The 113,874-nt window shown below is 60.8% G+C and carries 106 protein-coding genes and 3 pseudogenes (2 of these 109 running past the window's edge); 53 read left to right on the top strand and 56 right to left on the bottom strand.

Annotated features, from left to right (window positions below):
• The 15 genes from KW838_RS01100 to KW838_RS01030 form a co-directional block, all read left to right on the top strand.
• On the top strand, positions 1-265 hold the final stretch of the coding sequence (locus tag KW838_RS01100; protein ID WP_218500061.1) for a phage baseplate assembly protein V. 296 nt of this gene lie to the left of the window's left edge; the window shows 265 of its 561 coding nt (coding positions 297-561); its start codon lies off the left edge, out of view; its stop codon occupies positions 263-265.
• 57 nt (positions 266-322) lie between these two features.
• Positions 323-544, top strand: coding sequence for a hypothetical protein (locus tag KW838_RS01095; protein WP_218479001.1), 222 nt, complete (start codon positions 323-325; stop codon positions 542-544).
• A gap of 13 nt (positions 545-557) precedes the next feature.
• Positions 558-884, top strand: coding sequence for a GPW/gp25 family protein (locus tag KW838_RS01090; protein ID WP_043302559.1), 327 nt, complete (start codon positions 558-560; stop codon positions 882-884).
• Positions 881-1,759, top strand: coding sequence for a baseplate J/gp47 family protein (locus KW838_RS01085; RefSeq protein ID WP_218478712.1), 879 nt, complete (start codon positions 881-883; stop codon positions 1,757-1,759). Before KW838_RS01090 ends, KW838_RS01085 begins: the two co-directional genes overlap by 4 nt.
• 1 nt (position 1,760) lies before the next feature.
• Positions 1,761-2,372 (top strand): phage tail protein I, encoded by a 612-nt coding sequence (locus KW838_RS01080; protein ID WP_218500060.1) that lies wholly within the window; start codon positions 1,761-1,763, stop codon positions 2,370-2,372.
• Positions 2,365-4,674, top strand: coding sequence for a phage tail protein (locus tag KW838_RS01075; RefSeq protein WP_218500059.1), 2,310 nt, complete (start codon positions 2,365-2,367; stop codon positions 4,672-4,674). Before KW838_RS01080 ends, KW838_RS01075 begins: the two co-directional genes overlap by 8 nt.
• Positions 4,674-5,261: a hypothetical protein gene (locus KW838_RS01070; RefSeq protein ID WP_218478706.1), complete on the top strand. Its 588-nt coding sequence runs from the start codon at positions 4,674-4,676 to the stop codon at positions 5,259-5,261. The genes KW838_RS01075 and KW838_RS01070 overlap by 1 nt, the downstream gene beginning before the upstream one ends.
• 96 nt (positions 5,262-5,357) lie before the next feature.
• Entirely contained in the window at positions 5,358-6,521 is a 1,164-nt protein-coding gene (locus KW838_RS01065; protein ID WP_218478704.1) for a phage tail sheath family protein, read from the top strand.
• Positions 6,522-6,533: 12 nt separating this feature from the next.
• Positions 6,534-7,037 (top strand): phage major tail tube protein, encoded by a 504-nt coding sequence (locus KW838_RS01060; protein ID WP_218478702.1) that lies wholly within the window; start codon positions 6,534-6,536, stop codon positions 7,035-7,037.
• Between the two features lie 11 nt (positions 7,038-7,048).
• On the top strand, positions 7,049-7,357 hold the full coding sequence (locus KW838_RS01055) for a phage tail assembly protein (protein WP_218500058.1): 309 nt from the start codon (positions 7,049-7,051) through the stop codon (positions 7,355-7,357).
• Positions 7,358-7,499: 142 nt separating this feature from the next.
• The gene (locus KW838_RS01050; protein ID WP_218500057.1) at positions 7,500-9,851 is read left to right on the top strand and encodes a phage tail tape measure protein; all 2,352 of its coding nucleotides are present in this window, start codon (positions 7,500-7,502) and stop codon (positions 9,849-9,851) included.
• Between the two features lie 11 nt (positions 9,852-9,862).
• Positions 9,863-10,720: a phage tail protein gene (locus KW838_RS01045; RefSeq protein ID WP_218478695.1), complete on the top strand. Its 858-nt coding sequence runs from the start codon at positions 9,863-9,865 to the stop codon at positions 10,718-10,720.
• The gene (locus tag KW838_RS01040; protein WP_057716592.1) at positions 10,695-10,901 is read left to right on the top strand and encodes a tail protein X; all 207 of its coding nucleotides are present in this window, start codon (positions 10,695-10,697) and stop codon (positions 10,899-10,901) included. The genes KW838_RS01045 and KW838_RS01040 overlap by 26 nt, the downstream gene beginning before the upstream one ends.
• A gap of 52 nt (positions 10,902-10,953) precedes the next feature.
• Positions 10,954-11,988: a phage late control D family protein gene (locus tag KW838_RS01035; RefSeq protein WP_218478694.1), complete on the top strand. Its 1,035-nt coding sequence runs from the start codon at positions 10,954-10,956 to the stop codon at positions 11,986-11,988.
• Between the two features lie 201 nt (positions 11,989-12,189).
• Positions 12,190-12,984 (top strand): DNA adenine methylase, encoded by a 795-nt coding sequence (locus KW838_RS01030; protein WP_218478692.1) that lies wholly within the window; start codon positions 12,190-12,192, stop codon positions 12,982-12,984.
• Between the two features lie 167 nt (positions 12,985-13,151).
• Here KW838_RS01030 and KW838_RS01025 read toward each other — a convergent pair whose 3' ends face one another.
• Entirely contained in the window at positions 13,152-14,192 is a 1,041-nt protein-coding gene (locus KW838_RS01025; RefSeq protein WP_060539968.1) for an AraC family transcriptional regulator, read from the bottom strand.
• 255 nt (positions 14,193-14,447) lie between these two features.
• Between KW838_RS01025 and KW838_RS01020 the strand changes: the two genes are divergently transcribed.
• From KW838_RS01020 to KW838_RS01005, 4 genes and pseudogenes are all read left to right on the top strand, one after another.
• Positions 14,448-15,779: an MFS transporter gene (locus tag KW838_RS01020; protein WP_150756533.1), complete on the top strand. Its 1,332-nt coding sequence runs from the start codon at positions 14,448-14,450 to the stop codon at positions 15,777-15,779.
• Positions 15,776-15,874, top strand: a pseudogene (locus KW838_RS01015) (DsbA family protein); the annotation flags it as partial. The gene KW838_RS01020 and the pseudogene KW838_RS01015, both read left to right, overlap by 4 nt.
• Positions 15,875-16,002: 128 nt before the next feature.
• Complete coding sequence (locus KW838_RS01010; RefSeq protein ID WP_218478690.1) at positions 16,003-16,158, top strand: hypothetical protein; 156 nt, start codon at positions 16,003-16,005, stop codon at positions 16,156-16,158.
• Entirely contained in the window at positions 16,155-17,165 is a 1,011-nt protein-coding gene (locus KW838_RS01005; protein WP_218500056.1) for a YeiH family protein, read from the top strand. The genes KW838_RS01010 and KW838_RS01005 overlap by 4 nt, the downstream gene beginning before the upstream one ends.
• Positions 17,166-17,473: 308 nt before the next feature.
• On the opposite strand, the gene KW838_RS01000 is transcribed toward KW838_RS01005, so the two are convergent.
• A complete protein-coding gene (locus tag KW838_RS01000) occupies positions 17,474-18,517 on the bottom strand; it encodes an AraC family transcriptional regulator (RefSeq protein ID WP_060539964.1) in 1,044 nt (347 codons plus the stop codon).
• Positions 18,518-18,877: 360 nt separating this feature from the next.
• On the opposite strand from KW838_RS01000, the gene KW838_RS00995 reads away from it, so the two are divergent.
• A complete protein-coding gene (locus tag KW838_RS00995) occupies positions 18,878-19,951 on the top strand; it encodes an alpha/beta fold hydrolase (protein WP_218478687.1) in 1,074 nt (357 codons plus the stop codon).
• Between the two features lie 106 nt (positions 19,952-20,057).
• Here KW838_RS00995 and KW838_RS00990 read toward each other — a convergent pair whose 3' ends face one another.
• The 4 genes from KW838_RS00990 to KW838_RS00975 form a co-directional block, all read right to left on the bottom strand.
• Entirely contained in the window at positions 20,058-21,701 is a 1,644-nt protein-coding gene (locus KW838_RS00990; protein ID WP_218478685.1) for a 3-(methylthio)propionyl-CoA ligase, read from the bottom strand.
• A 174-nt stretch (positions 21,702-21,875) separates the two neighbouring features.
• Positions 21,876-22,355, bottom strand: coding sequence for a 2,4'-dihydroxyacetophenone dioxygenase family protein (locus KW838_RS00985; protein ID WP_064678531.1), 480 nt, complete (start codon positions 22,353-22,355; stop codon positions 21,876-21,878).
• A gap of 106 nt (positions 22,356-22,461) precedes the next feature.
• Positions 22,462-23,334 carry a TauD/TfdA family dioxygenase gene (locus KW838_RS00980; protein WP_208601474.1) on the bottom strand — a complete coding sequence of 291 codons (873 nt, stop codon included), beginning with the start codon at positions 23,332-23,334 and terminating at the stop codon, positions 22,462-22,464.
• 781 nt (positions 23,335-24,115) lie between these two features.
• Complete coding sequence (locus tag KW838_RS00975; RefSeq protein WP_060539960.1) at positions 24,116-24,325, bottom strand: hypothetical protein; 210 nt, start codon at positions 24,323-24,325, stop codon at positions 24,116-24,118.
• A 1,003-nt stretch (positions 24,326-25,328) separates the two neighbouring features.
• Here KW838_RS00975 and KW838_RS29350 point away from each other — a divergent pair.
• Complete coding sequence (locus KW838_RS29350; RefSeq protein WP_256358687.1) at positions 25,329-33,059, top strand: calcium-binding protein; 7,731 nt, start codon at positions 25,329-25,331, stop codon at positions 33,057-33,059.
• Positions 33,060-33,250: 191 nt separating this feature from the next.
• On the opposite strand, the gene KW838_RS00900 is transcribed toward KW838_RS29350, so the two are convergent.
• Positions 33,251-34,153: a universal stress protein gene (locus KW838_RS00900; RefSeq protein ID WP_218500055.1), complete on the bottom strand. Its 903-nt coding sequence runs from the start codon at positions 34,151-34,153 to the stop codon at positions 33,251-33,253.
• Positions 34,154-34,426: 273 nt separating this feature from the next.
• On the opposite strand from KW838_RS00900, the gene KW838_RS00895 reads away from it, so the two are divergent.
• Positions 34,427-35,974, top strand: coding sequence for a phospholipase D family protein (locus tag KW838_RS00895; RefSeq protein ID WP_218500054.1), 1,548 nt, complete (start codon positions 34,427-34,429; stop codon positions 35,972-35,974).
• Between the two features lie 490 nt (positions 35,975-36,464).
• Entirely contained in the window at positions 36,465-37,070 is a 606-nt protein-coding gene (locus KW838_RS00890; protein WP_102702165.1) for a hypothetical protein, read from the top strand.
• 123 nt (positions 37,071-37,193) lie between these two features.
• On the opposite strand, the gene KW838_RS00885 is transcribed toward KW838_RS00890, so the two are convergent.
• Both KW838_RS00885 and KW838_RS00880 read right to left on the bottom strand, forming a co-directional pair.
• Positions 37,194-37,388, bottom strand: a complete 195-nt coding sequence (locus KW838_RS00885; RefSeq protein ID WP_218500053.1) for a hypothetical protein — start codon at positions 37,386-37,388, stop codon at positions 37,194-37,196.
• A 93-nt stretch (positions 37,389-37,481) separates the two neighbouring features.
• Positions 37,482-38,324, bottom strand: a complete 843-nt coding sequence (locus tag KW838_RS00880) for an NAD(P)H-binding protein (protein WP_102702163.1) — start codon at positions 38,322-38,324, stop codon at positions 37,482-37,484.
• Positions 38,325-38,503: 179 nt separating this feature from the next.
• On the opposite strand from KW838_RS00880, the gene KW838_RS00875 reads away from it, so the two are divergent.
• Positions 38,504-39,160 carry a TetR/AcrR family transcriptional regulator gene (locus KW838_RS00875; protein WP_218500052.1) on the top strand — a complete coding sequence of 219 codons (657 nt, stop codon included), beginning with the start codon at positions 38,504-38,506 and terminating at the stop codon, positions 39,158-39,160.
• Between the two features lie 16 nt (positions 39,161-39,176).
• Here the strand turns inward: KW838_RS00875 and KW838_RS00870 are convergent, their stop codons facing one another.
• From KW838_RS00870 to KW838_RS00835, 8 genes are all read right to left on the bottom strand, one after another.
• Positions 39,177-39,461: a hypothetical protein gene (locus KW838_RS00870; RefSeq protein ID WP_218500051.1), complete on the bottom strand. Its 285-nt coding sequence runs from the start codon at positions 39,459-39,461 to the stop codon at positions 39,177-39,179.
• 206 nt (positions 39,462-39,667) lie between these two features.
• Positions 39,668-39,898: a hypothetical protein gene (locus KW838_RS00865; RefSeq protein ID WP_007975977.1), complete on the bottom strand. Its 231-nt coding sequence runs from the start codon at positions 39,896-39,898 to the stop codon at positions 39,668-39,670.
• A 129-nt stretch (positions 39,899-40,027) separates the two neighbouring features.
• Positions 40,028-40,249, bottom strand: a complete 222-nt coding sequence (locus KW838_RS00860) for a hypothetical protein (RefSeq protein ID WP_218500050.1) — start codon at positions 40,247-40,249, stop codon at positions 40,028-40,030.
• Positions 40,250-40,321: 72 nt separating this feature from the next.
• On the bottom strand, positions 40,322-41,347 hold the full coding sequence (locus KW838_RS00855) for a DNA topoisomerase IB (RefSeq protein WP_218500049.1): 1,026 nt from the start codon (positions 41,345-41,347) through the stop codon (positions 40,322-40,324).
• 75 nt (positions 41,348-41,422) lie between these two features.
• Entirely contained in the window at positions 41,423-42,502 is a 1,080-nt protein-coding gene (gene modC / locus KW838_RS00850) for a molybdenum ABC transporter ATP-binding protein (RefSeq protein ID WP_218500048.1), read from the bottom strand.
• A gap of 3 nt (positions 42,503-42,505) precedes the next feature.
• On the bottom strand, positions 42,506-43,186 hold the full coding sequence (modB, locus tag KW838_RS00845) for a molybdate ABC transporter permease subunit (protein WP_218500047.1): 681 nt from the start codon (positions 43,184-43,186) through the stop codon (positions 42,506-42,508).
• A 1-nt stretch (position 43,187) separates the two neighbouring features.
• Entirely contained in the window at positions 43,188-43,955 is a 768-nt protein-coding gene (modA, locus tag KW838_RS00840; protein ID WP_102702157.1) for a molybdate ABC transporter substrate-binding protein, read from the bottom strand.
• 125 nt (positions 43,956-44,080) lie between these two features.
• The gene (locus KW838_RS00835; RefSeq protein WP_218500046.1) at positions 44,081-45,148 is read right to left on the bottom strand and encodes a nitronate monooxygenase family protein; all 1,068 of its coding nucleotides are present in this window, start codon (positions 45,146-45,148) and stop codon (positions 44,081-44,083) included.
• 213 nt (positions 45,149-45,361) lie between these two features.
• Here KW838_RS00835 and KW838_RS00830 point away from each other — a divergent pair, with 213 nt between their 5' ends.
• The gene (locus KW838_RS00830) at positions 45,362-46,345 is read left to right on the top strand and encodes an MDR family oxidoreductase (protein WP_218500045.1); all 984 of its coding nucleotides are present in this window, start codon (positions 45,362-45,364) and stop codon (positions 46,343-46,345) included.
• On the opposite strand, the gene ada is transcribed toward KW838_RS00830, so the two are convergent.
• The 5 genes from ada to KW838_RS00805 all read right to left on the bottom strand — a co-directional run bounded on the left by ada (position 46,346) and on the right by KW838_RS00805 (position 49,497).
• Positions 46,346-47,410, bottom strand: coding sequence for a bifunctional DNA-binding transcriptional regulator/O6-methylguanine-DNA methyltransferase Ada (gene ada, locus KW838_RS00825; RefSeq protein ID WP_218500044.1), 1,065 nt, complete (start codon positions 47,408-47,410; stop codon positions 46,346-46,348).
• Positions 47,411-47,497: 87 nt separating this feature from the next.
• Complete coding sequence (alkB, locus tag KW838_RS00820; protein ID WP_218500043.1) at positions 47,498-48,178, bottom strand: DNA oxidative demethylase AlkB; 681 nt, start codon at positions 48,176-48,178, stop codon at positions 47,498-47,500.
• Positions 48,168-48,872: a 2OG-Fe(II) oxygenase gene (locus tag KW838_RS00815; protein ID WP_218500042.1), complete on the bottom strand. Its 705-nt coding sequence runs from the start codon at positions 48,870-48,872 to the stop codon at positions 48,168-48,170. The genes alkB and KW838_RS00815 overlap by 11 nt, the downstream gene beginning before the upstream one ends.
• 117 nt (positions 48,873-48,989) lie before the next feature.
• On the bottom strand, positions 48,990-49,157 hold the full coding sequence (locus KW838_RS00810; protein ID WP_007985513.1) for a hypothetical protein: 168 nt from the start codon (positions 49,155-49,157) through the stop codon (positions 48,990-48,992).
• A gap of 37 nt (positions 49,158-49,194) precedes the next feature.
• Entirely contained in the window at positions 49,195-49,497 is a 303-nt protein-coding gene (locus KW838_RS00805) for a DUF1883 domain-containing protein (RefSeq protein ID WP_007912251.1), read from the bottom strand.
• Positions 49,498-49,698: 201 nt separating this feature from the next.
• On the opposite strand from KW838_RS00805, the gene KW838_RS00800 reads away from it, so the two are divergent.
• Positions 49,699-50,055 carry a hypothetical protein gene (locus tag KW838_RS00800; RefSeq protein ID WP_102702151.1) on the top strand — a complete coding sequence of 119 codons (357 nt, stop codon included), beginning with the start codon at positions 49,699-49,701 and terminating at the stop codon, positions 50,053-50,055.
• Between the two features lie 72 nt (positions 50,056-50,127).
• Positions 50,128-50,358, top strand: coding sequence for a hypothetical protein (locus KW838_RS00795; RefSeq protein WP_102702150.1), 231 nt, complete (start codon positions 50,128-50,130; stop codon positions 50,356-50,358).
• Between the two features lie 11 nt (positions 50,359-50,369).
• On the opposite strand, the gene KW838_RS00790 is transcribed toward KW838_RS00795, so the two are convergent.
• Positions 50,370-50,651 (bottom strand): hypothetical protein, encoded by a 282-nt coding sequence (locus tag KW838_RS00790; protein WP_015094930.1) that lies wholly within the window; start codon positions 50,649-50,651, stop codon positions 50,370-50,372.
• Between the two features lie 205 nt (positions 50,652-50,856).
• Positions 50,857-51,045, bottom strand: coding sequence for a hypothetical protein (locus tag KW838_RS00785; protein ID WP_102702149.1), 189 nt, complete (start codon positions 51,043-51,045; stop codon positions 50,857-50,859).
• Positions 51,046-51,335: 290 nt separating this feature from the next.
• Here KW838_RS00785 and galU point away from each other — a divergent pair, with 290 nt between their 5' ends.
• Together galU and gorA are read left to right on the top strand one after the other, a co-directional pair.
• Positions 51,336-52,175, top strand: a complete 840-nt coding sequence (galU, locus tag KW838_RS00780) for a UTP--glucose-1-phosphate uridylyltransferase GalU (RefSeq protein ID WP_102702148.1) — start codon at positions 51,336-51,338, stop codon at positions 52,173-52,175.
• 130 nt (positions 52,176-52,305) lie between these two features.
• Positions 52,306-53,664, top strand: a complete 1,359-nt coding sequence (gene gorA / locus KW838_RS00775) for a glutathione-disulfide reductase (RefSeq protein ID WP_102702147.1) — start codon at positions 52,306-52,308, stop codon at positions 53,662-53,664.
• Here gorA and KW838_RS00770 read toward each other — a convergent pair.
• Positions 53,661-54,671 (bottom strand): DNA-binding protein, encoded by a 1,011-nt coding sequence (locus tag KW838_RS00770; RefSeq protein WP_218500041.1) that lies wholly within the window; start codon positions 54,669-54,671, stop codon positions 53,661-53,663. The genes gorA and KW838_RS00770 overlap by 4 nt on opposite strands.
• Positions 54,672-54,967: 296 nt before the next feature.
• Here KW838_RS00770 and KW838_RS00765 point away from each other — a divergent pair, with 296 nt between their 5' ends.
• The 3 genes from KW838_RS00765 (at position 54,968) to ahpF (ending at position 58,303) form a co-directional block, all read left to right on the top strand.
• Positions 54,968-55,906 carry a site-specific integrase gene (locus tag KW838_RS00765; protein WP_218500040.1) on the top strand — a complete coding sequence of 313 codons (939 nt, stop codon included), beginning with the start codon at positions 54,968-54,970 and terminating at the stop codon, positions 55,904-55,906.
• Positions 55,907-56,044: 138 nt separating this feature from the next.
• Entirely contained in the window at positions 56,045-56,608 is a 564-nt protein-coding gene (gene ahpC / locus KW838_RS00760) for an alkyl hydroperoxide reductase subunit C (protein ID WP_007975937.1), read from the top strand.
• Between the two features lie 132 nt (positions 56,609-56,740).
• The gene (gene ahpF / locus KW838_RS00755; RefSeq protein WP_218500039.1) at positions 56,741-58,303 is read left to right on the top strand and encodes an alkyl hydroperoxide reductase subunit F; all 1,563 of its coding nucleotides are present in this window, start codon (positions 56,741-56,743) and stop codon (positions 58,301-58,303) included.
• 35 nt (positions 58,304-58,338) lie between these two features.
• Here ahpF and gloA read toward each other — a convergent pair whose 3' ends face one another.
• Entirely contained in the window at positions 58,339-58,890 is a 552-nt protein-coding gene (gene gloA / locus KW838_RS00750; RefSeq protein ID WP_218500038.1) for a lactoylglutathione lyase, read from the bottom strand.
• Positions 58,891-59,034: 144 nt separating this feature from the next.
• Between gloA and KW838_RS00745 the strand changes: the two genes are divergently transcribed.
• Complete coding sequence (locus KW838_RS00745; protein ID WP_102702141.1) at positions 59,035-59,553, top strand: DUF4946 domain-containing protein; 519 nt, start codon at positions 59,035-59,037, stop codon at positions 59,551-59,553.
• A gap of 163 nt (positions 59,554-59,716) precedes the next feature.
• Here KW838_RS00745 and KW838_RS00740 read toward each other — a convergent pair whose 3' ends face one another.
• The 3 genes from KW838_RS00740 to KW838_RS00730 all read right to left on the bottom strand — a co-directional run bounded on the left by KW838_RS00740 (position 59,717) and on the right by KW838_RS00730 (position 62,830).
• Positions 59,717-60,079 carry a histone-like nucleoid-structuring protein, MvaT/MvaU family gene (locus tag KW838_RS00740; RefSeq protein WP_007975932.1) on the bottom strand — a complete coding sequence of 121 codons (363 nt, stop codon included), beginning with the start codon at positions 60,077-60,079 and terminating at the stop codon, positions 59,717-59,719.
• A gap of 233 nt (positions 60,080-60,312) precedes the next feature.
• Complete coding sequence (locus tag KW838_RS00735; RefSeq protein WP_218500037.1) at positions 60,313-61,845, bottom strand: cyclic diguanylate phosphodiesterase; 1,533 nt, start codon at positions 61,843-61,845, stop codon at positions 60,313-60,315.
• 112 nt (positions 61,846-61,957) lie between these two features.
• Positions 61,958-62,830, bottom strand: a complete 873-nt coding sequence (locus KW838_RS00730) for a LysR family transcriptional regulator (RefSeq protein WP_218500036.1) — start codon at positions 62,828-62,830, stop codon at positions 61,958-61,960.
• Between the two features lie 78 nt (positions 62,831-62,908).
• Between KW838_RS00730 and KW838_RS00725 the strand changes: the two genes are divergently transcribed.
• Positions 62,909-63,853, top strand: a complete 945-nt coding sequence (locus tag KW838_RS00725; protein WP_218500035.1) for a DMT family transporter — start codon at positions 62,909-62,911, stop codon at positions 63,851-63,853.
• Positions 63,854-64,103: 250 nt separating this feature from the next.
• A complete protein-coding gene (hppD, locus tag KW838_RS00720) occupies positions 64,104-65,180 on the top strand; it encodes a 4-hydroxyphenylpyruvate dioxygenase (RefSeq protein WP_008065380.1) in 1,077 nt (358 codons plus the stop codon).
• Between the two features lie 126 nt (positions 65,181-65,306).
• Here hppD and rarD read toward each other — a convergent pair whose 3' ends face one another.
• From rarD to KW838_RS00705, 3 genes are all read right to left on the bottom strand, one after another.
• A complete protein-coding gene (gene rarD, locus KW838_RS00715; protein ID WP_218500034.1) occupies positions 65,307-66,188 on the bottom strand; it encodes an EamA family transporter RarD in 882 nt (293 codons plus the stop codon).
• 197 nt (positions 66,189-66,385) lie between these two features.
• The gene (locus KW838_RS00710) at positions 66,386-67,399 is read right to left on the bottom strand and encodes an aldo/keto reductase (protein WP_218500033.1); all 1,014 of its coding nucleotides are present in this window, start codon (positions 67,397-67,399) and stop codon (positions 66,386-66,388) included.
• Positions 67,400-67,583: 184 nt separating this feature from the next.
• The gene (locus KW838_RS00705) at positions 67,584-68,894 is read right to left on the bottom strand and encodes an MFS transporter (RefSeq protein ID WP_218500032.1); all 1,311 of its coding nucleotides are present in this window, start codon (positions 68,892-68,894) and stop codon (positions 67,584-67,586) included.
• 170 nt (positions 68,895-69,064) lie between these two features.
• On the opposite strand from KW838_RS00705, the gene KW838_RS00700 reads away from it, so the two are divergent.
• From KW838_RS00700 to KW838_RS00690, 3 genes are all read left to right on the top strand, one after another.
• On the top strand, positions 69,065-70,189 hold the full coding sequence (locus tag KW838_RS00700) for a sugar diacid recognition domain-containing protein (RefSeq protein WP_218500031.1): 1,125 nt from the start codon (positions 69,065-69,067) through the stop codon (positions 70,187-70,189).
• Between the two features lie 196 nt (positions 70,190-70,385).
• Positions 70,386-71,528 (top strand): glycerate kinase, encoded by a 1,143-nt coding sequence (locus KW838_RS00695; RefSeq protein ID WP_218500030.1) that lies wholly within the window; start codon positions 70,386-70,388, stop codon positions 71,526-71,528.
• A 209-nt stretch (positions 71,529-71,737) separates the two neighbouring features.
• A complete protein-coding gene (locus tag KW838_RS00690) occupies positions 71,738-72,925 on the top strand; it encodes a pyridoxal phosphate-dependent aminotransferase (RefSeq protein WP_218500029.1) in 1,188 nt (395 codons plus the stop codon).
• A gap of 119 nt (positions 72,926-73,044) precedes the next feature.
• Here the strand turns inward: KW838_RS00690 and KW838_RS00685 are convergent, their stop codons facing one another.
• From KW838_RS00685 to KW838_RS00640, 10 genes are all read right to left on the bottom strand, one after another.
• The gene (locus KW838_RS00685; protein ID WP_218500028.1) at positions 73,045-74,022 is read right to left on the bottom strand and encodes a D-glycerate dehydrogenase; all 978 of its coding nucleotides are present in this window, start codon (positions 74,020-74,022) and stop codon (positions 73,045-73,047) included.
• 21 nt (positions 74,023-74,043) lie between these two features.
• Positions 74,044-75,342, bottom strand: a complete 1,299-nt coding sequence (locus tag KW838_RS00680; protein WP_218500027.1) for an MFS transporter — start codon at positions 75,340-75,342, stop codon at positions 74,044-74,046.
• Between the two features lie 48 nt (positions 75,343-75,390).
• On the bottom strand, positions 75,391-76,419 hold the full coding sequence (locus tag KW838_RS00675; RefSeq protein WP_218500026.1) for a sugar kinase: 1,029 nt from the start codon (positions 76,417-76,419) through the stop codon (positions 75,391-75,393).
• Positions 76,412-77,194 (bottom strand): sugar phosphate isomerase/epimerase, encoded by a 783-nt coding sequence (locus KW838_RS00670; protein ID WP_218500025.1) that lies wholly within the window; start codon positions 77,192-77,194, stop codon positions 76,412-76,414. The genes KW838_RS00675 and KW838_RS00670 overlap by 8 nt, the downstream gene beginning before the upstream one ends.
• 145 nt (positions 77,195-77,339) lie before the next feature.
• Positions 77,340-78,365 (bottom strand): LacI family DNA-binding transcriptional regulator, encoded by a 1,026-nt coding sequence (locus tag KW838_RS00665; protein ID WP_371317806.1) that lies wholly within the window; start codon positions 78,363-78,365, stop codon positions 77,340-77,342.
• A 140-nt stretch (positions 78,366-78,505) separates the two neighbouring features.
• A complete protein-coding gene (locus KW838_RS00660; protein ID WP_218500024.1) occupies positions 78,506-79,114 on the bottom strand; it encodes a LysE family translocator in 609 nt (202 codons plus the stop codon).
• A 53-nt stretch (positions 79,115-79,167) separates the two neighbouring features.
• Positions 79,168-80,007, bottom strand: a complete 840-nt coding sequence (locus KW838_RS00655; RefSeq protein ID WP_218500023.1) for an AraC family transcriptional regulator — start codon at positions 80,005-80,007, stop codon at positions 79,168-79,170.
• Between the two features lie 76 nt (positions 80,008-80,083).
• Positions 80,084-80,725 (bottom strand): DUF1345 domain-containing protein, encoded by a 642-nt coding sequence (locus KW838_RS00650; protein ID WP_218500022.1) that lies wholly within the window; start codon positions 80,723-80,725, stop codon positions 80,084-80,086.
• Positions 80,726-80,907: 182 nt separating this feature from the next.
• A complete protein-coding gene (locus tag KW838_RS00645; RefSeq protein WP_218500021.1) occupies positions 80,908-84,006 on the bottom strand; it encodes an efflux RND transporter permease subunit in 3,099 nt (1,032 codons plus the stop codon).
• Positions 84,007-84,021: 15 nt separating this feature from the next.
• Entirely contained in the window at positions 84,022-85,179 is a 1,158-nt protein-coding gene (locus KW838_RS00640) for an efflux RND transporter periplasmic adaptor subunit (RefSeq protein ID WP_102700790.1), read from the bottom strand.
• Between the two features lie 294 nt (positions 85,180-85,473).
• On the opposite strand from KW838_RS00640, the gene KW838_RS00635 reads away from it, so the two are divergent.
• From KW838_RS00635 to KW838_RS00625, 3 genes are all read left to right on the top strand, one after another.
• Complete coding sequence (locus KW838_RS00635; protein WP_218500020.1) at positions 85,474-86,175, top strand: response regulator transcription factor; 702 nt, start codon at positions 85,474-85,476, stop codon at positions 86,173-86,175.
• Positions 86,176-86,179: 4 nt separating this feature from the next.
• Positions 86,180-87,481, top strand: a complete 1,302-nt coding sequence (locus KW838_RS00630) for an ATP-binding protein (RefSeq protein WP_218500019.1) — start codon at positions 86,180-86,182, stop codon at positions 87,479-87,481.
• A gap of 109 nt (positions 87,482-87,590) precedes the next feature.
• Positions 87,591-87,866 (top strand): hypothetical protein, encoded by a 276-nt coding sequence (locus KW838_RS00625; RefSeq protein ID WP_218500018.1) that lies wholly within the window; start codon positions 87,591-87,593, stop codon positions 87,864-87,866.
• 46 nt (positions 87,867-87,912) lie between these two features.
• On the opposite strand, the gene KW838_RS00620 is transcribed toward KW838_RS00625, so the two are convergent.
• The 7 genes from KW838_RS00620 to KW838_RS00590 form a co-directional block, all read right to left on the bottom strand.
• Entirely contained in the window at positions 87,913-88,674 is a 762-nt protein-coding gene (locus tag KW838_RS00620) for an anti-sigma factor (protein ID WP_218500017.1), read from the bottom strand.
• Complete coding sequence (locus KW838_RS00615; protein WP_371317815.1) at positions 88,674-89,156, bottom strand: RNA polymerase sigma factor; 483 nt, start codon at positions 89,154-89,156, stop codon at positions 88,674-88,676. Before KW838_RS00615 ends, KW838_RS00620 begins: the two co-directional genes overlap by 1 nt.
• A gap of 66 nt (positions 89,157-89,222) precedes the next feature.
• Positions 89,223-89,765, bottom strand: coding sequence for a tetratricopeptide repeat protein (locus KW838_RS00610; protein WP_218500016.1), 543 nt, complete (start codon positions 89,763-89,765; stop codon positions 89,223-89,225).
• A 261-nt stretch (positions 89,766-90,026) separates the two neighbouring features.
• The gene (locus tag KW838_RS00605; RefSeq protein WP_218500015.1) at positions 90,027-90,980 is read right to left on the bottom strand and encodes a D-2-hydroxyacid dehydrogenase family protein; all 954 of its coding nucleotides are present in this window, start codon (positions 90,978-90,980) and stop codon (positions 90,027-90,029) included.
• Positions 90,981-90,993: 13 nt separating this feature from the next.
• Positions 90,994-92,019 carry an alpha/beta fold hydrolase gene (locus KW838_RS00600; protein ID WP_218500014.1) on the bottom strand — a complete coding sequence of 342 codons (1,026 nt, stop codon included), beginning with the start codon at positions 92,017-92,019 and terminating at the stop codon, positions 90,994-90,996.
• Between the two features lie 85 nt (positions 92,020-92,104).
• A complete protein-coding gene (locus KW838_RS00595) occupies positions 92,105-92,539 on the bottom strand; it encodes a YqaA family protein (RefSeq protein ID WP_218500013.1) in 435 nt (144 codons plus the stop codon).
• Positions 92,539-92,985, bottom strand: a complete 447-nt coding sequence (locus tag KW838_RS00590; RefSeq protein ID WP_085727060.1) for a DUF411 domain-containing protein — start codon at positions 92,983-92,985, stop codon at positions 92,539-92,541. Before KW838_RS00590 ends, KW838_RS00595 begins: the two co-directional genes overlap by 1 nt.
• A gap of 383 nt (positions 92,986-93,368) precedes the next feature.
• Between KW838_RS00590 and KW838_RS00585 the strand changes: the two genes are divergently transcribed.
• Complete coding sequence (locus tag KW838_RS00585; protein WP_218500012.1) at positions 93,369-93,899, top strand: hypothetical protein; 531 nt, start codon at positions 93,369-93,371, stop codon at positions 93,897-93,899.
• Between the two features lie 39 nt (positions 93,900-93,938).
• Here KW838_RS00585 and KW838_RS00580 read toward each other — a convergent pair.
• Positions 93,939-94,076, bottom strand: a pseudogene (locus KW838_RS00580) (aldo/keto reductase); the annotation flags it as partial.
• A gap of 2 nt (positions 94,077-94,078) precedes the next feature.
• Here KW838_RS00580 and KW838_RS00575 point away from each other — a divergent pair.
• Positions 94,079-94,312, top strand: a pseudogene (locus KW838_RS00575) (LysR substrate-binding domain-containing protein); the annotation flags it as partial.
• 7 nt (positions 94,313-94,319) lie between these two features.
• Here KW838_RS00575 and KW838_RS00570 read toward each other — a convergent pair.
• Positions 94,320-94,457, bottom strand: coding sequence for a hypothetical protein (locus tag KW838_RS00570; RefSeq protein ID WP_007970990.1), 138 nt, complete (start codon positions 94,455-94,457; stop codon positions 94,320-94,322).
• 156 nt (positions 94,458-94,613) lie between these two features.
• Between KW838_RS00570 and KW838_RS00565 the strand changes: the two genes are divergently transcribed.
• Positions 94,614-94,802 (top strand): hypothetical protein, encoded by a 189-nt coding sequence (locus KW838_RS00565; RefSeq protein WP_007970993.1) that lies wholly within the window; start codon positions 94,614-94,616, stop codon positions 94,800-94,802.
• 8 nt (positions 94,803-94,810) lie between these two features.
• Here the strand turns inward: KW838_RS00565 and KW838_RS00560 are convergent, their stop codons facing one another.
• Positions 94,811-95,182 (bottom strand): fe2+ zn2+ uptake regulation protein, encoded by a 372-nt coding sequence (locus KW838_RS00560; RefSeq protein WP_102700779.1) that lies wholly within the window; start codon positions 95,180-95,182, stop codon positions 94,811-94,813.
• 250 nt (positions 95,183-95,432) lie between these two features.
• Between KW838_RS00560 and KW838_RS00555 the strand changes: the two genes are divergently transcribed.
• Positions 95,433-97,781 (top strand): acylase, encoded by a 2,349-nt coding sequence (locus tag KW838_RS00555; RefSeq protein WP_218500011.1) that lies wholly within the window; start codon positions 95,433-95,435, stop codon positions 97,779-97,781.
• Between the two features lie 57 nt (positions 97,782-97,838).
• Here KW838_RS00555 and KW838_RS00550 read toward each other — a convergent pair whose 3' ends face one another.
• Positions 97,839-98,840 carry a FecR family protein gene (locus KW838_RS00550; protein WP_102700777.1) on the bottom strand — a complete coding sequence of 334 codons (1,002 nt, stop codon included), beginning with the start codon at positions 98,838-98,840 and terminating at the stop codon, positions 97,839-97,841.
• A 235-nt stretch (positions 98,841-99,075) separates the two neighbouring features.
• Positions 99,076-103,908, bottom strand: coding sequence for a DUF6543 domain-containing protein (locus tag KW838_RS00545; RefSeq protein WP_218500010.1), 4,833 nt, complete (start codon positions 103,906-103,908; stop codon positions 99,076-99,078).
• A 235-nt stretch (positions 103,909-104,143) separates the two neighbouring features.
• On the opposite strand from KW838_RS00545, the gene KW838_RS00540 reads away from it, so the two are divergent.
• On the top strand, positions 104,144-105,184 hold the full coding sequence (locus KW838_RS00540) for an Ldh family oxidoreductase (RefSeq protein ID WP_218500009.1): 1,041 nt from the start codon (positions 104,144-104,146) through the stop codon (positions 105,182-105,184).
• 137 nt (positions 105,185-105,321) lie between these two features.
• Here the strand turns inward: KW838_RS00540 and KW838_RS00535 are convergent, their stop codons facing one another.
• Complete coding sequence (locus KW838_RS00535; protein WP_015094973.1) at positions 105,322-105,639, bottom strand: YqjD family protein; 318 nt, start codon at positions 105,637-105,639, stop codon at positions 105,322-105,324.
• A 164-nt stretch (positions 105,640-105,803) separates the two neighbouring features.
• On the opposite strand from KW838_RS00535, the gene KW838_RS00530 reads away from it, so the two are divergent.
• On the top strand, positions 105,804-106,058 hold the full coding sequence (locus KW838_RS00530; RefSeq protein WP_007970091.1) for a hypothetical protein: 255 nt from the start codon (positions 105,804-105,806) through the stop codon (positions 106,056-106,058).
• 9 nt (positions 106,059-106,067) lie between these two features.
• Here the strand turns inward: KW838_RS00530 and KW838_RS00525 are convergent, their stop codons facing one another.
• Entirely contained in the window at positions 106,068-106,976 is a 909-nt protein-coding gene (locus KW838_RS00525; RefSeq protein ID WP_102700774.1) for a LysR family transcriptional regulator, read from the bottom strand.
• Positions 106,977-107,060: 84 nt separating this feature from the next.
• Here KW838_RS00525 and KW838_RS00520 point away from each other — a divergent pair, with 84 nt between their 5' ends.
• The 6 genes from KW838_RS00520 to KW838_RS00495 all read left to right on the top strand — a co-directional run.
• Positions 107,061-107,984: a carbon-nitrogen hydrolase family protein gene (locus KW838_RS00520; RefSeq protein ID WP_218500008.1), complete on the top strand. Its 924-nt coding sequence runs from the start codon at positions 107,061-107,063 to the stop codon at positions 107,982-107,984.
• A gap of 134 nt (positions 107,985-108,118) precedes the next feature.
• On the top strand, positions 108,119-109,783 hold the full coding sequence (locus tag KW838_RS00515; protein WP_218500007.1) for an AMP-binding protein: 1,665 nt from the start codon (positions 108,119-108,121) through the stop codon (positions 109,781-109,783).
• Positions 109,784-109,796: 13 nt separating this feature from the next.
• Complete coding sequence (locus KW838_RS00510; RefSeq protein WP_218500006.1) at positions 109,797-110,558, top strand: SDR family NAD(P)-dependent oxidoreductase; 762 nt, start codon at positions 109,797-109,799, stop codon at positions 110,556-110,558.
• Positions 110,559-110,570: 12 nt separating this feature from the next.
• The gene (locus KW838_RS00505; RefSeq protein ID WP_218500005.1) at positions 110,571-111,764 is read left to right on the top strand and encodes an acetyl-CoA C-acyltransferase; all 1,194 of its coding nucleotides are present in this window, start codon (positions 110,571-110,573) and stop codon (positions 111,762-111,764) included.
• Positions 111,765-111,905: 141 nt separating this feature from the next.
• A complete protein-coding gene (locus KW838_RS00500) occupies positions 111,906-113,033 on the top strand; it encodes an acyl-CoA dehydrogenase (protein ID WP_102700769.1) in 1,128 nt (375 codons plus the stop codon).
• 127 nt (positions 113,034-113,160) lie between these two features.
• A protein-coding gene (locus KW838_RS00495) for an enoyl-CoA hydratase (RefSeq protein ID WP_218500004.1) crosses the window boundary here: on the top strand, positions 113,161-113,874 show its 5' portion. It continues 60 nt past the right edge of the window; only the first 714 of its 774 coding nucleotides appear in the window; the start codon lies at positions 113,161-113,163; its stop codon lies beyond the right edge, outside the window.

Genomic DNA, 113,874 nt, shown 5'->3' with positions numbered 1-113,874 from the left:
CTGGTACTTCGACGATGGCGGCTCGCTGGTCTACGACTGGCAAGCCGGCAGCTACAGCATCGATCTGCCCAATGGCAGCCGCGCGACGATCACGGTCGGGGGTTCGCAGTTTGAAGTGACGCCGGAGCAAGTCCGGGTGACGGCCAGCCAGATCACGCTGTCGGGTGAGGTAAGCATCGACGGCGCGCTGAGTGTATCCGGCGACATCACCGGCGCCGGCACGATCATGGACGCCGAAGGCAACAGCAGCAACCACTCGCATTGAGTGAACATTCACCTTCAGCCCACCGCGCGTGGGCTTTTTCATGCCTGGAGAAAAACCATGACGAGTAAAACCAAGGAAGTCTCGGCCGCCACCGAAGCGCCCGCGCCGGCCACGCTGAGCTTCTTTCGCGACACGCTGTACACCTCGCGGGTGCTGATTCTGCTGGACGCCGAGCGCACCTTGAAAGTCGAAAAGGGCCAGGTCGCGGTGGCCTCGGATGATACGGTCGCGCTTGAGTATTTGCGCGGCCGTAAGGACTTTGTCGCGGTCGAGGACTGATCCCATGATCGGGATGATCGGACTGGACCGCCGCACCGGCCAGCTCATTTCCGGCCTCGATCACCTGCGCCAGTCCATCGAGGACATTTTGTCCACGCCGCTGGGCAGCCGACGCATGCGCCCGGAGTACGGCAGCAAGCTGCGGCGCTTTGTCGACCTGCCGGTCAATGACGGCTGGAAAAGTGCCGTGCAGGCGGAGGTGGCCAGCACGCTGGGGCGTTGGGAGCCGCGCCTGAAGCTGGGCCGGGTGCGCGCGGTGGCCATCCTCGACGGACGTATCACATTTGAGCTGACTGGGCAGTACCTGGGCAGCGACGTGACCTTGGAGGTGTCCGCATGACCATGGAATTGGCGGCACTGCCGCCGCCGCAAGTGCTGGAGGACCTCGACTTTGAAGCGGTCTACCAGGAGAAGCTGGAAGCCTTCCGTCTGAGCATGGGCGACAACTGGAGCGCGGAGCTGGAAAGCGACCCGGTGCTCAAGCTGATCGAACAGGCCGCTTATGGCGCCTTGCAGAACCGGGCGCGGGTCAACGACGCGGGCAAGGCCTTGCTGTTGGCCCATGCCGAGCGGGCCGACCTCGATCACCTGGCCGCCAACGTCAACCTGCAGCGCCTGGTGATTCAGGCCGGAGATCCAAGCACGGTGCCGCCGACGCCGCAGGTGCTCGAAGAGGACGATGCCCTGCGCGAGCGGGTGCAGCTGTCGTATGAGGGACTGACCACGGCGGGGCCGCGCAACAGCTACATCCTGCATGCACGCAACGCCTCGGGCCTGGTGGCCGATGCCACGGCGGAAAGCCCGTCGCCCGCCGTGGTGGTGGTCACCGTGCTCAGCCTCGACGGCAGCGGCGCCGCCTCGCCTGAACTGCTGGAGGAGGTCCGACTGCAACTCAATGACGAGGACGTGCGACCGGTGACCGACCGGCTCACGGTGCAGAGCGCCATGGTCATCGACTACCGTATTGAAGCGGTGCTGTATCCGCAGGCACCCGGCCCGGAGAACGAAGCCTATCTGGCCGAAAGCCAGAAACGTCTGAGCGAGTGGATCAACCCGCGCCGTCGCCTGGGTTTGGAGGTGGCGCGCTCGGGCGTCGATGCGCAGTTGCACGTTCCCGGCATCGCCCGGGTTGAGCTGCTGGGCTGGACCGACCTCAAACCGAGCAAGGCCGAGGCGGCGTATTGCACGGGTTATAGCGTGACGCTGGGGGCCTGACATGAGCAGCCAGTTACCGCTCAACAGCACGCCGCTGGAACTGGCCGTGGAGGCGGCCAATTACGAAAAAACGCTGATTCCGCTGCGCAGTTTGTACAACGCCGACACCTGTCCCGAGCATTTGATGCCGTACCTCGCCTGGGCTTGGTCGGTGGACCGCTGGAACAACAACTGGACCCAAGAGGCCAAGCGCACGGCGATCCGTTCGGCGTACGACGTGCACGCGCGCAAAGGCACCATCGGTGCATTGCGTCGGGTGGTCGAGCCCTTGGGCTACCTGATCGACGTCGTGGAATGGTTCGACACCGTGCCGGAAGGCGAGCCCGGCACCTTCGCCCTGGAGGTCGGCCTGAATGACGCCGGCATCACCGAGGAACTGTACGAGGAACTGGCGTGGTTGATCGACGACGCGCGTCCGGTCAGCCGGCACATGACCAATCTGGCGCTTAGCCTGCAGACCGAGGGGGTGTTGGGCATTGCCGTGTGCGTGCAAGAGGGCGAAGAGATCGACGTGTACCCCCCAGCTCCGAAAGACATCGACGTGACCGGCACCTTTGGCCCGGCGCTGTGCGTCGATGAAACCGATACTTTGGACGTTTATCCCTATGATTGATAAAACCAGTCAGTTTTTTGCCATTCTCACGGCGGTCGGTGAAGCCAAACACGCCAATGCCATCGCCATGGGCCTGGACTGGATGTTTAGCGAGATGGGCCTGGGTGATGCCAACGGCACCGACCCGATTCCCGACCGCCTGCAAACCCAGTTGATCAACGAATGGCGCCGGGCGCCGATCAACCAGATCCGCGTCGATCCGGCCAACCCCAACACCGTCATCACCGAGCAGATCATTCCTCCCGAAGTCGGCGGTGAATGGATTCGCGAGATCGGCCTGTACGATGTCGACGGCGACCTGGTGGCGGTGGCCAACTGCGCGCCGAGCTATAAACCGTTGTTGGACCAGGGCAGTGGCAAGACCCAAGTGGTGCGGATGAATTTCATCGTCAGCAGCTCGGCGAACATCGTGCTGAAGATCGATCCGGCCGTGGTGCTGGCCACGCGTGAATACGTGGACCTCAAGATCCAGGAGGAGCTGGCCAAACTGGACCACAAACAGTCAGCGCGGGTGGCGGCCACCGTCGCCATTGCCCTGAGCAATGTGCAGACCATCGATGACGTGGCCGTGGTCGTCGGTGACCGGGTGCTGGTGACCGCTCAGACAGAAGCCCAGGACAATGGCCTGTATGTCGTCAGCGCCGAAAGCTGGACACGGGCCGCCGATGCCGACAACAGCCTGGAAGTGACACCGGGGTTGTTTATCCACGTCGAGCAGGGCACGACCAACGGCGACAGCCTCTGGCAGTTGGTCACGGATGCGCCGATTGAGCTGGGCACCACCAGTTTGCAGTTTGAAATGATCGCCGGCGGCAGTGGGGTAGGCGTAGGCACCTTTCGTAGTGTCACCGTCGATGCCCTTGGGCGTGTAGTCGCCGGTACCAACCCGACCACCCTGGCCGGCTACGGCATCACCGATGCCCTTGCGGTGAGTGAAAACTTGGGCGATGTTGCGGATGTGGTCGAGGCTCGGAATAACCTCGGGCTGGGCACCGCCGCGACCGCTGTTGTGCAGGTCCATCTTCACGATGAAACGCCTGATGCGCTGATGAAGGTCGGAGCGTTCGGCTGGGGTGGGGCTGCCTATGCGGTCAGTGATGTTGATATCGGTAGCCTGAATGCGGTGACGGCCCTCTATTTCGTCAGCAATGGCGCGGGAGGGCCAGGTGGCGCGCCCTTTGAGGGTTGGGTTCGCGTTTCGGCGATTACACCAGGTCAATACGCCTTTCAGGAGATTTATGGGAATGCCGACCACACCCTACACCGCCGGGCCTTGACTGCCGGTGTTTGGAGCGAATGGGAAAGCACCTGGGACTCAACCGATCTGGTTAAACAAACCTCTCCCCAAGATGACACACCAGGCCGTGTATTGCTCACGGGTGCTTATGGCTGGGGCCAGGGGGGGATTGTCCTTCCCGAAGGCACCGATTTAGACACAGTCACCACCGCGGGCATTTACCGGGTGAACCCCGGCCCGAACGTTCCAGAGGGCGGTCAATTCTCCCCCATGCTGGTTGCGGTCAGTCAAGACACCCTCTGGCAACAAATCATCGGCTATAACACCGGTACAACGCTTACTCGTGGCGGTGTTCGGAGCCCAGAGGGATTCGTATTCAGTGCGTGGGTAACGGGTTGGGACACTAGTAACTTTGACCCTGCTGCGTACCAGGCGGCACTGGGTTTCACTCCCGTGCAGCAAGGCGGTGGTGCGGGTCAGGCGTCGAACAAGGTCTACATTGGTTATCGACCCGCCTCGAGCGATGTGGGTTTACAGGTTGATGCATCCGACTTCGGGAAGATCTGGACCGAAAGCAATTTTGATCCTGCTTCCATATTTGCCGTCCCTGTCGGCGTGCCGTTTCCATGGCCAACCGCTATGCCGCCAGAAAACTGCGTCGTGATGACGGGGCAGCCGTTCAATGTCGAGTGGTACCCAGCATTGCTGGCCGTGTATCCCAGCGGCATCCTGCCAGATCTGCGCGGTGAGTCGATTCGTGGTCTGGATGGCGGACGTGGCGTTGACCCCGATTCGGGACGCCCCGTGTTGAGCGCTCAGCTCGACACGCTGCAAAACATGACGGGCGAGCTCGTCCTGCAAGACGACGACTCGGCGTTACTGGTGAACACCGCGACTGGCGTATTTACGGGTGGTAACCACAGCACGGCCATTACGCCGGCTGCACCGCAAGTCACTACAACGGGTTACCGCTCAGTCGTTTTCAATCCTTCAGCCGTCGTCCGTGTGAGTACGGAAACCCGTATGCGTAACGTGGCGTACAACTACATTTGCAGGATGTACTGATGCCGAATTTAGTGAATGGTTTTTTTGAAGAGGGCGGTTGGATCGAGGTGTACACGTTCAGTGAAACCACCACGGAATACCTCGGCCAACACGAAACCTATGTCAGCTGTGGCTGCGGTCTGCCAGCGGGCGCCACGTTGGAAGAACCGCCCGAAGCCGGGGACGGGGAGGTGGTGGTCTGGAGGGATGGCAGGTGGTTGGTGGTGCCCGACTACCGAGGCGTGGCTTACCGCACCACCGATGGTGCCGAGGTGACGCATTCGATGCCTGGCGAACTGCCGGCCGAGCTGACGAATTTGCCGCGACCAAGTGCGGCCTATCTCTGGGATGGTTTCGTTTGGGTGCTCGATGCCGCGCGCGATCTGGCGATTCAAAGCCAGCGAGAACGGTCATGGATCGAAAATGAACTGCATTGGGCGGGCAGAGAGATCGACAAGCATCTGGATGCTGACCCAGCCGCGCTCAACACGGAGCAGGCTTGGCGCACCTATCGCAACGAGCTGCGGGCCTGGCCAGGATCGTCGGACTTTCCGGTCAGTGATAAACGGCCGCTAAAGCCGGACGGATCGAGCAACACCGCGTCCTGACGCCCCGCATTGCCGGGGCGTTTTCTTTTCCGTTACGCGTCACGTCACTCACAGCCTCGCTCGCGCGGGGCTCTTTCGTTTCTGGAGCATCACTCTATGAGTTTTTTTCACGGCGTCACCGTGACCCTGGTGGACACCGGCGCCCGGCATATCGCCACCCCGTCCGCGTCGATCATCGGCCTGTGCAACACCTTCACCGTGGCGCCGCCGGCGACCGCGGCGGCCAACGAATTGCTGCTGATCACCCGCGAAAGCGAAGCGGTGGCGGCCTGGGGCCCGGACGCCGCGATCACCCAGGACTGCAAGGCCATTTTCAAGCGGTCCAAGGCGGTGATTGTCGCCGTCGGGGTGCCGCTGCTGGACGACCCGGCCGAGCAGCTGTCCGCGATCATCGGCGGGGTTTGGGCTGACGGCAGCCGTACCGGCATGCAGGCGTTGCTCAACGGTAAAAGCAAGTTCAACGCCCAGCCACGGTTGTTGGTGACTCCGGGGTACTCGGCGACGCTGGCGGTCGCCACCGAGCTGGTGGCGCTGGGCGACAAGATGCGGGCGATGGCCATCCTCGACGGGCCGAACACCACCGACGAAGCCGCGATCACCTATGCCGAAAATTTCGGCAGCAAACACGCCTACATGGTCGACCCTGGCGTGCAATTCTGGGACACCGGGACCAGTGCCACGGTCAATGCACCGGCCTCGGCTTGGACCGCTGGCCTGTTTGCCTGGACCGATGCCACCTACGGTTTCTGGGCCTCGCCGTCGAACAAGGAGTTTGTCGGCGTCACCGGCACCACGCGGCCGATCGAGTTTCTCGACGGCGATGCGTCCTGCCGGGCCAACCTGCTGAACAACGCGAACATCACCACGATCATTCGGGACGATGGGTATCGCTTGTGGGGTAACCGCACGCTGTCCAGCGACTCGAAATGGAAGTTCGTCACCCGGGTGCGCACGCTGGACATCGTCATGGACGCGATCCTCTACGCGCACAAGTGGGCCGTGGACCGCTCGATCACCGCGACCTACGTCAAGGACGTGACCGAAGGCCTGCAGGCGTTCATGCGCGACCTGAAGAATCAGGGCGCGATCATCAACTTCGAGGTCTATGCCGACGAAGAGCTGAACACCTCCAGCGAACTCAGCGACGGCAAGGTGTACTGGAACATTCGTTTCACCGATGTGCCGCCGGCCGAAAACCCGAACTTTCGCGTGGAGGTGACCGATCAGTGGATCACTGAAGTGCTGGACACCGCTGCCTAAGGAGGCCGCTTTATGATTCCGGAAGTGCTCTACAACACCAACCTGTTCGTGGACGGCATCAGCCTGCAAGGCGACGTGCCGAGCTTGACCCTGCCCAAGTTGACCCTCAAGACCGACGAGTACCGCGCCGGCGGCATGGACGCGCCGGTCGAGATCGACATGGGCACCGAAAAGCTCGAAGCCAGCTTCATCACCAACGGCGTGCGCCGCGAGGTGCTGAAGTTCTTCGGCCAGGCCGACCTGACCGGGTTCAACGCCTCGTTCCGGGGCGCCTTCAAGGGCCAGAAAGGTTCGGTCAAGTCGGTGGTCGCCACCCTGCGTGGCAGCCTCAAGGAAGTCGATCCGGGGGACTGGAAACCGGGTGAAAAAGGCGAGTTCAAGTACGCCGTCGCGGTGACCTATTACAAGCTGGAAATCGACGGCAGCGTGATGTTTGAAATCGACCCGCTCAACTCAATTCGCGTCATTGACGGCGTCGACCAATTGGCCGCTGTGCGGTCTGCCCTGGGCATGTAAGGAGCCACACCATGAGCAACGTGAAAGACAAAGTCCTGCCCAAGTGGCTGCAACTGGGCGATGGCATTGCCACCGTGGCCCTGTCCCGGCCGAGCCAGGCCAACGGCATTCAGGTCGACAAACTGACCTTGCGCGAACCGACGGTGCGCGAAATGCGCGCTGCCACCTTGCAGGGCGGTACCAACGAAGAAGAGCAGGAGATGGTCTTGTTCTGCAGCCTGGCGAGCATTGGCCGCGGCGATCTGGAGGGGCTGCTGATGCGTGATTACCGTCGTTTGCAGACCGCCTATTTTCGTCTGGGAGCAGACGACGGGGTTTAACCCCCGGCTGCAAAAGGCCCTGGCCAAACGCTTGGCCGTCGAGCTGAATTTTTCGGCGGCCGAGATTCAGAGCCTGTCGTTTTCCGAGATGGTCTGGTGGCTCACGGACTGAGCCCACCCCCGTTGCATATAGGTACCCTGCATGGCGAACAAACTCTCGCTCGGGCTGGTGATTGGCGGCGCCGTCGATTCCTCCCTGGGCGCTGCCTTCAAGAATGTCAGCGGCGAAATGAAAAAGCTTGAGGCGCAAACCACCCGCGCCAAAGGTTTGCAGAAAGTCATCGGCGAAACCATGCGTCTGCGCGATGAATGGAAAAAAGCCCACGACAGTGGCGCGGCCAATGCTGACGCCTTGCTCAGAAAGCTGGAAACCAACACCAACAGCTTGCGCAAGCAGGGTGTCGAAGTCGGACGCCTGCGTCAGGAGTACCTGGCGCTGGGCAAGGTGGTGCGCAGTGCCGAGTTCAAAGCCAAAGGCATGGGGCAAATCGAAGAGGGGCGGGAGAGCCTGCGCAGCGGATTTGGTACGGCGGTGGCCGGTACCACGCTGGCCGCGGTACCGACCAAGGTCAGCGCGGATTTTCAGGCGATCATTCGCGACATCGCAATCAAGTCCGGCACCGCCAACACCCAGCAGGAAATGGACACCGCCCGCGACATCGTGCAGACCTCAAAAGATACTGGCATGGCCAACACCCAGGTGGCCGACCTGGTGAATCAATTGGTCGGTGGCGGCATGGTGTTGACCGAAGCGCTGAAGTACGCCCCGGTGGCCGCCAAGTTTGCGGTCGGGCAGGGCGCGTCGGGCACCGACACGGCGAAAATGATTCTGGCGATGCAGAACAACGCCAAGATCACCGACCCCAAAAAAATGGAACAGGCCCTGGCGTCAGTTGCCCTGCTGGGCCAGCAAGGCAGCTTCGAGGCGGCCGACATGGCCAAGTGGTTTCCGGAGTTGTTGGCGCAGATGGCCAGCAGCGGCATCACCGGTCAGGAGGCGGTGACCCAGTTGGGCGCCATGTTGCAGGTGCAGATCAAGAGCGCCGGCAGCGCTGATGAGGCGGCGAACAACCTGAAAAACTGGATTGCGAAAATCGGTTCAGGGGAAACCGTCAAAGGTTACGCCGATGCCGGGATTGACTATCAGGGCTCGATGAACGCCGCCATTGCCAAGGGCTTGTCGACCTTCGAGGCCAGCTTCGAACTGGCGCGCCGGTATGTGGAAAAGACCGATCCGAAAAAGGCCAAACAGCTGGATCAGGGCCTGACCCAGATCAGCCAGGAGACGGACCCGGCCAAGGCGCAAGCGATGGCCGATGCCCTGGCCGCCACTTTGCGTACCGGCGATCTGTTTGCCGACATGCAGGTCAAGACGGCCCTGATGGCGTACACCCAGAACAAAAAATTCTACGCGGAGCTGAAAAAAGGCGCTTCGGACCCCGACGGCCCGCGCAAGGACATTCTCGACAAAAACCTGAACGAACGTCGCGAGAGCTCGTCGCAACGTTGGGCCGAAACCGGTCAGGCGTTCAACGATTCGCTGCGCGCGATCGGGGATGCCCTGCGGCCGGCGACGGATGCGTTGGCCACCGGCATTGGCGCGGCAGCGCGTGGCTTGACCGCCTTGTCCGAGGAAACGCCCAAGGTGGTGCTGGGCCTGGCGGCGCTGAGTGCCGGAGCCTTGTTGGCGGGCAAGGCCTGGGCCGCGCTGAAGATCGGGCGGGGGCTGGTGAACATTGCCCGTGGTTCGGCCGGTGACCGGTCCAACATTGTCCAGCGGGTATTCGTGACCAACGCGGATGACGGCGATCACGACGGGCTGGATCACGGCAAAGAAGGGACGGGCGGAAAGGGCAAAGGCCCTGCAAGTCGGCCGTCCCGTGGCATGAAAGTGGGTGGGGCGCTGGCGGCGCTCGGTGCCGGCGTTCAGGTGTTGGAGACTTACCAGAACGCGACCACTCGCGATGAAAAGGCCGAAGGCTACGGCGAGGCGGTGGGTGGGCTTGCCGGTGGTTTGGCCGGTGCAGCGGCCGGAGCGGCCATCGGTTCGGTCATCCCGCTGCTGGGCACCGCAGTGGGCGGGATGATCGGTGCCTGGCTCGGGGCGTGGGGCGGCGGCGACGTGGGCGCGACCATGGGCAAGGCGTTGTTTGGTGGGCCGGACACGCCAATCGTACCCAAAGCACCGCTCGGCCTCTTTCCCATGGCCGCCGGCCAAGGGGTGGGCGCGGTCGTGCGCTCGATGGACAACGCCCCCGTCGCTCCGGTCACGGCGGCGGCATTGATGTCGAGCACCGCGGCTAAGGCACCCGAATGGCCGAAGGTCGATCAGCAATTCACCTTCGCCCCGGCCCCGGTGTTTCAGGTGCACGGCGATGTGAAAGACCCGGCACAGTTGGTCCAGGAATTGATGCCGTACCTGCGCCGTCAATTTGATGACTTCGCCCGGGAAGCGCGCGACCGCCAGTTGTTTGATGCACCCCACGTGGGCTGAGGAATAGTGTTATGGCGGATGAAAAGACCTACCTGCAGCACCTGCAGGGCGGGCTGAAATACATGGTCGACGCAGGGGAGGCCGGGCGTACTGACCTGGAGTCCATGACCGGGCCCATGAATGGCGCGCTCAATGAAATCAGCGGGGCAGCCGATGCGCTGGAGGGTTTGCCCTTTATCAGCGAGGACCTGAGCGATAAGACCCGGCGTTTGCAAAGTGCAATAAACTCGGCCCAGGCCAAGATCGGTAAGGTCGCCAGTATCTACAATCAGACCCAGCGTGCGCTGGCCCAGTTTGATGAGCATTTTTCCGCGTTGACTGAGCAGATCGGCCGCTTTGGCGCGGCGTTCAACAAGGTGGCCGGCAAGGCCAACGCCGCGTTGGGCAATATTTTCCCGACGGAGTGGTTTGCCGGCGACATGACGCCGATTCCCGACGCGGTGAAGCCATTCCCGCACCTGCTGATTCTCTACCCGCTGAAGGCCAATGAGCGGCCGTATTACTTCAACCTGGACACCGCCGCCTTCGACGAACTGCGCCGGCAGACGGCGTTTCGCTGGGCCGCGCAGGAGCGCCTGACCCGGCGCCCGGCGCAACAGGCCGTAGGTCTAGGCGAGGAGAAAATCACCATCAAAGGCGCAATCTACCCGAGCTTCAAAGGTGGGCTGAAGCAGCTGGATACGCTGCGCAGCATCGGTGCCAAGTTGCTACCGCTGAACCTGACCACGGGTTATGGCGAGGTGCTGGGCAACTGGTGCCTGACCAACATCGACGAGGAACAAAGCGCCTTGCTGCCCGGGGCGATCCCGCGCAAGCAGGGCTTTTCATTGGAGTTTGTCCGTTATGGCGATGACCTGCAGAACGGCTGACGGGGATTTGCTCGATACCCTGTGCCACCACTACTACGGCCACCTGAACCGCAGCGTCGAGGCGGTGCTGGCGGCCAATCAGGGCCTGGCCGATGAGCCGCAGCCGTTCCGGGCCGGTGTGCTGATCACGCTGCCGGACCTGGTGGTGGAGACTGACAGCGTAATTTCACTGTGGGATTAATCCCATTACCCAGCCCGCCGAGTGCGGGCTTTTTTTTGTTCGGAGCGCCGACATGCAACCGCTTTTCCGTATCGTTGCCGATGGCGCGGACATCACCACCTTGATCAATGATCGGCTGGTCTCGCTGCAGCTCTCCGATCGGCCTGGCATGGCCTCGGATTCGTTCGAGCTGCGCATTGATGACCGTGATGGTGCAGTGTTGCTGCCTGTCCGTGGTGCGAGCATCGAGGTCTACCTGGGTTATGCCGGCGCCGACCTGACGCGCATGGGCCGCTACACCGTGGACGATGTCGCTGTCTCTGGCCCACCGGACACGCTGGTGATCAGCGGCAAGGCGAGCGACATGCGTGGCAGCGGCAAAACCACGCGCAGCGGCAGTTGGGAAGATGTCAGCCTGGCGCAGATCGTCGGTGACGTGGCGGCCCGCAATGGCTGGCAGCCATCGTGCCCGGTCGACACCCGGGTGCCGCGCATGGACCAGCTCAATGAATCCGACTTCAACTTCATTACCCGGGTGGCCAAGAAGCACGACTGCACGGCCAAGGTGGCTGACGGCAAGCTGCTGGTCTTGCCGCGACAGGGCGGGCAGAGCGCCAGTGGCAAGGCCTTGGCGGTGATCACCCTGCAGCGCAGCGATATCACCCGCTGGCGGTTTCGCTTGAGCGACCGCAGCACGCATCAGGGCGTCAACACCCAGTACCAGGACCCGGCCAGCGGCGAGCTGCTGATTTCGCACCTGGACAACCCCAACGTGCCCGAAGGGCTGCCGCCGGTGCATACCGATCGCCATCTCTACCCGGATCGCACAGCGGCCGACGAAGCGGCCAAGGCCCGTCTGGCGGCGTTCAATCGTTCCACCGCCTCGGTACGTCTCGACCTGCCGGGTCGGACCGACCTGTTTGCCGAAGTCATGATCCAGGCCCAAGGCTTCAAGCGTGGCCTCGATGGTGAGTATTTGGTGGAGTCGGTGGATCACACTTTTACCCCGTCCGGCTGGACAGTGTCGGCGGAGTGCAATGGCGGCAAAGAAGGCAAAGCCAAGACGTCAGGCAAGCCGCAGAAAATCGTACTCGAGGTGCCGGTTTAATTGCGCGGGCGCATAAATCGGCCCGAGTCAGAAGTTTCAAAAATCAAAGAAAAAGGAGCGGCCAGTCTGGATGCGTCAACATCCAGCCTGGCCACCGTCCCCGCAGATTGTCCCTGCAAGTCCCGCCAAGGCTCCTGCTCTGTGCACAAAGCAGAGCGAGCCTAGCACCTGTTTATTTATACAGTAAAGGTCTTGCTATCTATGTCTTCACCTATCATCCCTTGGATGGGCGGCAAACGCCGTCTGGCCGATCGCCTTATTCCGCTGTTTCCTCCCCACGAATGCTACGTCGAAGTCTTTGCCGGCGGCGCCGCGCTGTACTTTATGCGACCCCAGGCCGCGCCGGTTGAAGTCCTCAACGACATCAACGGTGACCTGGTGACGTTGTATCGTGTGGTGCAAAATCACCTCGAAGAGTTCGTGCGTCAGTTCAAATGGGCGCTCAGTTCGCGTCAGGTATTCGAGTGGCAGAAGATGACCCGCCCGGAAACCCTTACCGACATCCAGCGCGCCGCGCGATTCTTCTACCTGCAGCACCATGCCTTCGCCGGCAAGGTCTCTGGGCAGACGTTCGGCACCGCGACCACCGGCCCGGCCATCAATCTGCTCCGTATCGAGGAAAACCTCTCAGCCGCGTGGCAACGCCTGTCCGGTACCTACGTGGAGAACCTGCCTTGGCTGGAATGCGCCGAACGCTACGATCGGGCACACACCTTCCACTACATGGACCCGCCGTACTGGCAGACCGCAGGGTATGGGGTGGATTTTCCGTTTGAAAATTACGAACGCATGGCCGATTTTATGCGCCGCTGTAAGGGCAGGGTGATGGTCAGCATTAACGACCACCCGGACATCCGCCGGGTGTTCGAGGGCTTTCATTTTGAGACGCTGGACATCCGCTACACCACGACTAACCAGCGGCAGGGCAAGGCCGAGGTCAGTGGAGAACTGGTGATCATGAACTGGGAGCCAGCAGCATTGGGAGGACTGTTTTGACGTGACAGCTATCGACCGACTCTGTTGAAAAAGTCGGTCCGCCCAAACTGCCTGCTCATTGGCTGGTGAAAACGCCTTGTCGCCGATAATGGCCGCGTCGAAGAAATGACAGTTTCAGGCAGGTTGGTCGGCCAACAGGCTTGTCAGTCGCCCTTGAATCTCTCCTTCTATTTTTTCAGGCGGCGGGGCTCGGGGGGCGCCTTGCTCTCTCGATAGGAAGCAACCCAATTCGAAGGTGTCTTGCCAAACTGGCTGCGGAACCAGCGTGAAAAATCACCGGCCGTGGAAAAGCCGAGCAGTTCGGCCACCTCATAAAATCGGCGTCTGCTGTTGGCCAAATACTCTTCGGCGAGTTCAGCCCGTACAGCGTTGATGATCGTTGTGACACTCTCACCCTCAGTTGCCAGGTGGCGGTTAAGGGTGCGTCGATGCATGCCAAGATGCTGGGCAACCGCATCGACAGAACACAGTCCGCTTGGCAGCAGCATCTTGACGATCTGACGTACCCGCTGCGTCGGCTCGTCGCGCAGGTTAGCCAACTGCATGTCCAGCGATCGCTTCACTTCGCGATGCAGCGCGGGGTCCGCCTCAGGTATGGCCATATCCAAATCGCCCCCGCGGCAAACGATGGCGTTGAATTCCTGAGAGAACTCGATCGCGGTTCCCAACACACGATGGTGTACTTCAAGGCTGGAGGGGGGGGCGTGAGTAAAACTGACCCTTACCGGCCGGAAGGTATAACCGCTCAGAATGCACAACGTGCGGAGGATAATTCCGGTTGCTTGTTCAATCGCTTGGCGCCAGACGCCATGATGGCCCTGCATGTTCACCCCCACATGCAGCAGGGTCAGATCGCCCACATCCTCAAGCCACAATTGCACACCGGCGTTATGCAGTCGCGTATAGCGAAAGCAAGATTGCAAGGCGGCGCGCAGTGTTGGCTCTTCGCGGATAAGCAGTGCCAGCATGCCAAAGTTGGAAAGGTGTCTCTTTTCGGCGAGCAGCAGACCGAAAGCCTCCTGACCGGACAATCGGGCTGACTCCTCCAGCAGCCACCCGACCGAATCGCTACTGATCATGATATTTGGATCGTCGAGGGCACTGGCCGGCAGCTTGGCCATCCGCAGCATACGAAAAGGATCGAGCCCCTCTGAACGGGCAACCTGTTCATAGTTGGTAAGGCTGGCACTCCGCGTCAGGGTATACATGATTTCCCTCGTGTCCCAATTTCGCAAGATTGAGTCCTGCGAAGCTTAGTGCAGGATGCCCCGTCAAAGCTACCTTCAGGCTTCCGAAAATAGAGAGCGGAAGGTAATGGATACGCGCTAGAACCTACTGCGGTTCAACAGCACGGCCCTTGGTCATGGGGATGCTCACGCGTGTGGGCATTGAAGTCACTTTCATAAGCCGTAGCGGCTACACGCTTGATAACAACAATAAAACAACCACATTGAGGAGGCTGCATGGCCTTTCACCCAATCGCCGCCGACGATGACGACTCCGGTGGAGTCGGCGTTGCGCGTAAATATGCCTGGATTGTCTTCGCGCTGACGTTCGGCCTGTTGATTTCCGATTACATGTCACGCCAAGTGCTCAACGCGGTGTTCCCGCTGCTCAAGAGCGAGTGGGCGTTGAGCGACGGCCAGCTCGGTCTGCTCAGCGGCGTCGTTGCCCTGATGGTTGGCCTGCTGACGTTCCCTCTGTCGTTGATGGCCGACCGCTTCGGCCGGGTCAAGAGCCTGGCGTTGATGGCGCTGCTCTGGAGCCTGGCGACCCTGGGCTGCGCGGTGGCGCAGGACTACCAGCAGATGTTCATCGCGCGATTTATGGTCGGTGTCGGTGAGGCGGCTTACGGCAGCGTCGGCATCGCCGTGGTGATCTCGGTGTTCCCCAAACATATGCGCGCCACCCTGGCCAGTGCTTTCATGGCCGGTGGCTTGTTTGGTGCCGTGCTGGGCATGGCGTTGGGCGGTGCTATCGCGGCCAAGCTGGGCTGGCGCTGGTCGTTCGCCGGCATGGCTCTGTTTGGCCTGGTGCTGGCGGTGCTCTATCCGCTGATCGTCAAGGAAGCACGCATTGCGCCACAACGTGCCGCGCAGATTGCGAACAAGACGGCTGCCGCGGTCAAGCGTCCGCTGCGCACTTTGTGGTCCAGCCATTCGGTGATCGCCACGTACGTGGGTAGCGGTTTGCAGCTATTCGTCGGCGGAACGGTGATGGTGTGGATTCCCAGCTACCTCAACCGCTACTACGACATGCCCACCGACAAGGCCGGCGGCATGGCGGCGCTCATCGTGTTGTGCAGCGGTGTGGGGATGATTCTGTGCGGCATGCTCAGCGATCGCCTGTGTCGCCACTCACCGGAGCGCAAGGTCAGCCTGGCCATCGCCTTTTGTCTGGGCAGTTGTCTGTTGCTGTCGGCAGCCTTTGCCTTGCAGGCGGGGCCGGTGCAACTGCTGCTGATCTGCCTGGGCATGCTGATTGCCACCGGTACCACCGGCCCTAGCGGCGCGATGGTTGCCAACCTGACCCATTACTCGGTGCACGGCACGGCCTTCGCCACGCTGACCCTGGCCAACAACCTGCTGGGGTTGGCACCGGGGCCGTTCATCACCGGTCGGGTGTCCGACCTCATCGGTTTGCATGCCGCGTTTCAACTGGTGCCGCTGGTCAGCCTCGCGGCAGCGGCGGTGTTCTTTTATGCCAAGTGTCATTACCACAGAGATATCGCCCGGCTTCAGGGGCAGAGCGTGCCTGACCCTGTCAGTGAAGCCGGGTTAGAGGTGAGGTTGTGACTCGTCGTTTGCGTATTGATGTGTTTTTCGATTTCTTTTGCCCCTGGTGCCTGATCGGCGAGCGCCAACTGGAACACTCGCAGGTACAGTTTCGACGTGCCTAGTGTGCAGTTCAGCCGGCAGAGGACGGGGGTGGGTTCACGACCCCCCGATGCGCTGCTGGCCTCCATGAGTGAAGCGCTGCGCGAAAGTGATCGCGAGCGGTAACTGGCATGCCCGGCTCATGTCTGTACCTACTGACAAAAGCCCGCCGGCCGGGGGCCATACAAAGAGCGGCTATCTGTTCATTTCCACCCAACTCAAAGTCAATAACCACCCGGCCAGGATCATCGACGGCCAGGCGTTCATTACCACCTTTTTCGAGGAGTCCGCGCCATGAGCGCTATTGCTCTAACCCGCATCCAAACCCGCACACGCGAATTGGTACCGGGCTTTATAGTCAGCCTGATCGTGGCCGCCGCCGCCTCGTTTTTGTCCGAGCACTACGGCGCACCGGTCATGTTGTTCGCCTTGTTGCTGGGCATGGCCTTGAATTTTCTTGCCGACGACGGTCCCTGCAAAGTCGGCGTCGAGTTCACCGCCCGCACGGTACTGCGCATCGGCGTCGCTCTGCTGGGCATGCGCATCACCCTGGAACAAATGGCGGCACTGGGCTGGAAGCCGATGGTACTGGTGGTGATCCTGGTGGTGTTGACCATTGCTGCCTCGGTGATCGCCGCGAAGTTTCTGGGTTTCTCGCGGCTGTTTGGCATGCTCACCGGTGGCGCCACGGCCATCTGCGGCGCATCGGCAGCCTTGGCACTGGCGGCGGCGTTGCCGAACCATCCGCAGAAAGAGCGCGCGACCCTGTTCACGGTGATCGGCGTGTCGGCGTTGTCCACCCTGGCGATGATCGTCTATCCAATGATTGCCAACTGGTTCTCGTTGTCGCCACAGATCGCCGGGGTGTTCCTCGGCGCCACCATCCACGACGTCGCCCAAGTGGTCGGTGCTGGGTACGGCATGTCAACCGAGACCGGTGACACGGCCACGGTGGTCAAGCTGATGCGCGTTGCCATGCTCCTGCCGGTGATCGTCACCGCGGCCATGATCACCCGCATGCAAGGCGCTGACCCGACCGGCAAGCGCCCACCGCTGCTGCCATGGTTCGCCGTGGGCTTTCTGATTCTGGCCTGCATCAACAGCACCGGCTGGATCGCTCCGGCGGTGCAAGGTGGGGTCAATGAGTTGTCGCGCTGGTGCCTGGTGATTTCCATCAGTGCCCTGGGCATGAAGACTCAGCTCAAGGAGCTGGCGGCGGTCGGCATCAAACCGATCCTGCTGATGGTCGGTGAGACGGTGTTCTTGGTCGTGCTGGTACTGCTGTTGCTGCACTGGGGCCTCTGAAAACAGGCTTCACTCAGGTTTATGGCAGGGCTTCACTGGGCTGGCTCCTCGTTACAGTGAAGCTCACCACCGGTGCCACAAACATCGGTTTTTTGCGGCGACTGTACCAGCAGTCGCCGTTTTTTTTGGTTCATCACGAATGGTCGGGAAAGACGCGATCTACTTGAAAAAGAATTCGCAATACTCATATCACGCACAAGAACGCCGATTTGTCAGATGTGTTTGCTCGCACGAACATCATCAGTCAAATCGGCGCTGTTGTTTCTGAGTTTCCCGCAATTGCGTGAAAAACCTTTTTTGCCTTGTACTCAGAAAGATTTAGGGACTGCGGCACTCTCTGCGCAGAGACCGGACTGTTTCTGCGCGCTGCGCCACGCCGCCGGTGGCATGCCGAACTGGTTGATGAACCAGCGGGTAAAGGAGCTGGCCATGGAGAAGCCGAACATGTCGGCGATGCGGCTCATCGAGTTGTTCGGGTTCTCCAGATAACGCAGCGCTAGGTCACGGCGCACGTCATTGATCAGGTCGTTGAAGGCACAGCCGTCGTCCTGCAGACGGCGTTGAAAGGTACGCACGTTCATGCCCTGTGACAGGGCGATCTGCTCTAGGGTGGCGCGCCCCATGGGCAACAACAGGTAGATGGCCTTGCGCACCTCGAACAGCATCGAGGTGCTTTCATCACCCTGCAACGAATCGATGTAGTCTTGGGCATAACGGGCCATGGACGGGTCGGCATTGGGATTGATCATATCGAGACTGGCTTCGGAGCAAACGATGCCGTTGAACTCGCTGCCGAATTCCAGATTGCAGCCGAACAGGCGCTGATGCAGGTGCAGGCTGTCTGGCGGCTGGTGCATGAAGTTGACGCTGTAGGGGCGCCACTTCGAGCCGAGCAGTGTCGAGCACAAGCGGAACAGCACGCCAATGACCAGCTCCGTGGCTTGGCGATTGGGCAGCAGTGTCTCGGTGACCATCACTGCACGAATGATCACCATCCTGCCGGCCTCTTCAACGAAGATTCCCAGGGAATCGTTCATCAGATGACGGTAGCGCTCCATCACCTGCAAGGCGTCGCGCAGGGTGCGCTGTTGGCTGAGCAGCAAGCTGACTACACCGAGGTCCGAAAGCTGGCGTGACTCGGCCATACGCAGGCCGAAGGTCTGGCAATCGCTGGCGGCGGCCGAATCTTCCAGCAGACGTACGGCGGCATCGATGGGAATGCGGTATTCAGGGGCTTGCAGCTGAGCCTTGTTCAGGCCGGCAACTGCCAGCACGTCACGCGGGTTGAATCCCAGGTCCTGGGTGACTTCCAGGTATTTGGTCAAGACGGCGGCGCGAACAAGCTTGGGCATGTATAGGATCTCCCTCGGCCGATGGCGGCGTTTCTTTTTTCATCGAAGATGTATTGAACGAGAAGACGGCGCTTGTGGAAGTACTGATAGCGCTAGCGATCTTCAACCTTGGTCTGGCGTAGTGCAGAGCAGGAAGCGCGGTCCCATTGTAGGGAACACGAGCGCGGCGCTATGGGCATGGCGGGATAATTTCTTTGCATATTGGGACACTATCGGCGAGCTAAGAATGGCGGCGGCAGAAGCAGCTCTATAGTCTTTCGCTCTGTCCCAATTTCACAATATTGTGTCCTGCTAAGCTCAGTGCGGGGCACCCTCTCAGAGCTACCTTCAAGCCCACAACTAATAAGATGGAGGTAGATAATGGATACGCGCACTTCAATGCGTATCGGTCAGCCGCTCGCTGCAATGGCGCAGGTGGATGCCGACGATCCTGATGCATTCAACCACTGCTTTGCCGACGTCAACGGCATCCGCATGCACTACATCGACGAGGGCCAGGGCCCGCTCGTCATCCTGCTGCACGGCTTCCCCTACCTCTGGTACATGTGGCGGCGCCAGATCGTGGCATTGGCCGAGGCCGGCTATCGGGTTGTGGTGCCCGATCAACGCGGGTTCGGGCAATCGGACCGCCCCGACGCCATCGAAGCCTATGACATGAGCCAGTCCGTCGGCGACATGGTGGGTTTGATGGCGGCCCTGGGGGAAACCTCTGCGGTGATCATCGGCCACGACCTGGGCGCCTGGGTGGCCCAGGCGGCCGCCATGTTGCGCCCGGATCTGTTCAGTGGCCTGGTGATGCTCAATACCCCGGTACCGCCGCGGGGCAAGGTCAAGCCAACCGTGGGCTTGCAGGCCATGGCGAAAGGCCGGGTCTACCACCACCTGTATTTCCAGCAGCTCACCAAGCCGGATCGCGAGCTGGCCGCTGATCCGCGCAAGACCTTGAGCAGCGTCTTTTACTCGATCTCCGGCAGCGCCGTCGGAGCCGAACGCTGGCGTCTGTTTGTCGAGGCCGGTGAGCCGATTCTCAACGCCTTTACCGAGCCGAAGGGAGCGTTCCCGTCCTGGCTGAGCCCGCGGTCGCTCGACTACTACGTCGCCGAGTACACGCGCACGGGGTTTACCGGTGCCCTGAACTACTACCGCTGTCGCGACCGCAACTGGGAAATCACCGCGTTTCTCGACGGCGCGAAGGTCAGCCAGCCAAGCCTGTTCATCGGTGGTGCTGCCGACCCTTCCCTGGAGCCGGTGGAAATCCGCAGCCTCTACGACCAGATGGACGCCTACCTGCCCGCTCTGCGCAAAAAGGTGCTGCTACCCGGTGTAGGCCATAGCGCCGCAGAGGAAAGCCCGGCTCAGGTCAACGAATTGCTGCTGGAGTTTCTCGAGCAGTTGATGTCCGGCGACCCGACCTCTGAGCCAGCGGCTGGCTAAACCCCTTGATAGCGGAAATGCAAAGGCAGGGCGAACGCTACCGGCATCTGCCGTAACGTCCGCCCTGCCTTTGCACATGGACAGGGCTGGATTTGTTCCTTGTTACTCAGCTGGCAGCCTTGACCAGCAGATGATCGCCGAACTGCTCGCGCAGGCGGTTCTTCAACACCTTGCCCGTAGCGCCCAGTGGAATCGTGTCGACGAAGACCACATCATCCGGCGTCCACCACTTGGCAATCTTGCCGTCATAAAAGGCCAGCAGATCTTCCCGGGTCAGGGCTGCCTGCGCTTTCCTGACGATGATCAGCAAGGGCCGTTCATCCCACTTCGCATGTTTCGCGGCGATGCAGGCCGCCTGGGCGACTGAGGGATGGCTCAGGGCAATGTTCTCCAGATCGATCGAGCCGATCCACTCGCCACCCGACTTGATCACATCCTTGCTGCGATCGGTGATCTGCATGAAGCCATCGCCATCGATGGTCGCCACATCGCCGGTGGGGAACCAGGTCTGGCCGGCGTGTTCGAGCAGCGGCGAACAGTCGCTTTCATTTCTGAAATAGTCGCGTACCACCCAGGGGCCGCGCACCATCAGGTCACCCGAGGTCGCGCCGTCCCAAGGCAGTTCCAGGCCGTCCGCGCCGACGATCTTCATATCGACACCAAACACTGCGCGGCCTTGTTTGGACTGCACAGCATTACGCTCTTCCGGGGACATGCCAAGGTGCCTGGCCTTGAGGGTGCCAATGGTGCCGATCGGGCTCAATTCCGTCATCCCCCAGACGTGCAACACCGCGACGCCGTAGGTCTCCTGAAACTTGTTCAGCATTGCCGTGGGACAGGCTGCACCGCCAATGATGGTGCGTTTCATGCTGGAGAAAGGCTCGCCGGTTTGCTCCAGATGCCCGAGCAGCCCTTGCCAGACCGTGGGTACGCCAGCAGAGAGGGTCACCTGCTCCGCTTCGAGCAGTTCGAACAGCGATTTGCCGTCCAGCGCAGGGCCGGGAAATACCAGCTTGGCCCCGACCATGCACGCGATGTACGGGAGCCCCCAGGCGTTGACATGGAACATGGGCACAACCGGCAGGATGACGTCGCGCGCCGAACAGTTCAGGGCATCCGGCAGCGCGGCGGCATAGGTGTGCAGCAGCGAAGAGCGATGACTGTACAGCACGCCTTTCGGGTTGCCCGTGGTGCCGGAGGTGTAGCAGAGCGTGCAGGCGGCATCCTCGTCGAGATCCGGCCAGGCGTAATCGCAGGCGCCCTGTTGCAGCAGATCTTCATAGCACAGCAGGTTGTCGATACCGGTGTCTGTCGGCAGGTGATCGGTCATGGCGATGAACGCCTTGACCGTTGGGCAGCGGCCAGCGATGAGCTTGATCAGCGGCAGGAAGGTCATGTCGAAGAAGATGTACTGGTCTTCGGCATGATTAGCGATGTAGGCCACCTGATCTTCATGCAGGCGCGGGTTGATGGTGTGCACGATGGCACCCATCCCGCCAATGCCGTAGTACAACTCCAGGTGACGATAGCCGTTCCAGGCCAGCGTACCGATCCGGTCGGCGGGCTGGACACCCAGGCTGGTCAGCGCGCTGGCCATCTGGCGCGCGCGACGGTGGCAGTCCCGGAAGGTGTAGCGATGGATATCGCCCTCCACCCTGCGGGACACGATCTGCGTATCGCCGTGATGGCGGTCGGCGTGCTCTATGAGCGAGGAAATCAACAGCTGCTTGTGCATCATCAAGCCATGCATGGCATCGCTCCGTTCGAAAGTCTGTGATCGGGGAGCGGGCAGGGCCCTCTGTCAGATTCCACGTCAAGACCGCGAACCGGGACAGCCTGTTTTCCTCCCCTGGATTTTTGCGATCAGGCTACTTTCCCGGCCCCCCTTGAATCGAGGGATACCGGGAGTTCTCCTGGAACCGGATCAGTTGAATGCCGTGAGGTCTTTCGGCGCGATGTCATGCTGTTCGCAATAGTCAAGATAACGCTTGAGCCCGGACTTCCAGTTTTCGAGCGCGACGATGTTGTCGTTCTCATCCAGAAACGCAAGATCGCCATTGACCTGAACCAGCGTGAGCACATAGCCGTCGCCATTTCCGGTGCTGACGACTTCTGGGGTGTGAGTCGATCCGGCGGTCTCGTACACGATGCTGCCCGGGCCGGCGACCCAGTCATGCTCCTTGTATTTCCACTGGCCTTCGAAGGTGTAGACCATCACCGTACCCGTGTGGTGGTGCTTGGGCAGTTGCATGTCGATCGGCGCCTTCATCATGACGATCCATTCGCCACGGATCGGGTCGAGCTTGAAGTACTTGAGCAGGACGTTATCGGCATAAGGGGTAAACGGAATCCAGGGCAGGGATTCGCCATCGATGACGGCGGTGTCGACGTGTTCGTAGAGCATAGGTATCTCCGTTGATTGTTGTTTTGATCGGGAATTTTTCGGCGGCCGGGATCGTCCGACCATCACGGATGGTCGGGTGCCCGGGCTGTCTGTCTGGCAGTCAGGGTCAGGTCAGCGGGGTTCCCGCCAAGGTTGCGCGCAGCATCTTCCGTGGCGCGTTGCCGTAGTCAGCCACGGCGTAGTGCTGGATTTGCAGGTTGTCCCACATGGCAACGGTGTTGGTGCGCCACTTCAGGCGAACCTGGTATTCCGGGATGGCGGCCTGGGAGATCAGGTAGTTCATCAGGTGATGAGCCTCGGGCATGAAGTCCTGGCCGTAGCGGATGTCCTCGAAGTTGAAGAAGTTCGAGAAATGGGTGGTGAATGCGGAATTGACGAACAGCACCTTCTCGCCGGTCTCGGGATGCACAAGCACTACCGGATGCTCGGCGCCGGGCGTCTTCAGGGCCATCGCGTGACGTTCTTCGCGTGGCAACTGGGCGCCAAAGGTCTGCTCGGCACCGTGCTTGGCATACAAGCCATCGATCCGTTGCTTGATGCTTTCGGGCAGCTTTTCGTAGGCCATCACCATGTTGGAAAACAGCGTATCGCCGCCGGTCTCCGGACCCAGTTCGCAGCGCAATACCGCACCGCGGGGCGGCGCCTGCTTGTAGGTGACATCGGCATGCCAGAGGTTTTCGCGACTAGCCTTTTCCACATAGCTCTTGGGCTTGCTCGGATCGAGATTGCGGTACAGCATCAGCAGCTTGTCCGCCTCCGGATGGCTCGGCGCCAAGGGATGGGCTTCCAGTTCGCTGAATTGCGCGGCGAAGTGCTGTTGCTCCATTGGGGTGATGTTCTGGTCGCGAAAGAACAACACTTTGTGCTTGAGCCACAGCTCCCGGATTTGCGCGATCAGTTCTGGATCTTGGGCAGCGTCGACAAGGCTGACGTTGCTGAGCTCGGCGCCGATGGCGGGTGTGCAAAGCTCTACCTTGATCGAATGCTGTCGCACCGACGACCGGATGATGGCCGGTGCCGAGGGCGATGCTGGTGAAGGGGTGTTTTGGATGTCGGCGATTTTTGTCATTGTTGTCTCCAATCCGTGCTTGTACGGCGATGCGCAAGATGTGCATCCGGTATAGGTAACAGGCCCCCGCTGATGGCAGAGGTACTGGTCCTATAGTAGATATCTCGGGCACGAGACTATGGGCGCGGCGGGACAGTTTATTAGCATATTGGGACGGTGCGTCGGGACCACGGACATTAGCTGATTAATGTCCACGCACCGGCGCAGTTTTGCCTGCTGGGACGGAATTTCTAGAGATGGACGGAGGAGTGCATATCGTGAGGAGCATCGAGGGCGTCGAAAATCCACGCAATATGGCTGATCAGGAGCACTAAAAAGCACGTGAGCGGTCGCCGGGCTTCGCTTTTATGCGAGAGGCCTTGGGGGCTGCCTAGTTCTCCAGTTGTAAAAGGCTCAATCCGAAAGTGATTGGTCAAACTGGCCGCGGAACCACTGCGACATCTAGTGTTTTCATCAAAGGACTTTGAGGTTCCCAAAAAAAATCGAACGTCAGCTTCTGGCCGATTCTGTTGAAAAAGTATGGCTTGGTTCTCACGACAGAAAAGTACGCGTCTGAGATTGAATTTCTTGCTTTCAGCAGAGGTGTCCAGACTCGGATTTTACGTAGCAGCGGGCAAAAAATGTGTTTTTACCCGTCAATATTCGAGCGGTTGAGAAAACCGACTTTTTCAACAGAATCGGCCGGTAGCGGTCACTCCGGCGCCATCATCACCGCGAGCGTCATCTTGATAAATTCCTCATTCTTGTCGATAGCTTCAAGGGCGCCGCGCACATTGTCGGCGACATCGGCCGATCCGCGCTGCTCGACCCAGCTCGAAAGCTCCAGGATAGCGGCTTCAAGGGCAAGCTGGTTTTCGTTGATCTTGAACAGCAGGGAAGGGAGCAGGTCAGAGTTTGGCATCGCGAATCCTCCGTGGAGATTTCAGCGTAGCATCGGGAGATAGTGCATGAAGGGGGGCGGTCGGCAGGACGCCGGGGAGGGTGGCGAAAAGGCGTGCGTGACTTTCTCACGCACTTTTAAGCTCTTGTAGGCAGTCGGTTGCAGCTAGCGCCAGTAAAAATGGCCATTACAAAGGGGGGATGCATGATCCCTGCGGACATGGATGCTTGGGGCGAGACGACACCAGTAGAGCGCGTGAAGTATGCGTGATCGGCATACGACTGATGGTTATCACGCTGCTTGAGTGCACATTTTCGATGCTTGAATCATGGATTTTTTTGGACCGCAATCTTCTAAGGTTATGCGGAAACATTGGGCTGTAGGGCAAGCCAATAGGCTTGATTGCGGTCCGGAAAATCTATTGGAAGCCCCAGTCTGATTGATTTTCCCTCGGGACTTAAAATCCCCCGCTCGTAAGGGCGTGCCGGTTCGATTCCGGCTTCGGGCACCATATATATCAAGGGTTTGCGAGCGAAAGCTGAGCAAGCCCTTGTTCGTTTCTGGTCCGCAAATATTGATCTGGTCCGCAATTCACTTTGTTGGAGAGATCTTTTTCCCTTTCGATTGCGGATGTGCTGCTCGGTCATTACGACGGTCGTATGCCCAAGTCGATCTCTGGCCTGCAGAATATCGCCGCTTGACTCAGCCTTGTCCGTGCCGGCTTTAGCGCGCAAATTGCGCATCTGGAACTCGAATTCTGAAACCCCGGCTGCGTCTCTGGCCAAGCCAAACCTTCCCCGCAACATCGCCACCGACAAGCCATTCTGGAAGAACGCCGACTGATGATTCAGTGGTGGGGCCACTATCTGGCCGTCTATCGGAAAATCCCCATCATCCCCGTGTTACTCCAGATTGAGTGTCTATGCGCTCTGTGGCGATTTGCTACCATCCATAAAAAATATAATCAGGCGTTCTTTCATAACGTTAGTCGTCCTCTAACAGCCACTTCGGAGCCGCCCTGCTCATGACCGTTTACATTTTTTCAACTGTCGCGAATACCACGCTCTCGTCGTTTAACCTCAACAACGACTCTCTCTCCTTTACAGGAGGAGCGCGAGGCTTGGTATTGGCGGCATCCGGGGCGGATACACTGGTCACTTTTGGTGGGCAGACCGTTCGCTTGGCAGGTTTGTCGGCAGGCGCACTCAATGGCACGCACTTCGTGTTCTCTGATAACTCGGTTTTTAGACAGGGTACCTCTGGAGCGGATTCCCTGACCGGGACGTTGCAATCGGATCAACTGGATTTGCGCGCAGGAGGGAATGACTCGGTCTCAGCGGGTGCCGGGGACGACCTCATCCTTGTTGGAAACAGCCTGACCGCAGCCGATTCAATCGATGGCGGCACAGGCGTGGCCGATGAACTGCATCTTTGGGGCAACTACGCATCGATAGTCAGCTTGGGAGGCACCACGGTCACCGGCGTTGAAAAATTCGTTATTGGCCAGGGCGGGACCGTTCGCCTGCAACTCAACAACGCCGTTTTTTCGACCGCAAATGGCCTGGTGACATTCGATGCTACGGCCCAGGGACAAACGGATGCGCTGTATCTGGGCGCAAGTACGATTACCTACAGCCTGAACGCCCAAGGGGGGGCGGGCGCGGACAGCCTGATGGGCGGGACCGCCGGGGACAGCTTATTCGGGGGAGCCGGGAGCGATAGCCTTGTGGGCGGTGGGGGGGCGGATACACTGACGGGAGGGCTGGATGCCGACACCCTGGTTGGCGGAGCAGGCAATGACCGGTTCGTTTTCGGCCTGGGTTCGCCTCGAACCGATTCATCTCCCACCACGGTGGATACGATTGCCGACTTCGCGACTGGGGATCTCATCGATCTGCCGGGCATCAACAACATCAACGGCAAGGCCCTGGTGTTCAACAGCAGTTCACTCAGTTTCAATTACACGGGAGGAAACTCCGGCACGCAGGACGCAATCAACGCGGGCGACGGATTTGTCGATGTCTATTGGCGAAACAACGCCGCCGCCGGCCGCCTGGAAGTCTGGGTGGATGGCAACGATGACGGGCAGTTCAGCGAGACCGATCTGCTGATTTATCTCTCCAATGCCGCAACCGGGAAAACCTCTCTCGTCTTTAGCGATTTCGCCGACAATTTTGTGGCTTGGCGCGGCACGGCCGCAGCAGATTCTTACACCGGCAACGGCGCCGACAACCAGGCCTATGCCTTGGCCGGCAATGACACCTTGAGTGGAGGTTTGGGTAACGACCAGCTTTACGGTGGCACGGGAAACGACCTGCTTAACGGGGACGCGGGGAACGACACGCTGAACGGGGGCTCCGGGTCCGATACCTTGAATGGCGGCGATGGCGCGGACTTTCTGAATGCCGAAGGTCAGGACACCCCTACTAGCTCTGCCGCGGACGCGGCGGGTACGCTGAACGTCCTCAATGGTGGGGCGGGCGGCGACGTCCTTTACGGCGGGGCGGGCAACGACCGGCTCAACGGGGATGCGGACAACGATCAACTTTATGGGAACGATGGCAGCGATACCCTCGACGGCGGGGAGGGTGCCGACAGGCTGGACGGTGGCGCGGGCAGCGACTCGCTGTCGGGCGGAGCGGGCAATGACATCCTGTTTGCCGGTTTTTCCGGGGGCGTCGTGGGAGCCTTTACCGACACCCTGCTGGGCGGAGAGGGCGATGACTTTCTGGTGGCGAGCTATGGGAGTCGCGACAAGGCGATCATGACCGGCGGGCTGGGGGCCGACCATTTCATGTTCAATGATGGCGGCCTGGTCTACCGGCCATACAGCCCAGCGGCGACCCCGGATCTGATCACCGATTTCAATGCCGCCCAAGGGGACGTCATCGACACCGGCATTACCAACGGCCTGTCCGGGAACGTGCCGGTGGTGTGGCGTGGCGCGGCCGCGGCGGGCTTCACGGCGGCGGTGGGGCAAAGCACGGCCCTGGCCGGAGCGGACCCGACGGACACGCGATTCCTGGAGTTCTGGACTGTCTACGATGCTGGGGCGAACCAGACGGTGTTGTTCATGGACCGCAACCGGGATGCGGTAGTCAATTCGGACGACCTGAAGCTCCTCTTCACGGGTAACGTCGCCCTCAACCCCGCCAGCTTCAGCGCCGGGACCTTCACGGTGAAGGTGGGTACCGCCGGCGCGGATACCAACACGATGCCGGCGCTTTCCTCCGGGAACGACCTGGCCTTTGGGCTCGGCGGTAACGACACCCTCGATGGGCTTGATGGTGACGATACGGTCAGCGGGGACGAGGGCAATGACAGCCTGGTCGGCGGGTTGGGCACGGATAATCTGTATGGCGGTAGCGGCGCCGACGTCCTGTATGGCGGTGCGGGGCAGGATTGGTTATATGGCGGTAGCGGCGCCGACACCCTGAACGGAGGCGACGATGCCGATTATCTCCTCGCCGATGGCGCAATGGACTCGACCCTGGTCTATGCCACGGACGCGGCGGGTACGCTGAACGTCCTCAATGGTGGGGCGGGCAACGACACCCTTTACGGTGGGGCGGGCAATGACCGGCTCAACGGGGATGCGCACAACGATTACCTTCTTGGGAACGATGGCAGCGACACCCTGGACGGCGGGGAGGGCGCCGACACGCTGGACGGTGGCGCGGGCAGCGACTCGCTGATGGGCGGGGCGGGCAATGACATCCTGCGTGCCGGCTATTCGGTGGGGGGCGCGGGAGCCTTTACCGATACCCTGCTGGGCGGAGAGGGTGATGACTCGCTGATGGCGACGGGCAATGGGAGTCGCGACAAGGCGGTCATGACCGGCGGGCTGGGGGCTGACCATTTTATGTTCAACCAGGACTATGGCCTGATGAGCATCAGTCCAGCGGCGACCCCGGACCTGATCACCGATTTCAATGCCGCCCAAGGGGACATCATCGACACCGGCATTACCAACGGCCTGTCAGGGAACGTGCCGGTGGTGTGGCGTGGAGCGGCCGCGGCGGGCTTCACGGCGGCAGTGGGGCAGAGCACGGCCCTGGCCGGAGCGGACCCGACGGACACGCGATTCCTGGAGTTCTGGACTGCCTACAATGCCGGGACGAACCAGACGGTGTTGTACATGGACCGCAACCGGGATGCGCTAGTCGATGCGCAAGACCTGAAGATCCTCTTCACCGGTAACGTCGCCCTCAACCCCGCCAGCTTCAGCGCCGGGACCTTCACGGTGAAGGTGGGTACCGCCGGCGCGGACACCAACACGATGCCGGCGCTTTCCTCCGGGAACGACCTGGCCTTTGGGCTCGGCGGTAACGACACCCTCGATGGGCTTGATGGTGACGATACCGTCAGCGGCGACGCGGGCAATGACAGCCTGGTCGGTGGGTTGGGCACGGATAATCTGTATGGCGGTAGCGGCGCCGACGTCCTGTATGGCGGTGCGGGGCAGGATTGGTTATATGGCGGTAGCGGCGCCGACACCCTGAACGGAGGCGACGATGCCGATTATCTCCTCGCCGATGGCGCAATGGACTCGACCCTGATCTATGCCACGGACGCGGCGGGTACGCTGAACGTCCTCAATGGCGGGGCGGGCAACGACGCCCTTTACGGTGGGGCGGGCAACGACCGGCTCAACGGGGATGCGGACAACGATAACCTTCTTGGGAACGATGGCAGCGATACCCTTGACGGCGGGGAGGGTGCCGACACGCTGGACGGTGGCGCGGGCAGCGACTCGCTGATGGGCGGGGCGGGCAATGACATCCTGCGTGCCGGCTATTCGGTGGGGGGCGCGGGAGCCTTTACCGACACCCTGCTGGGCGGAGAGGGTGATGACTCGCTGATGGCGACGGGTTATGTGAGTCGCGACAAGGCGGTCATGACCGGCGGGCTGGGGGCTGACCATTTTATGTTCAACCAGGACTATGGCCTGATGAGCGCCAGTCCAGCGGCGACCCCGGACCTGATCACCGATTTCAATGCCGCCCAAGGGGACGTCATCGACACCGGCATTACCAACGGCCTGTCAGGGAACGTGCCGGTGGTGTGGCGGGGAGCGGCCGCGGCGGGCTTCACGGCAGCGGTGGGGCAGAGCACGGCCCTGGCCGGAGCGGACCCGACGGACACGCGATTCCTGGAGTTCTGGACTGCCTACAATGCCGGGACGAACCAGACGGTGTTGTACATGGACCGCAACCGGGATGCGCTAGTCGATGCGCAAGACCTGAAGATCCTCTTCACCGGCAACGTCGCCCTCAACCCCGCCAGCTTCAGCGCCGGGACCTTCACGGTGAAGGTGGGTACCGCCGGCGCGGACACCAACACGCTGCCGGCGCTTTCCTCCGGGAACGACCTGGCCTTTGGGCTCGGCGGTAACGACACCCTCGTTGGGCTTGATGGTGACGATACCGTCAGCGGCGACGCGGGCAATGACAGCCTCGTCGGCGGGTTGGGCAGTGATTGGCTGTATGGCGGTAGCGGAGCTGACGTCCTGTCTGGCGGCGCAGGGCGAGACATGCTACACGGCGGTACCGGGGCCGATACCCTGAACGGGGGCGACGATGCAGATAATCTTGTGGCCGAGGGCCCACTGGACTCGACCGGAATCTATGCCACGGACGCGGCGGGTACGCTGAACGTCCTCAATGGTGGGGCGGGTGACGACTACCTTTCCGGTGGGGCGGGCAACGACCGGCTCAACGGGGATGCGGACAACGATCAACTTTATGGGAGCGATGGCAGCGACACCCTGGACGGTGGGGACGGTGCCGACAGGCTGGACGGCGGCGCGGGCAGCGACTCGCTGACGGGCGGGGCGGGCAATGACATCCTGTTTGCCGGCCTTTCGGGCGGTGTCGGGGGAGCCTTTACCGACACCCTGCTGGGCGGAGAGGGTGATGACTCGCTGATGGCGGCGGGCTATGGGAGCCGTGACAAGGCGGTCATGACCGGCGGGCTGGGGGCCGACCATTTTACGTTCAACCAGGATTACAACCTGTTCAGCGGCAACCGGTTGTACAGTCCGGTGGCGACCCCGGACCTGATCACCGATTTCAATGCCGCCCAAGGGGACGTCATCGACACCGGCGTTACCAACGGCTTGGGAGGGTATTTGCCGGTGGTATGGCGGGGAGCGGCCGCGGCGGGCTTCACGGCGGCGGTGGGGCAGAGCACGGCCCTGGCCGGAGCGGACCCGACGGACACGCGATTCCTGGAGTTCTGGACTGCCTACAACGCCGGGACGAACCAGACGGTGTTGTACATGGACCGCAACCGGGATGCGCTAGTCGATGCGCAAGACCTGAAGATCCTCTTCACCGGCAATATCGCCCTCAACCCCGCCAGCTTCAGCGCCGGGACGATCCTGGCCAGGCTCGGCACGGGCGCCGCCGATACTGACGCGACCCTGGCATCCTCGTCATTGGCGGACATGCTGCTCGGCGCCCGGGGTGACGACCAACTCAATAGCGGCGCTGGCAACGATTATCTGAGCGGCAATCAAGGCAACGACACCCTGAACGGGCAGGCCGGCAACGATACCGTCCTGGGGGGAAGCGGCAACGACCGTCTAACCGGTGGCGAGGGCGATGACGAACTCTGGGGAGGCAGCGGGTCGGATACGCTGGACGGCGGAAATGGTTCCGACACCCTGCATGCAGGCTACAGCGAAAACTGGGTCGGGGACGGCATTGCCGATGCGGCAGATGCGATCAATACCCTGCGCGGCGACATCGGCAATGATTCGTTGTATGGCGACAAGGGCAAGGACTTGCTGTACGGCGGCGGGGACAATGACTCTTTGTCTGGCGATGACGGCAATGACCAGCTCTATGGCGAGGGCAACAACGACACGCTATATGGTGGCCAGGGCAACGATCTGCTGAATGGCGGCACTGGGGCCGATACGATGTCTGGCGATGCCGGCGACGACGTTTACATCGTGGACAACGACGGCGACCGTGTATTGGAGTATTCCAACAACGGCACCGATACCGTCAATAGCTATCTGGCCAACTACACGCTTGAGGAGAATGTCGAAAACGGTCAAATCATGAGTGCAGTGGCTGCGAACCTGACCGGCAATGCGCTCAACAACGTCCTGTATGCCGGCATTGGCAACAATGTCCTGGCAGGTGGCGCGGGAACGGACACCGTTTCCTATCGGCTCGGGACTTCGGGCACCAGCGGCGTGACGGTCAACCTGGACCTCGCGGGGGTTCAGGGCACGGGCACTTCCGGCAGCGATACCTTGAGCGGCATCGAGAATCTTGTCGGATCAAATTACGCCGACAGCCTCGCCGGCAACGCCGCTGCCAACATCCTGGACGGCGGACTCGGGGCTGACACGCTGGCCGGCGGACTGGGCAACGACACCTATTACGTGGACAACGTGTCAGATGTGATCAATGAGTCTTCCGACTCGGTCAATGGCGGCTTCGACACGGTGAACTCTTTGGTTTCCCGCACGCTTGGCAACTACCAGGAAAGGCTCAACTTAACCGGTACTGCGGCAATCAACGCGACGGGTAACGACCTCAATAACACCCTGGTGGGCAACAGCGCCGCCAACGTCCTGGATGGCGGACTCGGGGCCGACACGCTGACTGGCGGGCTGGGCAACGACACCTATTACGTGGATAACGTGCTGGATGTGATCAGTGAATCCGCCGACGCGGTCAGTGGCGGTGTCGACACGATCATCTCTTCGGTTTCCCGCACGCTTGGCAACTACCAGGAAAAGCTCACCTTATCCGGTACTGCGGCAATCAACGCGACGGGTAATGGGCTCAATAACACCCTGGTGGGCAACAGCGCCGCCAACGTCCTGAATGGCGGACTCGGGGCGGACACGCTGACCGGCGGACTGGGCAACGACACCTATTACGTGGACAACGCGCTGGATGTGATCAATGAATCCGCCGACGCGGTCAATGGCGGTGTCGACACTGTGAACTCTTTGGTTTCCCGCACGCTTGGCAATTACCAGGAAAGGCTCAATTTAACCGGTACTGCCGCAATCAACGCGACGGGTAACGACCTCAATAACACCCTGGTGGGCAACAGCGCCGCCAACGTCCTGGATGGCGGACTCGGGGCTGACACGCTGGCCGGCGGACTGGGCAATGACACCTATTATGTGGACAACGTGCTGGATGTGATCAGTGAATCCGCCGACGCGGTCAGTGGCGGTGTCGACACGATCATCTCTTCGGTTTCCCGCACGCTTGGCAACTACCAGGAAACGCTCACCTTATCCGGTACTGCGGCAATCAACGGGACGGGTAACGGCCTCAATAACACCCTGGTGGGCAACAGCGCCGCTAACGTGCTGGATGGCGGATCGGGTAACGACAGTCTCTCGGGGGGAGAGGGCAACGACCGCCTGATCGGTGGAGCCGGCAAGGACACCCTGGTCGGTGGCAACGGTAACGACATCTTTGACTTCAACGCCCTGTCCGAGATGGGAGTGACGAGTGCCACCTGGGATGTTCTCTCAGGCTTCGTCCGGGGGCAGGACAAGATCGATCTGTCCACCCTGGATGCCAATTTGGCCACGGCGGCCAACGATGCCTTCAGCGGCACCCTGCTTGCTTCGACCGCCAACTTCACGGCCGCCGGCCAGCTCAAACTGGTTTCCGGCGTCCTGTACGGCAATACCGACGTGGATGTCACGGCGGAGTTCGCCATCCAGCTGACTGGCATCACCAGTCTGGCGGCCGGTGACTTCTTCCTCTGATCTTCGTTCATTCCCCGTGGGCCAGTCGAGGCTGGCCCTTTTTTTCACGAAGCAGGCTGATTTCTGCCTGTCGTGACGGGCAGAAATCCAAAAGCTGACGGCCAGCCGTGTCCGCCCAGTCAACACTCTGCGTAAGACAAGGCCGTGATTGTCAGCTGCTGCCGCATCAAGTGCGGGCCTGAGGAGTATTCCTACTGATCTACTTGCCCCTTTATTGCCAAGACATTGCAGGGCACCTGATACAGGACGTGCTCTGTAGTGCTGCCAATCAGCTTGTTCAGCCCTTTTCGATGTGTGCTTCCCATTACGATCACATCGGTTCGACTATTGGCGGCGAAGTCGGACATCACTTTGGTAGGCGACCCTTCAATGAAGTGTTGTCGTTCAGAGGGTATGTGGTAGCTGTCAGCCAACGCAATGAAGGACTTATGCAGCGACCGACGTACGTCGTTGATGAAGCCTGGCATCGTCACGGCGCCGGCCCCGGCGTCAGAGATATGTGTTTGCGATGGATCGAAGGCGTGCAGCAGGTGCAACTCTGCATTGCACTGCATTGCCATCCGCTGTGCAGCCAGGACGATGCGATCGTTGATCTCAGTGATCTGGTGCTCTGGATGCGACAAATCCACTGCTGCCACTATCACCCGCGGAAGTGGACACCTGACTTCGCTGACCAGATGAACAGCAACCGGGCAATCACGCACCAGATGCCAGTCCAGAGGCGTGACGAATACGCGTTTGATCGCTGATTCGTGGTGTACGTCCTTGATAACCAGGTCTGGATGCAGGTCCTTCACATGCTGAAGGATTTCCTGCAGTACGTCCCGAGCCAATGCAACTTCGGTGGTCACCGTAATACCATTGCCGCGCATCAGTTGGGCTTCATCTTGCAGCCACTTCTGGTTCTCTTGCTGACAGATCTCGCGAAATTGCTCATTCCCGCTCATCAACCCCAGGATGTCGACGTCTTCGATAAACACCGCGATATGCAGTACCGCGCCAGTGGCTTTGGCAAGTGCGACTGCCCGCTCTAGCGCCGGCGTGTGACGCATGGCTGGACCGACAATCAGAAAGAGGCGTTGATATTGGCTCATGTCGCACCTCCAGCATTCTGGGTTATCCGTTAGTTTCCGCCGGCACAATCGTGCGCCACACTATTGGCGAGTTCCTGCCGTCTCAACTTCCCGGATCGACACTACCAATATACGCCCGCATTCAGTGACCGCGCACGGGAGGAGTCGCCCTGCGCATATCTCTGCTTTACTGGAACAAGTCGTGCGGATTATCGAGGGCTGCGTGTTCTCGGCAGCCGGTACTGGCTGGATGCCGGGTCCACATCTACACCCGTCGAGGTTGAGGACCAGCCCATGTCCCGGCTCCTCTGCGCCATGTTTTTCGCGTTGCTGCTAGTCGGCTGCGCCACCACGCGCATGCCCCACGACTTCAGCGAGGCGATCCCCGCCAGCGAATCGGCTTTCGGGCGTTCGATCCAGGCTCAGGCTGCCGCGCATGAGGGGCGTTCGGGTTTTCGCTTGCTGCCCAACAGCAGTGAAGCCTTCCGGGCGCGCGCCGAGTTGATCCGCAATGCGCAGAAATCCGTCGATCTGCAGTACTACATCGTGCATAACGGTCTCAGCACCCGGGCACTGGTTAATGAAATGTTGCTGGCAGCCGATCGCGGCGTGCGGATACGCATCCTGCTCGATGACACGGCCACCGATGGTCAGGAAGAAGTCATCGCTACCCTGGCGGTGCACCCGAACATCCATATCCGCGTCTTCAACCCTTTGCATCTGGGGCGCAGCACCGTGGTGACTCGAACCATGGGCCGTTTGCTTGATCTTTCCCAACAACACCGACGCATGCACAACAAATTGTGGCTGGCTGACAACAGCGCAGCCATCGTCGGCGGACGCAACCTGGGGGATGAATATTTCGACGCCAAGCCGGATCTCAACTTCACCGACATGGACCTGCTTTGCATCGGACCGGTCGCCGAACAGTTGGGACACAGCTTCGATCAGTACTGGAACAGCGCCTTGAGCCAGTCGATCAGTGACTTCCAGATCAACAAGCCGACAGCACAAGACTTGCTCGAGAGCCGTCAACGTCTGGAGCAATCGCTCCAGTCCTCACGTACCGAGCACAGGGCTTTGTACAACCATCTCATGACCTACCAGACTCATCCGCAATTCGAGACTTGGCGCAAGCAGCTGATCTGGGCCCATAACACGGCGATGTGGGACGCTCCGAGCAAGGTCCTGGCTGACGGCGAACCGGCACGCGCGTTATTGATGGCCACACAACTGCGGCCTGAACTCGATGGCGTCAGCAACGAGCTGATCATGATCTCGGCCTACTTCGTCCCGCAACAGTCGGGCATGGACTATCTACTGGGCCGTGCCGATGCCGGCGTTGATGTGCGCCTGCTGACCAACTCACTGGAAGCCACCGATGTGCCGGCGGTGCATGGCGGCTATGCACCGTATCGCAAGACGCTGCTCGAACATGGCGTGAAACTCTATGAGTTGCGGCGTCAGCCGGACGATCCCGGCCGCAGCTCTTCGTTTGGATTCAGTGGTGGCTCGGACTCCAGCCTGCACACCAAGGCCATGATCCTGGACAAGCAGAAAGTGTTCATCGGCTCGTTCAATTTCGACCCGCGTTCAGTGTTCTGGAACACTGAAGTCGGAGTGCTGGTCGACAGTCCTGAACTGGCCGGCTACGTGCGTCAGGCGGCGCTTGAGGGCATGGCGCCGGCCATGAGTTACCAGGCCCGACTGGAAAACGGCGAAGTCGTCTGGCTCACCGAGGACGACGGTCGACAACATACCTTGCGCAAGGAACCCGGCGGCAAATGGCGCAGCTTCAAAGCCTGGCTCAGCGACAAGGTCGGCCTGGAGAAGATGCTCTAGATCGAAACCCGGAGTCCCCCCCTCAGGTCTCGTTGTGCAACAGGGATTTACAAAGAACCCTTTTGATAAGGGTGACGCGATCAAGCTGAAAGTCTTCTGACGTTTTTGCCTGCAATTGCCTGACTCAGGCGCCTTGGAGCTACCGAAGGCTGCGATCTTTTGATTTTGCTTTTCAAGATCAAGATCAAAAGATCGCAGCCTTCGGCAGCTCCTACAGGGATCTCGGTGCGGTTTACCCGGTGGTCAAAAATACCAGGCCGCTGCCGTGCGGAAAGGGCCCCATGTCGAGCCGAACTCGATCATCTTGATCCGGGCGTTCAGCCGGTTGAAGTCGGGGGTGTCAGGTCTACCCGACCCTTGTAGGAGCTGCCGAAGGCTGCGATCTTTTGATTTTGCTTTTCAAGATCAAGATCAAAAGATCGCAGCCTTCGGCAGCTCCTACAGTAGTTACCCGGGATTGTGCGAAGAACCTTATTTTTGAGCGTGATGGATGACACAACGAAATTTTTTGCTGTTGGCTTTATTGTTCATGTTTTTGACAGGTTGCACGACTACGCCACCCAAGGATCAAAACAATCTCTGCAGCATTTACCGTGAATATCCCGACTGGTACGAGGACTCGCTGGAAATGCAGAGTGAGTATGGGACGCCCCTGCATGTGGCCATGGCGATCATGAAGCAGGAAAGCAGCTACGTGGCGGACGCATTGCCGCCGCGTGACTACCTGCTCTGGGTGATCCCCTGGGGGCGAGTCAGTTCGGCCTACGGTTATGCGCAGGCTCAGGACCCGGTGTGGGGTGAGTACAAGGACAGTACCGGCAACGGCGGCTCACGTGACAGTTTCGACGACGCGATCATGTTTATCGGCTGGTACACCACGGGCACGCAACGTCAGCTCGGAATCTCCAAATGGGACACCTACAATCAGTACCTGGCTTATCACGAGGGACGCGGGGGCTTTAGCCGCAATTCCTATCGCAGTAAACCGTGGCTGATGCAGGTTGCCCAGAAAGTGCAAAAGCAATCGGAGATTTACAACGCCCAACTCAAGCAGTGTCGCCAGGCGCTGGAGGATGATCGCAGTGGGTGGTTCTAGCGCGGCAAAGACTCCGCTAGCAGGCGTTATCCGGGATCAAGGGCTTGCCAGCGAAAGCCGATGCAAGCCCTTGTCGGTTTCTGCGCCATCATTTCTGTCTTGATGGTGGCTGCCGGATGTTTTTCAGGAAGCCGGGCCTGTCTTGCGACGATCGATGCCGGTCGGGTTGCCGGTGTTGATCAGCCTTCTTTCCAGCAACACGTTTTCCAACGCCTGGCGGTCTGACGGGGTCAATTGATGCTCTCGCTCCTTGAGTTCCAGCAGGATCGGGGTGGACCACTGGCGATAGGTTTGTTCGGCGCTACGATTGAGTGACATGCGTTTTCTCCTTGATCAGGCTCCTGCCAATAAAGGCGCCGCAGTTCGATACGCAAGAGACCCTAGCCGACGAACCCTGTTCTCGCCAATGCGTTACATCGGACGATCATTTCCCCAGATGCCCGCAGCCGCGGTGCGCTGCACGTAGTCGCTGAAGTCGCGCGCCGGCCGTCCCAGTGCCCGCTGAACGCCATCGGTCACAGGTGTGTTGCGGCCGTCGAGCACGGTGGTGAAGAGGTACAGCACCAGATCGATCAACGCCGGGGGAAGTTGTTCCTGTTCCATTGCCTGTCGATAGGCGGGCGCCGGTACGGCCACGAATTCGATGTTGCGATGGGTGGCACGGGCAATCTCGGCCACGGCGTCGGCAAAGGTCAACGCCCGAGGGCCGGTCAATTCATAGAGCTGGTGTGTGTGCCCGGGTTGGGTCAATGCGGCGACGGCGCACTCGGCGATGTCGTCTGCATCGACAAAGGGTTCGGCGACCTGGCCGACGGGGAGTGCGAGTTCACCTTGCACAATGGGTTCAAGAAAGTGCGCCTCGCTGAAGTTCTGGCAAAACCAGCTGGCCCGCAGAATCGTCCAGTCAATCCCGCTGTCCTGTACGACACGTTCGGCCTGTTGCGCTTCGACTTCGCCGCGCCCGGATAACAAAACCAGTTTGCGGACTCCGCTTTTCACCGCCAGGTCGGTGAAAGCCTGGATGGTTTCAACGGCGCCTGGAACGGCGAGATCGGGCTGGAAGGATATGTAGACCGCATGAACACCATCGATTACGGCGTCCCAGGTCGATCGATCTTCCCAGTCGAAAGGAGGATTCGCATCGCGGGAACCCTGGCGAACGGGCAGGCCGGCCGCTTCGAGTCGTTGGGTGATTCGCCGTCCGGTTTTGCCGGTGGCGCCGAGGACCAACAGGGTTTGCTGGGCGGTGTTCATCGCGTTCATCTCCATCGGTTAATGTGAGTAATGCTCACGTTTAAAAGATGATAGATCCTCATGTTTGTACGTCAACCCATCGGATCGAATCGCCCGACGGGTGGACATCAGTTGTTTGGCATGGGGATGGGCGATGCTAAGGTGAGTACATGTCACGTTATTGATCGGGAAATTCACTCGTGCGCAAAAAGACCCCTGAAGCCCTCGAACATCCAGCTGCAGAAGCTGTTCGGCGTAATCCCATGCAACAGCGCAGTCGCGAGCGTCAGGAGCGGATTCTGTCAGCAGCGACTCAATTGATTGCGGACAAGGGCAGCGATCAGCTCAAGATGAGTGAAATCGCCGAGCGCGCCGAGATCTCGATCGGTTCCCTTTATCAGTATTTCCCCGACAAGAGCGCCGTCATTCGAACGCTCGCCGAACGCTACAACGCTGAGAGCCGTCGTTGCATTGCACAGGCATTGGAGGCTGTCGAGGATGCCCAAGGGTTGCAGGCCGCCTATTCGCAGTTGCTCGACCTGTATTACGAGATCGTGATGGCGACGCCGGTGATGCGTGACATCTGGTCCGGCATGCAGGCCGACAAGCAGTTGTTGCAGCTGGAGCTGGAGGAGAGCCGGGTGGCCGGAACGCTGCTGGCCCAGGCCATGCTTCGTGTCTATCCGCAAAGCGATGAGCTGAAGGTCCGGCAATCCGCGTTTTTGATCTGGCACCTGGGCGAGGCGACCATGCGCTTGGCGGTCACTTGTACGCCAGCGGAAGGGCGCGCGCTGGTCGAGGCGTTCAAGCGCATGTCCCTGCGCGAGGTCATGGAGCCAGCGTGCAGGGACATCTGATCGCAGTAAAAGCTGCCTAGACGAAAGGTTGGCCGGGAAATCCCCGTGGCAGTCGTTGCAGGCCGGCCATCGCGGTCAGTCGTTCGGTCCAGGCTGAACGCCAGTTGTCGGCGGTGTGCACGGCTTTGGCTTTGCGTGCTGCGCGGCGGGCCGCGTTGCGTTCAGCCTTGCGGGCTTCTTTGTAGGCGTCGGTGTTTCGGCAGCTTCTGCATTTGACCCGATTGAGTTCACGGGTCGATACCAGGTTGTTGCCGTGATGACCGCAGGCCAGGTGCCCGCTGACTTTGAAGTGAGTGACCATTGGAACGTCTCCTTGGTGACGTGTGATCGGTTGACCCCACGTGAGCGGTGACGTTCGATTGGTTTTGCGCCACAAAAAATCCCGGCACGAGGTCGGGTTGCAAGAGCGGGTGAAAACTCGGCAGGCAGCCAGCTATCCGGAGGCGTCAGTGCCACCGGTCATGCTGCCCGAATCGGGCCTGTCCTCGTACCGCGAATCCGTGGCGGTCATCTGAACCGAGGTAGAGGCCGGTCGACAGGCTGGAGAGAAGACAGGGTGTGCCGGATCAGCGGCGTGTCCTTCTCGATGTCGTTGAGGCGATCACGAATTCTGAGGGCGGTGGGGTGTCCGCCTTGATGATCGACCCAGTCGGCGATTTCCTTGCAGGCCGCAGCCAGGCGCGCCTGACGGGAGTCCAGCAAGGTGAGCAGGGTGGTGATGGACTCTTTTTCGGACATGGGAGACACCTCCGTTCAAGAAACCTGGTGTGGCAGCAAAAAGCCCGCCTGGAGCGAGCTTTCTGCCGTTGGGGTCGCTGTTCCTTCAGCCATTTCAGTATAGACCCGTTAAAAAATGGTGACAGGCCCTCAACGTTGTCGGGCTGTCACTTGTGATTTGGCGTTCAACTGCCGGCAAACACGCTGAGCGTCTTCTTCAGTGTCGTAGCCATCTCCGATAAAGCCTTGGGTGCGGGTATCGGCGATGCGATACCAGACCGCGGCATCCGGCGGCAGGTGGTCATTTTCACCCGCACGGCGGCCATGAATGATGATCCTGTTGCAACGCTTCACGACGAAAATGTCTTCCATGGCGTCTCCGCAGCGGATTCGTGTTCAGTTCAACTATAGAAGTCATTGGTGATCGTGCAAAAAATAGGCAGGTCAATTCGTCGGTTCAGGCGCGGTGGGCATTCTCTCAAGGAAGATCGCCAGCCCGACCTCCTCGGCCGATAGCCCCTTGCGCGCCCTGTTCCTTGGCAGTTGCGCCAGATCACCGAGAACAAAGCCATCCAGCACCGCCGGGTGGATATAGCATTTGCGGCACACCGCCGGGGTATTGCCGAGCTGCCTGGCAACGATCTTGACCATTTCCACCAGGTGCCGCCTGGCGTCCGTTTCAGGCTCCCAGTGCAGTTTGCGCAACATCGCCAGAGCCAGGACGCTGCCGGCCCAGGTGCGGTAATCCTTGGCGGTGAAATCGGCGCCGGTGAGCGTTTGCAAATAGCTGTTGATGTCGGATGAACTGACGGTGTGCCGGTCTCCGTTTTCATCCAGATACTGAAACAGGTTCTGCCCGGGAATGTCCTGGCAACGTTTGATGATCCGCGCCAGTCTCCGGTCTTTCACGGTGATCTGGTGTTCGACGCCACTTTTGCCGCGGAACTGGAACAGGATGGCGCTGCCGTTGATCTCTACATGGCGGCTGCGCAAGGTCGTCAGGCCGTAGGAGCGGTTGTCCCGGGCATATTGGCTGTTGCCGATACGGATCAGCGTCGTGTCCAGCAGAGTGATGACCGTGGCCATGACTTTGTCGCGACTGAATCCCGGTGCCGCCAATTCGGCTTCAAGTCGCTGACGCAGTTTCGGCAAGGCCAGCCCGAACTCACGCAGGCGCAAGTATTTGTCGGCGTCGCGCACCTCCCGCCAGCGCGGGTGATAACGGTATTGTTTGCGACCCCGGGCATCCCGGCCGGTGGCCTGCAGGTGCCCGCATGGGTCGGCGCAGATCCACACCTCGGTATAGGCGGGGGGCACCGCGAGTGCGTTGAGGCGCTTGATCGCCTCCGGGTCGGTGATGCGCCGGCCCGTCGGCTCGAAATAGGCGAATTTTCCGCGCAGTTTCCTGCGGGTGATGCCCGGCTGGGTGTCATCGACATAATGCAGGTCAGGTGGCAGTGCGTCGGGCATGACAAGCGTCCTGAGCGAGGAATCACGGGGCGTTACAGCCATGGACCGCGCCCCGCTGCAGTCGTGCCGACGGATTTACGCCAGCACCGCGACCGCTTTGATTTGTGCCCAGAGTTGCTGGCCAGGGTGGACGTTCAGGTGATCGCGGGAATAACGCGTGATCCGCGCCAGCAGCGGCGTACCGGCGGCGTCCAGGCGAATCAGCACATGGGCGGCGTTGTCGGCGTTCATTTCACTGACCACGGTGACCGGCAGGCGATTGAGAATGCTGCTTTGCCCGGCACTGTGCAGGTTCAGGCTGACATCCCGCGCCTGGACCTTGCAGCGCAGTGCCTGGCCTGTATCCATGGGCGTATGCGGTACCCGAATGTTGAGGCTGGTGCCGGGCAATTGCAGGCTCAGCAATTGGTAGTCGGCGTCATAGGCGCTGACACGACCTTCGATCACCACGCCGGCGTCGTCCCCCATGGCCAGAGGCAAGTCGAGGCGCGCCAGGGTCTGGCCGATCGGACCGCTGGCCAGTGCCTTGCCGTGGCTGAGCAACACGATATGGTCGGCCAGCCGCGCGACCTCATCCTGGGAGTGGCTGACGTATAGCACCGGAATGTCGAGTTCGTCGTGCAGCCGCTGCAAGTAAGGCAGGATTTCACTTTTGCGTTGGGCATCCAGCGCGGCGAGGGGCTCGTCCATCAACAACAGTTTCGGGCTGGTGAGCAAGGCGCGGGCGATGCCGACGCGCTGTCGCTCGCCGCCCGAAAGGTGTTGCGGGTGCCGGCCCAGCAAATGGCTGATGCCCAGTAATTCGCTGGCGTGGGCCATGTCGACCCGCCGCTGCGGCTTCGGGATGCGCTTGAGACCGAATTCCAGGTTGGCCAGCACCGACAGATGAGGAAACAGGCTGGCTTCCTGGAACACGTAGCCCAGCGTGCGTTTGTGCGGCGCGACGAAAACCTTGTTGTCGCTGTCTTGCCAGACTTCATCGTTGACCTGGATAAAACCCTGATCGGCCCGTTCCAGGCCGGCGATGCAGCGCAGGCAAGTGGTCTTGCCCGAACCGGAATGACCGTACAGTGCCGTGACGCCACGGCCCGGCAGTTGCAGGTCGACGTCCAGACCGAAGCCCGGGTAATCCAGTTTCAGGCGCATGTAAATCATTGCTCAGCTCCAGCCGGCTTTGGTTTTCCGGCTGGAATACAGCGCCAGCAAGACGACAAACGAGAACACCAGCATTGCCCCGGCCAGCCAATGGGCCTGGGCGTATTCCATGGCTTCGACGTGATCGTAGATCTGCACCGAGACCACGCGGGTCTTCTCGGGAATGTTGCCACCGATCATCAGCACGACGCCGAACTCGCCGACGGTGTGGGCGAAACCGAGAATGGCGGCGGTAATGAAACCGGGGCGGGCCAGGGGCAGGGTCACGCTGAAAAAGGTATCCCAGGGATTGGCCCGCAGCGTCGCGGCCACTTCGAGCGGACGCGTGCCAATGGTGGAAAAAGCGTTTTGCAGCGGCTGGACGACAAAGGGCATCGAATACAACACCGAACCGATGACCAGCCCTGCAAAACTGAAAGTGAGGGTGCCAAGACCGAGTGATTGGGTGAACTGGCCAATGAACCCGTGAGGGCCCAGCGCCAGCAACAGATAAAAACCGATCACGGTCGGTGGCAGCACCAGGGGCAGGGCGACAATCGCCCCGACCGGGCCGCGCCACCAGGAGCGGGTGCGCGAAAGCCATAACGCAATCGGAGTGCCGACAATCAGCAGGATGACGGTCGTCAGGGACGCCAGTTTCAGGGTCAGCCAGATGGCGGAAAAATCGGCACTCGATAGCGACATTTTAGATTTCGTAGCCGTAGGACTTGATGACAGCTGCCGCTTTCGGCCCCTTGAGGTAGTCAACCAATGCCTTGGCGGCCGGGTTGTCCTTGCCCTTGTTGAGGATCACGGCGTCCTGCTTGATCGGGTCGTGCAGGCTGGCCGGAACGATCCAGGCCGAACCGCTGGTGATCTTGCCATCCTTGTAGATCTGCGACAGCGCGACAAAACCCAGCTCGGCGTTGCCGGTGGAGACGAACTGATAGGCCTGGGTGATGTTCTGGCCTTCAACGATCTTGTCCTTGACCTTGTCGGTCAGACCTTCCTTGGCCAGCACCTGGGTCGCCGCCAGGCCGTAAGGCGCAGCCTTCGGGTTGGCGATGGACAGGTGCTGGTACTCGTTCTTTTTCAGCACATCGCCCTTGGCATCGACGTAGCCTTCCTTGGCCGACCACAGCGCCAGGGTGCCGACCGCGTAGGTGAAACGCGAACCCTTGACGGTGTCGCCTTCGGCCTCGAGTTTTTTCGGGGTGCTGTCGTCTGCCGAGAGGAACACTTCGAACGGCGCGCCGTTTTTGATCTGGGTGTAGAACTGGCCGGTGGCGCCAAAGGCGGTCACCAGTTTATGCCCGGTGTCCTTTTCGAAATCCGCGGCGATGGCCTGGATGGGCGCGGTGAAGTTGGCAGCGACAGCCACCTGGACTTCGTCCGCCTGGGCCGAGCCGAAAGCAAATACGGCGAGCAGGCTCGTGAGGCACGCAGGGGCAAAACGTGAGACGCGAATGGTCATGAAACGGCTCCGTTAAAGGCAATTGCAGCTAGGGTAAATCGTTATGTAGAGAAATATATAGCGAATTGCCTTTAAACGGAATGTGCTGTCACCAAAACTGTATACAATTTTAACGCAAATGATCCTCAGGGGCGACGCAGCAGTCTCGCCAGTCCTTCTTCAGCCAGTTTTCGAGTCAGTGCCTCGGTGGTCAGTTCAACGCCGAGAGTAAATGCCTGGCCGGCCCAGAGGTTGCTGAAGTCCGCTTCACCTTTGGCCCGCAACGGCATCAACGCGCCACCAGCCAGGGGGAAGGCCGGAGCCTTGGTGCTCATGGGCCCCAGTTCACGCATCACCCGGTTAAGGATGCCCCGGGCCGGGCGACCGGTGAACACGTTGGTCACCGCCGTCTCGCTTTCCTTGGCGGTGCGCAACGCTTTGTGATGGGACGGGCTGACCTTGGCCTCCGGGGTGAACAGGTACGCCGTGCCCACCTGCACCGCCGAAGCCCCCAGCATGAAGGCAGCGGCGACGCCTCGTGCATCAGCGATGCCGCCAGCGGCAATCACCGGCACTTTCACTGCATCGACGACTTGTGGCACCAGGGCGAAAGTCCCCACCTGGCTGCTCAGGTCATCGCTGAGAAACATCCCGCGATGGCCTCCCGCTTCATAGCCCATGGCAATGATTGCATCGCAGCCATTCTGCTCCAGCCACACGGCTTCTTCTACGGTGGTGGCCGAGGACAATACTTTTGCACCGGTGGCTTTGACCCGGTCGAGCAGGGATTTTTCCGGCAGGCCAAAGTGAAAACTCACCACCTCGGGGCGAAACTCTTCGATCACTCGGCAGGCCGCGTCATCGAACGGCGCCCGATTGGACACCGGGGTTGGCGCATCGAAATCGGCACCGAGTTCTTGGTAGTAGGGTTGCAGCAGGTTTTTCCAGTCCTGCGCGCGTTGCTCATCAGGGGCTGGAGTTTGATGACAGAAAAAATTGACGTTGATCGGGCGCTGGGTGTGTTGGCGGATCGTTTTCAGCTCTTCGCGCAGTTGATCGATGCTGAGCATCGCCGCTGGCATCGAACCGAGGCCGCCGGCATTGCAGGCTGCAATCACCATGGCCGAGTTGTTGGCTCCGGCCATCGGCGCCTGAATGATCGGCAGCTCGATCCCGAGCAGGTCAAGAATGCGGGTATCTGGCCATGGGGGCATGTGCTGTGTTCTCCGACGTTGAAGCAGGGCTGGGACGGTAGAACAGGATTTGTAACGCAACGATTGGCGCAAGGCCAGTCGTCTTTTCAGTTCGCCAGGCTTTCTTCGGCGCCCGACGGCTTGGCTGATTGGCTTAAAGTCGAGTACGACAATCTGCTGCCATGTGTTATTTCAAATGCACCACAACCCGACTGATTCCATTGAGAGGCCGTAATGTTCAAAGGTATTTTGATCGACAAAGACGACAGCGGTTACCGGGCGACACTGCAAGAGATCCAGGACGATCAGTTACCCGAGGGCGATGTCACGGTGCGTGTTGCCTACAGCACGCTGAACTTCAAGGATGGCCTGGCGATCACCGGCAGCAGTCCGGTGGTGCGCAAATTCCCGATGGTGCCGGGCATCGACCTGGCCGGTGTGGTCGAGGTCAGCGGGCATCCGGACTACAAGGTCGGTGACGCAGTCCTGCTCAATGGCTGGGGCGTAGGGGAAGGGCATTGGGGCGGCCTGGCGCAGAAGGCTCGCCTGAACGGTGACTGGCTGATCCCGTTGCCCAAGGCATTCACCGCCGCCCAGGCGATGGCCATCGGTACGGCGGGCTACACGGCCATGCTGAGCATCCTGGCTTTGGAACATAATGGTGTGACCCCCGGGCAGGGCGAAATCCTGGTGACCGGCGCCAACGGTGGCGTCGGCAGTTTCGCCATCGCGTTGTTGAGCAGGCTCGGCTACCGGGTGGTCGCGTCCACCGGACGTACCTCGGAGCACGACTACCTGAAGCAACTGGGCGCCAGCGAAATCATCGATCGTGCCACCTTGTCCGAACCGGGCAAACCCTTGGCCAAGGAGCGCTGGGCGGCCGTGATCGATTCGGTGGGCAGCCACACCCTGGCCAATGCGTGCGCCAGCACCAAGGCCAATGGCACCGTCGCGGCTTGTGGTTTGGCGCAGGGCATGGACTTTCCGGCGTCCGTTGCGCCGTTCATCCTGCGCGGTGTAACCCTGGCCGGCATCAACAGCGTGACCCAGCCCAAAGCCAAACGCGTGGAGGCCTGGAGTCGCCTGGCCAAGGACCTGGACTTCAACCTGTTGCCGTTGATCAGTCACGAAATCGGCTTGAGCGAAGCCATCGAGGCCGCGCCGCGCTTGCTTGCCGGGCAGTTGCGCGGGCGCGTGGTGGTGGACGTGAATCGCTGATTACTGCGATTCACGCTCCAGCAACTGGCGTTTGCGTTCGACACCCCAGCGATAGCCCGAGAGATTGCCATCGCTGCGCACCACGCGATGGCACGGGATCGCCACGGCCAGGTTGTTCGCGCCGCAGGCTTGAGCCACGGCGCGAACGGCTTTTGGCGAACCGATGTGTAACGCGACATCGGCGTAGCTCGCCGTGCTGCCAACGGGTATCTCCCGCAGCGCTTGCCAGACCCGTTCCTGGAACGCGGTGCCGCGCACGTCCAATGGCAGGTCCAGGCCAATCGCCGGGGCTTCAATAAAGCCGACGACCTTGGCAATCAACGCTTCGAACGCCTGATCGGCGCCAATCAAATTGGCTCGCCGAAACTTGTCTTGCAGATCACAGACCAGTTGGTGCGGATCATCACCGAGCAAAATTGCGCAAACCCCGCGTTCACTTTGCGCCACCAGAATCGCCCCCAGCGAACACTGGCCCACGGCAAAACGAATGTCGTTGTTTTGCCCGGCAGCGCGGTAGTCCCCGGGCTTCATTCCGAGCAGTTGGTCTGCCGCTTCATAAAACCGGCTATTGGAGTTGAAGCCGGCGTCATACAGGGCATCGGTCACCGAACCGCCGTCTGCCAGGCGCTCGCGCACCTTGCGTGAACGATGGGCATCGGCGTAGCCCTTGGGCGTCAGGCCGGTGACGGCTTTGAACACGCGATGGAAGTGGAAGCTGCTCAATCCCGCAGCCTCGGCCAGTTCGCCCAGGGTGGGCAGCGTTTCGGCGCTTTCAATCTGGCGGCAGGCAGCGGCCACGGTGGCGGCATGCTGCGCGGCGAGTTCGCTCTGATCCTTTGCCGCGCGCTTGCTCGGACGATATCCCGCGGCCCGGGCCTGTTCGGCGTTATCGAAGAATTCGACATTGTGTGGCTTGGGCAGACGCGCGAGGCTGCTGGGGTTGCAGTAGATGCCTGTGGTCTTCACGGCATAGACAAACTGCCCGTCAGCCTTGGGGTCGCGCGCGACCACGGCGGCCCAGCGCGGATCGTTTTCGATGGTGATCTTGGTCGATTGGGTTGTCATGGCGTCACGTCCTTTGAGGAGTTGCCTGCACATTAACCAGGGGGCAATTCCCACACACTCCGGCGCTTGCGGTCAAATTCGAAGTCTTCATCCGGCGGTGCGGAAGGTGAAGTTGATGCGTTGCTCGCCCAGTCTCGGGTGAAGGCCGTCCTTGATCGGCAACACGCCGTGATAACGCAGGCGATCCACGCCACCCCAGACCACGATGTCACCATGCAGCAGGGGGATGCGCTGGCTTTTGTCACTGCGTGCAAAGCCGCCGAACAGGAACATCGCCGGCAAGCCCAGCGATACCGAAACGATGGGGGCTGCGTAGGCCTGTTCGTCCTTGTCTTGATGCAATGACATTTTTGCCCCGGGGATGTAGCGGTTGATCAGGCAGGAATCAGGCACAAAGTCGCTGAAACCCGCAGCCTGCGCCGCCGCTTGTGCCAGTTGGAAAAACACCGCGGGCATCGTCGGCCAGGGCTGACCGGTCTGGGGATCGTGACGGGTGTAGCGGTATCCGTTGCGGTCCGTGGTCCAGCCGAATGTGCCGCAACTGCTCAGGGCGACCGACATGGTGAAGCCGCCGGGCGTGACCATCTGCCGAAACGGCGCAGCCAGCAGCACCGCCTCCAGGGCGGGCAGCAAACGCTCGAGCCAGGGCAGGGCGAAGCCTCTGAGCACCCAAGATTCTTCGCCGATCTGCTCGCGCCTGGGTTCTTGCTCGGGCTCTGCATCGGCAAACAGATCGAAAGTCAGCGGATTCATGGGCTCATGTCGCATCGTGAAAGATGATTCCAAGGGTATGCCGTTTGCCGCTGTGCAGGCGACTCACGCCGTGGCGCAGGGTCACGCGGTAGTAACCGCGAGTGCCTTTGACCGGCCGCTGGTTGACGGCAAAGATCAGCCCGTCACCTTTCTTCAGGTTGATGACCATCGGCCGTGACTGCATGCGCGGGCGTTGTTCGGTCATGACAAATTCGCCACCGCTGAAGTCTTGATCGGGGTCCGACAGCAGAATCGCCACTTGCAGCGGGAAAACATGCTCACCGTACAGATCCTGATGCAGGCAGTTGTAGTCCTGCGGACCATATTGCAGCAACAAGGGTGTCGGACGGTTCTGACCAGCGGCATGACAGCGCTCGAGGAAGGCAGAATGAGTGTCAGGAAAACGCTGAGGCAAACCCATTTGTTCATGCCAGCGATTGGCGATGGGCGCCAGGCGCGGGTAGAGCGCGCTGCGCAAGCGCGCCACAAGGTCCGGCAACGGGTAGCTGAAATACTTGTACTCGCCGCGGCCGAAGCCGTGACGAGCCATCACCACGTGCGAGCGAAAGGACTCGGTCCGGGGGTACAGGGCGCTGACCTGATCACAAGCCTTGTGGCTCAGCAGTGAAGGGATGACGGCGTAACCGTCCAGGTCAAGTTGCTGTTCCAGCCGGGGCCAGTCCAGCCGGTCCAGATAGTGCTCGCTCATTACCGGGCCTCTAGTGGTTGAGGTGGCCAGTCTGCAAGACTTGAATGCAGCAGGCACTCCGGCGCTTGCGGTCGAACTGCGAACGGGAGCCGACGTCCACTGTCGCTCCGGGTTGCGTTACAGCGCTTTGCTGACGCTGATTTCGCTGATGACGTCGTCCTGTCCATGAATGGCATCCAGCGCCGCTTTGGCTTCTTCTGCGGTGCCGTTTTCAAGCTGGGCAAACTCGAAGCGGCGCTCACCGTTGAGTTTGTATTTGATGACGTACTTGGTCGTTTGGGCCACGGTCGTATCTGCCTGTCTCGTGTTTCGGGTGTGCCGATCAGCTCAGTTTCGTGCTGGAACGGCGAATGATTTTGATCGAGTGCGTCAGGGTGGGCTTGCGCGTCACGCTGATAGCGCGGCGGTTGACGGTGTCGATCGTGATGTTCCAGAAACCGGTGCTGGGGGCGGTGATGCGCGCCGGAAACGTGTCGAATGCACCACCGTGATAGGTATGACGACCGCCATTCTTGAAGCTGCGGAAGTTGGCGTCGTTCATCAAACGGATGTTGCACATTTGGGAGCATTGAATGACGACGATGTCGTCTTCATTGAGGTGCTCGCGCTGATGGATAAATTTCATGGGGCGCCTCCAGAAGGGCTTTTTCTACAAAATCAAAACGATAGCATGGGCGATGGGCGCAGTTTATCAGCCCGAAGGCCTTATTATCCGGTCGCTTTGACAATTAAAAACGCTAATTTCACCTTTGATGAGCGATAAAGCAGTTTGCCTCGGAGAAAAAACGCATCTGCGTTGTCCGAGCCTCTTTATCGGAGGTTTTGTATGAAGTGGGGTTTGTGGGTTGTTTCGCTGGCGGCATTGGTGAGCGGTTGTGCGAATGTCTCTGACATCAACGAGTCACTGCCGACCATGAGCGTGATTTCTGGCAAGAACCCCCATGAATATGCGCAATGCCTCAGCGAAAAACTGGCCGACAGTCGTGGCGCCTTGCAAATCGAGCCGCACAAGGATGGCCTGCGTGTGATCGTGCCGCTCAAGTTTTCAACGGGGCCGTCAGCCATATTCGACATTGAAGAGCGCTCGGGTGGCAGCAGCATCAAGCTGCACGAGAGCATGTCCAATGTCCCGGTGCGTCCAAAGGATGTGCAGAAGGCTGCCACCGAGTGCATTTCCGGCTGATAAACTATCGACCCACAGCACCGATGCCGCCAAGGCCTGTTTTTGGCGGCATTGTCATTTCTGGAGTCGACTATGAAACGAGAGCAGGTCCGGGAGCGCCATGCAGAGGGACTTATCACGGCCACCCATGTGATCCAGAATCCGGCGGAGCTGGGGGAGTGGATCGTGTTTTTCAAGAAAAGCGCCGGGCGCAGCTATTTCCTGGTGGATGACAATGACGAAGTCGAGTCCTTTGGCAAACTCGACGAGTTGATCGAAACAGTACGCGGACTCGGGATCAAGTTCGCCGAAATTCATCTGTAGGGCCGAGCCCCTTATTTGCAGACCACCACGACGCTGCGGTTCTTGTAATTGCCGATATCGGCGCCGAGGGTTTTTTCACTGACCTTGAGCGCTGGCGTGCCGTCGGTGCCGACAATCCGGTAGCCGGTTCCTGCACAGGAGGCATCGGCCTTTTCGTAGCAGGCGGCCCAGGAATTGGCCTCTCCCGAGCAATCGATCGTCAGGCCCTGCTCTCCATTGCCCAGGTAGGTTTCTTCCGACGTTGCGCAGCCGCTCAGGGCCAATACCGCTAGCAAAGGCAAAATTTTATTCATAGTTTGATCATCGTCAGGGGGTGGGCTAAGGCTGAGACAGCGCCGGATTCAAAAGGTTATAGCCAAAGGCCACTTCTTTTTCGGTGTTTCGATCAAGATCAAAGGATCGCAGCCTTCGGCAGCTCCTACAGTGTTCCCCGGGATTCCGTGAAGCGCCATAAAAAAGCCCTGTGCTAAGACAGGGCTATTCGAGAGGGGGCGTCGATCAGCTCTTGTCCTTGCCGCGTCGCTTGGGTTCCGGGTGCTCAAGTTCCAGCACCGAGGCCACTTCGATTGCCAGGGCTTCGGAAGGGAAAGGCCCGGCGATATTTTCACCGGCGACACTGGCCACCCACCATTGACCGTCTTTCGCCTTGTTGATCAGGAATCCGTTGACGCTTTTTGCTTCCGACATCTATTTGCCTCGTTGTCTGGTTCAATCGCGTCATGATACCGGCAAACGCGCGCAACGGGTGCCGATGAGCGTATGGTGATCGGTTCCGGGCGTTAGAAAGCCGTGCATTTGCGCCAGTCTCTGCTATGCATAAGAGGCTGTGCAATCGCCTGTGCAACCTCACAGGGAACTATCCGCCAGAATAATTCTCTATGTTGGCATCAGTTAGCCAGCGCGGGGGCATTGTAAGGTGCACGCCGCCTGATTAGACTGCGCCGAAACTCGTACACACAGCCCTTTCAAGGACTTATATGATCAAGAAATGCTTGTTCCCAGCAGCCGGTTACGGTACTCGCTTCCTGCCAGCGACTAAAGCCATGCCCAAAGAAATGCTGCCGGTGGTGAACAAGCCACTGATCCAGTACGGCGTCGAAGAAGCACTGGATGCCGGCTTGACCGAAATCTCCATCGTCACCGGCCGCGGCAAGCGCGCCCTGGAAGACCACTTCGACATCAGCTACGAGCTGGAAAACCAGATCAAGGGCACCGACAAGGAAAAATACCTGGTCGGCATCCGCAAGCTGCTCGACGAATGCTCTTTCTCCTACACCCGTCAGACCGAAATGAAAGGCCTGGGCCACGCGATCCTCACCGGCCGCCCGCTGATCGGCGACGAGCCGTTCGCCGTGGTACTGGCGGATGACCTGTGCGTCAACCTCGAAGGCGACGGCGTGCTGACCCAGATGGTCAAGCTGTACAAGCAGTTCCGCTGCTCGATCGTGGCCATCCAGGAAGTCGATCCGCAAGAAACCAACAAGTACGGCGTGATCGCCGGCGAGATGATCCGTGACGACATCTACCGCGTACACAGCATGGTTGAAAAGCCAAAGCCGGAAGACGCACCGTCGAACCTGGCCATCATCGGCCGCTACATCCTGACCCCGGACATCTTCGACCTGATCGAACAAACCGAGCCAGGCAAGGGCGGTGAAATCCAGATCACCGACGCCCTGATGAAGCAGGCCCAGAACGGCTGCGTCATGGCCTACAAGTTCAAGGGCAAGCGTTTCGACTGCGGTGGCGCCGAAGGCTACATCGAAGCGACCAACTTCTGCTTCGAGAACTTCTACAAGACGGGCAAGGCTTACTGATAGCTGGCGTCCTGTTTGTATCGAAAAGCCACCTTCGGGTGGCTTTTTCATTTTCCGGCCTCATATCGTGTTCAGCACTTGCTCCACAAATGTCCGCAGGTATGCTGTTGGCCTGCCGAGGAGATTGAAAATGGCCTACGATTTTGACCTTTATGTGATTGGTGCCGGTTCCGGCGGTGTACGGGCTGCGCGGTTTGCCGCCGGGTTTGGCGCGAAAGTGGCGGTGGCCGAGAGTCGCTACCTGGGCGGTACCTGTGTGAACGTCGGCTGCGTGCCGAAAAAATTGCTGGTCTACGGTGCGCACTTCGCCGAGGACTTCGAGCAGGCATCCGGCTTTGGCTGGAGCCTGGATGAAGCGCAGTTCGATTGGGCGACGCTGATCGCCAACAAGGACCGCGAGATCAATCGCCTCAATGGCATTTATCGCAACCTGCTGGTCAACAGCGGCGTGACCTTGCATGAGGGGCACGCGAAGATCGTCGATCCGCATCAGGTCGAGATCAATGGCGAGCGCTTTACCGCCAGGAACATCCTGATCGCGACCGGCGGCTGGCCGCAGATTCCGGAAATTCCGGGGCACGAGCATGCCATCAGTTCCAACCAGGCATTCTTCCTCAAAGAACTACCCAAGCGGGTGCTGGTGGTCGGCGGTGGCTACATTGCGGTCGAATTCGCCGGGATCTTCCACGGTCTGGGCGCCGAGACCACGCTGCTGTACCGTGGCGAACTGTTCCTGCGCGGCTTTGACGTTTCCGTGCGCAAGCATTTGCAGGAAGAGTTGACCAAGCGTGGCATGGACCTGCAATTCAACGCGGACATCGAGCGCATCGACAAGCAGGCCGATGGCAGCCTGAAAGTCACGCTCAAGGACGGCCGCCAGCTGGAAGCCGATTGCGTGTTCTACGCCACCGGGCGTCGTCCGATGCTGGACAATCTCGGCCTGGAAAACACCGGGGTCAAACTCGACAAGAAAGGCTTTGTCGAGGTTGATGAGTTGTATCAGACCGCCGAGCCGTCGATCCTGGCGCTGGGCGATGTGATCGGCCGTGTTCAACTGACGCCGGTCGCGCTGGCTGAAGGCATGGCGGTTGCACGACGCCTGTTCAAGCCTGAGCAGTATCGTCCGGTGGATTACAAGATGATCCCGACGGCGGTGTTCAGTCTGCCGAACATCGGCACCGTCGGCTTGACCGAAGAAGAGGCTCGCGAAGCCGGCCACGACGTGCAGATCTTCGAAAGCCGCTTCCGGCCAATGAAGCTGACCTTGACAGAATGCCAGGAGCGCACGCTGATGAAGCTGGTGGTGGATGCCAAGACCGACAAGGTATTGGGTTGCCACATGGTCGGCCCGGAAGCCGGTGAAATCGTCCAGGGCCTGGCGATTGCCTTGAAAGCCGGCGCCACCAAGCGCGACTTCGACGAAACCATCGGCGTGCACCCGACGGCCGCCGAAGAGTTCGTCACCATGCGCACGCCGGTCGCCGGTTAATCGTCCTTCGCTGCGTCTGCCGCTGCCGCAAGGGTCGCGGCCAGACGTACGCGTTCTTCCAGTTCCGTCCGGGTCCTGGTCAGTTCAATTTCCAGTGACTTGTTGAGCTGTGACTGCTCATCGACGTTCTGTTTGAGTGCCTGGCTTTCCAGCAGGGCGACGCGCAGGCGTTCCTGGAGGAGGGTGCGCTCGCCGTCGACACGGGTAGCCTGATCCAGCAACTGATCCTGACGGGTATTGCTTTGCTTGAGCTGTTCCTGCAGCAGGCTCAGCTCGCGCAGTGTGCCGCGGTTTTCAGTCAGCAAGCGTTCGTTGTCGCGGTGCAACTGGGTGATTTCATCCTGGCGTACCAGGGCGCTTTGTTGTGCCTGGCGCAGTTCCATCTGTAGCTGTTGCACCTGGCCTTCGTGGCGACTCATTTCCTGTTCGCGCTGTTCCTTGACCGCATTGCGGTAGTGCTCCAGCGCGTCGCGGGTGTGCAGGTGCTTTTCCTCAAGGGAGCGGATCTGCTCGTCCTTGTCTTTCAAGCGCAATTCGAAATCGGCCAGCGCCTGGTTCATCCCGGCGTTACGGGTTTGCTCCGTTTGCAGCGTGGCGCGGGTTTCTTGCAGGGCCTCGGATTCCTGAGTCAGTGCCAGGCTCTGGAACTCGTATTGCTGATGCAGTTCGCTGTTGGCCTCTTGCGCTTCACCGAGCTGGTTTTCCAGCGCCTTGCGTTGTTCCTCGTACTGCGTGCGCGCCTGGTCGATGGGTTCCTGCGCCTGCTCCTTGAGTCTTTGGGCGAGCCGCGCCACCAGCGCCATCAGTTCGTCGTCAATCGGTTCCGCTGGCGCTTCGACCGTCTCGTTCCTGTCATCGAGCTCTTTGAGGTAGCGATGAATCGTGGTTTTCGAGCCAGTATTGCCCATTTCGATCCGTACGGCATCGATGCTGGGGTTTTCGCCACGGGCGAGGATCGCCAACCGAGCGGCTTGCACCACCGCTTTATTTACACCGCCGCGTGCCATGAGATCTCCCGGGTTTTGTTGATGTGGTACGTACCACGAAAATACGCATTGTACCATTCAATTGATAAAGTTAAATGCTGAATGTATTTAGCACGGGATATACTGGTATTACCCCGTGTGATGGCAATTTTGAGGTATTCCTCGCGCTATTTCCGTACACAAACCCTTGTAGGAGTGAGCTTGCTCGCGATAAACACGAGACCGCCGCGGGGCACCTGCCTACCAGCGTCATCGTTAACGATCATCGCGAGCGAGCTCGCTCCTACAGTCAGTCGGTTAAAACAGGTTCATGCCCTATGAGCGATCTGGATCGCTATCTGCAAGCCGCGACTCGCGACAACACCCGTCGCAGCTATCGGGCGGCCATCGAACACTTCGAAGTCACCTGGGGCGGTTTTCTGCCGGCAACCGGCGACAGCGTGGCGCGCTACCTGGTGGCGCATGCCGGGGTGCTGTCGATCAATACGCTGAAGCTGCGCTTGTCGGCCTTGGCGCAGTGGCACAACAGCCAGGGTTTTGCCGACCCCACCAAGGCGCCGGTGGTGCGCAAGGTGTTCAAGGGCATCCGCGCGCTGCACCCCGCCCAGGAAAAACAGGCCGAACCTTTGCAGCTTCAGCATCTGGAGCAGGTGGTCAGTCGTCTGGAGCTGGAAGTGCAAATCGCAAAGGCCGAAGGCGACCGACCGGGGTTGTTGCGGGCCCGGCGCGACATGGCGTTGATCCTGCTGGGCTTCTGGCGCGGCTTTCGCAGCGACGAGTTGTGCAGGCTGCAGGTGGAACACGTGCAGGCCAGCGCCGGTTCCGGCATCAGCCTCTATCTGCCGCGCAGCAAGAGTGATCGCGACAACCTCGGCAAGACTTATCAGACGCCGGCCTTGCAGCGTTTGTGTCCGGTGCAGGCTTACATCGACTGGATCACCGAAGCGGCACTGGTGCGTGGGCCGGTGTTTCGTGGCATCGATCGCTGGGGGCATCTGGGTGAGGAGGGGTTGCACGCCAACAGCGTGATTCCCTTGTTGCGCCAGGCGCTGGAACGCGCAGGCATTGCCGGCGAACTCTACACCAGCCATTCCTTGCGCCGCGGCTTTGCGACCTGGGCGCATCAAAGTGGCTGGGATCTGAAGTCGCTGATGAGTTATGTGGGCTGGAAGGACATGAAGTCGGCCATGCGCTACATCGAAGCCAGCCCGTTCCTCGGGATGGCGCGCCTTACGGAAAAGCAGATCGAGTCCTAGAGATCGTTTTCTTCTATAAATAGAGCCGGCTAATAGCGAAAGCCAATCAGCAGCATCAGGTTTGCCAATGAGCCTTCCGTTCGTCGAGTGGGTAAAGTTCTCTCCATCAACTTCTTAACCCCTGACGGAGAGTCAACGATGCCTATCATCAACAGCCAAGTTAAACCGTTCAAAGCTGACGCATTCAAAAATGGCGACTTCGTAAAAGTCTCGGACGCTGACCTGAAAGGCAAGTGGTCTGTCGTGTTCTTCTACCCGGCCGACTTCACCTTCGTCTGCCCGACCGAGCTGGAAGACCTGGCTGACAACTACGACGCCTTCCAGAAGCTGGGCGTCGAGATCTACAGCGTTTCCACCGACACCCACTTTGCCCACGCTGCCTGGCACAACACTTCGCCAGCCATCGGCAAGATCCAGTACACCATGATCGGCGACCCGACCCACGCCATCTCCCGCAACTTCGACGTGCTGATCGAAGAAGCAGGCCTGGCTGACCGTGGCACCTTCGTGATCAACCCGGAAGGCCAGATCAAGATCGTTGAACTGAACGACGGCGGTGTAGGCCGTGACGCTTCCGAGCTGCTGCGCAAGATCAAGGCAGCCCAGTACGTCGCCGCTCACCCGGGCCAGGTTTGCCCTGCCAAGTGGAAAGAAGGCGAGGCCACTCTGGCGCCGTCCCTGGACCTGGTCGGCAAGATCTAAGTCTGTGACGCGCTTCATCAGGGCGGACTTCCGCACCTTCTAAGCAAGCTGCACCGCCCAATAAAAACGCTCGGGCGAGATTCGCTCGGGCGTTTTTTATGTCTTCGCAAAAGCAAAAAGGAAATCGCCCGTATGTTGGACACCAATCTTAAAGCCCAGTTGAAATCGTACCTGGAACGGGTCACCCAGCCGATCGAGATCGTTGCTTCCCTCGACGACGGTGCGAAATCCCAGGAAATGCTCGAACTGTTGAAAGACGTTGCCAGTCTTTCCACCCAGATTACGTTGCTCGACAACGGTGATGATGCACGCAAGCCATCGTTCTCGATCAATCGCCCGGGAGCCGACATCAGCCTGCGTTTTGCCGGCATCCCGATGGGCCATGAATTCACTTCGCTGGTGCTGGCCTTGCTGCAAGTTGGCGGTCATCCGTCCAAAGCCAGTGTCGAAGTCATTGAACAGATTCGCTCGCTCAAAGGCGAGTTCAACTTCGAGACTTACTTCTCGCTGTCGTGCCAGAACTGCCCGGACGTGGTCCAGGCGCTGAACCTGATGGCGGTACTGAACCCGAACATTCGCCACGTCGCCATCGACGGCGCGCTGTTCCAGGCTGAAGTCGATGAGCGCCAGATCATGGCCGTGCCCAGCATCTACCTGAACGGCGTGAACTTCGGTCAGGGCCGCATGGGCCTGGAAGAAATCCTCGCGAAGATCGACACCAGTGGCATTGAACGCCAGGCCGAGAAAATCAGCGCCAAGGAAGCCTTTGACGTGTTGGTGGTCGGCGGTGGCCCGGCCGGTGCTTCGGCTGCCATCTATGCGGCGCGTAAAGGCATTCGCACTGGCGTCGCGGCCGAGCGTTTTGGTGGTCAGGTGCTGGACACCATGGCCATCGAGAACTTCATCTCGGTGCAGGAAACCGAAGGGCCGAAACTGGCCGTGGCCCTGGAAGAACACGTCAAGCAGTACGACGTCGACATCATGAATCTGCAGCGTGCCGACAAACTGGTGCCCGGCAAAAATGGCGAGTTGCACCAGATTCACTTCGCCAGCGGCGCATCGCTCAAAGCCAAGACCGTGATTCTGGCAACTGGAGCGCGGTGGCGTGAAATGAACGTCCCGGGCGAGCAGCAATACCGCAACAAAGGCGTGGCGTACTGCCCGCACTGCGACGGCCCGCTGTTCAAGGGCAAGCGCGTGGCAGTGATTGGCGGCGGTAACTCCGGCGTCGAGGCGGCCATCGACCTGGCGGGTATCGTGTCCCACGTCACGCTGCTGGAGTTCGATGTTCAGTTGCGCGCCGATGCGGTGTTGCAGCGCAAGTTGCACAGCCTGCCGAACGTCACCGTGATCACCAGTGCGCAAACCACTGAAGTCACCGGCGACGGTCAGAAGGTCAACGGCCTGCGCTACAAGGATCGCCAGAGCGACGAAGTGCGCAGCGTGGAGCTGGAAGGGATCTTTGTGCAGATCGGTTTGCTGCCCAACACCGATTGGCTCAAGGGCACCATCGAGCTGTCACCCCGTGGCGAGATCATTGTCGATGCTCGCGGTGAAACGTCGGTGCCGGGTGTGTTCGCCGCCGGCGACGTGACCACTGTGCCGTACAAGCAGATCGTGATCGCGGTGGGCGAGGGCGCCAAGGCTTCGCTAAGCGCCTTCGATCACCTGATCCGCACGTCCGCCCCGGCATAAAACCCGGCGCTGAAAACACAAAACCCCATGAGCGATCATGGGGTTTTTTGTGTCTTGCACATTACCGATGTGGGAGCGGGCTGAATGATCTCGACCCAGTAGGCGTCCGGGTCCTTGATGAATGCCAGGCTCTTCATGCGGCCATCGCTCAGGCGTTTCTGGAAATCGCAGCCCAGCGCTTCAAAGCGCTCGCAGGCGGCGACGATGTCCGGCACCGAAATGCAGATATGGCCGAAACCGCGCGGATCGGTGTTGCCATTGTGGTAGGCGAAATCCGCATCGTTCTCGGTGCCATGGTTGTGGGTCAACTCCAGAATGCCGGGGATCGATTTCATCCACTCGGTGCGCGCGGCGGCATCGGCGGGGATCTGGTTTTTGTCGACCAGCGCCAGGAAATACAGGCTGAACTCGGCTTCCGGGAAGTCGCGTTTTTCCACCAGGGTAAAACCCAGGATGCGTGTGTAGAAGTCCAGGGACCTGGTGATGTCCTTGACCCGCAGCATGGTGTGGTTGAAGACAAATTTCTGCGTAGCGGTGTCCGGCTGGGCGGTGACGCCGGGGAAGGTGTTCAATTCGTGCAGGCTCATGGGCCCTCCGGGAAATATGTGGGCTAACGAATGGTGACAATGATACGCAAGGGTTCGGACATCACCAAACCCAAACAGTCGGCTATTGCCTGACAGCCGGCCTGGGCCCAGACTTTACGGCTTGATCCGTGAGTGCCGATTGCAATGATTCGATTCCGTAACCTGCTGTTTATCCTGCTGGGCGTGTTTTCGCTGGCGGGCGCTGCGCGTGCCGATGCGCCAGTCGTGACCTGGCCGCAAGGCTGGCAGATCGAAGACGTCCCAGACTCAGCGTCGGGCGTCAGTCGCCAGCGGGCGGTGAAAAATGATCAGGATGGATCGCCGCTCCTGGTGATGGAGCTGACCATGAGCCCGGTGCAAAGCGATCATCAGGTAAACCTCGAAGGCGTATTGCTGGAGATGCGAAAGTCAGTTCAAAAAGACTTCTTTCAGGGTGGTTATCAAAGTGTTTGCACGCGAATTCATTCGACTACCTTGAGTCGATTGGCCGCGCTGGAAACAACCTGCACCGTCACGCAAAACGGCCGCCATGTGCTTTCGCAAACATTGGTGGCTGCGGTGGATGCGGATAAGGCCTATGTTTTTTCCTACGCAGGGCAGGCCGAGGCTTATAAGGCGAGCCAGGATGAAATAGACGCTGCCCGTAACAGCTTGAAACTTTAGTTGGCGACAGTGCTTTTTCGATGCATGAAAAAAATTTTAGATATCCAAATGGATTAAGCACAAAGTAGTTGGCGGTCAGGTAGTTGTCTTGTGCTCGCCGCGGGCATTTAGATAGCCCATGAAAAAGCCCTGCATAAGCAGGGCTTTTTTGTCGCCGCGAGAGTTAGCCGCGCAGCCAGGAATCGACGGTGGCTGCACCGTACTGTTCTTTCCAGGCTTTCAGGCCGCGGTGATTGCCGCCCTTTGTTTCAATCAGCTCGCCGGTGTGCGGGTTCTGATAAACCTTGACCACACGAGCGCGGCGGGTTTTCGGTGCTGCTGCCTGCAGGCCGGATTTTGCCGGATTCGGGTCGAGAATGGCGATGATGTCGCGCAGGCTCTTGCCATAGGTTTTCATCAAGCCCTGGAGCTTCTCTTCGAATTCGATTTCTTTCTTGAGCCCGGCATCGTTCTTCAGGGATTCCAACTGCTTGAGCTGTTCTTGAAGGGCCTTTTCGGCTGCACGAAATTCAGCGAGTCTGGACAATATCTTTACTCCAATAGTGTATTTGGCTGATACCAACCGCAAACAAAGCTATAAGCCAAGAGCCTTGAAGCGACTCGGTGATAGTGGCTCACCTGCCAAATTAGCGCAGGCAGGAAAAATTGTAGTAGTTAATTGGCCAAGAGTAAATCCTGTCTTTTTCTTCATGTAACGCCAGTAGTGTCTTGATTCAAATTTATGCCTGTAGTCGTTGTTTTATCGATTAAATTTTCGAGTTAATGGTCGCTTAATGCACTAATGAATTCCGCCCCGGGCATGGGTTTGCCGAACAGATAACCCTGCAGGAAGTTGACCTGACGAGCGCTGAGGTAATCACTCTGCTCACGGGTTTCGACACCTTCGGCCACCAGGGCAAGGTCGAGTTTGACGGCCAGGTCGATGATGCTGTCGAGGATGTGGCTGGAGAGGGTGTCGATGCCGATCATGGCGACAAAACTCTGGTCTATTTTCAGGAAGTCGACATTGAACTGCCGCAGGTAACCAAGGCTTGAATGACCCGTGCCGAAATCGTCGATGGCGATCTTCACGCCCAGTTCGCGAAGTTGCTCGAACAGTTGCAGGGTGATCGCCGTTGGCTCGATCAGTTCGCGTTCGGTCAGTTCCAGTATCAGGTAGATCGAGCCTGGCTCGAACGCATCAAGGAACTCGCGGCAATCCTTGACCAGGTCCAGGTCCTGGCAATGGCTGGCGGTAATGTTGATACCAATGTGAAAGGGTTTGTTGAATCCGGCGGATTGCGGCGCGAGCAGGGCGGCGGTTTGTCGCATGAGCGAACGGGTCATCGGTACGATCAGTCCGCAGTGCTCGGCAAAAGGGATGAACAGGTCGGGACGCACCAGGCCTTCCTTTGGATGTTTCCAGCGCATCAGCACTTCAGCACCGGACCAGCGTTTGCTGTCGCCATGCACCACGGGCTGGAAATACGGAATGAACTCTGCGGCTTCCAGTGCCCGTTGCATTTCCTGGGTGGGGGCCGAGGAGCGCTTTTGCAGGAAGTGACCAATTGACCCGGCAATCACACCGAAGAAAATCAGCAGACTGAACAGGGGAGGATACTCGCTGCTCATGTATCGCCAGGTTTCGCCTTTGGGGAAACCGGCTTCCACGGCAAAGGCATAGTGCCCGGAGGTCAAGCGGCTCTGGGCAACGGGTAGTTCAGGCGCGGCACCGGTGTGAACCTTGCCATCGGCTGACATCCAGTCCGGGCCAACCTGCAGTACCAGCAAGGTCTGGCGGCCGATCAAGCGCAGAACGTTGCCCAAGTGATAACCATAGAGGGTCGTCAGGGCACCTTTTTTTCCTTCGCTCAGGCGGTACACCAGCAAGGAGGCGTTGGGCGTCACCGGATTGCCGCTCATGAGCCACAAAGCGCCCTGGGTGTAGTCGCCGGGGCTGACCGTCTCCTGATAGTCGCCAAACAGCGAACTGCAATAGAGGTTGTTATCCCACACCAGACTGGTCGAGCGCACGAATGGGCGGCGGGTGACCTGTTCGCGCAGCGCCAGATTGACCTCGCCGCAACGTTGGCCGGCCATCGGCAGCAGTTCGCGAGCGGCCTGGGCGGCGTTGTCGAGCATCAAGTCGAACTGACGAACCGCTTCTTCGGCGGTTTGTTCGGTGTCTTGCTTGAGCGCACGCCCTGCCTGTATGTAAAGAATGGTGGCCCCCAGCAGCACCGGGAGCAATCCACAGAGCAATGTGACAGCAATTTTCGTGCTGCGACTGCGGGTTTTGGCTTTCAGCGGCATTCGCGAATCCCGTCACGAAGAAGTAAGGCTCTCAACAACTGGCAGGGCAATACGCCTCCCATAAAGAGTTTGGGTAATGGCCATGATAGTTGGCCCCAGGCGGTTATGCCGCTCAACGCAGGTCGAGGCGTGCGGCCAGTTCGATAAAGGCCAGCGTCGCGGGTGATGCCTGGCGTCGATCGAGTACCGCCAGGCCGACCTGGCGCACCACCGTCGGTGATAGCGGTTTTTTCACATAGCGACTGTCTGATTGATTGGGCAACGAACCTTCGGCGACTACCGTCACCCCGTCGCCACGAGCGACGACATCCAGGGTACTCATCAACTGTGAGCAGCGATAACGGATGTTGGGCGTCAGTCGGGCCGCGGTGAACAGGCGTGAAACCAGCTCCGAAGACCCGGCTTCGGTCAGCACAAACGGGAAGTCGCACAGGTCCTTGAGGTTCAGGCTGTCGTGAACCGCCAGCGGGTGGTCGGCGGGCAGCAGCGCGACCATCTGGTCTTCGATCAGCGCGACCGTGTCGAAACGCTCCTCGGGCAACACCACGAAGCCGATGTCGATCCGTCGCTCCTCCAGCCACTGCAGCACCTGGCGGTCAGGGCCTTCGTCGATATGCACTTCTATGCCGGGATGGGCGGCGCGGTACTGCTGCAGAATCAACGGCAACAATTTGATCGATGAAGTCGGCCCGAACGAGCCGATACGCAGCGTGCCGCGTTTCATGCCCCGGGCATCGGCCGCTTCCTGGCGCAGGGTGTTGGCCAGGCCCAGCATCGCTCGGGCGCGCAGCAGCAACTGCTGGCCAATGTCACTTGGCTCGACCCGGGTTTGATGCCGGCGCAACAACTCGACCCCCAGCTCCTGCTCCAAAGACTTCAAGGCATGGGACACCGCCGATTGAGAAATGCCCAGGCGATTGGCCGCCAGCGTGAAGCCGTGGAGTTCGGCCACGAGGGAGAAAATCTCCAGTTGAGTGAGGGTCATGAGTTTTTGCTCATTTTACGATGACTGAGTATTAGTTGAATGATAGGTCATCTCTCCGACATCCGGTCCTGGAATCTTATGACGATCTGTGAGCAAACCCTGTCAAAACCCTCGGATCTGCCGGTGTACCTGAAACTGGCGGGGGTCAGCATGGTGTGGGGCGGCACCTTCGTTGCCGGACGCTTTCTGGCCGACGGCCTCAGCCCGCTGCTGGCTGCCAGCCTGCGGTTTTTACTGGCCAGCGTGGCATTGCTGCTGTTTGTACGAATGGCGCGGATACCACTGCTCCGGCCCAGCGCCCGGCAATGGCGGCAATTGGTCTTGCTTGGCTTTTTCGGGATCTTCTTCTACAACCTGTGCTTCTTTTATGGGCTGCATTACATCAACGCTTCACGGGCATCCTTGATCGTGGCGCTGAACCCGGCGGTGATCGGGCTGGCTTCCTGGTTGCTGTTCGGGGAGCGTTTGAACCGGGCGAAAGTCGCTGGTATCGCGATCTGCATGGTGGGCGCGAGCATGGTGATCGTCAGTCGCAACCCGCAATTATTGGCCGCAGGTACCGATGCCTGGATCGGCGATCTGCTGATTTTTGGCTGCGTGCTCGGCTGGGGTGTCTACTCGCTGTGCTCCAGAGAGCTGAACCTGACCCTCGGACCGGTGCAAACGGTGACGTATTCGATTCTGCTGGGCACCGTCATGCTCTGGATGACCTGCATCGTCCGTGGCGAGGTGAGTGTCACCGCGATCGCCCATCTGGGTGCGCAGCAATGGTTGAGCCTTTTGTACCTCGGCGTGCTGGGTTCGGCGCTGGCGTACATTGGCTACTACGACGGCATCCGCACAATCGGTGCGACGCGTTCCGGGGTGTTCATTGCCTTGAACCCGTTGACAGCGGTGATCCTGGGGGCGCTGTTGCTCGATGAGCCGCTGACGCTGGCCATGTGCCTGGGTGGCGGGCTGATACTGGCGGGGATTTTCCTCTGCAACAAACCCCTTGCGCGGGTAAGGAAAAAGGGGATTTGATACAGAAGGCGGACAAATTGATTTACGCTGTGTAGAATCGGGTTACGCATACAATAATAATCGTCTTCTGGCAGCAGAAGCCTCGCCCGCAAGAGCCTTGGGTCGACAATGAAGATATTCGGGTTTCAACTGATCTACGGTGATTTTCTCGCCCGCAGTGTGCGAGGCATCTCCTGTGCGCCACCCAGCGGTCTCAGCATTGCTTACAACTAACCTTAGTTAATTGATAAAAAATGATGAGGCGCCAACCATGGCAGATTTATACGAAAACCCAATGGGCCTGATGGGCTTTGAATTCATCGAGCTCGCATCGCCGACCCCGAACACCCTGGAGCCGATCTTCGAGATCATGGGCTTCACCAAGGTCGCGACCCACCGCTCCAAGGACGTGCACCTGTATCGTCAGGGCGCGATCAACCTGATCCTCAACAACGAACCCCACAGCGTCGCCTCGTACTTTGCGGCCGAGCACGGCCCGTCGGTGTGCGGCATGGCGTTCCGCGTCAAGGATTCGCAAAAAGCCTACAAGCGTGCCCTGGAGCTCGGCGCCCAGCCGATCCACATCGAAACCGGCCCGATGGAACTGAACCTGCCGGCGATCAAAGGCATCGGCGGCGCGCCGCTGTACCTGATCGACCGTTTCGGTGAAGGCAGCTCGATCTATGACATCGACTTCGTGTTCCTCGACGGCGTTGACCGCCACCCGGTCGGTGCCGGCCTGAAGATCATCGATCACCTGACCCATAACGTGTATCGCGGTCGCATGGCCTACTGGGCCAACTTCTACGAGAAGCTGTTCAACTTCCGCGAAATCCGCTACTTCGACATCAAGGGCGAGTACACCGGCCTGACCTCCAAGGCCATGACCGCACCGGATGGCATGATCCGCATCCCGTTGAACGAAGAGTCGTCCAAGGGCGCCGGGCAGATCGAAGAGTTCCTGATGCAGTTCAACGGCGAGGGCATCCAGCACGTTGCCTTCCTGTCCGATGACCTGCTCAAGACCTGGGATCACCTGAAAAGCATCGGCATGCGCTTCATGACCGCACCGCCGGACACCTACTACGAAATGCTCGAAGGCCGTTTGCCGAACCACGGCGAGCCGGTGGGCGAACTGCAGGCGCGGGGCATCCTGCTGGACGGTTCGTCCGAGTCGGGCGACAAGCGTCTGCTGTTGCAGATCTTCTCGGAAACCCTGATGGGCCCGGTGTTCTTCGAGTTCATCCAGCGCAAGGGTGACGACGGTTTCGGCGAAGGCAACTTCAAGGCGCTGTTCGAATCCATCGAGCGTGACCAGGTTCGTCGTGGCGTGTTGTCCACGGACTAAACCATTACGCCGATAAACCTGTGGGAGCGAGCTTGCTCGCGATGACGGTGTCTCAGTCAACATTGATGTTGAATGTACAACCGCTATCGCGAGCAAGCTCGCTCCCACATTGTTTTGTGTCGGTGGTTAAGGCCTGCGCTGTCGCACCAGATGCTTGAACCCTTCAAACACCAGCACCAGCACCGCCATCCAGATCGGGATGTAGGTCAGCCATTCGCCGGCCTTGATGCTCTCTCCCAACAGCAGCGCCACACCCAGCAGCAACACCGGTTCGACGTAGCTCAACAAGCCGAACAGGCTGAACGGCAGCAGACGGCTGGCAATGATGTAGACCACCAGCGCTGAAGCGCTGATCACGCCGAGCAGCGGGATCAACAGCGACAACCATGGATGCTGGTCAAACACGCCAAAACCCTGTGCACCGCTCTGAACGAACCAGAAGGCCACGGGCAGCGTCAACGCCATGTCCAGCCACAAGCCGCCAAGGTTGTCCGCTGCCAGCCGTTTGCGCAGAACGAAGTAAGTCGGATAACCAATGCAGACCAACAAGGTCGCCCAGGAAAAACCACCGACCTGATACACCTCGTTGACCACGCCCAGGCAGGCGAACACCACGGCGACTTTTTGCAGGTACGACAGGCGTTCGCCATAGGCGATCCGCCCGGTCAACACCATGGTCAGCGGCAGCAGGAAGTAACCGAGGGACACATCCAGGCTGTAGCCGTTGAGCGGCGCCCACATGAACAGCCACAATTGCACGCCGAGCAGGGCAGAGGAGGCGATCAGCGCGCCAATCAGCTTCGGATCGGCCACGGCGCGCCGTACGATCTCCAGCACGCGCTTCCACTCGCCGGACACCACCATGAACACGGTCATGCACGGCACGGTCAGCAGCATGCGCCAACCGAAGATTTCCACGCCGCTCAAGGGGGTGAGCAGCGACGTGTAGTAATACATGACGGCAAACAGCACCGAGGCTGAAACCGATAGAGCGATACCTTTAGACAAGCTGTCCTCGCGTGATTTTGAGTGAGAGTGAAACGGGCGCAGAGGATACGTGTTTTTTCAGACGAATATTGACCGATCAATCAACACGGAACCTGTGGGAGCGAGCTTGCTCGCGATAGCGGTACACCAGCCAACATTGATGTTGAATGTGAATCTGCTATCGCGAGCAAGCTCGCTCCCACATGGGAAAGGGTAGATCAGCTATTGCGCGGTTTACGCCCCGACACAAAATGGCTCACATCATTGAACCCCGGTGTCGACGCATGCCCCGGTGTCACCAGCGAATCGATGAACGCCTCGTCCTCGGCCGTGATCTTCACCGCCTGCGCCTTAGTGTAGGCGTCCCATTGCGCTTCGGTACGCGGCCCGACAATGGCCGAGGTCACGGCGCTGTTGTTCAGCACCCAGGCAATCGCGAACTCGACGATGCCGACGCCGCGCTCCTGGGTGTACTGCTGGATCTGTTGGGCGATGCGCAGGGATTCGACGCGCCATTCAGTTTCCAGGATGCGTTTGTCCTGGCGGCCGGCACGGCTGTTGGCGTCCGGTTTCACATCCGGCGCGTATTTGCCGCTGAGCACCCCGCGCGCCAGCGGGCTGTAGGGCACCACGCCCAGACCGTAGTTTTGTGCCGCCGTGATCTGCTCGGTTTCAGCCTGGCGGTTGACGATGTTGTACAGCGGCTGGCTGATCACCGGCCGGTCAACGCCGAGCTTGTCAGCCACACGAATCACTTCGGCGATGCGCCAGCCACGATAGTTGGACAGGCCCCAATAGCGGATCTTGCCCTGGCGAATCAAGTCGCCGATGGCCGAGACCGTGACGTCCAGCGGCGTGTTGTGGTCTTCACGGTGCAGGTAGTAGATGTCCAGATAGTCGGTGCCCAGGCGCGTCAGGCTGGCGTCGATACCGTTGAACAGATGCTTGCGGCTCAGACCGCTGCGGTTGGGCACACCGTCCACGGGGCCGAAGCCGACCTTGGTGGCCAGCACCCATTCATGACGGCGGCTGGCGATGGCCTCGCCGACGATTTCCTCGGAACGGCCGTTGGTGTAGACGTCGGCGGTGTCGATGAAATTGATGCCTTGGTCCCAGGCCTTGTCGATGATTCGCAGGGAGTCTTCGGTACTGGTCTGTTCGCCGAACATCATGGTACCCAAGGTCAGGGTGGACACCTGCAGACCCGAATGACCCAGTGTGCGATAGCTCATGAGCAAATCCTTTTACCGGTGGGAAAGGTTCAATCAGATACCAGAACAGCACCCTGGAGCAAACGCAAATCGAATCAAATGTGGGAGCGGGCTTGCTCGCGAAGGCAGTGGATCAGTCGACAATATTGTTGTCTGACCCACCGCCTTCGCGAGCAAGCCCGCTCCCACACCGGATTTGTGGGGATCAGGCGCGCAACGTACGAGTCATGCGCAACGCCAGCAGACTGCCGCAGACAATCACACCCGCCAGCAGGTACAGCGCCGCATCGGTCGAACCGGTGCTGTCCTTGACCCAACCCACCAGGTACGGGCTGAGGAAACCAGCCATCTGGCCCATCGAGTTGATCAGCGCCAGGCCACCGGCGGCAGCGCCGGCACTGAGCAGGGCGGTCGGCACCGGCCAGAACATCGGCAGGCCGGTGAGGGCGCCCATGGTGGCGATGGTCAGGCCGAGAATCGCAATGGCCGGGTTGGCGGCGAAGTTCACCGCGATCAGCAGCCCCAGCGCGCCCATCAGCATCGGCACCACCAGATGCCAGCGACGCTCCTTGCGCAGGTCCGCCGAGCGGCCCACGACCAGCATGAACACCGCCGCCAGCAGGTACGGAATCGCACTGAGCCAGCCGATCACCAGGTTATCGCTGAAGCCCAGGTTCTTGATGATCGATGGCAGCCAGAAGTTGATCGCGTACACGCCGCTCTGGATGCAGAAGTAGATCAGACCGAAGGCCCAGATCGCCGGGTTCTTGAACACCGCCAGCAGCGAGTCGGTGGTGGTTTTCGGTTTGTTGGCCAGGTCTTCGGCGTGGTCGGCTTCGAGCACCGAACGCTCGAAGGGGGTCAGCCATTTCGCATTGGCGTAACTGTCACTGAGCAGGAAATAAGCCAGTGCACCGAGGATCACGGTCGGAATGCCTTGCAGCAGGAACATCCACTGCCAGCCGGCGAGGCCGCCCTGGCCGGCGGCGAAGTGGTTGAGAATCCAGCCGGAGAAGGGGCTGCCGAGCAGGCCGGAGACCGGGATCGCCGACATGAACAGCGCCATGATGCGGCCACGGCGGAAGGTCGGGAACCACTGCGAGAGATACAGCACCACGCCTGGGAAGAACCCGGCTTCGGCGGCGCCGGTGAACAGGCGCAGGGTATAGAACTCGGTGGGCGTGGTGACGAACAGCAGGCAGGTTGACAGCGTGCCCCAGGTCATCATCATCAGCGCGATCCAGCGCCGCGGGCCGAATTTGGTCAAGGCCAGGTTGCTGGGCACGCCGCACAGCACGTAACCGATAAAGAAGATGCCGGCGCCCAGGCCGTACACGGTTTCGCTGAACTTCAGCGCGTCGAGCATCTGCAGCTTGGCAAATCCAACGTTGACCCGGTCGAGGTAGTTGAACAGGTAGCAGATGAAAATGAAGGGGATCAAACGCAGGGTGATGCGCTTGTAGACGGCGTTTTTGTCGTCAGCGATGGCCTCGGACGCTACGGCGCTCTGTGTCATGGCGGCTCTCTCTTTATTATGATTTTTTGCGATGCAAAGGGTAACGTTGATCGCCCAGAGAGTCTCGACCACCCTCAGGGTGGCTGTCTTTGTGCCTGAGCACAGGGTTTGCAACCAAGGCCTGTGCGGGTGAACAACCCGTTCCATCACCGTCTTCAAGGATCACTTGCATGTTCGAACTCGATCACGACCTGGCCCAGGACATCGTCGACCGGGCGATGGCCATCCTGCCGTACAACGTCAACGTCATGGACAGCCAGGGCCTGATCCTGGGCAGCGGCGAACCGGAGCGGGTCAACACCCGGCATGAAGGCGCGCAACTGGTCCTGGCCAACGGCCGCGTGGTGGAGATCGATGCGCAGACGGCGATTCATCTCAAGGGCGTGCAGCCGGGCATCAACCTGCCGCTGTTGCTCGATCAGCGCCTGATCGGCGTATTGGGTATCACCGGCGAACCCGAGCAACTGCGCACCTATGCCGAACTGGTGCGCATGACCGCCGAGATGCTGGTAGCCCAGCGCAACCAGCAGGCCGAACAGCAATGGCGGCGCCAGCGTTGCGATGATCTGCTGGCGCTGCTGCTCAGCGAAGCCGGGGACTCTCCGCGACTGATCGATGAAGCGCAGCAGTTGGGCCTCAAGCCACAAATGACCCGGGTGCCGTACCTGTTCGAACTGGGCCTGGAGCACGCGGCGGGGCAAACCGTCGAGGCACTGAGTGCCTGGTTGACCACCCGCCACCCGGACAGTTGGTGCGTCAGCTCGGCCAAAACTTCGTTGCTCTGGTGTCGGCCGGCGAGTCAGTCGGTGGAGAACGAGCGCTTGCTGGACAAGCTTGACGGCCTCGGCTGGAACATCCTGCGCATTGCCGTCGGTGGGCAAGCCGATGGGCTGGCGGGGTTGCGTCGCTGCTATCGCCGGGTCGGTGACTTGCTGGCCTACGGGCGCGAAGTGTTGCCGCGCTCCCGGCTGTTGACGCTCAACCGCTATCGGCTGCCGGTGATGCTCTGGCGCCACCGCAACGACGACGCCCTCGACGAATTGCTCAACCCGCTGCGCAAGGTCATTGCCAAGGACAGCAATGGTCAGTTGCTGGCGACCCTGCGCAGTTGGTGTGAACACGACGGCCAGAGCCAGGCCTGCGCCGATGCGCTGGGCATCCATCGCAACAGCCTGCGTTATCGCATGGAGCGGATTGCCGAGCTCAGCGGCGTCGACCCGCTGCGACTCGATGGGATGCTCGCGTTGTACCTCGGCGTCCAACTCCTCCCGCAAACCGAAGCAGGCCCCCTGTAGGAGCTGCCGCAGGCTGCGATCTTTTGATTTTAAAAAGCAAGATCAAAAGATCGCAGCCTGCGGCAGCTCCTACGGGGTCGGTGTGATTACCGGTTTGTGGGAATGAACAATAATCCTCTTTGCCGCTTGTGCAGCGGACCGGCGTTATTGTTCATGGCGGCTGGCAGCATGTGGACATTGGAACTGGAGAATTCCCATGAAAATCGTGATCGCCCCCGACTCGTTCAAGGACAGCCTCAGCGCTCAAGGCGTAGCCGACGCCATTGCCTTGGGATTGGCGCAGGTCTGGCCTGATGCCCAACTGATCAAATGCCCGATGGCCGACGGCGGGGAAGGGACTGTCGAGTCGATTCTTGCCGCGTGCGAAGGCGAACTGCGTCGCACCCTGGTTCGCGGGCCGCTGGGAGTCATGGTGGAGGCCGCCTGGGGCTGGTTGCCGCAAAGCCTTACCGCAATCATCGAAATGGCCGAGGCCAGCGGTTTGCAGTTGGTCCCGGTGGCGCAGCGCGACGCGTGCATCAGCAGCACCTTCGGCACCGGGCAATTGATCCGTGCCGCACTGGATGCCGGTGCACAACGGGTGATCCTGGCGATTGGCGGCAGCGCGACCAACGACGGCGGCGCCGGTGCCATGCAGGCCTTGGGCGTTAAGTTGCTGGACGCTCAGGGACAGACCCTGTCACCGGGCGGTCTCGCCCTTGCGCAATTGTCCCGCGTGGACCTGAGCGATATCGATCCACGTCTGGCGCAGGTGCGCTTCGACATCGCCGCCGACGTCAATAACCCGCTGTGCGGCCCCCACGGCGCCTCGGCGATTTTCGGCCCGCAAAAAGGCGCCTCGCCCGTGCAGGTCGAACAACTGGACCAGGCGCTGGGGCACTTTGCCGACCATTGCGCGGCCGCATTGAGCAACGACGTTCGTGACGAACCGGGGAGTGGCGCGGCCGGTGGCCTGGGGTTTGCCGCCAAGGCGTTCCTGGGCGCGCAGTTCAAGGCCGGGGTCGAGGTGGTCGGCGAACTGGTGGGCCTGGCCGAGGCGGTTGCAGGCGCCGATCTGGTGATCACCGGCGAAGGGCGTTTCGATGCGCAAACCCTGCGCGGCAAGACGCCATTCGGTGTGGCGCGCGTGGCCCGGCAGCACGCCGTGCCGGTCATCGTCATCGCCGGCACGCTGGGTGAGGGGTATCAGGCGCTTTATGAGCACGGCATCGACGCTGCGTTTGCCCTGGCAAGCGGGCCGATGACCCTGGAACAGGCCTGCGCCGAGGCGCCGCGCTTGCTGCGTGAGCGGGCAACCGACATCGCGCGTGTCTGGCGGATGGCCGTCCGCTGCGACTGAGGGTTTTTCTGTGGCGAGGGAGCTTGCTCCCGCTGGGCTGCGCAGCGGCCCCATTCGATGGCGGTTGCTGCGCAACCGAACGGGAGCAAGCTCCCTCGCCACAAAAGCGCCGATGGCAATTTTGAGGGTGGATTTGAACGCCATGCTGGCGCGTTGCGTGATTTGAGATAGGGTTGTGGCTTGGAGCACCCGCGCGACTGGAGAACGACATGCGCTACTCAGCCTTGACCCAACGAATCGCCGGTGACGGAGCGGCGGCCTGGCAGATTCACGATCGAGCGCTGCAATTGCGCGAACAGGGCGTCGACGTCCTGCTGTTGTCCATCGGCGACCCCGACTTCGATACGCCGCAACCCATAGTCCAGGCCGCCATCGCCAGCCTGTTGGCCGGTGATACGCACTATCCTGAAGTGCGCGGCAGTCGTGGGCTGCGCGACAGCATTGCCCGCCGGCATCGGCAACGCAGTGGCCAGGTGGTGGATGGCGAACACGTGATCGTCTTTCCGGGGGCGCAGTGCGCGGTGTATTCGGTGGCGCAGTGCCTGCTCGACCCGGGCGATGAAGTGATTGTCGCCGAGCCGATGTACGTGACCTATGAAGGCGTGATCGGCGCGTGTGCGGCCACCGTGGTCCCGGTGCCCGTGCGCCCGCAGAACGGGTTTCGCGTCGACCCGCTGGATGTCGCGGCGCGGATCACGCCCAGGACACGCGCCATACTGCTCAACAGTCCGAACAATCCATCCGGCGCCAGTTTGCCACTGGCCATCTGGCAAGAGCTGGCGGCGCTGTGCATTCGTCACGATTTGTGGCTGATCAGCGATGAGGTCTACAGCGACTTGCTGTTCGAAGGCCAGCACATCAGTCCGGCGAGTCTGCCTGGCATGGCCGAGCGCACCGCGACGATCAACAGCCTGTCCAAGTCCCACGCCATGAGCGGTTGGCGGGTGGGGTGGGTGATCGGGCCCAAACCCATGGCGGGTCACCTGGTCAATTTGTCGCTGAGCATGCTGTTCGGCATTCCGGATTTCGTGCAGAACGCTGCGCAGTTGGCGCTGGACCGGGACCTGCCCGAAGTGGCCTCGATGCGTGAAGAGTATCGCCAGCGCCGCGACCTGGTGTGTGCAAGCCTGGGGCAATGCCCGGGACTCAAGCCGATACGCCCGGACGGCGGAATGTTCGTGATGGTCGATGTGCGCCAGACCGGGTTGTCGGCCCAGCGCTTCGCCGAGCGACTGCTGGAAGGTTATGGCGTGTCGGTGCTGGCCGGTGAAGCTTTCGGGCCGAGTGCGGCGGGGCATATCCGCATCGGTCTGGTGGTGGATCGGGTCAAACTCGCGGATGCCTGCCGGCGGATTGCTTTGTGTGCGACGGATTTGCTGGAGGTGCGGCGGGCCTGAAGGATTTGTGTTGCCTGTGCCGGCCTCTTCGCGAGCAAGCCCGCTCCCACCCTAATGTGGGAGCGGCGGTGCGACGATTCGACTTGCTCGCGAAGGCTGCCTGACAGGCGCCGAATACCTCAGCCCTGCCACGCCCCAACATTCACCAGATTGGCCGGCCGCTCACCGGCCAGCGCCGCCAACAGGTTGTCCACCGCGCACCTGGCCATGGCCTCCCGTGTTTCATGGGTGGCCGAGCCGATGTGGGGTGTCGCCACCACGTTGTTCAACTGCAGCAATGGCGAGTCCTGATTCAAGGGTTCGCGGTCGAATACGTCCAGCCCCGCCGCGCGAATCCGCCCCGTGCGCAAGGCGTCGATCAGCGCCGTTTCGTCCACCACTTTGCCCCGTGAAATATTGATGAAGATGGTCTCGGGACGCATCTGGGCGAACTGCTCTGCGCCGATCAGTCCTTGGGTTTCAGCGGTCAGCGGTAACGTCAGGCAAACGAAATCGGCCTGTTGCAACAGTTCCGGCAGGCTTCGATAGCGCGCATTGAAGCGCTGTTCCACTGCCGGTTTCGGTGACTGGCTGTGGTAGATCACCGGCATGCCAAACCCGCAATGCCCGCGCTGTGCGAGGGCCTCGCCAATGCGGCCCATGCCGATGATGCCCAGGGTTTTGCCGTGCACGTCGCTGCCGAAATGCGCAGGGCCGATGTTGCGGTTCCATTGGCCGGCGCGAACCAGATTCGCCAGTTCCACCACCCGCCGGGCAGTCGCCAGGATCAGCGCAAAACCCGTGTCGGCGGTGGTTTCGGTGAGCACATCCGGCGTGTTGCTCAGCAGGATTCGCCGTTCGGTGAGGTAGTCGATGTCGTAGTTGTCGACGCCCACCGAGACGCTGGCAATGGCTTGAAGGTCGGGCGCCAGGTCGAGCAGTTCGGCATCCAGCTTCAGGCTGGCACCGAGCAAGCCGTGAGCGCGGGGGAGGGCATCGCGCAGTTTGGCCAGGCCCTCGGCATCAAGGTTTTCGATCAGCGTCACTTCAGCCTGCTCGTGCAGGCGAGCCATCAATAATGGCGAGAGTTTCTTGTACAGGACGACCTGCTTTTTCATCTTCGAGACCTCGATTTCAATTCAGGAATGTGCCGCGGCGGCGCGCGTTACCGTGGCCGAGGGCCGCTCCCGGTCGCTGGCGCCGGGCTTGAGGAAAATCGTCAGTACCACCGAAAACATCAACGCGCCGCTCATCAACAGGTACGACGCACCCGGCGAGCCGGTGGAGCTGTTCAGGTAACCGACCAGATAAGAACCGCCAAACGAACCGAGGGCACCCATGCTGTTGATCAGCGCCATGGCGCCGCCCGCGACATTGGCCGGGAGGATCTCCGGAATGATCGCGAAGAAGGGGCCGTAAGGCGCGTACATGCAAGCGCCGGCAATCACCAGCAGGGTGTAGGACCACCAGAAGTGTTCAGCGCCCAAGGCGTAGGAGCCATAGAAGGCGATCGAGGCAATCAGCAGTGGCGGCCAGACGAAACGTTTACGTTTTTGCAGCTTGTCCGAACCCCAGGACACCAGCAGCATGCCGATCACCGCCGCCAGGTACGGCAGCGCCGAGAGCCAGCCGGCCTGGACCATGTCCATCTGCGCGCCGGCCTTGAGGATCGACGGCAGCCACAGGACGAAACCGTACACGCCAATGCTCCAGCAGAAAAACTGCAGGGCCAGGATGATCACTTTGGGTGACCGGAACGCTTCGGCGTAGTTCTTCACGGCCTTGATGCCGACCTGTTCGGCGGCCAGTGCGCTTTCCAGATCCTGCTTTTCCTGATCGTTGAGCCACTTGGCCTGAGACGGACGATCATCGGCCAGGCGCCACCAGATGAATGCCCACAACACTGCGGGCAAACCTTCGATGATGAACATCCAGCGCCAGCTGTAGTGCTGCACCAGATAGCCCGAGACCACCGACATCCAAAGCATGGTCACCGGGTTGCCGAGGATCAGGAAGGTGTTGGCTCGCGAGCGTTCGGCGCGGGTGAACCAATGGCACAGGTAGATCAGCATCGCCGGCATCACGGCCGCTTCGACCACGCCGAGCATGAAGCGAATGACGATCAGCCAGTAGGCATTGGAGACAATCCCGGTCAAGGTCGCCAGGCTGCCCCAGAGGATCAGGCTGACGAAAATCAGCTTCTTCACGCTGTGTTTCTGTGCGTAGATCGCGCCGGGTACCTGGAAGAAAAAGTAGCCGAGGAAGAACAGCGCGCCGAGCATCGACGACAAGCCTGGCGTGATCATCAGGTCCGCCGCCATGCCGGACGCGGCGGCGAAACCATAGTTGGCGCGATCCAGATACGCCAGGCTATAGGTGATGAACACGATGGGCATGATGTACCACCAGCGGCGGGTGGCGAGCGTTGCGGTTTTCATGAGTGGTGCTCCTGAGCTTGTTGTTTTTGTCGCAGCAGGTAACGGTGTTTAGATCTTCAGTGACTGTGCTGGCCCCTTCGCGAGCAAGCCCGCTCCCACAGACGCAAAACCTGTGGGAGCGGGCTTGCTCGCGAAGACGGCCTCGAATTCAACGGACATTTCGGATCTGCTGGGCAACCCCTCCATATCCCCCCGGCTCTGCACCGCACGGCTGCCAATCCAGTTGGCGCGTTTCACGGCCTCGGCAAAGCTCTGGTTTTCCAGCAGCGCGCTGATCATGCCGACGGCAAAACCATCGCCGGCGCCCACCGTATCGACCACCTTGGCCACCGGCACGCCAGCGACGAAACCTTGATCAATATGGGTGCGGTAGTAAGCACCGTGGGGTCCAAGCTTGATCGCCACGGCTTCGGCGCCCTGGTCGAGGTAGAACGCGGCAATGTCGGCCGGGTCTTCGAATCCGCTCAGCAAGCGACCTTCGCTCAACCCCGGCAGCACCCAATGGGCGAGGGCGGCGAGGCGGTTGATCTCGGTGATCATCTGTCGTTCGCTGGCCCACAGGCTCGGGCGCAGGTTCGGGTCGAAGGACACGCTGCGCCCGGCCTCGCGCATACGGGTCATCAACTCGAACGACATCTGCCGCGCCGACTCCGACAGCGCCGGGGGAATGCCGGTGGCGTGCAGGTGCCGGGTCTTGAGCAACTCGGGCACGATCGAGTGCGGCGACAGGTGACTGGCCGCCGAACCACGGCGGAAGTACTCGACCAGCGGATCGCTGCCATCGTCGGTGCGGGACTTGAGTTGAAAACCGGTCGGGTGGGCGGTGTCGATGTCGACGTGGCGGCAGTCCAGGCCTTCTTTTTCCAGGGTGTCGACCACGAACCGGCCCAACGAGTCGGCACCGACCCGGCTCAGCCATGCCACGTTGAAGCCGAGTCGGGAAAGGCCAATGGCGACGTTGCTGTCAGCCCCGGCGATGCGTTTGTGGAAAGCACTGACCTCGGCCAGGTCGCCAGCCTGCTCGGCAACGAACATCGCCATGGTTTCACCGAACGAGAGGATATCGATCTCAGACATGAGCACTCTCCCGTTGCGACTGGCCGAGGCGGGCGAGGGCCGCCACGTGTTCGCGGGTCAGTTGCACCAAGTCATCGCCTTGCAGCGGATATTCCGCGGCCCGCATCACACCTTGGGCCATGTGCTGCAGCAGCTGTTCCCACTGTTGCAAGTCGCTGGCGGTCGGCGGAATGGCGACCAGCTTGTCGTCGGCGCGACGTGTAACCGCTTTGCAGTGCACATAGCCGACGTGGCGTCCGAGAAGGCGCGCGGCGCTGGCGGCGGACTGGTCCTGCCAGTGCCAGTTGCCGATGTCGAAGGTCATTTTGATCGGCAAGTGGTGTTGCTCGACTTCAGTGAAAAAACGCTGAAAGGGCTCGATGCGACCGCCGTGCAGGGTCTGGTCGTTTTCCACCAGCAACTGCACGGGGCTGGCATCCAGCAGTCGGGCGAGGGCGTGCAGGTCGCAATTGTCGGTGAAATAGCCCAGCGACACTTTCAACCATTTGGCACCGAACGCCTCGGCGCGTTGCAGGGCGGTGATCAATTCTGGATTGGGCCTGGATTGCCCGGCCAGCCAGAGTTCCATTGGCGACGAATACACGCTCTCCAGGCCTTTCGCCTGAGTGGCATTGGCCAGTTGAACGGGGTCCTCAATGGTCAGTAATTCTTCGCGCCACTCGATGCGCGTGGCGCCGGCGGCGGCCAGCACTTCGATAAAACTGCCTTGGCCACGCTGGCGAACCAGGTCGGCGCCGTAGCTGGAGAGGCTGATGGAAACGGCGGGTTTGTTCATTGTTGTTTTACCTCTGAAACCGGTTTCATTTTTGTTCAAAAAAATAGTGGGTGTTCTTGATGGCCTCTTCGCGAGCAAGCCCGCTCCCACAGGGGAATGCATTCCAAATGTGGGAGCGGGCTTGCCCGCGAAGAGGCCGGAACATTCACCGAGAATTTCCAAGGGTTGACCCCCTGACAATCAACCGCGCGGAAAAATCCAGCGTCCGCACCGCTCCGTCATCCCCCCGCAGCCGCTTGAGCAAACACTCAAACGCACTGGCGCCCATCTCGGTGGTCGGTTGGGCCAGCGCGGTTATCCCGCTACCCACCAACGGATACCAATCCAGATCATCCAGAGCAATCAGGCCCACCTCCTCGAACAGGTTGCACTTGAGTTCACGCAACGCATGGGTGCAGGCCAGCGCCGCAATCCCGTTCGCGCAAAACAGCGCTTTCGGGCCCGGGCCAGGCGTGTCGAGAAAGGATTTCAACTGTACGGTCAGTTCGCTGCCGGTTTCGATGAGGCTGCCATGGAGGGCCGGGCGCAGGGCAATTTGCGCCTTGAAACTGGCGACCCGTTCGATCCGCGAACTGGTGCCATCGAAGGGTTCGGTCACCATCAACACATCGCGGTAACCGCGTTCTTCAAGGTGGACGATGGCCATCTCGACGGCGGCCGGGTTGTTTAGCCCGACCATGTCGCTTTCCAGGTCCTCGACCTTGCGGTCCACCAGCACCAGGGGCATTTCCCGGTGCAGTTCGTGCAATTCGTCACGGTGATGACCCAGGGTGTTCACGATCAGGCCTTCGATGTTGTACGAGCGCAGCAGGGCCAGGTGCTGGCGTTCTTGCTCGTCGTCGCGGTCGGTGTTGCACACCACCAGGCTATAGCCGTGCTGACGGCAAGCGGTTTCCACCCCGTGCATCACGGCAATTGAATAAGGGTTGCGGATATCGGCCACCAGCATGCCGATCAGGCGGGTGCGCCCGCGTTTCAGGCCGCGGGCCATCTGGTTCGGGCGATAGCCCAGTTCGGCAATCGCCTGCTCGATGCGTTGGGCGGTGGCATCGGAGAGCAGGGCGCGGTCTTCGCCGATGAACCGCGAAACGCTGGCCTTGGAGACCTTGGCGTGTTCGGCCACGTCGAGCATGGTCACGCGGCTGCGCTGGGCGGCGGAAAAATCGTTCACGGTCTGAAACCTTCTTATTGGATTTATAAGGCCGAGCGCTTCGTGAGATAGCGCTGAAACCGGTTTCAGAAGACACCAAAAGCCAATTCGCCGTCAAGCCCCGGATTGTCGATTGTCGAACAAACACCGACGGGTGGCGTTCAGGCCAGCACGCTCAGCCACGCTGAACCCAGCAGCAACAGGCCCATGCAGCGATTGAAACGTTGCATGGCCCGGGGCGAGCGCAACCAGCGACTCGACCCGGCACCGAGCAGCGCCCAGACACCCAGGCAGGGCAAGGAAACCAGGAAAAACACCCCTGAAAGATTGATCACATGGACGAGCCGATCTTCGCCCGCTCCAGCGAAGACACTGACCACCGCCAGCGCCATCATCCAGGTTTTCGGGTTGATCCATTGCAGGCTGGCGGCGCCCACCCAACCCAGCCGAGCAGCGGTTTTCTGCGTGCTGATGGCTTCGGCCGGCGAACGGATAATCTGCCAGGCCAGATAACTCAGCCACGCTACCCCGACCCATTGCATGACGCTTTGCACCGCAGGCCAGGCCGTCAGTGAAGAGCCAACGCCCGCGCCCACCAGCAACACCAGCGTCGCGCCACTGGCGCAGGCGCCGAAGATAATCGGCAGGGCGGCGCCCAAGCCGTATCGGGCACTGTTGCTGAGCACCAGAATGTTGGTCGGTCCGGGTGTGATGGACGCCACAAAGGCAAAGAGCAGGAAGGGCAGTAACGTCGGGAAAGAAGAGAGCATCGCGGGCAAACTCCGGTAAAGATCAGTGAAACCGATCTTCACGATCCCCGGCGTTACTTGTCTGGAAGATTTGAGCAGCGCTTGCGGTACAGCGCCGGTGTCAGGCCGTAGGCGCGCACGAACCAGCGGCCCAGATGGCTCTGGTCGGCAAAGCCCAACGCCATCGCCACCGTCGCCGGTTGCTCACCTCGGGCCAGCATTCGCCGAGCGGTTGCCAGGCGCAATTGCACCAGATACGCGTGGGGCGCCATGCCGTAAGCGGCCTTGAACGCACGGGTCAGGCGGAAGCGGTCGACACCTGTGACGGCTGCCAGTTGATCGAGGCCGATGTCGTATTGCGCGTTGGCATGCAGGTAGTCCCGGGCCTTCTGCGCCACGCGCGGCAGACGCGGGTCCTGGCCATCGCGGGCGCGCCAATGCAAGTGGCTGGTCAGGCGCTCGAGCAACGCGTCGAGGGTGGTCTGGCGGACGATCTTCAGCTCACCGCGATGCAGGGTTTCAAACGCCAGGCTGGTGGCCTGGGCCAGGCGCGCATCGCAGGCCAAGGTGGCGGCGAAACTCAGTTGGCTGTTGTCGGGGGCATGATCGAACACAGCGCCGAGTTCGCGCTGTAACCACTGCGGATCGAGGTACAGCATGCGGTAGGTAAAACCGTCGGCGGTCGGTGCGTCACCGTCATGGATGTCACCGGGTTCGAGCAAAAACACCTTGCCCGGCGTGCTCTGGTGCCTGGCCCGTCGGCAATTGAATTGCTGCACCCCTTGCTCGGTGACGCCCACCAGATAACTGTCATGCCAGTGCGGGTCGTAGGCGTGACCTTCGAAATGCGCGCGCAGGGTCTCGATGCCGGTGTCGGCGTCCTGGGACAGGTCGATCCAGTTGTGAGCGTTCATGTTGCACCTGCGGGACGGATTACCGAGCTATTTAACGCCTGCTGTAAGTGCGATGACTAGAACGTTTGTGCAGGCATCAGTTGAACAGGCCCGCCGCAATATTGATCGAGAACCCGAGGATGGCGGTGTTGAACAGAAAACCGATCAACGACTGCGCCAGCACGATCTTGCGCAAATCACGGGTCGCCACGCCGACATCCGAGGTCTGCACCGCCACGCCGACGGTGAACGAGAAGTACAGGAAGTCCCAGTAATTGGGCGTCGTTAGGCCATCAGCAAAGCGCAGCGCCGGCTCTTTGCCTTCCCAGGTGTAAAACAGGCGCGCGTAGTGCACGCTGAAAATCACCCCGATCAGCAGCCACGAGCCGATCACCGTCAGCGCGGTGAAGCCGTAGTGCAGGAGTCTGCGCGTGGTTTCCAGGTCCTTGCTGCCGGCCAGTTCGAAGGTAATGGTCGCCAGACTGGCCAATGCCGCGATGCATACCACCAACAGCACCAGCCCGGCGTTTTCGTCTTCGATTTCGGCGATGCGTTTCACATCGGTCGCTTTTGAACGCACGGTGAGCCAGGACATCAGGATCAGGTAAGTCCAGACACCGGCATTCCAGCCGATGAGGATTTTGCTGATCACCGAATCGGCCGGAACCAGGATGCCCGCCGCGATACCGAGCGTTGTGGCGGCGGACAGGCGAGGGTGGGTGTGGGTGAGGTAGGGCATGGAGGCTCGATGGGTTGAGGCGATGCAATCACCTTAGCCCAGGTGAGCACAATCTTGGAATCACCGGGATCCCCTGTGGGAGCGGGCTTGCTCGCGAAGGCGGACTGTCAATCAACACGGGTATTGAATGTGACGGCCTCTTCGCGAGCAAGCCCGCTCCCACATTGAGACAGTGGTGTTGATCAGTGTGGTTTATGGCGTTTGCGCACCAGCTTCATCACCACCACAAAAAACACCGGCACGAACACCACGGCCAGCGTCGCCGTGATCATCCCGCCGATCACCCCGGTGCCGATGGCCTGCTGGCTCGCCGAACTGGCGCCGGTCGCGATCGCCAGGGGCACCACGCCAAGGATGAACGCCAGCGAAGTCATGACGATCGGCCGCAACCGCAGGCGTGCCGCTTGCAGGGTGGCGTCGACCAGGTCGTGGCCTTCGTCGTACAGGCTCTTGGCGAACTCGATGATCAGGATCGCGTTCTTCGCCGACAGGCCGATGATGGTGATCAACCCGACCTTGAAGAACACATCGTTGGGCATCCCGCGCAAGGTCACGGCCAGCACCGCGCCGAGCACACCCAGCGGCACCACCAGCAGCACCGAGGTCGGGATCGACCAGCTTTCGTACAACGCCGCCAGGCACAGGAACACGATCAACAGCGACAGCCCCAGCAGGATCGGTGCCTGGCTGCCGGACAAGCGTTCCTGCAATGACAACCCGGTCCATTCCTGGCCCAGGCCCGCGGGGCCTTGCGCCACCAACCGCTCGATCTCGGCCATGGCTTCGCCTGTGCTGTGGCCCGGTGTCGGTTCACCGGAAATGCTGATCGCCGGGTAGCCGTTGTAGCGGGTCAACTGCGCCGGGCCCTGGGTCCATTTGGCCTGCACGAAGGCCGACAAGGGCACCATTTTCCCGTGGGTGTTGCGCACGTGGATCTTCAGCAGGTCTTGCACCTGGCTGCGCTGGTCGCCCTCGGCCTGCACCACGACGCGCTGCATCCGCCCCTGGTTGGGGAAGTCGTTGATGTACGCCGAGCCCACGGCCGTGGACAGCACGTTGCCGACGTCGGCAAAGGACACCCCCAGCGCGTTGGCCTGCTTGCGGTCGACCACCAGTTGCACTTGCGGCGCCTCGGCCAGGGCGCTTTCGCGCACGTTCATCAGGATCGGGCTTTTTTCGGCGGCCGCGAGCAAGTCGGTGCGCGCTTGCATCAGCTTCTCATGGCCGAGGCCACCGCGGTCCTGCAGGCGGAACTCGAAGCCGCTGGACGTACCCAGGCCATCCACGGGCGGCGGCAGCACGGCAAAGGTCACCGCATCCTTGATCTGGCTGAGGGCGACGTTGGCCCGGTCGGCAATCGAAGCCGCCGAATCTTCGCTGTCGCGCTCCGACCAGTCTTTGAGCGTGCTGAACGCCAGCGCCGCATTCTGCCCGCTGCCGGAGAAGCTGAATCCGAGAATCACCACGCTGTCGCGAATGCCCGGCTCGCCGGCGTTGTGCGCTTCCACCTGCTCGGCCACCTGCACCGTGCGGTTCTTGCTCGCGCCCGGTGGCAACTGGATGTCGGTGATGGTGTAACCCTGGTCTTCCACCGGCAGGAACGAGGAGGGCAAGCGACTGAAGGCCAGGCCCAGGCCGATCAGCAGCACGCCGTAGATCAACAGGTAGCGCCCGGTGCGTTTCAACGCGTAGGCGACCCAGCCTTGATAGCGCTCGGTCAGTTGCTCGAAGCGGCGGTTGAACCAGCCAAAGAATCCGCTCTTTTCGTGGTGCTCGCCTTTGGCAATCGGCTTGAGCAGCGTCGCGCACAGGGCCGGGGTCAAGGTCAGGGCGAGGAAGGCCGAGAACAGGATCGAGGTGGCCATCGACAGCGAGAACTGCTGGTAAATCACCCCGACCGAACCCTGCATGAACGCCATTGGAATGAACACCGCGACCAGCACCAGGGTGATGCCGATGATGGCCCCGGTAATCTGCTGCATGGCCTTGCGCGTGGCATCCTTGGGCGACAGGCCCTCGGTGGCCATGATGCGCTCGACGTTCTCCACCACCACGATCGCGTCGTCCACCAGGATGCCGATCGCCAGCACCATGCCGAACATGGTCAGCACGTTGATCGAAAACCCCAGCGCCAGCATCGTCGCAAAGGTGCCCATCAACGCCACCGGCACCACCAGCGTCGGAATCAGCGTGTAGCGGATGTTCTGCAGGAACAGGAACATCACCGCGAACACCAGCAGCATGGCTTCGCCCAGGGTGTAGACCACCTTGGTGATCGAGACCTTGACGAAGGGGGAGGTGTCGTACGGGATCGAGTACTCGACGTTTGCCGGGAAGTAGCGCTTGAGTTCGTCCATCTTCGCCCGCACCAGGGTCGCGGTGTTCAGGGCGTTGGCGCCCGGCGACAACTGCACGGCGACGGCGGTGGACGGCTTGCCGTTCAGGCGCGTGGAAAACTGGTATTCCTGGCTACCGATCTCGACCCGCGCCACATCGCTGATGCGCACGGTCGAACCGTCCGGGTTGGCCTTGAGGACGATGTCGGCAAATTCTTCGGGGGTCGACAACTGCCCTTTGACCAGAATGGTCGCGGTGATTTCCTGGGTGGTACGGGTCGGCAGATCGCCGATGCTGCCGGCCGACACCTGGGCGTTTTGCGCGACGATGGCGGTGTTGACGTCCGCTGGCGTGAGGTTGAAGGCGAGCAGTTTCTGCGGATCGATCCAGATCCGCATCGCCCGCTCGGCGCCGTACAGCTGCGCCTTGCCGACGCCGTCCAGGCGCTTGATCTCGTTCATCACGTTGCGCGCCAGGTAATCGCTGAGCGCCACGTCGTCGAGCTTGCCGTCGCTGGACGTCAGGGTGATCAACAGCAGGAAACCGGAGGAGACTTTCTCCACCTGCAATCCTTGCTGGATGACCGCTTGCGGCAGGCGCGACTCCACGGCCTTGAGGCGGTTCTGCACATCCACCTGCGCCAGTTCCGGGTTGGTGCCCGGTTGGAAAGTGGCCTTGATGGTCGCGCTGCCGAGGCTGCTCTGGGATTCGAAATACAAAAGATGATCGGCGCCGTTGAGTTCTTCCTCGATCAGGCTGACCACGCTTTCGTCCACGGTTTGCGCCGAAGCACCCGGGTACACGGCATAGATTTCGATCTGCGGCGGCGCAACGTCGGGGTACTGCGCCACCGGCAACTGCGGAATGGCCAGGGCACCGGCCAGCAGGATGAACAACGCGACCACCCAGGCGAACACCGGGCGGTCGATAAAGAACTGCGGCATAAAAAAGCGTCCTGCTTACTGGCCAGTCGCCTGGGCAAGTGGAAGAGGGGTGTCGTCGATCTGCACTTTCTCGCCGGGGCGGGCGTGCTGCAGGCCCTCGATGACGATGCGGTCGCCGGCTTTCAGGCCGCCGGTGACGATCCAGCGATCGTTCTGCACGGCGCCCAGTTCGACCGGTTGCTGGCCGACGCGCTGTTCGGCGTCGAGCAGCAGCACCTGGGCGATGCCCGCGCTGTCGCGCTGGATAGCCCGTTGCGGCACGCTGATGCCCTGGCGGTTGACCGCTTGTTCCAGGCGCACGCGCACGAAACTGCCGGGCAGCAGGTCGAGGTCGGGGTTGGGGAACTCGCTGCGCAGGATGATCTGGCCGGTGCCCGGGTCGACGGTGATGTCGCTGAACAGCATTTTGCCCGGCAGCGGGTAGAGGCTGCCGTCATCCTGAATCAGCGTGGCCTTGGCCTGGTCCTGGCCGACCTGCTGCAACTGGCCGGAACGGAAGGCGCGGCGCAGTTCGTTGAGCTCACGGGTGGACTGGGTCAGGTCGGCATGAATCGGATTGAGTTGCTGGATCAGCGCCAGCGGCGTGGTTTCGTTCTGCCCGACCAGCGCGCCTTCGGTCACCAGCGCACGCCCGATGCGCCCGGAAATCGGCGCGGTGACGGTGGCGTAGCCGAGATTGAGTTTCGCCCGCTCCACCGCAGCCTTGTTGGCCGCGACGTCGGCGGCGGTCTGTCGTACGTTGGCCCGGGCGTTGTCGTAGTCCTGGCCGCTGATGGCCTTGTCGTCGATCAACTGGGCATAGCGCTGTTCCTGCAACCGGGCCTGGAACGCGTTGGCCTCGGCCTTGCGCAGCGCTGCTTCGGCGCTGTCCAGGTCAGCCTTGAGCGGCGCCGGGTCGATGCGGAACAGGACATCGCCCTGTTTCACGTCACTGCCTTCACGGAAGGTCCGCTGCAGGACCACGCCGGCCACGCGGGCACGCACCTCGGCCATGCGCGGTGCGGCAATCCGTCCGCTCAGTTCGCTGCTGATGGTCAGTGGTTGCGCTTCGATGGTCTCGATGCGAACCGTGGCCAGCGGCGCCTGTTCCTCGGCGTTCGAGGCCTTTTCGCACGCGGCCAGTGTCAACGCCAGAGCAATCAGACTGAGCCTGGCAAGCAGATTCTTCGACATGTAATACCCCAATAAAGACTCCCAGCATCCTACTGGGCGCAGGCGAGGGTAGCGGTGAAGCTTTGTTGGTGCTGTGTGAAATTGTGTAAGGGTTTTACTCAGAGACGAGTGAGGGCGTATATCCTTCAGTTCTTGAATTTTATTGCGCCTGAGAGATCGCTTTCGCGGGCAAGCCCGCTCCCACAGTGGTCGGTGGTGTTCATATCATTTGTGTTCACCTCAAATCCCTGTGGGAGCGGGCTTGCCCGCGAAGAGGCCGGTACAGGCGCCACTGCTTTTTTCTGGAAACACCCCATGCCCAACATCCTCCTGGTCGAAGACGACACCGCCCTCGCCGAACTGATTGCCAGCTACCTGGAACGCAACGGTTATTCCGTCAGCGTGATCGGTCGCGGCGATCATGTGCGCGAACGTGCGCAGCTCAATCCGCCGGACCTGGTGATCCTCGACCTGATGCTGCCAGGCCTCGACGGCTTGCAAGTCTGTCGCCTGCTGCGCGCCGATTCGGCGACCTTGCCGATCCTGATGCTCACCGCCCGCGACGACAGCCACGACCAGGTACTGGGGCTGGAAATGGGGGCCGACGACTACGTGACCAAACCCTGCGAGCCACGGGTGCTGCTGGCGCGGGTGCGGACCCTGTTGCGCCGCAGCAGCCTCAGCGAGCCGCAGACCGCCAACGACCGGATTCTGATGGGCAACCTGTGCATCGACCTGTCCGAACGCACCGTGACCTGGCGCGAGCAATTGGTGGACTTGTCCAGCGGTGAGTACAACCTGCTGGTGGTGCTGGCCCGGCATGCCGGGGAGGTGCTGAGCCGCGACCAGATCCTGCAACGCCTGCGCGGCATCGAATTCAACGGCACCGATCGTTCGGTGGACGTGGCGATTTCCAAGTTGCGGCGCAAGTTCGACGACCACGCCGGCGAGGCGCGCAAGATCAAGACCGTGTGGGGCAAGGGCTACCTGTTCAGCCGTTCCGAGTGGGAATGCTGAGCCGATGTTCAGAATCCTCTTTCGTTTGTACCTGGTGACCATCGTCTCGTTCAGCGCCGCGATTTATCTGGTGCCGGATCTGGTGGTCAAGGTGTTCCACGAGCGCTTTGTCACCTACAACCTCGATTACTCCCGTGGCCTGCAAACGCTGATCGTCAAACAGTTTCATGCGGCCCCGGCCGAACAGTGGCCGGCCCTGGCCGCTGAAATGGACAAGGACTTCGAGCCACTGCACATCGTGCTCAGCGGTAACGACGACAGCAGCCTGACGCCTGAAGAGCAGCAGCGCTTGCAGCGGGGCGAGAACGTTGTGCGCGTGGGTGACTGGGGCTGGCGCACGCTGGCGGTCGCGCCGCTGAACGAGCGCACCGTGGTGCAAATGGTGGTGCCGCCGGATCCGCTGGACGTCAACCTGTTGTACTGGAGCATCAACGTGCTGATCGGCGCGACCATGCTCGCGTGCCTGTTGCTGTGGCTGCGCCCGCACTGGCGTGACCTGGAACGCCTCAAGGGCGCGGCCGAGCGCTTTGGCAAGGGCCACCTGGGCGAGCGCACGCAAATCTCCCCGAGTTCCAACATCGGCAGCCTGGCCAGTGTGTTCGACACCATGGCCGGCGACATCGAGAACCTGCTCAACCAGCAGCGCGACTTGCTCAATGCGGTGTCCCACGAGTTGCGCACACCGCTGACGCGCCTGGATTTCGGCCTGGCGCTGGCGCTCTCCGACGACTTGCCGGCAGCCAGCCGCGAGCGTCTGCAAAGCCTGGTGGCGCACATCCGGGAACTCGATGAGCTGGTGCTGGAGCTGCTGTCCTACAGTCGCCTGCAAAACCCGGCGCGACTACCGGAGCGGGTCGAAGTGTCGCTGGATGAGTTCATCGACAGCATCCTTGGCAGCGTCGACGAGGAGCTCGAATCCCCGGAGATCGTCATCGACGTGCTGCTGCACGGCCAGCTCGAACGCTTCAGCCTCGACCCGCGCCTGACCGCCCGCGCCTTGCAAAACCTGCTGCGCAATGCCATGCGCTATTGCGAAAAGCGTATCCAGATCGGTGTGCAGGTCTGTGCCGGCGGCTGTGAAATCTGGGTCGACGATGATGGCATCGGCATTCCGGATGACGAACGCGAGCGGATTTTCGAACCCTTCTACCGTCTCGACCGCAGTCGAGATCGCGCCACGGGTGGTTTCGGACTGGGATTGGCGATCAGTCGCCGCGCCCTGGAAGCCCAGGGCGGCACACTGACGGTGCAAGCCTCGCCGCTGGGCGGGGCGCGGTTTCGCTTGTGGTTGCCATTGCCGGTCTGATTTCGACAAACGGCCGCATCATCTGTCAGGTTTGACAGTAGCAAGGTGCCACGCTTACGGGTCTCATTAGCCTGCGAAGTCAATACAGGCGGCGAGGCTGGAGGGACGAATGGGCGCGCCAATAATAAAAACCTGCGGGCAGGGCACGATCAGTGCAATCAGGGACGTCAAGGTCGAAAACCTGTCGACAAAATTTGCGATGGTCATGCCTGATGGCGGCTGTTGCACCTTGGCGATCCGGATTGGGCCGAACATGACCGCAGAGGGTAACGCCTGTTTTCTTGTCGGCGATGCGGTGAGGTACACGATGACGAGCGCGGGGGATGGTGTGCCGCCAAGGGTACAAGACCTTGAGAAGTCGGGCGTCGGCAGCAGAACAACCTGATGGCTTGCGGGGGCTTTTTACGACCCCGCAAACCTGTGCTTGCGTATCAAGCGCTCAACCGGCCCCGCAACACCTTGGCCATCTCCTCCAGATCCGTCATTGGCTGATGCCCGATCAGCATCCAGGCGTGTTCCATGTCCGCCCAGTACACGATGTTCAGCTCGCGCCGCTGTTCCCGGGCGAAATGCCGGCTGCCGCTGTTGGAGCGGGTCACGCACAGCGCCATGGGGCCGTGCACCGGATCGAGGTAGGTGATCTGGGCGATGGGGGCGCCGTCGTACTCGAGGATTTGCGCCCGCTTGAACTCGGCGCGGGGCAGGCTCAGTTTTGCCGGCGCGAGGTCCAGGCCCAGGCGCGCATCGATGGTCCGCAGTTGGGCCCGCTGAGAGGCTTCATCAGCGGGCAGGTGATCCAGGGTTTCCGGCACGTAGAGCGCCATGTAGTCGGCTACCAGACCGCGCCAGCTGTGAGTCTGCTGACTCGCTTGCCAGCCGAGGAACAAACGGTCCGCCAGCACGCCGCCAGCCAGCAGCCCGGCTGCGGCGGCCAGGAACCAGCGTCGGCTGAGCCCGGGGCGGGCGGGTGAGGGCAGCGTGGCGAGCATGGCTTGCAAGCGATCCACCGGCGCCTGCCGGGCCAGTTCATCGTAGGCGTCCTTGAACGGCAGGCTGCTGCGATCCAGCCATTGCAGGCGCAGGCTCAGCATCGGGTCGGCGCTGATGGCCGCGTCGATGCGCGAGCGCTGTTCGGCATCGAGCTGGTTGTCGAGATAAGCCACCAGTTGTTCGTCCGAGGGTTTTGCGTTCATCAATGTTCTCCTCGGTAAGGGTGGGGCACCGTGTGCAACGGTGGATATTCGGCCAGTTTCGCCCGGGCGGCGGCCAGGCGACTCATGACCGTGCCGATGGGCACTTGCAGCACATCGGCGACTTCGCGGTAGGACAACCCTTCGACGTAGGCGAGAAATACCGTTTCACGCTGGGCCTCGGGCAATGCATCGACGCGGCGGATGACCTGTGCCGCCAACACGTGGGTCTGGGCCACGGATTCTCCATCGAACGACAGGACCTGGTCGGCATCCACCTGGCCCTGACCTTGCCGCACCCGCTGGGCACGGACTTCATTGAGCCAGATCGAATGCAGGATGCTCAGCAGCCAGCGGTCCATGCGCGTCCCCGGCTCGTATTGCCCGGCCCGCTCCAGCGCCCGCACACAGGTGGCCTGCACCAGGTCATCGGCGATATGCCGTTGCCGGGATAACAGCAGGCCGTAGCGCCATAAACGCGCCAGATGCTGGTTCAGTTCGGTTCGTATTGCCTGATCGCTGGCGATGGCGACCTCCGTCCGCTCGGGTTGTCAGGTTTTCGATGATCCGTTGATGGCTTCGGCCAGGTCCTGGTACTCCTCGCACTGGGTATTGCCGCAAATGGATTTGATCTGCTGCAGTTGCTCCTGCGCAAGGTCCAGCCGGCCCTTGACCACATAGGCCTCGCCCAGGTATTCGCGGACTTGCGCGTAGTGCGGGTCGAGTTTTACCGATTGCAGGTAATAACCGATGCCTTCGTCGGTGCGTCCCAGTTTACGCGTGGCGTAGCCGCGATAGTTCAGCGCTTTTGCGGTATTTGGCTGTTTCAGCGTGTCGAGCAGGGCCAGGGCCTCTTCATAACGTCCGTCCTTGGCCAGTTGATAGGCATAGTTGGTGCGGTCTTCGTCAGGCACCAGGCTGCTGGTCTGCTTGACGCACCGCTGCGATCGGGTATCGAGCACCTGTCCTTTCGGGCAGTTGGGTTTGGCGGGCGGCTCGTCATCGCCGCCACCGCCGTTGGCCAGGGCGAGGGAACCGGACAACGCAACGGTCAGCAGCAACGGAGTCATCAGAACTGCAAAACGACTATTCATGGGCTTTGCTCCACAGGTTCATGGGTTTCAGATCAGGTCGCGCCCGACCAGGCGCAGTGCAAGGTTGATGTGATGAGAACACCGCAGCATGAACAATTATTCGTTGTGTTCTGGCGGCCGATTGCGAACGGGCATGGTTGTGTGTGCGCTGAAGATCCCTGTGGGAGCGGGCTTGCTCGCGAAGGCGGTGGGTCAATCAACATTAATGTTGCCTGACACTCCGCCTTCGCGAGCAAGCCCGCTCCCACAGGGGATTTTCGTTCAACCCAGCAGACGAATCGGTGCACCCGCCGCCCAGGCCTGGATGTCCTCGATCATTTGCGAGAAAAACAGCTGGTAGTTCTGTTGGCTCACGTACCCGACATGGGGCGTGGCCAATACATTGTCCAGGGTCCGGAACGGATGGTGGGCGGGCAGCGGCTCCTGCTCGAAGACGTCCAGTGCCGCACCGGCCAGGCGTTGCTTCTGCAGCGCCTTGATCAGCGCCGCCTCATCGACAATCGGCCCGCGGGCGGTGTTTACCAGCAGTGCCGTGGGCTTCATCCAGCCCAGGGCTTGGGCGTCCACCAGGCCCCGACTGCGGTCGCTGAGCACCAGGTGCACCGACAGCACGTCGGCCTGTTCGAACAGTTCCTGCTTGCTGACATGGGTCACACCGGCTTGCGCCGCACGTTCGGCGGTGAGGTTTTCGCTCCAGGCGATGACGCGCATGCCGAATACCTGGCCGAATTGCGCGACGCGCTGGCCGATGCTGCCAAGGCCGAGGATCGCCAGCGTCTTGCCGTGCAGGTCGCCGCCCAGGCCTTGTTGCCACTGGCCGGCACGCAAGGCATTGGCTTCGGCCACCAGGTTGCGGGTGGCGGCCATGATCAGCGCCCAGGTCAGCTCCGGCGCGGCGTGTTTGTAGCTGTCGGTGCCGCTGACCTGGATGCCCAGCGCGGCGGCGGCTTTCAGGTCCAGGGCGGCGTTGCGCATGCCGCCGGTCACCAGCAGTTTGAGCCTGGGCAGGCGGCGCAGCAGGTCTTCGTCGAAGCGCGTGCGCTCGCGCATGACGCAGATCACCTCGAACCCGGCCAGGCGCTCGGCCAGCGTCTGGTTATCGGCGGGGTAGTCATGGAGAAAACTCACCTGGCCGACGCTGTCCAGCGCCGACCAGTCCACCACATCACGCGCCACATCCTGCCAATCATCAAGCACTGCAATCTGCACAGGCATCAGCCTTTCCTCTTCAACGCACGGGGTTGGTCTTGTTCAGCCAGGCGAGCAGGGCCTGGTGGAATTGTGCCGGTTCTTCCATCTGTGGCGCGTGGCCCATGCCAGGGAATTCAACCAGCGTGGACCGGGGAATCAGCTTGGCCACTTGTTTGCCGAGGACGTCGTAGTGCCCGATCTTCGCCTTGACCTCGGGCGGGGCGATGTCACTGCCGATGGCGGTGGTATCGGACGTCCCGATCAACAGCAGGGTCGGCATCTTCAGGTTCTGGAATTCGTAGTACACCGGTTGAGTGAAGATCATGTCGTAGATCAGCGCCGAGTTCCACGCGACTTGCGTATGCCCAGGTCCTTTGTTCAGGCCGGCGAGCATATCGACCCAGCGCTCGAATTCCGGCTTCCAGCGGCCCCCGTAGTAGGTGCTGCGTTCGTAGTTGCGGATACCGTCGGCGCTGAGTTTGAGTTCGCGTTCATACCATTGGTCTACCGTGCGATAGGGCACACCGAGGGCTTTCCAGTCCTCCAGGCCGATGGGGTTGACCAGTGCCAGTTGCTCGACCTGTTCGGGGTATTGCAAGGCATAGCGAGTGGCGAGCATGCCGCCGGTGGAGTGCCCCAGCAGGGTGGCTTTCTGAATGCCCAATGCCTTGAGCAATTGCTGGGTGTTCGTCGCCAGTTGCTGGAACGTGTACTGATAGTGCGCCGGTTTGCTGGAGCTGCAGAAGCCGATCTGATCCGGGGCGATGACCCGATAGCCGGCGTCGCTGAGGGCTTTGATCGAGCTGTCCCAGGTGGCGCCACAGAAATTCTTGCCGTGCATCAGCACCACGCTGCGGCCATTGGCCTTGCCGTGGGCGGCGACGTCCATATAGCCCATTTGCAGGGACTGGCCCTGGGATTCAAAGGCGAAGTGCTTGAGCGTGTAGGGATAGTCGAATCCCTGGAGTTCGGGGCCGTATTCAGGTGCTTCGGCGTGGGCGGTGGCGGGCAGGGCGGCGGTCAACAACAGGCCGGGCAACCAGCGGGGGAAAGGGCGCGACATTGGGAAGCTCCATGGAAAATCCGCCGATGCTGGATCGGCTCGATTAGGGCGGCATTAAACACAGGCAATCGCCGCCCTCGATGGTTCAACCCATCCAGCCCAATGTTGCTACGGCCAACGCGCCGTAGCGGGCGCCTTTGGCCAGGGTGACGATCAGCAGGAATCGCCCCAATGGCTCGCGCATGACCCCGGCGACCAGTGTCAGCGGATCGCCGATCACCGGTAGCCAACTGAGCAGCAATGACCAGTGGCCGTAGCGTTGGTAATGCAGCCGGGCTTTTTCCAGGTGTCGGGGGCTCACCGGAAACCAGCGTCGGTCGCGGAACCGTTCGATCCCGCGCCCCAGCCACCAGTTGAGCAGCGACCCCAGGACGTTGCCGAACGTCGCCACCGCCAACAGCGCCCAGAGCCAGTAGCGGTCGCTGAGCAACAGGCCGACCAGCACGGCTTCGGATTGCAACGGCAGCAGCGTGGCGGCACCGAATGCCGCGAAAAACAGCCCGAAGTACGCGCCGGACATCAATGGGCGGGGTAGTCCGCAACCACCAGGTCAGTGCCGTCCTTTTTCAGGCCGATGACCTGATAGGCATCGCTCATGCCGTCCATTTCCATGCCTGGAGAACCCATGGGCATGCCGGGGGCCGCGACGCCCAGCAGATCGTCGCGCTTGCTCAAGGCCAGGACCTGGTCAGCCGGGACGTGACCTTCGACGAACTTGCCATTGATCAACGCGGTGTGGCACGACGCCAGGCGTGGCGGCACGCCGTGCTGTTGCTTGAACTCGCTCATGTTGGCTTCGACGTGGTCTTCGACCTTGAAACCATTGGCTTCAAGATGGCTGATCCATTTTTTGCAGCAACCACAATTGGCGTCGCGATGAACCTCGATCGGAATGAGGTCGGCGGCCTGGGCCAGGGAGGACATGAACAGGGCGCTCAGGGCGATCAGACGCAGAGGGTTTCGCATGGGATTCGTCTCGGCTAACGGGCAAAAAAACGCATTCTGACCAGTTTTTCCGGTCAGGCATTCAAGGAGTGTTACGAAGTACTACAAAGTTCGGCTGTTCGATGATGGTAGATCAGTGCTGTCAGGCAGATGAGGGGGACATTACAAAATCGTCAGGTTGAGTGCCCGGAGTCGGTATCGGTATTGATACAAGCCCGCTGATGGTCATGTAAGAAAAGCCTGCAGGACCATTCGTCAAAGCGCCATGGCCTAATAAACAAGGCGCTTTGCGGTGTGTGGCTGAAATGTACAAAATTTGTAAAAGAACTCAATTAACGTTAGGCGGCCCCCATGCTCCAGTTGATACTCGCGACCACTTAGCTTGGTCATACAAGGAGTTTTTCATGACTATCGGTTATACCGGCGCATGGACCCCGAAGTCGGGGCTATTGGTTCGAGACACCAACAGCAGATCAAAGCCTGTTGCCCAGAATGACAAGGTCAGGCAGATGCTTAACCTGGTGGGCAGCAATCCGGTTGCGCTGGATACCGCCAAGATGGACAAGATGGAAATGCGCAAGCAGATGAAGGGGTTTGACCCCTCCAATATTTCCGTCAAGTCCTTGGGCACTCTCAGTGTCTTTCTGAAAGAACGTGGCCTGATCAGTGATGTAACGGCAGTAACGCTGAGCAATGCCGGCGACAAGTTCGACCGGTTTGGCATCAAGGACCCTGACGCGAAGTTCAATGCGCTGGAATATTTCGCCATTCAACTGGACAACATCCAGAGCAATAATTTGAAGGGAAACAAGTACGCCAACTACTTGATTCCCGAGTTCAAAAAAGCGATCTACGTGCTGCAGAACCTGGAAACCTACGGTAAAAGCAACGGCCCGATGGAGCGGCCAGGTACGGGGCTGTCGGCCAAGGCCTGACGCGGCGTTGCCCGGCCCGCCCGGTTCATCGAACGGGCCGGCGACCCTCACCTGCAGAGCGGCCACGTTTTCTTCCAGGTATTTGCGTTGCTTGGTGCCCGGAATCGGAATCAGGTGGTCACCCTGGGCCAGCACCCACGCCAGCGCCAGTTGGCCCGCCGTCACGCCTTTCTCTGCCGTGCGAGGCCGGTTATGGACTGGTGCAGACGCCGTACTATCACGTGGCCCGGCAACTGCAGGAGGGGTGTTTGTGTGAAGTGCTGAAAGAAATGCCGCCACCGGGCATGCCGATGACGGCGCTTTATCCGCCGCACCGCCAGTTGTCCCGGCGGGTGCGTGTGTTTGTCGACTGGCTGGTGGAACTCTGTGCCCAGCCCGGCAATGACTTTTACCGGAAGGATTCAGGGTGTTGATCAGCGGTTATCGGTGTGGGTAGTAGCCCGGTCCGCCATGGTCATAGTAGTGATCGTGATGCCAGCCCCCATGGGGGAAAACAATGCAACCGCTCAGGGTCAGGATGGCCAGCAGGGGAATCAGCAATGTGATTCGACGCAACATTTGAAAGTCCTCATGGTTATCGCCGCAATGAAGCTAAAACTCTTCATCGGCTGTAACATGTGACCCCGCTTGTGGCCACTTATCCCGGAAACAGGGTAAGTGCCTGGCAAGCGTCTTGATACAAACCGGATACATTTTCAGATTCAGGAACCCGCAATGACACAGTCGCAACGTTTGAAATACTCGATTCTGATCTCCCTGGTGGTGCTGGGGATCATGTTTGGCCTTTCCTGGTTGCAGAACACCGGCGTCATCAGCGAAAAAATGTTCCAGTACATCGCCATTGGCGTGGCGGTGATTGTGGTAGTCATCAATGGCGTGATGCGCCGCAAGGTCAAGCCCTGATCATTCGTTCACTGGTTGCGCAGGATGGCGGCAGCCTGTGGATGCAGGCTGTAGCTTTTGTCGGGGTTTAGGACAATCACGCCTTCACTGCACAAGCGCTTGAGCACTTCGCGCACGCTGAGAAAGGACAGGGGAATGTCCAGGTCCAGCAATTGGCTGTGCACGCCACGCACGCCAAGGCTGCGCTCGCTTTCGGCGGCCGTCAGCAGGGCATCGATGACTTTCAGGCGGATCAGACTGGTCCGCAGGCCATAGCTCTTGAGCAGGATCCGGATCCGCTCGTTGCCGTGGCGATCGGTACGCGGCTCGAATACGCCGACTCCCATGGAAGTACCCTTTGGCGCGTTGCTACCGTCCGTTGGCAGTTGCGAGTTGTACATTGCAAAACTCCTTTTCAGAGCCTGATCAGGAAAAATTGGGCGCTCTTAAAAGTTTAGACGTATGAGCTGCCCAAATCATGAAGGCTCGAATGTAGAAATTTTGTCGACGTCGTGTGATCAGCCTGTCAGTTCGCACGCCAATGTGCGGCAAAAACCCTAAATTATTGATGTGAGCTTCGTCCCTACAGGGAGGCACTGCGCGCGTGGGTGCGCGCAACAGCGGCCATCGTTTTTTCGATCAGGAGCGAGCGTGATTATTTCCAGCCAGTTAACCAGGTTGAGCCTGGCGGGTGTGACTCTGGGGTTGAGCCTGGGGCTGAGCCTTGCCGCGAGCGCGAGCGATACGTCTGCGCCAACGAGCGCGGACATCCGCCGAACCAGTTTCGGCGTGCCGCACATCCGCGCCGACAGCGAGCGCGGGCTGGGCTACGGCATCGGCTATGCCTACGCCCAGGACAACCTGTGCCTGCTGGCGAACGAGATCACTACGGTGAACGGCGAGCGTTCGCGCTATTTCGGACCGGATCAGTTTACTGTCGAGGCGCGTGAGAACCTGGTCAGCGATCTGTTCTTCACCTGGCTCAACACCCCGCAAGCCGTCGCCGGTTTCTGGCAGGCCCAGACTCCACCGGTGCGTGAGTTGATTGAAGGCTATGTGGCGGGGTTCAACCGTTCCCTGAGCGAGCGTCGTGCCCAGGGTCTGCCGCAACAGTGCCAGGGCGATTGGGTGCGGGACATCACCCCGTCGGATCTGGTCAAGCTGACCCGGCGCCTGTTGGTCGAAGGGGGCGTCGGCCAGTTCGCCGAAGCCCTGGCCGGTGCCACGCCGCCCCAGGCCGTGGCCCGGGCGTCGAACGCCCAGGCAGCGTTCCAGGTGGCCGCCACGCGCATGCAAAGGTTTGCCCTGGACCGTGGCAGCAACGCGGTCGCGATCGGCAGCGAACGTTCCTTTAACGGACGCGGCATGTTGCTGGCCAACCCGCACTTCCCGTGGGTGGGCGGCATGCGTTTTTATCAGATGCACCTGACCATTCCCGGCAAGCTGGACGTGATGGGCGCGGCGTTGCCCGGCCTGCCGCTGATCAACATCGGTTTCAATCAACATCTGGCCTGGACCCACACCGTGGATGCGTCCAGGCATTTCACGCTGTACCGCCTGCAACTCGACCCCAAGGATTCGACCCGTTACCTGCTCGACGGCCGGTCCTTGCCGATGGACAAGCAGACCGTGACTGTCAACGTCAGGCAGGCGGACGGGCAGGTCCAGGCGATTTCCCGTGTGGTCTACAGCTCGAAGTTCGGTCCGGTGGTGCAATGGCCGGGAAAACTCGATTGGGATCATCAGTACGCCTTCAGCCTGCGCGACGCCAACCTGGATAACGATCGCGTCCTGCAGCAGTGGTACGCGATGAACCGTGCCGACAACCTCAAGGATTTCCAGGCCTCGGTGCACAAGATCCAGGGCATTCCGTGGGTCAACACCCTGGCGGCGGACGATCAGGGGCAGACGCTGTACATGAACCTCTCGGTGGTGCCCAACGTCAGCGTCGACAAGCTGGCGCAGTGCAGCGATCCGCGAATCGGCCTGCAGATGATCATTCTTGACGGTTCCAACAGCGCCTGTGCCTGGGACATCGATCCGCAGGCGCCACAACAGGGCATCTATGCAGCGGACAAGTTGCCGCAATTGCTGCGCAAGGATTTTGTCCAGCACTCCAACGATTCGGCGTGGATGGCCAATCCGGCGCAACCGCTGACCGGCTATTCGCCGCTGATCAGCCAGGATGGCCAGCCTCTGGGCCTGCGTTCACGCTTTGCCCTGGACCGTTTGAGTACGCTGACCGAGGCCGGCAAGGTCGCGGTGGCGGACTTGCAGCACATGGTCATGGATGATCAGGTCTATCAGGCGGCTCAAGTGATGCCGGACCTGCTGCAATTCTGCGCGGCGGATCTCGGTGCCGATGCCAAAACCCTCGCACCACTGTGCGCCAGCCTCAAGGCCTGGGACCGCAAGGCCAATCTGGGCAGCGGTCTGGGCTTTGTGCACTTCCAGAATGTCATGGAGGCATTGGAGCCGGTACCGGACGTATGGCGCGTGGCGTTCGATCCGCAGGACCCGCAACATACCCCGAGTGGACTCGCCGTCGATCACCCGCCAGTGGCCAAGGCGCTACGCACAGCGATGCTGGCTTCGGCTGAGCAGGTCAAGGCGTCAGGCCTCAAGCCGGACGCTCGCTGGGGCGACATCCAGGTGGTCAGCAGCGGCGGGCAACAGACGCCGATCCATGGCGGGCCGGGTACGCTGGGGGTCTACAACGCGATCCAGAGCGTGCCGCGCAGCGACGGCAAGCGCGAGGTGGTCAGCGGCACGAGTTACCTGCAAGTGGTGACCTTCGACGAAAACGGACCACAAGCCAAGGGGCTGCTGGCGTTCTCGTTGTCGAGTGACCCTGCTTCGAAATTTTCACGGGATCAGACCCAGGCCTTTTCGCAGAAGCAATGGAGCGTGCTGCCGTTCACCGAGCAGCAGATCACGTCCGATCCGCAGTATCAGGTACAGACGATCCGCCAGCAGGATGCCAAGGTCGCTGCGCATTGAGGTAGTGGGGTTTTACTGGAACGCTGAAGGCCGTACCCCGCAAGGGTGGCGGCCTTTTCAGCTTTTCGGGGTCTTTTGCGGGATCGCGTTGACCACCAGATTGCCGTTGTCATTGCGGGTCAGGTAGACCGGCAGGACCCGCGGCAGGGACTTCACCAGGCCGTTGATCTCTTTGATGTTGTAGATGCCGCCGATATGGATCGAACCGGTGCTGTTGTCGGCGACCATCAACGGTTTGTCCAGGTAGCGATTGATCAATGGCAGGGCATCGCTCAGTGCCAGATCGTCGAGCACCAGCTTGCCCTGGCGCCAGGCCAGCGAACTGTCATTGTCATAGGTCTGGCTGATGCGGGGAGTGAAGTCGCCGCGGCGATAACTGGCCTGCATCGCCGGGTCGAGGCGCAAACCGTCGCCGGGCAGGTCGGTGTTGCTGCTGACCAGTACCGAACCCTCGATCAGATTGACCTTGACCTGGTCTTCATACATCCAGACGTTGAATTGGGTGCCGGTCACGCGAACCTGGCCTTCGGCGGCCTTGACCACAAAAGGGTGACGGGTGTCATGGCTGACCCGGAAGAACGCTTCGCCTTTTTTCAGCGTGACTTGCCGCTGATCCTTGTAGTTGCTGTACGTCAGCTCGCTGCCCAGGTTCAGTTCCACCTGGCTGCCATCTTTCAAGGTGACCGTACGAACATTGTCGGTGGCTTCGAAGTGCTGGTACGCGTTCGGTACCCAACCCAGGTGCCAGCCGCCATAACCGGCCAGCGGCAGTGCCAGGGCACAGACTGCCGCGGCAATGGCCAGGCGGCGCCAAGGGGTTTCGGGTTGGGGGCGAACCAGCGGCAGGACGGGCGCGGGGCGGGGCAGGTCGCCGGCGACATCCCATATTTCCAGCATCGCTTCGTACTCGAAGGCATGGAGCGGATGCGCATTACGCCATTGTTCGAACGCCTGGCGCTCCTGCTCTGTGCAGTCATTGGCGTGCAGACGCATGCACCAATGCGCAGCGGCATCGGTGATGGCGTCGTATTCGGCTTCCGAGAGCGTGTGTTCAGTCATTGGCTCATCCTGATTTCGTGCATTCTAACCTTGGGGGCAGCCTGCGAGAACATCAGTCATGGCATTTAACTATCAATGTGTAACTTTTTTTCAACGCTCCGCCTCTGGATAGCCTGTTGTCGGCTTGCAGTATCCATTAAGGCGCGTGAAAAAAAGATCAAAATAATCATCACAGTGCCATCGCGGCCGATGTGCTGCGCAGATCCGGGAGGACCTGCGCCCTGTGATTGGCGGATCAGTTTCCGGTGGCCGATGTGACCGGCACCGGGTCCAGTTGCCGGCCCATTTCGCAGATCAGGAACGCGAGCGAATCGGCATTGTGCAAAATGACGTCCGTCCTGAAGTTCGCATTTTGCCCGTCCAGGAATGCATCCCTTGCCGTCTCCATGGTCGTGCTGCCCGTCAACCTCAGAATGGCCTTGCCGACGTGATAGGCCGTCGGGATTGAATCCAGGCTGATCCACGATTGCAGGTTGCTGTTCCAACGCGCAAACAGTTCCTCCTTCGGCGTGTCCAGCGACAAGGCTTCTCGCTGGAAGTCCAGTTGGGTCTGTTTCATGGCGGCACCGTAGGCCGTGATCGGCGCTACCAGATCGCTGAAGGGGCGCCGGGATTCAAGGGATGCAATGTCCACGGCCGCGGAAAACAGGTGAGCGAACTCGTGAATCAACGTGGCGGCCTGGCTGTGGCCGTCGACGTTGAAGGGCTCTGTCAGACAGGATTTGTACCAGTCGAGCTGTTGATCGAAGAACCTTTCGGTGAAATGCACGTGGCGCTGTTGATCCTTGTCCAGGACAAACGCAATGAGGTTGTCCTGCGGGTCCCGGTTTGAACCCACGATAAAACGATGGGAGTTCATCCAGTCTTCATCGGGGTCGACCAGCGCGTTGCAGATGGGGAGGATGGCGTCCTTGATCTTGTCGAGCAGCGCTGCGTTGACCTGGCCCACACCAAAGAAACCTTTGAGGAAGGTGTCCAGCCGGGTACCGGGGACGAATCTGCGCAGTTGCGCCATGTTGTGCAAACTGTTGAACGCGTAATAGCGCGCCATGTCGATGGCCTGCACGATCATTCGGGCTTTTTCGGGATGTCTGGCGCGAATCTCTTCCATCCCCCGAGCCTCGATGTTCAGCACCTCCCTGGCGACATGGGCATAGGCCAACTGGTTGTGCATTTTCGACATGGCCTTGCCGAAGTGCACCGTATGGATGTCCGGGTCGATCACCAGTCGCTTGTCTGGCGCAGTCAGCAATACCGGGCCTTGTTCCTGGTCCTTGATCATTCGCCAGGCCGGCCCGGTCTTGTCTACGCCATAGACCTTGCCGGCGATGGGGGCGTAGGTTTTTTTGCTCGCCGCATCGAGGTAGGTGCCGTCAGCGCTGTTTTTCGTCAGGTTCTTGAGTTCGACCATGGTTTCGAACGGTTGCAGCCGCGTGCGCAGCGGTGCCGTCGAATCGATCTCGGACCACTTTGCAGCGATGGCCGGTGTGGCAACCGGTGTGGCAAGGGTTTGCTGGGTTGCCTGGGCCGTGTCGGTCCATCCTTCGAGCGACAGCCTGCCCAATGAGATGAGTTGCGCCGCACCGGCGATGAACTCCTCCAGCGCAACTTTCCAGTGATGATCCTGCAGGGCTTGCGCCGAATTGAGGGCGTCCTTGTAGGCGTTCCAGAGAAACTGCACATAAGCGAGTTTGCCCGGCAACAGGCCGAGGATGCGCTGGATGCCGGCGCCGAACAGGTGTTTGACGGCCTCCCAGTCCGTTTGGCTTGCGGCGTGTGACTGGCTGCCCAGCATCTGCGACAGCAGTCGGGTGTTGTCGTGGTACAGCTGGGTGAGCAAGTTGCCGTCGATGGGGCTGGACCCGAGGGTGATCTCACTCAATTGCCCAACGGTGGAGCTGAACAGGTTGCGGAAGGCGGACTGCTCGCTGTCCGGCAGGCGTCGCAGCAATAGATCCTGCAAGGGCCCCGGGGTGTTCAGCGCCGAGACAAGGCTGGCCTCCGTGTCGAATTCGATAAAAGGCGAGCCGCCAGGGTGGTAAGGGGCATAGAGGATCTGCGGCCCGGCCTTTGCGTTGCCGGGGCTCACCAGGTACAGGCCCAATGCTTTGACCGCAGCGGCGCCGGTGGTCTTGATCAGCTCCAGTGGCCGGGCAATCGCTTGTGCTCCCTGCACGGCTGCCCGGGCCGTGGCATCCGGCATGTCCAGCACCTGTCGCAGCAAATCGAACGCGCTGCCGGATAGCCTCTGCAACAGCTTCAGTTGGTGGGCGTGTTGCAGCAGTTGCCAGGGCAGTTGTTTGACGAAGCGCTGCATCCGGTTTTCGGCGTCGGCCGTTGCACCGGACAACGTCTGCGTTACCTGCGCTGCGTAGCTTTGCACAATGTTCAGTGACTGCAGCAGTTGACGGACCGCGGCCTGGTCCAGCCCCTCGGGCAGCGCCTGGGTGGTTGTCGAGGAAACCTGGAATCCGGAGCCTTGCGCGACGCTGACATGGTTCAGGGCGAACTCGGTAAGGCTGCGGGCGGGACCGGTCAGGTTGAGGTTGGGGATGATTTGAATATTGTCGGGGTCCAGCGTAATGGCAGGGAAGCGATTGCCGAGCAACGTCGTCAGCCGTCCATGCACATACGACCTGAGGGGGGGGATCCCGTGCAAGTAGTCTTTGTCCTCCTCGACGCTGTTGCGGTATTGCTCCAGCAGTTCAACGTGCAGCCGCTGATCTTCAAGCGGGGCCATTCCAAGCCATGTGGGCAGTGACTGTTGCAGGATGATCGCCCGGGCGATCGAGGTGGCTCTGCGCAAATGGGTGTTGATCCCGGCGGTGGCCAGCGCTTTCAGCGCCTTTTTCTGCTTCGTGTCGTTCAGTTCCTGGCGGCGTGCGTGTTCGCAGCGAGCCAGAAAGTGATCGATGGAGGATTGTGCGACCTGCTTCAGTACTGACCCTTCGATCAGCCGCAGCGCACCCAGTGAGTAGCGTTGGTGGAAGACGCGTTGGCTCGGGGTGAGGTTTTCCAGTAGTGCCATGCGTTGTTGCGGGTCGAGCAGGCGCCGGTTCAGTTCCTGCCTGGCACGGCTGATGTTGTCAAACACCTCCAGCCCCTCGGCGGGCGTCCACAGGATGGTCCGGCCGGAATGCGAGGGATCGAGTCCGCCGCGCTCGGTCAGGAGCAGGCAATGGGCGAGCGGCAGGACATCCCGCAGACCGGAGCGCTCAAGGGTCAGTGAATAGGCATCGGGCCGGAACCCCTTCAAGGAGCGACGGTTACCTCTTTCGGCCTGATCCGGGTTGAACACCGTATCGACGATGGCGCGGTCCGCATCCGTGAATGTCGCGCTGAGGGTGCGCAGGCTGGCCTCGCCGCGGATGCCGACGGAAAGTGCATGGGCCAGGCGCGGCTGCAGGTTTTCCAGGTAGACCCGCTGCAACGCCAGTGAAGTGATCGGTTGTGCGGCGACGTCGGCGTTGATCAGTGTTTCGATGTCACTGAAGCTCTTGACGAACGCTGCCGCCGTATCGGCCAGCACCATGGACGGCTGCTGGTCGCCGGACAACACCGGCCGCGTGCTCCAGCGTCCGTCAGTCTCCAGCTTCAGCAGCCGCTCGTTGATCATCGAACGGATATCCAGCGCCTTGTCGAACAGGGCTTGGATGTCCACGGTGCCGTCACTGTGGCGGAACACTTGCAGGCTGTATTCCGCGTTCTGCAGTTGCTTGGTGACGATGGCGTCGAAGAGCTTGCTGAAGATCGCGCCGGAGATCGCTTCCCCGGTCACATTCGGCCGGTCAAAACCAATGAATCGCTGGCGTTCGTCCAGGCTCAGCAGGCCATAGAGCTCATCCTCGTGACCGGCCGCGCCGAACTTGCTCTGCACGGTATCGCGCAAGTCCTGATAGTCCTTGAGCACCTGCAAACCTTCGGTGGGCGTGTAGAGAAACGCATGACTGGCGCTGACCATCAGTGAACCGGCCAACTCAACATAGTTGGCCTGGTACTCCCACAGGCGCACGGTTTCGACCGTCATCGATGTGTTCGTCCGGCTGGCCGTCGAGATCAACGCGTGCAGATCCTGGCTTTGCTCCGGGATGATGATCCCGGCTTCGCGCTTGAGCAGCAATTGCACCCGCGCCTGATCGGCGATGGCCCGGCTGAAGAGTGCGCGACGCGAAGCGCCATTGGCACTCGCCGCGTCCCAATAGTGTTCGAGCTTTCCGATCAGCAGGCTGACCAGTTTGCGCGAGACAGTCGTGACCGCCGTTTCCCAGAGCGCTTGGTCAGCGTTTGCCGGGGACTTTTTCGGGTGGGAAAATTCATGGGCCTGCCCGGAGGGCCAACGCTGATGGCGATAGTGCAGGAGCACGGCGTCACTCAGCGACAGGGAATTGACCCAAGGTCGCGCCGCACGACTTGCGTCCTCGTTCCCTGCAGTCGCGGCCAGATAGAAATTCACCCGGGTCTGGCTCTGATCCACGCCGGGAAAAGACGCCGTCAGTTGTTCAGCCAGCAAAGCATCGAGCAGCGACGTCAGGGACGGTAGCGCCTTGAGTTCGTCGAGCAGGGCCTGGTCGTTGAGTTGCTGATGGCGGGAGAGGGTGGTGCGCTGGTCCTCGAACACGTCACCTTCAATGGTCTGATACTCCAGCCCGATATCGTCGGCAGCCACCACCGTCTTGCGTTGTGACAGCGCCATGAAGGCCAGCAGTTCATCGTCTTCGTTGGCTGCTTTGAGTTGTGCCGCCAGATGTCCGGTCAGGACCGAGCGGCTGGTGAACTTCTGTATACCGGCGTAGGGGGTGTAGAGAATCACGCCGTTGTCATCCGGCGTCGCGGTCAGCAAAAAACTGCCGGCCAGCGCCACGGGTTCCTGGCCAGGGATCTTCAGCAGGATTTTTTTCGCCAGCATGGGCGGCGTCTGCTCATCGCGCAGGGCCTGGCTGGCCAGTTCGATATGGCGGAACCATTCGAAATCCTTTTGCGCCAGCCCGTGGGTTTGGCCCAGTTCTCGCCAGAGTCCGGGCATCGTCAGTGCTTCGGGGAAAAACAGCGGAGTTATTGGTGTAGACATCGTCGAGTCTCGTTCAAGGGGCCACTCAAGGGCGCCTGTGGGTTGAGCATCGAGACTAAAAGCCGGTGCGTTGATGCCGGTGGTAAATAGATAACGCACGGGGCGTGGGCATTGGTGACACGGATATACCTCATCGCCCCCTGAGCGAAAGGTTGACAGGTCGCTCGTCGCGCGTTGTTAATCGGCGGGTCTTTGTACGCTGTTGTTCCCTCCAATAATCATTCTGGAGCTTCAGATGTCTGCGCCACACGATCACGCCTCTACTGCCGTCTCGTCACACCTGTCACTCGAAGCGCTGAGCGCTTTGCTGGAAAAGATTTTTCTGCGTCATGGCACCTCCGCCGAGGTTGCCAGGGTGCTGGCGCAAAACTGCGCCGGTGCCGAGCGCGATGGCGCCCACAGTCACGGAGTGTTCCGGATCCCGGGTTATGTTTCTACGCTGCAAAGCGGCTGGGTCAATGGGCAGGCCGTTCCGGTGGTCGAAGATGTGGCTTCGGGGTTTGTGCGGGTCGATGCCGATAACGGTTTTGCGCAACCGGCCCTGGCAGCTGCACGCGAATTACTGGTGCAGAAGGCCCGAAGTGCCGGTATTGCAGTGCTGGCGATCCGTAATTCGCACCATTTCGCGGCCTTGTGGCCGGATGTCGAACCCTTCGCGTATGAAGGGCTGGTAGCGTTGAGCGTGGTCAACAGCATGACCTGCGTGGTGCCCCACGGCGCCGACCGACCGCTGTTCGGTACCAATCCGATTGCCTTCGCCGCGCCGCGGGCTGACGGCGAACCGATTGTCTTCGACCTCGCCACCAGTGCCATTGCCCATGGCGACGTGCAAATTGCCGCACGCCAGGGCGAACGCTTGCCGCAAGGGATGGGCGTGGACAGCCTCGGCCAGCCGACGACCGACCCGAAAGCGATTCTTGAGGGCGGCGCGTTGCTGCCTTTTGGCGGACACAAGGGCTCGGCGTTGTCGATGATGGTCGAGTTGCTCGCGGCGGCACTGACCGGCGGCAATTTTTCCTTCGAGTTCGACTGGAGCAACCACCCAGGTGCCAAGACGCCCTGGACGGGCCAATTGCTGATCGTGATTGATCCGGACAAGGCGGCGGGGCAAAGTTTTGCCGAGCGCAGCCAGGAACTGGTGCGGCAAATGCACGGTGTCGGCCTGAAGCGTTTGCCGGGTGACCGGCGTCATCATCAGCGCGCCAGGTCGCTGGCCAATGGCATTGAACTGGATGCCCGGACGCTGGCGAACCTGCGGGAGCTGGCGGGGGAGTGATCCTCTCGGCAGGTGCGATAGAACTTGTGGGAGCGGGCTTGCTCGCGAAAGCGTCGTGTCAGCCAATATCCAAGTTGCTGACACACCGCCTTCGCGAGCAAGCCCGCTCCCACACAGGGTTCAGTGTTTGCCAGTGTTCAGCGACGCCCCAGCAGCAACCCCACCACCAGGCCAAACCCGGCGGAAATCGCCACGGTTTGCCATGGATGCCCGCCGATATAGGTTTCGGTGGCCTCGACCGCGGGCAGGGTGCGGTTGCGCACGCTGGTCACCGAATCCCTGGCCTGCTGGAGTTTCAGGGCGATTTGTCCGCGAAGGGTATCCGCTTCTTCCCCGACCAGTGAGGCGCTGCTTTTCAGCAGTTTTTCCGACTCTTCGATCAACGATTGAAGTTCGCTGAACGCTTGATCCTTGATTTGATCTTCGGCAGCTTGCGCGGCGGTTTTGCGGGCCATTGAAGTACTCCTTGCGGGTAAGTGGACAGTGAACAATGGAGTCTGCGGTCGTCGGAAAAGTTGCAGCTAAATTGCCCGGGAAGGTCATCTCGCTGAAAAACCGACGCAGGACATTTCGCCCTACAGTGTAAGATGTCGCCAATTTTACGCAGCAGGAAATTCCCATGAGCTTCAATCTGGCCGACAAACCCCTCGCCGAGCGCGCTGCGCTGGAAGACGAGAAATCCCGTCTGTTCGAACTCTGGCAAAACAACCTGGGCAAAGCCAAGGGCGAGGCCGCACGGTTGTTTGGTGAACGGGCCAAGCGCAAAGGCAAGTGGGCCGAATGGGTGCGCGCCGAACTGGACGGCATGTCGCCCCCGGAATACGCCAACATGGTGCGCAGCGAAGTCAATCGCCTGATGGCGGCCAACAAATAACATCGGTTGTCAGGCGAAACTCGCGACAATCGCCTCGCGCACTTTCAACACGACCGGGTCAAGCTGGGTGCTGGTGCGCCAGCCCAGCTCGATCGGGTAGCGCGGCAAGGCCAAAGGGCAGGGCAGCAGGGCCAGGCCGCTGAGCGTCGCGATGCTTCGGGCGGCATGGGCCGGAATGGTCGCCACGGCCTGGCTGCCCTTGAGCAAATGCGGCAGCGCGGCAAAATGCGTGGTCGAGGCGCACACCCGCCGACTCAGGCCCAGCGCCGCCAGTCCTTCATCCGTAATCCCGATAAAACCGCCGGAAGACACCAGGATGTGCTCGCGGGCCACAAACTCCTCAAGACTGATGCTCTGCTGGCCCTCGACCAGGCTCGAGGGGTCCGCCAGGCATAGATAACCACCTTCTCCCAGCACCTGACGGCTGAGCAGCCGCTCGGCAAACCCGCCCGCAGTGATCGCCAGGTCAATGCTGCGTTCCATCAATGCCTGGGCAACGATCTGGCTGTGGGTCTGGCGGAAAATCAGCCGCAACTTCGGCGCGCTCCGGGCGATTTCCTCGATCAGTCGTCGACCGTAGGCAATTTCGAAATCGTCCGACATTCCCACGGTGACCGAGCGCCCTTCGTACTGCTGCGCAGCCGGATCGACCATCGCCAGGCTCTGCCGGCATTTGTTCAGGGCCTCGCTGACCACCGGCTTGAGCTGATTGGCCTTGAGCGAGGGCGCCAGGCCGCGTCCGGTGCGTACGAACAGTTGATCGCCATACACCTCGCGCAACCGGCGCAAGGCCGCGCTGACGGCCGATTGCGTCACGCCCAGACGCAAGGCGGCACGGCTGGCGCTGGACTCTTCGTGCAGCGCTTCGAAGACTTTGAGCAGGTTGAGGTCGATGTTGGTGATATTCATTTGATTCATATCATTCAGCAGTGAATCGGTCTTTATTGATGATCACGTGGCGCCGGAGAATGAGCAACCCCTGATGCGAATGGAGATTTCGTGATGCCCAAATCAATCGTTGCGGCCTTGCAGATCGGCGCCTTGCCCGGTGGCAAGGCCGACACCCTGGAACAGATCCTGTCCTATGAACACACGATCATCGAATCCGGCGCCACGCTGGTGGTGATGCCGGAAGCACTGCTGGGGGGTTACCCCAAAGGCGAGGGCTTTGGTACGCAGCTTGGTTATCGGCTGCCGGAAGGGCGCGAAGCCTTTGCGCGCTATTTTGCCAACGCCATCGACGTGCCCGGCGCGGAAACCGAGGCGCTGGCGGCGCTGTCCGCACGCACCGGGGCGAATCTGGTGATCGGCGTCATCGAACGCGCCGGCAGCACCTTGTACTGCACGGCCTTGTACTTTGATCCGCAGGCCGGGCTGCTGGCCAAACACCGCAAGTTGATGCCCACCGGTACCGAACGGCTGATCTGGGGCAAGGGCGATGGTTCGACGCTGCCGGTGATCGACAGCCAGGTCGGGCGCATCGGTGCGGTGGTGTGCTGGGAAAACATGATGCCGCTGCTGCGCACGGCGATGTACGCCAAGGGCGTGGAGGTGTGGTGCGCGCCGACCGTGGACGAACGGGAGATGTGGCAGGTCAGCATGCGCCACATCGCCCATGAGGGGCGTTGTTTCGTGGTCAGCGCCTGTCAGGTCCAGGCCTCTCCCCAGGCCTTGGGCCTGGATATCGCCAACTGGCCGGCGGACCGGCCGTTGATCGCCGGCGGCAGCGTGATCGTAGGACCCATGGGCGACATCCTCGCCGGACCGTTGCGAGATGGCGCTGGTCTGCTGACCGCGCAGATCGATACTGACGACCTGGTGCGCGCCCGCTACGACTATGACGTGGTCGGTCACTACGCTCGCCCGGATGTGTTCGAGCTGACCGTGGACGAGCGCGCTAAACCGGGGGTGCGCTTCACGTCCTGATGCCCGGGGGCTTTGGCCAAACCAGTCAGACAACTTGATAACTTTGACCATTGCCCGCCACCCCAGGCAGAGCGAGTATTTCCCTGTTGATTACGGTTCCCCCAACCTAATAAGAAACACAAGGGATTCTGGCAATGCGCGATTACTTGTCTGCTACTGATCAGTTCAACTATCAGCACACCGTCGACGCCGCACTCGCAGGCGATCTGACGGCACTCAACGCCTGTGTCGAATGCTGTGACCGGCATGCCTTGCCGGGGCGCATCGCGCTGTTCTGGGAGGGGCGCGACGGCGCCAGTGCGAGCTACACCTTCACTGATTTGCAGGACAAGGCCGCGCGTTTCGCCAATTACCTGTTGGCCCAGGGCGTGAAGAAGGGCGACAAGGTCGCCGGCCTGCTGCCACGCAACATCGAATTGCTGATCACCGTGTTTGCCGCCTGGCGCATTGGCGCGGTGTATCAACCGCTGTTCACCGCGTTCGGCCCCAAAGCCATCGAGCACCGCCTGAGCTGCTCTGGCGCCAAAGTGGTGGTGACCGATGGGGTGAACCGGCCGAAACTCGCCGAAGTCGCCGACTGCCCGACCATCGTTACGGTCACCGGCCCCAAAGGGCAGGGCCTGGTGGGTGGCGATTGCAGTTTCTGGGCCGAGCTGTCCAACTATTCCGCCGACTGCGAACCCGTGCTGCTGACCGGGGAAGATCCGTTCCTGCTGATGTTCACCTCGGGCACCACCGGCCCGTCGAAAGCGCTGTCGGTGCCGCTCAAGGCCATCGTTGCATTCCAGAGCTACATCCGCGACGCGGTTGACCTGCGCCCGGAAGACGCCTTCTGGAACGTCGCCGACCCGGGTTGGGCCTACGGCATTTACTACGGTGTCACCGGGCCCCTGTCGATGGGGCATCCGATCACCTTTTACGATGGCCCGTTCACCCTCGAAAGCACCTGCCGGGTGATCAACAAGTACGGGATTACCAACCTCACGGGTTCGCCGACGGCCTACCGTTTGCTGATTGCCGGCGGTGATGAGTTCGCCAGGTCGATCAAGGGCAAGCTGCGCATCGTCAGCAGCGCCGGCGAGCCGCTGAACCCGGAAGTGATCCGCTGGTTCGCCGACAACCTCGACGTGGTCATCCACGACCACTACGGCCAGACCGAACTGGGCATGGTGCTGTGCAACCACCATGGCCTTGAACACCCGATTCACATGGGCGCCGCCGGTTTTACCTCGCCGGGCCACCGCATTGTGGTCCTCGATGACGAATACAAGGAACTGGGTGTTGGCCAGCCCGGCATCCTGGCCATCGACCGCAGCCAGTCGCCGATGTGCTGGTTCGCCGGCTACGAAGGCGTGCCGACCAAGGCCTTTGTCGGCAACTACTACTTGAGTGGCGACACCGTCGAGTGGAACCCGGACGGCAGCATCAGCTTCGTCGGTCGCAGCGATGACGTGATCACCACCTCCGGCTACCGGGTCGGTCCGTTCGATGTGGAAAGTGCGCTGATCGAACACCCGGCCGTGGTCGAGGCCGCCGTGGTCGGCAAACCCGATCCGGAGCGTACCGAACTGGTCAAGGCGTTCGTCGTGCTCAGCCCGCAATACCGCGCAGAACCTGCGTTGGCCGAAGAGCTGCGCCAGCACGTGCGCAAGCGCCTGGCGGCGCATTCCTACCCCCGTGAAATCGAATTTGTCAGCGAGTTGCCGAAAACCCCAAGCGGCAAATTGCAGCGCTTTATCTTGCGCAACCAGGAAATCGCCAAGGCTCAAGAGGCTGCGGCGAAGAACCTTCCAGCTTGAAAGGGAAACAATGATGCAGATCCAGAACAAGATTTTTATCGTCACCGGCGGTGCTTCCGGCCTCGGTGCAGCCACCGCCGAGGTGCTGGTCGCCGCGGGCGCGAAAGTGATGCTGGTGGACATGAACGCCGAAGCCGTTGCAGCCCAGGCCAAGCGCCTTGGCGCGCATAGCGTGGTGGCGGACATCAGCAACGAAGCGGCGGCCGAAGCGGCCGTGCAGGCGACGGTCGAAGCCTTTGGCGGCCTCAATGGCCTGGTCAATTGCGCCGGCATCGTGCGTGGCGAGAAGATCCTCGGCAAGAACGGTCCGCACTTGCTGTCCAGTTTCAGCCAGGTGATCAACGTCAACCTGATCGGCAGCTTCAACATGCTGCGCCTTGCGGCAGCGGCGATTGCGCAATCCGAAGCGGACGCCGATGGCGAGCGCGGCGTGATCATCAACACCGCGTCTGCCGCGGCATACGACGGTCAGATCGGTCAGGCGGCCTATTCGGCGTCCAAAGGGGCCATCGTCAGCCTGACGTTGCCGGCGGCCCGCGAACTGGCGCGCTTCGGCATCCGTGTGATGACCATCGCCCCGGGCATTTTCGAGACGCCGATGATGGCCGGCATGACCCAGGAAGTTCGCGACTCCCTGGCCGCTGGCGTGCCATTCCCGCCGCGTTTGGGCAAACCGGGCGAGTATGCCGGGCTGGTGAAGCATATTATTGAAAACAGCATGCTCAACGGCGAGGTGATCCGTCTCGACGGTGCCTTGCGCATGGCCGCCAAATAAGGAGGATTTGTCATGACAATGTCCAACGATCCGATTGTAATCGTCAGCGCCGTCCGCACCCCGATGGGTGGTTTCCAGGGCGAACTGAAAAGCCTGACCGCGCCGCAACTGGGTGCCGCCGCTATCAAGGCCGCCGTTGAACGCGCCGGCGTTTCCAGTGACAGCATCGACGAAGTGCTGTTTGGCTGCGTTCTGCCGGCTGGCCTTGGCCAGGCCCCTGCGCGCCAGGCGGCATTGGGTGCCGGGCTGGATAAATCGACCCGCTGCACCACCCTGAACAAGATGTGCGGTTCGGGTATGGAAGCGGCGATCCTGGCCCACGACATGCTGGTAGCCGGCAGTGCCGACGTGGTGGTCGCCGGTGGCATGGAAAGCATGTCCAACGCGCCTTACCTGCTGGACCGCGCCCGTGCCGGTTACCGCATGGGCCATGGCCGGGTGCAGGACTCGATGTTCCTGGACGGCCTCGAAGACGCCTACGACAAGGGCCGCCTGATGGGCACCTTCGCCGAAGACTGCGCCGAAACCAACCGCTTCAGCCGTGAGGCCCAGGACGCGTTCGCCATCGCTTCGACCACCCGCGCGCAACAGGCGATCAAGGACGGTAGCTTCAAGGCCGAAATTGTCCCGCTCACGGTGACAGTCGGCAAAGAGCAAGTGGTGATCAGCAACGACGAGCAGCCGCCAAAAGCCAAACTGGACAAGATCGCTTCGTTGAAACCGGCGTTCCGCGAAGGCGGCACGGTGACGGCGGCCAACTCCAGTTCGATCTCCGATGGTGCGGCGGCATTGGTGCTGATGCGCCAGTCCCAGGCACAGAAACAAGGCCTGAAGCCGTTGGCGGTGATCCATGGCCACGCCGCGTTCGCCGATACACCGGGGCTGTTCCCGGTGGCGCCGATTGGCGCGATCAAGAAATTGATGAAGAAAACCGGCTGGTCGCTCAATGACGTCGATCTGGTGGAAGTCAACGAAGCCTTCGCCGTGGTCGGCATGGCCGCGATGACTCACCTGGAAATCCCCCACGAGAAACTCAACGTGCACGGCGGTGCTTGCGCCTTGGGTCACCCGATCGGGGCGTCCGGTGCGCGGATTCTCGTGACCTTGCTGTCGGCCCTGCGCCAGAAAGGCCTGAAGCGCGGCGTCGCGGCGATCTGCATCGGTGGCGGTGAAGCGACGGCGATGGCCGTGGAATGCCTGTATTAAGACCAACACCAATCCCTGTGGGAGCGAGCTTGCTCGCGATAGCGGTGGGTCAGATAGCAATAGTGTTGACTGACACAGCCTCATCGCGAGCAAGCTCGCTCCCACAGGGTTCTGCGTCGTAACCAGATTCAAGGATTCACCATGATCCCCAATGACGACCAACAACAAATCCGTGACATGGCCCGGGACTTTGCCCAGGAACGGCTCAAACCCTTCGCTGCTGAATGGGACCGCGAACACCGCTTCCCCAAGGAAGCCATCGGCGAGATGGCCGGGCTGGGCTTCTTCGGCATGCTGGTGCCGGAGCAATGGGGCGGATGCGACACCGGTTACCTGGCCTACGCCATGGCGCTGGAAGAAATCGCCGCCGGCGATGGCGCCTGTTCGACCATCATGAGCGTGCACAACTCCGTGGGGTGTGTGCCGATTCTCCATTACGGCAACGACGAGCAGAAGGAACGCTTCCTCAAGCCGTTGGCCAGCGGCGCGATGCTCGGCGCTTTCGCCCTGACCGAGCCCCAGGCGGGTTCCGACGCCAGCGGCCTGAAAACCCGTGCGCGCCTGGAAGGCGACCACTACGTGCTCAACGGCTGCAAGCAGTTCATCACCTCCGGGCAGAATGCCGGGATAGTGATTGTGTTTGCGGTGACCGATCCGAACGCCGGCAAGCGTGGCATCAGCGCGTTTATCGTACCGACCGATTCGCCGGGCTATAAAGTCGCGCGGGTCGAGGACAAGCTCGGCCAGCACGCTTCCGACACCTGCCAGATCCTCTTCGAAGACGTGAAGGTGCCGGTGGCCAACCGTTTGGGCGAAGAGGGCGAAGGCTACAGGATTGCCCTGGCCAACCTGGAAGGCGGTCGCGTCGGCATCGCTTCACAATCGGTGGGCATGGCCCGCGCCGCGTTTGAAGCGGCTCGCGACTACGCCCGTGAGCGCGAGAGCTTCGGCAAGCCGATCATCGAGCATCAGGCCGTGGCGTTCCGCCTGGCGGACATGGCCACCCAGATCGCCGTGGCGCGGCAAATGGTGCACTACGCCGCCGCTCTGCGCGACAGTGGCAAGCCGGCCCTGGTCGAGGCGTCGATGGCCAAGTTGTTCGCCTCCGAAATGGCCGAGAAGGTATGCTCCTCGGCGCTGCAAACCCTCGGCGGATATGGTTACCTCAACGACTTCCCGCTGGAGCGGATCTACCGCGACGTGCGGGTGTGCCAGATCTACGAAGGCACCAGCGACATTCAGCGCATGGTCATCTCGCGCAACCTATAAAAAAGCAGGCCCTCTGTAGGAGCTGCCGCAGGCTGCGATCTTTTGACGTTGATTTTAAAGATCAAAAGATCGCAGCCTGCGGTAGCTCCTACAAGGGATCTGGTCTTATGTGAAACAGGAGTTGTTTATGAGCTACGAAACGATTTTGCTGGAAACCCACGGCCGCGTTGGCCTGATCACCCTCAACCGTCCTCAGGCGTTGAACGCGTTGAACGCGCAGATCGTCAGCGAACTGAACCAGGCCCTCGATGGTTTCGAGGCGGATGCGAACATCGGCTGTATCGTCCTGACCGGTTCGAAAAAGGCGTTTGCCGCGGGTGCCGACATCAAGGAGATGGCCGAGCTGACCTACCCGCAGATCTACCTCGACGACCTGTTCAGCGACAGCGACCGCGTTGCCAACCGCCGCAAGCCGATCATCGCGGCGGTCAACGGCTTTGCCCTGGGTGGCGGCTGTGAGCTGGCGCTGATGTGCGACTTCATCCTGGCTGGCGATAACGCCAAATTTGGCCAGCCGGAAATCAACCTCGGCGTGTTGCCGGGCATGGGCGGCACCCAGCGCCTGACCCGCGCCGTGGGCAAGGCCAAGGCCATGGAAATGTGCCTGAGCGGGCGTTTGATCGATGCCGTGGAAGCGGAGCGTTGCGGCATCGTGGCGCGGATCGTGCCAAGCGATGAGCTGCTGGACGAAGCGCTGAAAGTCGCGGCGTTGATCGCCAAAAAGTCGCTGCCGATTGCGATGATGGTCAAGGAAAGCGTCAACCGTGCCTTTGAAGTGAGCCTGGCCGAAGGCGTGCGCTTTGAGCGTCGGGTGTTCCATGCGGCGTTTGCGACGCAGGAT

The organism is Pseudomonas sp. PDM27 (assembly GCF_019219205.1).
In the GTDB taxonomy this organism is placed as follows: Bacteria; Pseudomonadota; Gammaproteobacteria; order Pseudomonadales; family Pseudomonadaceae; genus Aquipseudomonas; species Aquipseudomonas laurylsulfatiphila.
Note: the sequence above shows the minus strand (reverse complement) of the source record. Positions and strands in the feature narration are given on the sequence as shown.

Excerpts from the sequence above, each read along its gene's own strand:
- KW838_RS01095 (WP_218479001.1), top strand. The coding sequence starts at position 323 with ATGACGAGTAAAACCAAGGAAGTCTCGGCCGCCACCGAAGCGCCCGCG.
- KW838_RS01090 (WP_043302559.1), top strand. The coding sequence starts at position 558 with ATGATCGGACTGGACCGCCGCACCGGCCAGCTCATTTCCGGCCTCGAT.
- KW838_RS01085 (WP_218478712.1), top strand. The coding sequence starts at position 881 with ATGACCATGGAATTGGCGGCACTGCCGCCGCCGCAAGTGCTGGAGGAC.
- KW838_RS01080 (WP_218500060.1), top strand. The coding sequence starts at position 1,761 with ATGAGCAGCCAGTTACCGCTCAACAGCACGCCGCTGGAACTGGCCGTG.
- KW838_RS01075 (WP_218500059.1), top strand. The coding sequence starts at position 2,365 with ATGATTGATAAAACCAGTCAGTTTTTTGCCATTCTCACGGCGGTCGGT.
- KW838_RS01070 (WP_218478706.1), top strand. The coding sequence starts at position 4,674 with ATGCCGAATTTAGTGAATGGTTTTTTTGAAGAGGGCGGTTGGATCGAG.
- KW838_RS01065 (WP_218478704.1), top strand. The coding sequence starts at position 5,358 with ATGAGTTTTTTTCACGGCGTCACCGTGACCCTGGTGGACACCGGCGCC.
- KW838_RS01060 (WP_218478702.1), top strand. The coding sequence starts at position 6,534 with ATGATTCCGGAAGTGCTCTACAACACCAACCTGTTCGTGGACGGCATC.
- KW838_RS01055 (WP_218500058.1), top strand. The coding sequence starts at position 7,049 with ATGAGCAACGTGAAAGACAAAGTCCTGCCCAAGTGGCTGCAACTGGGC.
- KW838_RS01050 (WP_218500057.1), top strand. The coding sequence starts at position 7,500 with ATGGCGAACAAACTCTCGCTCGGGCTGGTGATTGGCGGCGCCGTCGAT.
- KW838_RS01045 (WP_218478695.1), top strand. The coding sequence starts at position 9,863 with ATGGCGGATGAAAAGACCTACCTGCAGCACCTGCAGGGCGGGCTGAAA.
- KW838_RS01040 (WP_057716592.1), top strand. The coding sequence starts at position 10,695 with ATGGCGATGACCTGCAGAACGGCTGACGGGGATTTGCTCGATACCCTG.
- KW838_RS01035 (WP_218478694.1), top strand. The coding sequence starts at position 10,954 with ATGCAACCGCTTTTCCGTATCGTTGCCGATGGCGCGGACATCACCACC.
- KW838_RS01030 (WP_218478692.1), top strand. The coding sequence starts at position 12,190 with ATGTCTTCACCTATCATCCCTTGGATGGGCGGCAAACGCCGTCTGGCC.
- KW838_RS01025 (WP_060539968.1), bottom strand. The coding sequence starts at position 14,192 with ATGTATACCCTGACGCGGAGTGCCAGCCTTACCAACTATGAACAGGTT.
- KW838_RS01020 (WP_150756533.1), top strand. The coding sequence starts at position 14,448 with ATGGCCTTTCACCCAATCGCCGCCGACGATGACGACTCCGGTGGAGTC.
- KW838_RS01010 (WP_218478690.1), top strand. The coding sequence starts at position 16,003 with ATGTCTGTACCTACTGACAAAAGCCCGCCGGCCGGGGGCCATACAAAG.
- KW838_RS01005 (WP_218500056.1), top strand. The coding sequence starts at position 16,155 with ATGAGCGCTATTGCTCTAACCCGCATCCAAACCCGCACACGCGAATTG.
- KW838_RS01000 (WP_060539964.1), bottom strand. The coding sequence starts at position 18,517 with ATGCCCAAGCTTGTTCGCGCCGCCGTCTTGACCAAATACCTGGAAGTC.
- KW838_RS00995 (WP_218478687.1), top strand. The coding sequence starts at position 18,878 with ATGGATACGCGCACTTCAATGCGTATCGGTCAGCCGCTCGCTGCAATG.
- KW838_RS00990 (WP_218478685.1), bottom strand. The coding sequence starts at position 21,701 with ATGCATGGCTTGATGATGCACAAGCAGCTGTTGATTTCCTCGCTCATA.
- KW838_RS00985 (WP_064678531.1), bottom strand. The coding sequence starts at position 22,355 with ATGCTCTACGAACACGTCGACACCGCCGTCATCGATGGCGAATCCCTG.
- KW838_RS00975 (WP_060539960.1), bottom strand. The coding sequence starts at position 24,325 with ATGCCAAACTCTGACCTGCTCCCTTCCCTGCTGTTCAAGATCAACGAA.
- KW838_RS29350 (WP_256358687.1), top strand. The coding sequence starts at position 25,329 with ATGACCGTTTACATTTTTTCAACTGTCGCGAATACCACGCTCTCGTCG.
- KW838_RS00900 (WP_218500055.1), bottom strand. The coding sequence starts at position 34,153 with ATGAGCCAATATCAACGCCTCTTTCTGATTGTCGGTCCAGCCATGCGT.
- KW838_RS00895 (WP_218500054.1), top strand. The coding sequence starts at position 34,427 with ATGTCCCGGCTCCTCTGCGCCATGTTTTTCGCGTTGCTGCTAGTCGGC.
- KW838_RS00890 (WP_102702165.1), top strand. The coding sequence starts at position 36,465 with ATGACACAACGAAATTTTTTGCTGTTGGCTTTATTGTTCATGTTTTTG.
- KW838_RS00885 (WP_218500053.1), bottom strand. The coding sequence starts at position 37,388 with ATGTCACTCAATCGTAGCGCCGAACAAACCTATCGCCAGTGGTCCACC.
- KW838_RS00880 (WP_102702163.1), bottom strand. The coding sequence starts at position 38,324 with ATGAACACCGCCCAGCAAACCCTGTTGGTCCTCGGCGCCACCGGCAAA.
- KW838_RS00870 (WP_218500051.1), bottom strand. The coding sequence starts at position 39,461 with ATGGTCACTCACTTCAAAGTCAGCGGGCACCTGGCCTGCGGTCATCAC.
- KW838_RS00865 (WP_007975977.1), bottom strand. The coding sequence starts at position 39,898 with ATGTCCGAAAAAGAGTCCATCACCACCCTGCTCACCTTGCTGGACTCC.
- KW838_RS00860 (WP_218500050.1), bottom strand. The coding sequence starts at position 40,249 with ATGGAAGACATTTTCGTCGTGAAGCGTTGCAACAGGATCATCATTCAT.
- KW838_RS00855 (WP_218500049.1), bottom strand. The coding sequence starts at position 41,347 with ATGCCCGACGCACTGCCACCTGACCTGCATTATGTCGATGACACCCAG.
- modC (WP_218500048.1), bottom strand. The coding sequence starts at position 42,502 with ATGATTTACATGCGCCTGAAACTGGATTACCCGGGCTTCGGTCTGGAC.
- modB (WP_218500047.1), bottom strand. The coding sequence starts at position 43,186 with ATGTCGCTATCGAGTGCCGATTTTTCCGCCATCTGGCTGACCCTGAAA.
- modA (WP_102702157.1), bottom strand. The coding sequence starts at position 43,955 with ATGACCATTCGCGTCTCACGTTTTGCCCCTGCGTGCCTCACGAGCCTG.
- KW838_RS00835 (WP_218500046.1), bottom strand. The coding sequence starts at position 45,148 with ATGCCCCCATGGCCAGATACCCGCATTCTTGACCTGCTCGGGATCGAG.
- KW838_RS00830 (WP_218500045.1), top strand. The coding sequence starts at position 45,362 with ATGTTCAAAGGTATTTTGATCGACAAAGACGACAGCGGTTACCGGGCG.
- ada (WP_218500044.1), bottom strand. The coding sequence starts at position 47,410 with ATGACAACCCAATCGACCAAGATCACCATCGAAAACGATCCGCGCTGG.
- alkB (WP_218500043.1), bottom strand. The coding sequence starts at position 48,178 with ATGCGACATGAGCCCATGAATCCGCTGACTTTCGATCTGTTTGCCGAT.
- KW838_RS00815 (WP_218500042.1), bottom strand. The coding sequence starts at position 48,872 with ATGAGCGAGCACTATCTGGACCGGCTGGACTGGCCCCGGCTGGAACAG.
- KW838_RS00805 (WP_007912251.1), bottom strand. The coding sequence starts at position 49,497 with ATGAAATTTATCCATCAGCGCGAGCACCTCAATGAAGACGACATCGTC.
- KW838_RS00800 (WP_102702151.1), top strand. The coding sequence starts at position 49,699 with ATGAAGTGGGGTTTGTGGGTTGTTTCGCTGGCGGCATTGGTGAGCGGT.
- KW838_RS00795 (WP_102702150.1), top strand. The coding sequence starts at position 50,128 with ATGAAACGAGAGCAGGTCCGGGAGCGCCATGCAGAGGGACTTATCACG.
- KW838_RS00790 (WP_015094930.1), bottom strand. The coding sequence starts at position 50,651 with ATGAATAAAATTTTGCCTTTGCTAGCGGTATTGGCCCTGAGCGGCTGC.
- KW838_RS00785 (WP_102702149.1), bottom strand. The coding sequence starts at position 51,045 with ATGTCGGAAGCAAAAAGCGTCAACGGATTCCTGATCAACAAGGCGAAA.
- galU (WP_102702148.1), top strand. The coding sequence starts at position 51,336 with ATGATCAAGAAATGCTTGTTCCCAGCAGCCGGTTACGGTACTCGCTTC.
- gorA (WP_102702147.1), top strand. The coding sequence starts at position 52,306 with ATGGCCTACGATTTTGACCTTTATGTGATTGGTGCCGGTTCCGGCGGT.
- KW838_RS00770 (WP_218500041.1), bottom strand. The coding sequence starts at position 54,671 with ATGGCACGCGGCGGTGTAAATAAAGCGGTGGTGCAAGCCGCTCGGTTG.
- KW838_RS00765 (WP_218500040.1), top strand. The coding sequence starts at position 54,968 with ATGAGCGATCTGGATCGCTATCTGCAAGCCGCGACTCGCGACAACACC.
- ahpC (WP_007975937.1), top strand. The coding sequence starts at position 56,045 with ATGCCTATCATCAACAGCCAAGTTAAACCGTTCAAAGCTGACGCATTC.
- ahpF (WP_218500039.1), top strand. The coding sequence starts at position 56,741 with ATGTTGGACACCAATCTTAAAGCCCAGTTGAAATCGTACCTGGAACGG.
- gloA (WP_218500038.1), bottom strand. The coding sequence starts at position 58,890 with ATGAGCCTGCACGAATTGAACACCTTCCCCGGCGTCACCGCCCAGCCG.
- KW838_RS00745 (WP_102702141.1), top strand. The coding sequence starts at position 59,035 with ATGATTCGATTCCGTAACCTGCTGTTTATCCTGCTGGGCGTGTTTTCG.
- KW838_RS00735 (WP_218500037.1), bottom strand. The coding sequence starts at position 61,845 with ATGCCGCTGAAAGCCAAAACCCGCAGTCGCAGCACGAAAATTGCTGTC.
- KW838_RS00730 (WP_218500036.1), bottom strand. The coding sequence starts at position 62,830 with ATGACCCTCACTCAACTGGAGATTTTCTCCCTCGTGGCCGAACTCCAC.
- KW838_RS00725 (WP_218500035.1), top strand. The coding sequence starts at position 62,909 with ATGACGATCTGTGAGCAAACCCTGTCAAAACCCTCGGATCTGCCGGTG.
- hppD (WP_008065380.1), top strand. The coding sequence starts at position 64,104 with ATGGCAGATTTATACGAAAACCCAATGGGCCTGATGGGCTTTGAATTC.
- KW838_RS00710 (WP_218500033.1), bottom strand. The coding sequence starts at position 67,399 with ATGAGCTATCGCACACTGGGTCATTCGGGTCTGCAGGTGTCCACCCTG.
- KW838_RS00705 (WP_218500032.1), bottom strand. The coding sequence starts at position 68,894 with ATGACACAGAGCGCCGTAGCGTCCGAGGCCATCGCTGACGACAAAAAC.
- KW838_RS00700 (WP_218500031.1), top strand. The coding sequence starts at position 69,065 with ATGTTCGAACTCGATCACGACCTGGCCCAGGACATCGTCGACCGGGCG.
- KW838_RS00695 (WP_218500030.1), top strand. The coding sequence starts at position 70,386 with ATGAAAATCGTGATCGCCCCCGACTCGTTCAAGGACAGCCTCAGCGCT.
- KW838_RS00690 (WP_218500029.1), top strand. The coding sequence starts at position 71,738 with ATGCGCTACTCAGCCTTGACCCAACGAATCGCCGGTGACGGAGCGGCG.
- KW838_RS00685 (WP_218500028.1), bottom strand. The coding sequence starts at position 74,022 with ATGAAAAAGCAGGTCGTCCTGTACAAGAAACTCTCGCCATTATTGATG.
- KW838_RS00680 (WP_218500027.1), bottom strand. The coding sequence starts at position 75,342 with ATGAAAACCGCAACGCTCGCCACCCGCCGCTGGTGGTACATCATGCCC.
- KW838_RS00675 (WP_218500026.1), bottom strand. The coding sequence starts at position 76,419 with ATGTCTGAGATCGATATCCTCTCGTTCGGTGAAACCATGGCGATGTTC.
- KW838_RS00670 (WP_218500025.1), bottom strand. The coding sequence starts at position 77,194 with ATGAACAAACCCGCCGTTTCCATCAGCCTCTCCAGCTACGGCGCCGAC.
- KW838_RS00660 (WP_218500024.1), bottom strand. The coding sequence starts at position 79,114 with ATGCTCTCTTCTTTCCCGACGTTACTGCCCTTCCTGCTCTTTGCCTTT.
- KW838_RS00655 (WP_218500023.1), bottom strand. The coding sequence starts at position 80,007 with ATGAACGCTCACAACTGGATCGACCTGTCCCAGGACGCCGACACCGGC.
- KW838_RS00650 (WP_218500022.1), bottom strand. The coding sequence starts at position 80,725 with ATGCCCTACCTCACCCACACCCACCCTCGCCTGTCCGCCGCCACAACG.
- KW838_RS00645 (WP_218500021.1), bottom strand. The coding sequence starts at position 84,006 with ATGCCGCAGTTCTTTATCGACCGCCCGGTGTTCGCCTGGGTGGTCGCG.
- KW838_RS00640 (WP_102700790.1), bottom strand. The coding sequence starts at position 85,179 with ATGTCGAAGAATCTGCTTGCCAGGCTCAGTCTGATTGCTCTGGCGTTG.
- KW838_RS00635 (WP_218500020.1), top strand. The coding sequence starts at position 85,474 with ATGCCCAACATCCTCCTGGTCGAAGACGACACCGCCCTCGCCGAACTG.
- KW838_RS00630 (WP_218500019.1), top strand. The coding sequence starts at position 86,180 with ATGTTCAGAATCCTCTTTCGTTTGTACCTGGTGACCATCGTCTCGTTC.
- KW838_RS00625 (WP_218500018.1), top strand. The coding sequence starts at position 87,591 with ATGGGCGCGCCAATAATAAAAACCTGCGGGCAGGGCACGATCAGTGCA.
- KW838_RS00620 (WP_218500017.1), bottom strand. The coding sequence starts at position 88,674 with ATGAACGCAAAACCCTCGGACGAACAACTGGTGGCTTATCTCGACAAC.
- KW838_RS00610 (WP_218500016.1), bottom strand. The coding sequence starts at position 89,765 with ATGAATAGTCGTTTTGCAGTTCTGATGACTCCGTTGCTGCTGACCGTT.
- KW838_RS00605 (WP_218500015.1), bottom strand. The coding sequence starts at position 90,980 with ATGCCTGTGCAGATTGCAGTGCTTGATGATTGGCAGGATGTGGCGCGT.
- KW838_RS00600 (WP_218500014.1), bottom strand. The coding sequence starts at position 92,019 with ATGTCGCGCCCTTTCCCCCGCTGGTTGCCCGGCCTGTTGTTGACCGCC.
- KW838_RS00595 (WP_218500013.1), bottom strand. The coding sequence starts at position 92,539 with ATGTCCGGCGCGTACTTCGGGCTGTTTTTCGCGGCATTCGGTGCCGCC.
- KW838_RS00590 (WP_085727060.1), bottom strand. The coding sequence starts at position 92,985 with ATGCGAAACCCTCTGCGTCTGATCGCCCTGAGCGCCCTGTTCATGTCC.
- KW838_RS00585 (WP_218500012.1), top strand. The coding sequence starts at position 93,369 with ATGACTATCGGTTATACCGGCGCATGGACCCCGAAGTCGGGGCTATTG.
- KW838_RS00570 (WP_007970990.1), bottom strand. The coding sequence starts at position 94,457 with ATGTTGCGTCGAATCACATTGCTGATTCCCCTGCTGGCCATCCTGACC.
- KW838_RS00565 (WP_007970993.1), top strand. The coding sequence starts at position 94,614 with ATGACACAGTCGCAACGTTTGAAATACTCGATTCTGATCTCCCTGGTG.
- KW838_RS00560 (WP_102700779.1), bottom strand. The coding sequence starts at position 95,182 with ATGTACAACTCGCAACTGCCAACGGACGGTAGCAACGCGCCAAAGGGT.
- KW838_RS00550 (WP_102700777.1), bottom strand. The coding sequence starts at position 98,840 with ATGACTGAACACACGCTCTCGGAAGCCGAATACGACGCCATCACCGAT.
- KW838_RS00545 (WP_218500010.1), bottom strand. The coding sequence starts at position 103,908 with ATGTCTACACCAATAACTCCGCTGTTTTTCCCCGAAGCACTGACGATG.
- KW838_RS00540 (WP_218500009.1), top strand. The coding sequence starts at position 104,144 with ATGTCTGCGCCACACGATCACGCCTCTACTGCCGTCTCGTCACACCTG.
- KW838_RS00535 (WP_015094973.1), bottom strand. The coding sequence starts at position 105,639 with ATGGCCCGCAAAACCGCCGCGCAAGCTGCCGAAGATCAAATCAAGGAT.
- KW838_RS00530 (WP_007970091.1), top strand. The coding sequence starts at position 105,804 with ATGAGCTTCAATCTGGCCGACAAACCCCTCGCCGAGCGCGCTGCGCTG.
- KW838_RS00525 (WP_102700774.1), bottom strand. The coding sequence starts at position 106,976 with ATGAATCAAATGAATATCACCAACATCGACCTCAACCTGCTCAAAGTC.
- KW838_RS00520 (WP_218500008.1), top strand. The coding sequence starts at position 107,061 with ATGCCCAAATCAATCGTTGCGGCCTTGCAGATCGGCGCCTTGCCCGGT.
- KW838_RS00515 (WP_218500007.1), top strand. The coding sequence starts at position 108,119 with ATGCGCGATTACTTGTCTGCTACTGATCAGTTCAACTATCAGCACACC.
- KW838_RS00510 (WP_218500006.1), top strand. The coding sequence starts at position 109,797 with ATGCAGATCCAGAACAAGATTTTTATCGTCACCGGCGGTGCTTCCGGC.
- KW838_RS00505 (WP_218500005.1), top strand. The coding sequence starts at position 110,571 with ATGACAATGTCCAACGATCCGATTGTAATCGTCAGCGCCGTCCGCACC.
- KW838_RS00500 (WP_102700769.1), top strand. The coding sequence starts at position 111,906 with ATGATCCCCAATGACGACCAACAACAAATCCGTGACATGGCCCGGGAC.